This is a genomic window from Marinobacter sp. C2H3 (assembly GCF_037080155.1).
Classification (GTDB): Bacteria; Pseudomonadota; Gammaproteobacteria; order Pseudomonadales; family Oleiphilaceae; genus Marinobacter.
In genome coordinates, this window is sequence record NZ_JBBBNZ010000001.1 from 399,692 (window position 1) to 514,614 (window position 114,923).

Sequence of the window (114,923 nt, forward strand, 5' to 3'; positions counted from 1 at the left end):
TGGCCTGTCCTTTTCTCTGTCGGGCGTCCGGTCCGGGTCGGACGCTTTTTCTCACCTTAGTGCTTATGCAGAGTCTATAGTGTTTAAAGTTGTGGGCGTAGGTAGCGCACTGTAAATGTTTGTCAACTCTGGGGCACCGGTCACAGTCCATGCCGCGCGCCGGTGCCGCGCCCCGCGGAGCGTTCATTGCCATGGCACGGAAGCGTGACCCCGAGGCCCCTGGCCGTCTGGCCAGAGCCATCTCCCTGAGAACCCTCTTGCTGGTGTTCACCGGTGGCCTTTTGCTGGCCCTGCTGCTTGTCGCCTTTATGACCAGCTATAGCCATTTCCGGAGCTACGTACTGGAGCAACTGTCCGGTCAGGCTCGGGACGGCGCCACCGCCGTGGGGCTGTCCCTGTCCAACGCCATTGATGGCTCCGATGCGGTGGCGGCAGGCTCGCTGATCGACGCCGTGTATGACAGCGGCCGCTACCTTGAGGTGATGTATCTCGATCATCAGGGGACGGTGATCGCGGGTCGCCGGCGTAGCCTGGACGGCGCGGACGTCCCCGGTTGGTTCCGGGCGGTGGTTCGGCTGCCACTGCCGCAGGCGACGGCGGAGGTGGTTCGGGGCTGGCGCCGGCTGGGTACGGTGCAGGTCACCGCCGACCCGCAGCCGGCCTACCGGGATCTGTGGCGGATCACCTCCGGGCTGGTGGTGACTGTACTGTTGATTGGCGGCGGCGGCCTGGTGGCGCTGTTCTATCTGCTGACCCGGGCGCTGCGCCCGTTGTCGGCCCTGGAGGCCCAGGCCCGGGCCATCGGCGATCGGGATTTTCGCCGGCACGTGACCGTGCGCTCCACCCGGGAACTGAACCAGGTCACCGTCGCCATGAATCAGATGGCCGACGATCTGGCCCGGCTGTTTGAAGGCCAGGGCCGGTTGATCCAGCACCTGCGGCGGGTCAGCAACGAGGACCCGGTAACTGGCCTGGCCAGTCGTGCCGCCTTTGAGCAGCGACTGAAAACCGAGGTCGATGCCCAGGAGTCTGCGGGCCCCGGTGTGCTCATGCTGATCTGTCTGCGGTCGTTCGCCGGCTTCAATGAGAGCCAGGGACGTGCCCAGGGCGACCGTTTGCTGTTGCGGGTGGCGGGTACGCTGACGGGGTTCCTTGGGCGTCACGCCGGGGGCTTCGCCGGCCGGCAGGCTGGCGCAGAGTTTGCGGTGTTCCTCCCAGGGGCGCTGGCGGCGGACGCTGAGGTCTGGGGCCGGAGCCTGGTGGAGGAACTTGACGGGCTTTACACCGATATGGCGTCACCTGCCGACGTGGCCGTGCACGCCGGCCTTGCCCACACGGATCGGGCCGCCAGCGCCCGGGAACTGCTGGCGGCGGCGGACGATGCCCTTCGTCAGGCCCAGGCCGCCGGGCCGTCCGGCTGCCGCTTTGCCAACGGCGCCCATGGCCATCACCACAATCCGGAGGCTTGGCGGGCCATTCTGGAAGACGCCGTTGCCGGCGAGCGTGTCGCCCTGTGGCTGCAGCCGATGACCGCGCCGGACGGCCGTACCTCACTGTTTGAGGCCGTCTCCTCCCGCCTGCAGGTGCCGGATGGCCCGCTCCGGGCCAGCGTGTTTGTGCCCATGGCTGAGCGTTTCGGGCTTATCGAGGCCATCGACCGGTGCGTGGTGAGCCGGGCCCTGGCGCGCCTGGCGGCCCGGCCTGGCGATCGTCTGGCCGTGTCCATTTCCGGCGCCTCGGTGGCCAGTGACACGTTCCGCCAGACCCTGCTGCTGATGCTGGAGCAGGCCGGCGAACCGGCGAGGCGGCTCTGGATCGGTATCACCGAGCAGGCGGTGCACCATCACCGGCCGCCGGTGGGCCTGATGGTGCGTGCCCTCGGGGAACTTCGGGTTCCGGTGCTGGTGGACCGGTTTGGCGTCGGCGGCGTACCGTTCAGTTACCTGAGGAATCTGCCGTTCCAGGCGCTGCGTATCGACCCCAGCTTTGTCCATGGCCTGGACCAGCACGACGATAACCGGTTTTACCTGGAGTCCGTGGTGGCCATCGCCCGGAGCCGGGGCATCCTGGTGTTCGCCGGTGGCGTCGAGACCGCCTCTGAATATGCGGCGGTGCGCAAGCTGGGTCTGGACGGCGCCATGGGTTACCATCTGGGCAGGCCTTACCCGGCCGACCATTAACCGGAAGGGGAATAACACGCGTATGGCAGGCAAGATCCGACAGTATTTCAGGGACCGGAAAGACGACGTTCAGGATTACACCGGCGGCGCCGGCCTGCTGGGCAAGGTGGTGCTGGCGGCCTTGGTGATCTGGCTGCTGGTGGCCCTGGTGCTGGGCTTTTTCTGGAGCGACGAGCCGGAGACGTTTTCCGTGCGGGACAATACCCGGACGGTTGCCGAGTCCATGGGCAAGGAGCCGGTGACCGGCTTCGCCACCACCAGCACGCTGATCCGCATTGCCGACACCCTGCTGGAGAAGCCCGGCGGCTACCTCAGCAACGACCTGATGCCCCCGGGGCTCTGGCTCGACAACATTCCGAACTGGGAATACGGCGTGCTGGTGCAGATTCGCGACCTCACCCGGGCCATGCGCCGGGACATCGCCCGCTCCCAGAGCCAGTCCTCGGAGGACCCGGACCTGGTCGTCGCCGAGCCCCAGTTCAACTTTGACAGCAACAGCTGGGCGATCCCCTCCACCGAGTCCGAATACCGGGCCGGCATCAAGGCGCTGCGCAGCTATCTCGGGCGGTTGTCCTCCCAGGGGCCGAACGCGGCGGTGTTCTACGCCCGGGCGGATAACCTGGGTAACTGGCTGGCGGATCTGGAAACGCGCCTGGGCAGCCTGTCGCGCAATCTGAGCGAGAGCGTGGGCAAGGCCTCGGTCTCGGAAGACATGGCTGAGGAAGGCTCCGGTAACGAGACGACGTCGTCCATCAGTGACACCGAGGTGAAGACCCCGTGGACCAAAGTGGACGATGTGTTCTACGAAGCCCGGGGCAGCGCCTGGGCGCTCCTGCACATCTTCAAGGCTATCGAGATTGATTTCCACAAGGTATTGCAGGACAAGAACGCCATGGCCAGCGTCCAGCAGATCATCATTGAGCTGCAGGGCACCCAGGAGCCCATGTGGAGCCCGGTGATCCTGAACGGCAGCGGCTTCGGCCTGCTGGCCAATCACTCCCTGACCATGGCCGCGTACCTGTCTCGGGCCAATGCGGCGATCAGCGACATGCGGGACCTGCTGTCCCGGGGCTGAGCCCAGAACCAAAAAAGCCGCGACCTGGGTCGCGGCTTTTTTTGTGGGTAACGCCCGGAGCCGGTCGGCCCGGCCGGCGTTATGCCTTACTTCTGGTAGGCGGCAACGGCGTCGACGATGGCCTGCTTGGCGGCGGCGGCGTCGTCCCAACCCTGTACCTTCACCCACTTGCCGGGCTCGAGGGTTTTGTAGTTTTCGAAGAAGTGCTGGATCTGGTCCCGCAGCAGGGCAGGCAGATCGTCCACGTCTTTGACGTTGTGGTAGCTCTGGGTCAGCTTGTCGTGGGGCACGGCGACGAGCTTGGCGTCACCGCCGGCTTCGTCTTCCATGTTCAGGATGCCCACCGGGCGGCAGCGAATCACGGAGCCGGCCTGTACCGGGTACGGGGTAACCACGAGGACGTCGAGGGGGTCGCCGTCGTCGGCCAGGGTGTGGGGGATAAAGCCGTAGTTGGCCGGGTAGAACATCGGGGTGGCCATGAACCGGTCCACCAGCAGGGCGCCCATGTCTTTGTCGAGTTCGTACTTCACCGGTGAGCTGTTGGCCGGAATTTCGATGGCAACGTAGATGTCTTCCGGCGGGTTCTTGCCAGCGGGGATGTTGTCAAAAATCATGGTTGGTCCTTCCTGCAGAAATGGGTGGAACTGCGATCAAAAAGTGCGCGCAATTATACGGCAGTCTCTTTCGGTTCGAAACTAAACCATGGTCTTTGGCGGAATCGCCTGACTTGGAGTCCGCGTAGCTCTGGATCGCTGGTCCGAAAAGCGCCCGTGAATACGTCCATGTAGGGCTCGGTCGCGCCATCCCTGGCGCTCCACGTTTTCGGACCAGCGATCCAGATCTACGCCCAGAGCTTGGTGCGTGTCTGCTCAGGTGCTTATCAGTATGGCGAAGCCGGTCAGCGTTGATGAACAGAAAATCCGGACGGCGCAATGGCCAGCCCGATGAATGGCTGTTTTATCCAATCGCGACTGGCAAAAGTTCCAGACGGTCCTGCCGGGGCACCCTGCCCAAAACTGTGAGCCGCCAGGGATGGCGGCGACCAAGCGTCACATGGACGTGCCGAAGGAGCGCGTTTTGGGCAGGGTGCCCCGGCAGGGCCCTCCTCCCAACTCGCAGTCCTGAGACTCCCCGCCCTAAACAAGCAGGAAAGAGTCAAAGCCGAAGCTGCTTGGCAATCAGCTCTTTCATGATCTCGTCCGTGCCGCCGCCGATGGACAGGATTTTCGCGTCCCGGTACAGGCGCTCCACCACGGACTCCCGCATGTACCCCATGCCACCGAACAGTTGCACCGCTTCCCGGGTGGCGAACTCGCAGGCCTCGACGGCGACGTTCTTGGCCATGGCCACCTGCTGGATCGGGTTCTTGCCCGCCTGCATCAGGGCGGCGCAGCGGTAGGTGTACTCCCGGGCCACGTCGATGCGGGTGGCCATTTCCACCAGCTTATGGCGAGTCACCTGAAAGCCGCTGACGGACCGACCGAACGCCTGGCGTTCCCGGGTATAGTCCCGGGCGGCCTCGTAGGCCAGCTGCGCGGTCATGTACGCCATGATGGCCAGCATCAGACGCTCCGAGAGGAAGTTGCTCATGATGGCGATGAACCCGGCGTTCTCGGCGCCGATCAGTCGGTCCGCAGGCACCCGGCAGTCCTCGAAAAACAGCTCGGCGGTGTCGCTGGCCCACCAGCCCATTTTTTTAAGCTTGCGTCCGGTGGTAAAGCCCGGCGTGTCTTTGTCGATCAGCAGCAGGCTGATGCCGCCGTGACCCTCGCCGCCGGTGCGAACCGCCACGGTGACGTGATCGGCACGGATGCCGCTGGTGATGAACGTCTTGCTGCCGTTGACCACGTAATGGTCGCCGTCCCGCACCGCGCGGGTCTTCAGGTTGGCGACGTCCGAGCCGCCGCCCGGTTCGGTGATTGCCAGGGCGGCGATTTTTTCGCCTCGCAGCACCGGCGGGACAATCTGTTCGCGCACGTGGGGTTGCGCCCAGCGGGCCACCGGCGGCAGGCCGATGTCCAGGGAGCCAAGGCCGGCAACCAGGCCGCCGGAGGTGGAGCGCATCAGTTCCTCGGAGGCGGCGACCTTCATGAACACGTCCCCTTCGCCGACGCCGCCCAGGGCTTCCGGAAAGCCGATGCCCAGCAGGCCGGCGTCTCCCGCCAGACGGTACAGGTCCTGGGGGAATTCGCCTGCCTCTTCCCAATCGTTGATGTAGGGCAGTATGTGGGTCTGGACGAACCGGCGGGCGGTGTGGCGGACCTGTTCGTGGGTTTCGTTGAAATAGTCGGTCACGGTCGGGACTCCCGAAAGCAGAGAATGCATCTGCCGTCAGTCTCGCCGGAAGCAAGTAACCAAGCAAGCGCTTGGTATAGATCGGAAGGCAAAAAAAAGACGCTGGCCTGAAAAGCCAGCGTCGCTGTTGACGGTGCGAGCTGGGCGGCGCCGTCAAATGCCTTTGCGGGGGATGCTGCGTACGCCGTTGGCGGTACCCAGCAGCAACAGATCGGCCGGGCGGCGAGCAAACAGGCCGTTGGTGACCACGCCGACGATGTTGTTCAGGGTCTCTTCCATCACGATGGGGCGGCTGATGTCGAGGTTGTGCACGTCCAGGATTACGTTGCCGTTGTCCGTGGTCACGCCGTCCCGATACACCGGGTCGCCGCCGAGGCGAACGATTTCCCGGGCCACGTAGCTGCGCGCCATGGGGATCACTTCCACCGGCAGGGGGAAGTCTCCGAGCACGCCCACCAGCTTGGATTCGTCGGCGATGCAGATGAAGGTCTTGGCGGCCGCCGCGACGATTTTCTCCCGGGTCAGTGCCGCGCCGCCGCCCTTGATCAGCTCCAGCCGCTCGTTGGTTTCGTCGGCGCCGTCAATGTAAAACTCCAGGGTGCCGGCGTTGTTCAGGTCGTACACCGGAATGCCATGGCCGCGGAGGCGCTCGGCGGTGGCCTCGGAGCTGGCCACGGCGCCGTCGAAGTGCGTTTTCAGCGCGGCAAGCTGGTCAATGAAGAAGTTGGCGGTACTGCCGGTGCCCACGCCGATGATGCTGTCCTTGTTCAGCCTCGGTGCAATGTAGTCGATGGCCGCCCGGGCCACCGCTTGCTTGAGTTCGTCCTGGGTCATGTCGCGCTCCGGTTGGGGTTGGACGTGAGTGGGCCCGTGATCGGTGTGATCGCGTGGGGATTTCGCGCCCATTATAGCGGCCCGGCCCGGCTGCATATAGACGGCTGGCGGTCAAAGTTTCTACACTGTCGGTTTTCCCCGCAGTTTCATCAACCAACCGGGATAGTTATGCCGCAACGTTACATCAAGAAGATCCTTGATGCGCGCGTCTATGACGTGGCCATCGAGACACCCCTGACGGAAGCCCGCAGCCTGTCGAAGCGGTTTGGCAACAACATTCTGCTCAAGCGCGAAGACCTTCAGCCGGTGTTCTCCTTCAAGATTCGCGGCGCTTACAACCGGATGGTGCAACTGTCCGAAGAGCAGAAAGCCAAGGGCGTGATCTGCGCCTCCGCCGGAAATCATGCCCAGGGTGTGGCGCTGGCCGCCAAGGTGTTGGGCATCAAGGCGGTGATCGTGATGCCCCAGACCACACCGGAGATCAAGGTTCGGGCAGTCCGGGACCACGGCGCCCGGGTGGTGCTGCGGGGCGATGCGTTCGATGAAGCCGCGGCCCACGCCCAGGAGTTGATCGAAAAACACGGCTACACCTACATCCCGCCCTACGACGATCCGGATGTGATCGCCGGCCAGGGCACGGTGGCCATGGAAATCCTGTGGCAGTGCAGCAAGCCCATCCACGCGGTGTTCATCTGCGTCGGCGGCGGCGGCCTGATCGCGGGCATGGCGGCCTACATCAAGTACCTGCGGCCGGAAGTGAAAGTCATCGGCGTGGAACCGGACGATTCCAACTGCCTGCAGGCCGCCATGAAGGCCGGCAAGCGGGTGGTACTGGATGAAGTGGGCATCTTTGCCGACGGCGTTGCCGTCAAGCAGATCGGCAAGTACCCCTGGGAGATCTGCAAGGATCATGTGGACGAGGTGATCACCGTGTCCACGGACGAGATCTGCGCCGCCATCAAGGACGTGTTCGAGGATACCCGCTCCATCGCCGAACCGGCGGGGGCGCTGGGCGTGGCCGGTATCAAGAAGTACATCGAGCGGGAAGGCATCGAGGGCGAGAACCTCGTGGCCACCCTGAGCGGCGCCAACATGAACTTTGACCGGCTGCGCTACATCTCCGAGCGCACCGAGATCGGCGAGCGGCGGGAAGCGATCCTGGCGGTGACCATCCCCGAGAAGCCGGGTGCGTTCAAGTCGTTTATCAATGCCCTGCACAAGCGCAGTATCACCGAGTTCAACTACCGCTACGCCGATGCGGAGCAGGCGGTCATATTCGTGGGTATCCAGATCCAGGCTGGCGGCCACGGCCGTGAAGACCTGGTGCGGGATCTGCAGGAGAACGGCTACGGTGTGATGGACCTGACCGACAGCGATCTGGCCAAGCAGCACCTGCGCCATATGGTGGGCGGGCACGCGCCGTCCATCAGTAATGAGAAGGTCTACCAGTTCGAGTTTCCGGAGCGCCCGGGCGCGCTACTCAAGTTCCTGATGTCCCTGGGCACCCGTTGGAACATTTCCATGTTCCACTACCGCAATCACGGGGCCGCCTACAGCCGGGTTCTGCTGGGGGCTCAGGTGGACGATCCGGAGGTCGCGGATTTCGAGAAAATGCTCAACAAAATCGGCTTTCGCTACGAGAACATGACGGATAACGCCGCCTACCGCCTGTTTTTGGGGGCGGGGAACGGCGCCGGGCAAAAAATTACCTAACGGTAATCCGTCAAAAATTGTAAAAAACCGGTTTGCTGTTAGTCTTTCGTCTAATTCTCGAAAACAAGAATAGTCTTCTGATTTTTCGGTCAATTATCAACGCACGCTGGCGGCGGTCGCCGCCAGTCTTCAGGAAGGATTTCCAAGCATGGGCGGGCGGCCTGACATTCTCAAAGCCATCGTGGTCATTTTTGCCGTGGGTCTGTTGATCACCGGTTTCACGACTCTCCAGGCGTCCGATAGCAAGCCCCGATTGGAAAACAGCGTCAATTTCGGCGCCCTGCAAGCCGAGGTGTACGCCGCCGGCCGAGCCATCAACGACTAACGCTGAACACACGCTGCTTGTAGCGCAGCGCCTGTCACGGCTCTTTCAAACGGCGTGTACAGCCCCTTCAGAACCGGTAATACCCCCGATCCGTCACCACGCTGTGCAGCGGCACATCCCAGGGCTCCAGCGGCAGCGCCGCCACTCTCTGGAAATCATGGGCCAGGCCGATCAGCTTTGGCGCCAGCCGGGGACGCACGCGGCTGAAGGCGAAGGTCCGGTCGTAGAACCCGCCGCCCATACCCAGTCTCCCGCCGGCGTCATCGAACGCCACCAGGGGAAACAGCACCGCGTCCAGCGCCCAGGGCGGTCTCGCCAGCCCGTGCTCGAACGGCGGCTCGGGAATGCCGAAGCGGTTGGGGCGCAGCACCACGCCGTCCTGATAAGGGCTGAACACCAATCGGCCCTGATGCAGCGGGTGCAACACTGGCAGATAGAACTGCACGCCCCGCGGACGGGCAGCTTCCAGGAACCGGTGCGGGTCAATCTCGCCGTCGTTGGGCAGGTATATGGCAATGTGTCGCGCCCGGTACAGATCCGGGTTGCGCAACAGATTCAGCGCGAGTCGTTCGGCGGCGGAGGCTTGCTGTTCAAAGGAAAGGGCGCGGCGTTGGCGCCTGAGATCCCGGCGCAGGGTGTTGCGGTCGGGCGTCTGGTCCGGCTCGGGACCGGTGGAGACGGGGGCATTCACAAATAAAGCTTCCCGGGCTGCCGTTATCGGATATGGCCCTTGAACCCAAAGTTCAAGGTCGGTGGCCGCTGTGACATATTAGGCTTTCCCCGTGAGGGGACGTGCTCACAATGCCCTGAAGTAGCCACCTGGGTAGTGCGCATCGGCTCGAGGACGTATCCGACCTTCGCGAACAGCCCAGGAAGTACGGCTCATTATACGGGCATTCGCGGGGCCGATTGCAACACCCTTCGGGCGATCAGCCGTTTTCAGGCTCGCCCAGGGCGTCATTGAGCTTGTGGTCCATGGCCCGCAGCAGGGCGCTGGTGGCGTCGGACATGGAATCCTGCTCGAGCAATTCGTGGGTGATGTTCAGCGCCGCCATGACGGCGATGCGCTCCAGTCCGAAGACCTTGCCGCTGGCGCGGATCTCCCGCATTTTGCGGTCCAGGTGGCGGGCGGCGCGAAGCAGTGCGTCCTGCTCTTCCTCCGGGCAGGCGACCAGATATTCCTTGTCGAGGATTTTCACTTCGAGGGTGGTGGATGACGCTGCCATCAATGCTGCTCCAGGGCCCGCAGGCGGCCAATCATGGCTTCGATCTTGCTCTTGGCCAGATCGTTCTTGTGAACGAGCTGGGCCCGCTCCCGGTTCCAGTCGTCCTGCAGACGCCGCAGCAGGGCGTTGTCCCTCTCCAGCTCCTGGCAGCGCTCAATCAGCCGATCCAGCTTGTCCGCCAAGGCGTGTACTTCGGACTGTTCCATGGTTTGCCCAACGTCGGTGACAATAACTTCAATGCACTATAAGTGTGGACGCTAAGTCGGTCAATTTACAGGGCTGTCATGGCCTGACCGGCGTGACGGACGTCACTGACGGCGGGCCCCGGGGCTGGCGGAAGCGAGTGCCATGGCTGCCAGCGAATGCTAGGATAGAGGCCCATTCAACGCGACAGGATTGTGGATTTTCATGTCAGATTCCGATCGGACCAGCAACGCCTCCCGGGCGGCAGAATTCGAGCGCTGGGCCAACGTCTTTACCGCCCATCAGGCCTTCAGCCACCCTTCCGAGCTGCACGGCGTGCTGTGTGGCCGCCTGGCCGCCGGTCACCGGATCGAGTCGCCGGATTGGCTGACGCTGGTGTGTGAACACATGGGGCTGCCGGACTCCGCCGCCGACGAGTCGGACGACCTGGCGCCGTTCATGAACCGCGCTTACGAGCAGACCCTGTCCCTGCTGAAAGCGTCGGACATGAGCTTTTACCCGCTGCTGCCGGACGACGACTACGCCATTGAACAGCGCCTGGAAGCCCTGGTGGCCTGGGTGCGCGGATTTCTCGAAGGGATGGCCATGGCCGCCGGCGCCTCACTCGGGGAGGCCCCGGATGAAATCCGCGAACTGATTGAGGATCTGGTTGCGATCAGCCAGCTCGCCGACGATGAGGACGGCGATGAGGAATCCGAGCAGCAACTGCTTGAGATTACCGAGTACGTCCGCCTGGGCGCCCTGGCCGTATTCACCGAATTCAACGCCCCGGAACGGCCGGCCAACCACACGCCGACCCTGCACTGATCCGGGCTGTCGCACAGGAGAGGGCTATGTCATCGATGATTGCCATGAAGGAATTTGCCGACCGCCGCCGCCGGCTGATGGAGCAGATGGCGCCGGACAGCATCGCACTTCTGCCGGCCGCCCCGGAACGGACCCGTAACCGGGATGTGCTGCACCCCTATCGCCAGGACAGCGACTTCCAGTACCTGACCGGGTTTGGCGAGCCGGACGCGGTGCTGGCCCTGATTCCCGGCCGCGAGCACGGTGAGGCGGTGCTGTTCTGCAAGGAGCGTAACCCCGAGAAAGAACTGTGGGACGGCTTCCTGGTCGGCCCGGAAGGCGCCATCGAACGCTACGGGCTGGACGATGCCTTCCCCATTTCCGATATCGATGACATTCTGCCGGGCATGATCGAGGGCCGCAGTCGCATTTACTTCCCGCTGGGACGGGACGCGGCCTTTGATCACCAGGTCATGGAGTGGGTCAAAACCATCCGTAGCAAGGTGCGCACCGGTGCCCATCCCCCCGGCGAGTTCGTCGCGTTGGAGCACTTGCTGCACGAGCTGCGCCTGTTCAAGAGCCCGGCGGAAATCAAGGTAATGGCCCGGGCCGGCCAGATCAGTGCCCAGGCCCATCGCAACGCCATGCTCCGGGCCCGCCAGGGTGGCCACGAGTACAACCTCGAGGCCACCCTGCTGCACACCTTTATGGAGCATGGCGCCCGCTCCACCGCCTATCCCTCCATCGTCGGCGGCGGCGCCAACGGGTGCATCCTGCACTACATTGTCAACCAGGCGCCCCTGAAGGATGGCGATCTGGTGCTGATCGATGCCGGCTGCGAACTGGAGTGCTACGCCTCGGACATTACCCGAACCTTCCCGGTCAACGGTCGTTTCAGTCCGGAGCAGCGGGCGCTGTATGAGGTGGTGCTGGCGGCCCAGCTGGCGGCCATTGAGGCGGTGCGCCCCGGCAATCACTGGAACCGGCCCCACGAGGCGGCGCTGAACGTGCTCACCCAGGGTCTGATTGACCTCGGGCTACTCTCCGGCACCCTGGACGACGCCCTGGAAGAGGAAGCCTACCGGCCGTTCTTCATGCACCGTACCGGCCACTGGCTGGGCCTGGATGTGCACGATGTCGGGGACTACAGGGTAGGAGACGCCTGGCGGGAGCTGGAACCGGGTATGGTGTTGACGGTGGAGCCGGGCCTGTATGTGGCCCCGGACAACACCCGGGTGGACGCCCGGTGGCGCGGCATCGGCATTCGCATCGAGGACGACGTGGTGGTCACCAAAGACGGCTGCCGCGTGCTCACCGACGACGCGCCCAAGACCGTCGCGGACATTGAAGCGTTGATGGCGGGCTGACCGGTGAACGCCACCGATACGGACCTGATCATCGCCGGCGGCGGCCTTGCCGGCGCCACCCTCGCGCTGGCGCTAGCCCGTGAAGTGCCGTCCCTGCGGGTGACCGTGGTGGAGCGGTTTCCGCTCGCCGCCGATGCCCTGCCGGCGGATTACCAGCCCAGCTACGACGCCCGTTCGACCGCACTCGCCTGGGGTTCCCGTCGGGTCTTTGACGCGCTGGGGCTCTGGGCGCAGCTGTCCGCCCATGCGGCACCGATCCGCCACATTCACGTTTCCGATCGGGGCCATTTTGGCGCGACCCGCCTGCACGCCCGCGATCACGGCCAGGACGCCCTTGGCTACGTGGTCGATAACCGCTGGATGGGCCTGTGCCTGATGAGCGCCCTGGCGGACACCGGCGTACGGTGGCGGGCGCCGGCGGAAGTAACGGGCATGGCGCCGACGCCGGATGGGGTCACGGTGACCGTGTCTGACAACGGCACCGAAGAGCGCCTGAGCGCCCGCTGCCTGGTGGTCGCCGACGGCGGTCGGTCCGGCCTGCGGGAAGCCCTGGGGTTTGTGACCCATACCGAGGACTACGCCCAGCACGCGCTGATTGCCAACGTCACCACCCAAGAGACCCATGGCTTCACCGCCTACGAACGGTTTACCGACGCCGGCCCCATGGCGCTGCTGCCCCAGGGGTCTCCGGATCTGCCCGGACGCCGCTCGGCCCTGGTCTGGACACTGCCGAAACACGAACTGGACGCGCTGCTGACGCTGTCCGAGGCGGACCGGTGCGCCCGCCTGCAGGCCAGGTTTGGCTGGCGCCTTGGTCGTTTTACCCGCATGGGCGAGTGCCACCATTACCCGCTACGCCTGATCACCGTCGACAACGCCGTCCGCCCTGGCGTGGCGCTGGTGGGCAACGCGGCCCACGCCCTGCATCCGGTGGCCGGCCAGGGGTTTAACCTGGCGCTTCGAGGCCTGATGACGTTGGTAGAGCAGTTTCGGACCGCCGTCGCCGCCGACCAGCCCATCGGCGCGCTGCCGGTGCTCCAGGCCTATCAGGACGCCCACCGACGGGACTGGCAGCAAACCGTCCGATTCTCCGATTCTCTGATCCGCCTGTTCGGGCCAGACCAACCCTGGGTGAGTACCGCCCGGGACGCGGGCCTGGTGGGGCTGGATCTGCTGCCGGGTGCCAAGCGCTGGTTTGCCCGTCGAGCCATGGGGGTTGGCGGCCGTAAGCCGGTGCTTGGCCAGACGCCAAACCCACTGCCAAGCCGTTCCTCAAACCCCGCAGGCAATGGAAATATGACGCGCCATGACCAGTGACACCGCCGGGCAAAGATTCGATATTCTTGTGGTCGGCGCCGGCCTGACCGGCACCGCCGCCGCCATTGGCCTGGCCCACCAGGGTTGGCGCGTCGCGCTGGTGGAGAGCGCCAGCCGGGAGGAACTCACCCGGCCGATGGCCCCGGCGGCGGATGTGCACGGTTTTGAGGCCCGGGTCAGCGCGCTGTCGCCGGCGAGTGAGCGCCTGCTGACCGAATTGGGCGCCTGGCCTGGCATCGTCGCCGGACGCCACTGCCCCTATCAGGATATGGTGGTCTGGGACGGCGACGGCACCGGCCGTATCCGGTTTGAGGCCGCTGAACTCCACGCGGACGCCCTGGGCACGATCATCGAGAACCGTCAGGTGGTGATCGGGTTGATGCGGGCCCTGAACGACACCTCGGTGACGTTGATCGATGGCGTTCAAGTTCAGCGCTGGCAACCCGGCGGAGCGCTCACCCTGTCGGACGGCCAGGTGCTGTCCGCGTCCCTCGTGGTCGGGGCCGATGGTCCCCAGTCGCGGCTGAGGCAGTGGGCGGGCCTGCCGACCCGGGAGTGGGATTACGATCAGGACGCCATTGTGTGCACGGTCCGAACCCGGGACTGCCACCGGTTTACCGCCTGGCAGCGCTTTGCCACCACGGGCCCGCTGGCGTTTCTGCCGCTACTGGACGATGACGGTGACCGCCGCTATTGCTCCATCGTCTGGTCCCAGGACACCGCGGTGGCCCGCTCGCTCATGGCCCTGGACGACGACGCCTTCCGCCAGGCGCTGGGGGTGGCCATTGAGCACGCCACCGGTGAGGTGGAGGCGGTGTCTGCCCGATTTTCGTTCCCGCTTCGCCAGCGCCACGCAAAAACGTATGTGGGTGATCGCCTGGCGCTGATCGGCGACGCCGCCCACACCATCCATCCGCTGGCCGGCCAGGGCGCCAATCTCGGCTATGCCGACGTGCGGGTGCTGCTGGAGGAACTGGCCCGGGCCCGCTCCCTGGGCCTGGCCCCGGCCGACCCGTTGGTGCTGGGCCGCTACCAGCGCCGCCGGAAGGGCGATAACCTGGCGATGATGGTGGCCATGGACGGTTTCAAGCGCCTATTTGCGCGGGAAGAGTTGCCGGTACGGTGGCTGCGCAATGCCGGTATGCGCTGGTTGGATGGTCGGCCGGCAATCAAGCACCGGTTGGCAGCCCAGGCCATGGGGATAGTCGACTGACCCGGCCCAACCCACGGCATGACGGCTACCGGTGGCCACCACGGCGCAACTCAACATCCATTTTGACAACCACATTCACCTCGACAAAAAGGACCTTGCCGATGGCAGCCAGCAGTTTGCTTGCCCTGATCGACGACATCGCCACGCTTCTGGACGACGTGTCCCTGATGACCAAGGCGGCCACCAAGAAGACCGCCGGCGTGCTCGGCGACGATCTGGCCCTTAACGCGGAACAGGTCAGCGGCGTGCGCGCGGCCCGGGAACTGCCGGTGGTGTGGGCCGTGTGCAAGGGCTCCCTGGTGAACAAGGCGATTCTGGTGCCGGCGGCCGTGGCCATCAGTTACTTTGCCCCTTGGCTGGTGATTCCGCTGCTGATGATCGGCGGCGCCTACCTGAGTTACGAAGGCTTCGAGAAAGTCGCCCATAGCCTGTTCCCCCACGAGGAGGATGCGCCCCACAAACAGGCACTCCGGGACGCGCTGGACCACCCGGACACGGACCTGAGGGAGATTGAGAAGGACAAGATCCGGGGCGCCATCCGCACCGATTTCATCCTGTCGGCGGAGATCATCACGATTACCCTGGGCACGGTGAGTCAGCAGACCATCGGCATGCAGTTCGCGGTCCTCGCCATCGTGGCGGTGCTGATTACCCTCGGGGTTTACGGGCTGGTGGCGGGGATCGTCAAGCTGGATGACCTGGGCCTGTATCTGACCCGCCGCGCCGGTGCGTTTGCCCAGAAGTTGGGCTACGGCCTGCTGTGGCTGGCGCCACGGCTGATGAAAACCCTGTCGATCCTCGGCACCATTGCCATGTTTCTGGTGGGTGGCGGCATCCTGGTGCACGGGCTGCCAATGCTCTCCGAGGCCATTCACCACATCGCCGAGGCGGTGCCGGTGGCGCCTGTTGGCGCAGTGACGGTGCTGGCGGATGCGGTGGTGGGCCTGGCGGCGGGGGCGGTGCTGGTGGCGGTCATTACCCCGCTGTCTCGCCTCTGGCAGGCGCGTAAGGCTCAGTAAACAGGCGCGCAGGCGTCGAACAGGCGGCCTACCAGGACCGGCACGGCGGTTTCCACCCGCAGGATGCGCCGGCCCAGGTGCACCGGCTCACAGCCGGCTTCGACCAGTTTGTCCACTTCATAGGCAATGAATCCGCCTTCCGGACCGATGCACAGCAGGGTGGGGCCGTTCACGTAGGTCGGGCAGGGTGTGTCCGTGCCCGGATGGGCCACGAGTGCCCGCCGGCCGGCGGTGAGCGCCGGCAGTTCATCCTCGACAAAGGGCTTGAAGCGCTTGCGGACGTGCACGGTGGGCATGAGCGTGTCTTTGGCCTGCTCCAGGCCCAGGGTCAGGTTCTCCCGGAGGTGGTTCTCCGAGAGCCACGGGGTCTGCCAGTAGCTCTTTTCCACCTTCAGGCTGTGAATCAGCCATAGGTCTTTTACCCCGAGCGCAGCGCAGGTCTGCAGCACCCGCCGGAACATCTTTGGCCGGGGCATGGCCAGCACCAGGGTCAGGGGCAGCGGGGCCGGCGGTGGCTGGTCCAGGGTAAAACGCAGATCGGCGTACTCGTCCGTCAGCCGGACCACGTCCGCCGAACCCAGGTCGCCGTTGACCCGTCCCACCGGCACCCGGTCGCCCACGTCCGCTCCCAGCACCGTGCGCAGGTGCGCCAGCCGTCGCCCGGTCAGGCGAGCCTCGCCCTCACCGGTGAGGTCCTCGTCGAACAGCAGGGCCAGGTTCATGGCTCCGTCGGCTCCGTGTCTTCGCGGGCCTGGCGACGGGCCAACCGGCTGAACAGCACACCAATTTCAAACAGCACCCACATGGGCACCGCAAGCAGGGTCTGGGAAATCACATCCGGTGGCGTCAGCAGCATGCCCACCACGAAACAGCCGACCACGACGTAGGGCCGCTTCCGGGCCAGGGCCTCCGGCGTGGTGAGGCCGGCCAGCACCAGCAGTACGGTGGCGATGGGGATCTCGAAGGCCACGCCGAAGGCAAAGAACATTTTCAGCACGAAATTCAGGTAGCTGTTGATGTCCGGAAGCGACAGGATGCCCTCTGGCCCGACGGCGGTGAAAAACGCGAACACCAGGGGAAACACCACAAGGTAGGCAAAGGCGGCGCCGGCGTAGAACAGCAGCACCGAGGTAAACAGCAGGGGAAACGCCAGGCGCTTCTCATGGGCGTACAGGCCCGGGGCAATAAAGCGCCAGAGCTGGTACAGAATTACCGGTATGGCCGTGAACACGGAGACCACCAGCGCCAGTTTCAGGGGCGCAAAAAACGGTGAGGTGACGTCCGTGGCGATCATGGTCTGCCCGGCTGGCAACAGCGCCCGGAGCGGCTCACTCAGCCACAGGTAGAGCGTATTGGCGAACGGGTAGGCGACGGCGAAGCACAGCAGCACCGCCAACACCATTTTCAGCAGCCGGTTGCGCAGCTCCAGCAGGTGCTCAATCAGTGGCATATCCGGGGTGCTGTCCGGCGCCGGGCCCTGGTCTTGCGATGCTGTCATGGGCGGGCGTCCGGCCGGTCATCGCCGGACGTTGCGGATGGCTTTGTGGATGGCTCGGCGGGGAGAATCCGGTGTTCGTAACGTTTGGCTTCCGCCAGCGCGTCGTCCACGGTCTTGCGGACGTCGTCCAGACCAATGTCGCCGGCTTTACGCAGCTCCTCGCGCAGTTCGTCGGCCTTGAGCTGTTCATCCAGTTCCCGGGTGAACTGGCGAACCGTACGCCGGACCAGGCCCACCCAGCGCCCGGCTGCCCGGGCGGCTTCCGGCAGCCGTTCCGGCCCGAGAACCAGGAGCGCAATCACGGCGCACAGCAGCAGCTCGGTAAAGCCAATGTCGAACATTCGGCGATCTCTTGCCTGGCGTGGTGTCAGGGGGCGTACAGCGGCCTGGGGACGGTCCGGCTCAGCGGCCGGGCTTGTCCCGCGGGTCGTTGTCCGTTTCGGAGCCGGCGGTGTCGTTCCGGCGCTCCAAATGGTTGCCGTCGGCGGGGCGGCTTTCCTCGTCGTTCATCGATTTCTTGAAACCGCGGATGGCACCGCCCAGGTCGCTGCCGATATTGCGCAGTTTCTTGGTTCCGAACAGCAGGACGACGATGCCCAGCACGATCAGGAGTTGCCAGATGCTGATACCCATTCGGGAACCCTCACGTTATGTTGGTGGCTCAGGTGACAGTGGCCTTGGTTTACGTTACCACAGCCGGCCCGCGCCGCGCGCCTATTGCTCGCGGGAGGCCTTTTCGTCCAGGCCGGACAGATCAAAACGACGGGCCAGTTCATCCAGCACCTGGGTGGGGCCCGCGCCCAGGTTTGACAGCATCACCAGCGAGTGGAACCAGAGGTCGGCGGTTTCATACACCAGGTCTTTGGTATCACCGCTGTGCTCGGCGTCCTTGGCCGCCAGCAGCGTCTCCGTGCATTCTTCACCGACTTTCTCGAGGATCTTGTTCAGTCCCTTGGCGTGCAGGCTGGCCACGTAGGAGGTGTTCGGGTCAGCGGCCTTTCGGGCTTCCAGAACCTGGGCGAGGCGTTCAAGTACGTCGTTCACGGGGGCTCCTCGGGGTGTTTGGTCAGAGTGCGTCAGGGTGTCTCGGCGCGTGCGTCAGGGCGTACCGTAGATGGCGCCAGGGTCTTTGAGAACCGGCTCCACAGTGACCCACTGCCCGTCTTCCAGGGCCCGGTAAAAACAGCTGCGCCGGCCGGTGTGACAGGCTATGCCGCCCTTCTGTTCCACTTTCAGCAGCACCACGTCGGCGTCGCAGTCCAGGCGAATGGCCCGGACCACCTGCTGGTGCCCGGAGGATTCCCCTTTGCGCCAGAGCTTCCCCCGGGAGCGGGACCAGTAAACCGCCTGGCCTTCCTCCGCGGTCAGCGCCAGGGCTTCCCGGTTCATCCAGGCCATCATCAGGATCTCGCCGGTGGCGGCATCCTGTGCGATGGCGGGTACCAGCCCGTCGGCGGTCCATTGAACGGCGTCGAGCCAGTGGGTATCGGCTCCGGAAGTGGGTGTGTTGTCCATGGGCGTTTCCTGAAGATCAAACGTTAGCGGCCGCTGCGGAGTATGAGCACGCCGGCCATCGCCAGCAAGCCCCAGCTGACGGCCGGGGTCGATTCCAGCCACAGGCGGGCCTCCGGCCGGGCCGCAATCAGAGCGGCTACGGCCAGCACGCCGGCCAGCCCCAGACGTCGCCAGCGACGGTCGTTTCGGGCCTGCTGTTCCCGCAGGTAGGCCACGGTGGCGCGCTGATCGCCGTTGGTGCCGGCGTGGCGCAGAGCGGCCAGGGCATCGTGCACCAGCTGCGGCATTTCCGGGGTCTGCTCCAGCCAGGAGGGCAGTTCGGCCTGCAGGGTTTTGAGCACACCAGCCGGCCCGAGGCGCTGGCGCATCCAGTTTTCGAGGAACGGCTGGGCGGTGCTCCACAGGTCCAGTTCCGGGTAAAGCTGCCGGCCCAGGCCTTCCACGTTCAGCAGGGTTTTCTGCAGCAGCACCAACTGAGGCTGCACTTCCATGTTAAACCGGCGGGCGGTCTGGAACAGGCGCAGCAGGAAGTGGCCGAAGGAAATGTCTTTCAGGGGGCGTTCGAAAATGGGTTCGCACACGGTCCGGATGGCGGCCTCAAATTCGTTCACCCGGGTATCGGAGGGCACCCAGCCGGACTGGATATGCAATTGCGCCACCTGACGGTAGTCCCGTTTAAAGAAGGCCAGAAGGTTGCGGGCCAGGTAGCTCTGGTCGTCCGGCGCGAGGGTGCCAACAATGCCGAAGTCGATGGCGATGTACTTCGGGTCTGCCGGGTTTCGGGTGTCCACGAAGATGTTGCCCGGGTGCATGTCGGCGTGGAAGAAGCTGTCCCGGAACACCTGGGTGAAGAAGATCTCGACGCCTTTCTCCGCCAGCACCTTGAGGTTAACGCCGGCGGCCCGGAGCGCGTCCACGTCGGCAATGGGAATGCCTTCGATGCGCTCCATCACCAGCACCCGTTTGCGGGTAAAGTCCCAGTCGATGAAAGGGATATAGATCAGCGAACTGTTGTCGAAATTACGGCGCAGCTGGCTGGCGTTGGCGCCTTCCCGCTGCAGGTCCAGTTCGTCGTGAATGGTCGCGTCGTAATCCGCCACCACCTCCACCGGGTGCAGTCGACGCCCCTCGGACCAGTATCGCTCCAGCAGGCCGGCCATCAGGTACATCAGCGCCAGGTCCTGGTGGATGACCCGCTCAATGCCCGGCCGCAGCACCTTCACCACCACCGGCTGGCCATTGTGCAGGGTAGCGGCGTGCACCTGGGCAACGGAGGCGGAGGCCATGGGGTCCGTGGTAAAGGTGGAAAACAACTGGCCGACGGGTCGCCCCAGTTCGTCCTCGATGATGCCGCGGGCAATCTCGCCGGAGAAGGGCGGTACCCGGTCCTGCAGGTACTTCAGGGACTCGGCCATGTCGTCCGGCAGCAGGTCCCGGCGGGTGGACAGAATCTGGCCGAATTTGACAAACACCGGCCCCAATTCCTCCAGAGCCCGGCGCAGGCGATCACCACGGGACGCGTCAGGTACCGGGAAAACATGCCACGGGGCCAGCAGGAACAGCACCCTCAGCGGCATCGGCAGTTCGGCCAGGGGCAGAAAGGTGTCGAGCCGGTATTTGCAGACGACCCAGGTAATGCGGAGCAGGCGACTCAGGCGGGTCACAGGCCCTCCCGGGATGCCAGGGTGTCGATGCGCTCTCGCAGACGGTCTACCCGATCGGTGAGGGCCGTGATGTCGTCGAAGCCCGCCTGCAGTTCACGGCGGCCGGGCAGGGCGCTGCTCTCTTCGTGCAGGTACTCCTCCACGTTGGCGGTCATGGCCCCCGCGGCCTGGCGGGCCCAGGTAAGGGCCTGGCGGACCCGCCGCCCAAGAAAATGCGCCGGCAGGTCGCCCAGGTGCTCGGCCAGTGCGCCTTCCCAGTCCGGATCAAGGCGGGTGAGCGCCTGCTGAAGCTGCCGCGCCCGGTCGGCGTCGCCGTCGACGGTAATCCGGCCATCGATGAGGGCCCGGGCGTCCCCGAACACGAACGCCAGCAGGCCGAACGGCCGGCCGGACAGGGTCAGGGCTGGCGGGGCATCGTCCTGGCTGGTGGCTCGAACCCGGTCGTCGTGACGGGACAGGGTCAGGGCAAACTCAACGGGCGCGGTCAGTGCCACCCGCACCGGCTGGTCCAGCGCCGGCAACAGCGCCTGCCGGCCCGCCGGGTCCATCGCCAGGGCCCGGTTCAGGGCGCGCTCAACGGCGCCGCTGACGGCGGCGAGGGCGGTGGGGCCTGGCCGCATCAGGGCTTGATTCCCACGTGCAGGGCGACAATACCGCCGGTCATGTTATGGTACTTGCAGTTCACCAGGCCGGCCTGCTCCATCATGCCCTTGAGGGTGTCCTGGTCCGGATGCATACGGATGGACTCGGCCAGGTAACGGTAGCTCTCGCTGTCGCCCGCCACCAACTGACCCATCAGGGGCAGGGCGTTGAACGAGTAGGTATCGTAGACCTTGCTCAGCAACGGGTTGGTGGGCTTGGAGAATTCCAGGATCATCAGTTTGCCACCGGGCTTGAGCACCCGGGCCATGTCCCGCAGGGCCTGGTCCTTGTCGGTAACGTTGCGCAGGCCGAAGGCGATGGACACGGCGTTGAAGTGGTTGTCGGGGAACGGCAGGTGCTCGGCGTCCGCCTGCACGTATTCGATGTTGCCAGCGTAGCCCCGGTCTTCCAGGCGGCCGCGGCCCACCTGCAGCATGGACGCGTTGATGTCCGCCAGCACCACCTGGCCGGTGGGGCCCACCAGGTCGGAGAACTTCATGGTCAGGTCGCCGGTGCCGCCGGCGATGTCGAGCACGTGGTGGCCCGGGCGAACTCCGGACAGCTCGATGGTGAAGCGCTTCCAGAGCCGGTGGATGCCCATGGACATCAAATCGTTCATGAGGTCGTATTTGCCCGCCACGTTGTGGAAGACCTGCGCCACCTGGCCCGCCTTCTGGCTTTTCGGCACGTTGCGGAAACCGAAGTGGGTGACGTCGTCCTGCCCGGGTCCGGCCGGCGTTTGCTGATCGCTCATGGAAGGTGTCCTGTCAGTATCTGAACCCGTATTCTAACGGTTGCCGGGGCGGCTACAAGGGTGGTTCCGGGATTAATCGCGCCTTACACTGTAGGGCCGTTTCCTCCAGCAAGAGAAATCCGATTCATGTCCGTAATTGATGTCCGCCGTTCTCACGCCCTTGACCAGGCGCAAGCCCGCGATGCTGCCGAAACCCTGGCCCGGGATCTGTCCCGGCAGTTTGACGTGCATTACCGGTGGGAGGGCGACGTGATGACGTTCAAGCGCAGCGGTGTGAAAGGCGCGCTGAACATTACCCCGGCGGAACTGCATGTGCGGCTGGAGCTGGGCCTGATGCTGCGCCCGTTCAAATCCCGCATCGAGCAGGAAATTCACGCCCAGCTGGACCAGATCATCGCCGGCTGAAGGTGCGAGCCGCTGAAACGGCGGCTCAGCCTTCGGCGGCCGCCGGCAGGGTCTCGAAGCCCGGGACCCATTCCTTGCTGTCCAGGGTGATGAAGTGGCTTGGCGCCTCGGTTTCCACAATCCGTAGAGTGGTTGGGCTCTGGCGGGCGCTGGCCAGCATGGCGGATCGGTCCAGAATACGGTCCACCGCCGGAATCAGGAAGGTGCCCTGGTCCAGGAGCTCGTAAACGGACGTGTCCGTGCGGGCCATCCAGTCCATGATGTTCTCGATGTTGCGCACGATGGTCAGGTGGTCCCGGGTGGCGGAAAACAGATGCCCCAGCAGTTGGCGCTTGCGCGGATTCATCTTGCCGAAGAAAGTCTGGCCGTAAGCCGATTGCGGCGCGCTGTTGATCAAGCGGATCAGCCAGGGCCACATGCCGTGGCTGACCGGCTCCAGCAGCATGGTCACCAGCGCGTGCAGGCGGCCCTGGGGCAGCACCGGCGCCTCCAGCACCACCTCGACGTTCTCGTACAGCTCCGGCCACTGTTTTGCCGCTTCGAGAATCACCGCGCCGCCCCGGGAATGGCCGTGGATGCGCACGTTGTCGGTGCTGGGCAGGTTCTGCAGAGCCTGGTTCAGAATGCAGGCGTCGTACTCGATGGTGCCTTCAAGGTGTTTGATGGGCACTTCCCAGTCCGGCGTCTCAGGTGTCACACCGTTGACCGGAATATGGTAGTTGCTGCAGGTCAGCAGGATCAGCTCGGTGTGCGGGCCCTCGTAGGCCTGGGTGAAGTAGCAGTGGTTTTCCAGAAAGCCGTGCACGCCAATGACCGTCTGCTCCGCCACACCGCTGTGATTGCGGACGGACACGGCACCCTTGCCCACGCGGTAGACCCGCCCGGAAAACATTTCCGAGTAGGCGCTTTCTATGGGCTTGATCAGCTTGCGGACATGGCTCGCTTTCATAACGGCTCTCCTTCCGGCACCGCAGGACAAGTGTCAACACGGGGTCGATGCCGGCAACCCAGTTGTACCGCGATGGTGAGGGTCGGGTATTGGCGCTCGATACCTTATTTTCGTGAAATCGCAGCCAATGGATGACCCGTAATGCGTTGTCATAACCATCGCACCAGGCCTTATAACCAGTATAGGGCTGAACCGTAGCCAATATGTAAACTTTTGTAACGTACCGACAAGTGTCCCATTTGGCCAACCGTTCCGATGGCCTGGCGGCACCCCGGCCGGTGTATGGAGACCCTGGAGCATGTCTGGCACAATGCCGGTTTCGGTTTGTACTGACCCACCTTCGCTGCGCCACGGATCCGGGGACTTTCAGGTTTGAGCCAAGAGCAAACGCATCTCCTGCTGCCCGCGGACTCAGCCTGGCTTGCCCTGGAGCGCCCGGACAATCCCATGACCATCACGGTCATGCTTCGGGTTGACGGATTGACCGCGCCCCGGCTGCGCTCGTTCCTGGCGCACTACTGGCTGGCCTGGGAACGTTTCCGCCGGGTGCCGGTGGCAGGCGTGGCCGGCTGGGCCTGGCAGCCGGACCCACAGTTTGACCTGCGCCACCATCTGGACGTGGCGCTGGACCGGTTCACGCCCGCCCAACTGCAGGACTGGGTATCCGCCCGGTTGAATCAGCCCCTGCCCCGGCGGCGACCGCTCTGGAAGTTCTGGCTGGCGCCGAACGCCGAAGGCGGCGCCGCGCTGGTGCTGCGCCTGCACCACTGCTACGGCGATGGCATGGCCCTGTTGTCGGTATTTGAGCAGATCTGCCCGGCGTCGCCCCGCCAGCCACCCGCAGTCTACGGCGCCCCGGAGACCGGTGATCTGCAGCGCTGGCTGAAGGCCGCCCAGCGTTGGCTGGCGGACTCCGTCGGGCCGGTGACGGGTGCCGGGGATGCGGAACTTGTGTCGGCGCCGAACACGTCGGGCGCGGACGTGCCCGCTCGCGCCCTCGACCTGCTGGAGCGGTTTACCGGCAACAGCCTGCGCCTGGTGCACGAAGCCAGCGGGCTGGCGGTGTCTGCACAGGATTCGCCGTCGGCGCTGCGACGCCCGCTGCTGGGCCGACGACAATGCCGGTGGTCGGCGCCGGTGCCCCTGACGCAGTTCCGGGACGTGGCCCGCGCCGCCCACACCACCATCAACGACGTGCTGTTGGCCTGCGTGACCGGCGCGCTCCGGGAACGGTTGCAGCTTTCGCCGGAAGCCCTGGAGCAGGCGGTGCTGCACGGTGCTAATCCCGTGGACATCCGCCACCGGCTGCCACCGGAGCTGTCCCCGGCGCCGGGGCAGTTGGGCAACGGGATTGGTACGGTGTTCGTTCCCCTGCCGGTGGATGGCCATAGCCCCCTTGAGCGGCTGTACCGGCTCAAACAGGAAACCCGCCGGCTCAAGGCAAGCTGGCAGCCCGGCGTGGCCTGGGCGCTGACCGCCAGCGCGGCGCTGTTGCCGGAGGCGGTCCGACGTCCCGCCGTGGACCTCCTGTCCCGCAAGGCATCCGCTGTCATTTCCAATGTTCCAGGCACGTCGCAGCCTCGCTATCTGGCGGGCTGCAAGATTACGGAGCAGATGTTCTGGGTGCCCCAGGCAGGGGCCATCGGGTTGGGCATCAGCATTGTCAGCTACGCCGGGCAGGTGCAGTTTGGCGTGGTCGCGGATGAGTCGATTCTGGCCGGTCCAGAGGCCTTCGTGGTCGGCTGTCTCGCCGAGCTCGACGCGTTATCCGGCTTACTGGTCCAGTCGACCCGCCGTTAATTTCCCCGTTATCCTGCATTCAAAAAGCTCGTTACTGAACGGTAATTCACAAATCCACCGACGAGTTCACGTATCTGTCTGCAGGGTCTACATTGATGTATTAAACGCGTGTTCGCGTTTCCCTCCGACAAACACAACAATGAGGTGGACATCATGATTTACGCACAACCCGGGCAGGACGGCGCTGTCGTTTCCTTCAAATCCCGCTATGAAAATTACATCGGCGGGGAATGGGTGCCTCCGGTGAAGGGCGAGTATTTTGACAACATCACGCCGGTGACCGGCAAGGTCATCTGCCAGATTCCCCGCTCCGGCGCCGAGGATATCGAGCTGGCCCTGAATGCGGCCCACAAGGCGGCACCGGCCTGGGGCAAAACCTCCGTTCAGGAGCGCTCCAATATCCTGCTGAAAATCGCGGATCGCATTGAAGCCAACCTGGAAAAACTCGCCGTGGCCGAGACCTGGGACAACGGCAAGGCGGTCCGTGAGACGCTCAACGCTGACATTCCCCTGGCAGCGGACCACTTCCGCTACTTCGCCGGCTGCATTCGCGCCCAGGAAGGGCACATGGGGGAAATCGACCAGAACACCGTCGCGTACCATTTCCACGAGCCCCTGGGCGTGGTGGGGCAAATCATTCCCTGGAACTTCCCGATTCTGATGGCCTGCTGGAAGCTGGGTCCGTGCCTGGCCGCCGGCAACTGCACCGTGCTCAAGCCGGCAGAGCAGACCCCGGCGTCCATCCTGATGCTGATGGAAATCATCGGTGACCTGCTGCCGCCTGGGGTGGTCAACATCGTTAACGGCTACGGCAACGAGGCCGGCCAGGCCCTGGCCACCAGCAAACGCATTGCCAAGATCGCCTTCACCGGCTCCACCCCGGTGGGCTCGCACATCCTCAAGTGCGCGGCCGAGAACATCATCCCGTCCACCGTGGAGCTGGGCGGCAAATCCCCCAACATCTACTTCTCGGACGTGATGAAGGCGGAGCCGACGTTCGTGGACAAGTGCGTGGAAGGCCTGGTGCTGGCGTTCTTCAACCAGGGCGAGGTGTGCACCTGCCCGTCCCGGGCGCTGATCCAGGAGGACATGTACGACGAGTTCATTGAGAAGGTCGTCGCCCGCACCAAGACCATCAAGCGAGGTAACCCGCTGGATACCGATGTGCAGGTGGGTGCCCAGGCCTCCCGCGAGCAGTTCGACAAGATCATGTCGTACCTGGAAATCGGCAAGCAGGAGGGTGCCCAGGTGCTTATCGGTGGTGGCCGGGCCGATCTGGGCGTGGAATTTAACGACGGCTTCTACATCCAGCCGACCCTGTTCAAGGGCGACAACAAGATGCGCGTCTTCCAGGAGGAAATCTTCGGGCCGGTGGTGGGTGTGACTACCTTCAAGACGGAAGAAGAAGCCCTGGCCATTGCCAACGACACGGAGTTCGGCCTCGGGGCCGGCGTCTGGACCCGGGATACCAACCGGGCCTACCGCATGGGGCGGGGAATCCAGGCCGGTCGGGTGTGGATGAACTGCTACCACGCTTATCCGGCGCACGCGGCGTTCGGCGGCTACAAAAAGTCCGGTGTTGGCCGGGAAACCCACAAAATGGCGCTGGAGCACTACCAGCAGACGAAGAACATGCTGGTCAGCTACGACATCAATCCGCTCGGCTTCTTCTGATCCGGGCGGTCGGCAATACCTGCAGCGGGGCCTTTCGGGGCCCCGCTCTCGTTCCGGGTCGGGTTGATACAAACCCCTATGGGGATCGTAGCCTCAAGGCGTAAGGTAAAGGAACAGCCATCAACCATCCGAGGACAGGAGGGCCCATGACCAACCCATCGACTTCCCCGACAGCCACCAGCTCGGGATACCGGGTGGAGAAGGACAGCCTGGGCGAGGTGCGCGTGCCCAAAAACGCGCTCTGGGGCGCCCAGACCCAGCGGGCTGTCGAGAATTTCCCGGTGAGTGGCCAGCCGCTACCGCCGGCCTTCATCCAGGCGGTGGCCCACATCAAGAAGGCGGCCGCCCGCGCCAATGCCAAACTCGACCTGCTCGATGGCGCCCGCAAGGACGCCATCGTCAAGGCCTGTGACGCACTCATTGCCGGCGAACACGGCGACCAGTTTCCGGTGGATCGCTACCAGACCGGCTCCGGCACCAGCACCAACATGAACGTGAACGAGGTGATCTCGGCGCTGGCGGTCAAGGCCGGTGCGGAGGTGCACCCGAACGACCACGTCAACATGAGCCAGAGCTCCAACGATGTGATTCCCACCGCCATCCACGTGAGCGCGGTGCTGGCGATCGAAGAACGGCTGCGGCCGGCGCTGGCGCATCTGGCCGAGGTGCTGGCAAACCGTGAGCAGGAGTTCGAGCGACAGGTAAAAACCGGCCGAACCCACCTGATGGACGCGATGCCAGTCACCGTCGCCCAGGAGCTGCGGACCTGGCGTGAGCAAGTGGTCATGGCCAGCGAGCGCCTGCACGATGCCGCCGACGGCCTGCTGGCGGTGCCACAGGGCGGCACGGCGGTGGGTACCGGGGTGAACGCGTCCCCCGAGTTCGCCGAAGCCTTCGTTGCCGAACTCTCGGATGACACTGGCCGGGCGTTCCGGAGTCTCGGCCACAAGTTTGTCGGCCAGAGCGCCATCGATGGCCCGGTGGCGGCGTCCGCCCAACTGCGTGGGTTGGCCATCGTGATGACCAAGATCGCCAACGACCTGCGCTGGATGAACAGCGGCCCGATCCACGGGCTGGCGGAGATTCAGCTGCCGGCCCTGCAGCCGGGCAGTAGCATCATGCCGGGCAAGGTCAACCCGGTGATTCCGGAGTCCGTGGCCATGGTAGGCGCCCAGGTGCTTGGCCTGGACAGTGCCATCGCGATTGCCGGCCAATCCGGCAATTTTCAGCTGAATGTCATGTTGCCCCTGGTGGCAGGCAACCTGCTGGATATGACGGAGCTGCTGACCAACAGCGCCCGTATTCTGGCGGACAAGGCCCTGAGCGGCTTTACCGTCAACGCCAAAAACCTGGACGACGGCGTCGGCCGCAACCCGGTGCTGGTGACGGCCCTGAATCCGGAAATCGGCTACAGCCTGGCGGCAGACATCGCCAAGGAGGCCTACCGCACCGGGCGGCCGATCATTGATGTGGCGGAAGAACGCAGCGGCCTGAGCCGGGACCGATTGGAAAGCCTGATGGATCCGCTCAAGCTGACCAAGGGCGGGCTGGCCTGACCGGCCGCTCCGACGGGATGGAGGCGCCGATGCCGTGATGCTGGCCGTCGAGCTGTACCTGCTGCTGGTGCTGGCCAACGGCGCCCCGGTGATTGCCGCCCGCTTGCTGAAGCAGCGGTGGGAGTGGCCCATCGACGGTGGCCGTTTGTGGCGGGACGGGCGCCCGGTGTTCGGCGCCAGCAAGACGTGGCGCGGGCTCGTCACGGGGGCGCTGTCCTGCGCGGCGGGCTCGGCGTTGATGGCCCTGGGGGCCGGATTTGGCCTGGTATTCGGCGTGCTCGGTTTGTTAGGGGATCTGATCAGCAGCTTTCTCAAACGCCGCCGCGGCCTGGCCTCCAGCGCCCGCGCCCTGGGCCTGGATCAACTGCCGGAGGCGGCGTTGCCAATGGGCTTCGCCCTGCTCTGGCTGCCGTTGGGGTGGCTTGAGGCGCTGGCGGTGGTAGCGCTGTTTGCGCTGTCCAACATTGTGTTTTCCCCGCTGCTGTATCGCCTTGGCATTCGCCGGCAGCCCCACTGATGGCGGTGGCTCAGTCCGGGCCACGGGTCAGCGTGTGCACGGTCACCTCCGGCGGGCAGTTCAGGCGCACGTTCAGCACCGAGGTGCCCGCTCCCGGTGAGGTGTAGCCCTGCATGCCGTTGGCCTGCCAATAGCCCCGGCCCAGGCGGCGCGGGCAGTCGGCGTCCAAGGTGATGGGAATGCCGCCGGGCAGGCAGAGCTGGCCGCCGTGGGTGTGGCCGCACAGGTACAGATCAAAGCCGGCGTGGGCCGCTTCCCGCCAGATTTCCGGCGTGTGGCTGAGCAGGATGCTGGTGGCGCCTTCGGGAATGTCGTCACCCGCCCGTTGGAGGTTGTGGGCCCGGTAATAGTGGGCATCGTCGACGCCCGCCAGGTACAGATGGTGGCCGCTCCGGACCAGGGGCACCATCTCGTTCATCAGCAGGCGGTAGCCCAGGTCTTCCAGCGGCGGCAGCATACGCACGCTGTCGTGGTTGCCGAGCACGGCAAAGGCGTCACCGCGAATCGCCTCCCGCAGCCGGGCCATACCGGCGATGGCGTCGTCCACGGGGCCGAAGGTTTTCTGGCGGTAGTCGCCGGTGAGCACGCACAGGTCGTACTCCAGCGGCGCGATGGTGTCGATCACCGCCTGCAGGTTTGCCTCGTCCATGTCCACGTGCAGGTCGGTCAGATGCAGCAGGCGGAATCCCTCAAAGGCGGCCGGCAGGGTGGGCACAATAAACCGGTGATGCACCGTGGCCAGCCGACGGCTGTTGGCCTGGGCCCGGCGATACAGGCCGGCCAGGCGCAGGCAGGCACGGATCAGCCCCGGCGCGTTGAGCAGGTTCTCCAGGTGGAACCGGTGCCGGTCCGGATCGAACAGCCGGGCCTCGGCGGCGTCCTCGAGCCCCAGGCGCTGACGCGCGTGCACCGGCCCCAGGCGCAGCGCCAGCCGGTAGCGGAGCGGATCTTCCCGGTGGTCTGGTGAACGTTCCCGTGCGGTCATCGTAAGCATCCGGTAGGGCCGATCGTCAGGGGTCTGCCTGTGAGTATGGCTGCCGTGGCGCCCGGCGCAACTCATGGAGGGGTTGCGGCCGACGACCAGGGGCCGCCCTGACGCGGTTTGGTTTTTTGTGACAGAATCCCCACTATCCACGGACATTCCAATCGGAGCAATGCCATGAGCGATGCCTGTAATCTTCCTGGCCTGACGGTCCCCCGCAGCCGTTTTCCGGCGCCGGAGCGTGACCTGCCCGAATCCGGTGACCACGCCCATGTCGTCCTGGCGGGCGGCTGTTTCTGGTGCACCGAGGCGGTATACCTGGCGATTGACGGCGTGACCCGGGTGGAGTCCGGCTACGCCGGCGGCGCCTCCGACACCGCCAATTATGAGGCCGTATGCACCGGCACCACCGGCCACGCCGAGGTGATTGACGTGCACTACGATCCGTCGAAAGTGACCTTTGGCGACCTGCTGCAGGTGTTCTTCTCGGTGGCCCACGATCCCACCCAGCTGAACCGGCAGGGCAACGACCGGGGCACCCAGTACCGTTCGGCGATTTTCTACGAAACTGGGGAGCAGAAATCGGTAGCCGAGGCCTACATCCGCCAACTGGACGCCGCCGGCGTCTATCCGGACCCGATCGTGACGACCCTGGAGCCGCTGGAGGCCTTCTACCCGGCGGAGGCGTACCACCAGAATTTCGCCGCGCGCAATCCCTATCAGCCGTATATCATGGCCGTCGCCGCGCCCAAGATGGAAAAGCTGGTGGACACCTACGGCACCCGGCTGAAACCGGCCTATACCGATGACGACCCGCAACAGGCCTGAGGAGGCTGCTATGACCCAATCCGCATCCGGTTACGACCTGACCCCGCTGACGCCCGCGCAGATTGACGAGCGTGCCGCCGGGCTGACCGACGAAGAGCGCAGTGTCCTGCTGGACCACGGCACCGAGCGTCCGTTCTGCGGCACCCTGCTGGACAACAAGAAAATGGGCGCTTACCACTGCCGCCTGTGCGATCTGCCGCTGTTCAGTTCCAACGCCAAGTTTGATTCCGGCACTGGCTGGCCGAGCTTTTTCCAGCCGTTTGATCCGGAGCACATCCGTTACCTGGAGGACAACAGCCTGGGCATGACCCGCACCGAAATCCGCTGCCCCCGCTGCGACAGCCACCTGGGACACGTGTTCCAGGACGGCCCGCCTCCCACCGGCAAGCGTTACTGCCTGAACTCCATCGCCATGGTGTTTGTGGAGGACGGCGAGGCAGGGGCGGACAAGGCCTGATGATCCGGCTGAAACTCAACCCCCTGACGGAGTCCGCTACCCTGCTGCGCCGCGCCGGGGTGGTTCTGGGGTCGGTCGGGCTCACCGCCCTGTACAGCGCGCTGATCCTGCTGCGGGCGCTGTTTGGCCGGCTTAACCGGGGCATTGTAGACAAGTACTGCCGGGAATGGTCGGCCGCGCTGCTGCGGCTGGTGCGGGCCAATCTGACGGTGCGCGGGGCAGTGCCGGATTTCGGCGATGGCCGGCGGTACATTGTGCTGTGCACCCACGCCAGTCATTACGACATCCCGGTGAGTTTCGTGTCCCTGCCAGGTTCGATCCGCATGCTGGCGAAGCGGGAGCTGTTCAAGATCCCATTGCTGGGGCAGGCCATGCGGGCCGGGGAGTTCCCTTCCATCGATCGGTCCAACCGCGCCCAGGCGGTGAAGGATCTGGCCCGGGCCCGGGCGATGATGGAAAGCGGTATTGTGCTGTGGGCTGCGCCCGAGGGCACCCGCTCGGGTGATGGCAAGCTGCTGCCGTTCAAGAAAGGCTGTTTTCACTTGGCTCTGGATACGGAAGCGGTGATTGTGCCCGTAGCCATCCGCGGCATCCATCAGGTGCTGCCGGCGCGAACCTGGCAGATCAATCTGGGTCAGCCGGTCGATGTGCGGGTGGGTGAGCCCCTGGAGACCGCCGGCAAATCCAAGGAGGACCTGCCGGAGGTGATGGCGGAAGTGCGCCGTCGCCTGGAGACGCTGCTGGGCAACGGCGAAGCCGAGTAACGCGGGCGCGTCAGAGCGCGCCTGCGCTGGCGGACACCACGGTGCTCATCAGATAGCCCGTATACCCCACGTACACCAGCATCAGTAAGGCGCCGTCCCGCCGGCTGATGACCTTGCGTTTGCCGGTGAGGCCGATGGCCATCAGCAGCAGGCCCAGGGTCAGCGCCAGCATCAGCATCCAGTCCCGGTAGAGCACTTCCGGATCCACCGCCATGGGCTCAATGGTGGCCGCCAGACCCACCACCGCGAGGGTGTTGAAGATCCCGGAGCCGAGGATGTTGCCCAGGATCAGGTCGTGCTCGTTCTTCTTCACCGCCGCCAGGGCTGAGGCCAGCTCCGGCAGGGAAGTGCCGATGGCGACGATGGTCAGGCCGATGACCAGATCGCTCACCCCCAGGCTCTGGGCAATGGTGACGGCCCCCCAGACCAGCATTCGGGAACTGAGGACCAGCAGCACCAGGCCAATCACCAGCCACAGGATGGCGGTTTTAAGGGGCATGGGCTCAGCGCTCAGTTCGGCGTCCGCCTCGGTGCCCAGGCTGTCGCCCTTGCCCCGGATGCCTTGCACAATCGACCAGCCCATCACCCCCGCAAACACCACCAGCAGGACAACGCCGTCCAGCCGGGACAGCCGTCCGTCGATGAGTTGGGCGCCGGCGATCAGCGAGAGCACCACCAGCAGCGGCAGCTCCTTGCGGATCACCTGGGAGTGCACGGCAATCGGCGCGATCAGGGCGGTGAGGCCCACGATCAGCGCGATGTTGGTGATGTTGGAGCCGTAGGCGTTGCCCAGGGCGAGGCCCGGGTTGCCGTCAGCGGCGGCCATGGCCGAGACCGCCAGCTCCGGCGCGGACGTGCCGAAGCCGATGATCACCATGCCGATCAGCAGGGTGGGCATGCCCAGGTGCCGGGCCGTGGCGGCGGCGCCGTCCACGAATTTGTCGGCGCTCCAGACCAGGAGCACCAGCCCGGCGATGACGGAACCAATCGCAAGTAGCATAAGCCTGCCTTTAGTGAACGAATTGGCCGACGAAGTAGACGCCGGTGTAGCCGATGGTGTAGGCCGCGAACAGGTGCAGCAGATAACGGGCATAGGCGCCGAAAGTCAGGCCGTTGATCTTGCTCATGGCGACGATGCCGGCGGCAGAGCCCACAATCAGCAGTGACCCCCCCACGCCCACCGCATAGGTCAGCCCCATCCACTCGCCGGGGGTCATGGTGATACCGGCCTTGAGCAGGGCCGCGGTCAGCGGCACGTTATCGATGACGGACGAGAACATGCCCATCAGGAAGTTGGCGTACAGCGGCGGCAGCACGTCGTAGACGGTCACCAGGGAATCGAGGGCGTGGATTTCTTTGAGCATGCCCACCAGCAGCAGGATGCCGAGGAAGAACAGCAGGGTGTCGAACTCGATAACGCGGATGTATTCGATGATCGGATCGATCTCCGCGTCGTCACTGAGGAAGCGGGAGACCAGGAACATCACCGACATGCCGAACAGGAACGTGAGCACCGGGGGGACCGAGAACACCGCGTTGCCAATAATCGTGGCGACGATGGTGGTCAGGAACAGCACGGAAATGATGACGTCCACGCGCCGGACCGGGTTGCGGTTGGACCGCAGCGTAACCCGCCCGTTCAGGCCCCGGGACAGGAACAGCGCCAGAATGAAGACGGTGATGGCGGAGGGCACGGCCAGGGTCAGCAGGGTGGTGATTTCAACCTTGTCGGCCAGGAAGATCATCAGGGTGGTGACGTCGCCGGTGATCAGCGACACGCCGCCGGAGTTCACCGCAAACACCACCAGGGTGCTGAACTGGATGCGTTTTTTCAGTTCAAGATCGAGGGACAGAATCAGGGAGCAGGAGACCAGCGTGGCGGTGATGTTGTCCGCCAGGGACGAGAACACAAAGCAGAACAGACCGGTGAGGAACAGCAGTTTGCGCTCGCTGACCTGTTTGGGCATGATCGTGTAAATGATGTTTTCAATGATGCCTTTCTTGTTCAGGTAGGCGACAAACGTCATCGCCGCCACCAGGAACAGCCACAGGCTGGCAATTTCCGTGATGCTCTCGGAAAGACCATGGTCGATGGTTTGGGTTTCCGCCGGGTCCCCGCTGAACAGAAACAGCAGCATCCAGCTCAGCGTTCCGAAAAATAATGTGACCTTGGCCTTGTTGACGTGGATCACTTCCTCGAAAATGACGCCCAAAAGCGCCATAACAGCAAAGACAATCAGTAACACATCCAAAGCAGACATGAGCGTTCCCGAACCGGTGGCATGAACCAGGCCCGAACGGACCTGTGACAAGATACGAGGGCAGATTGTAGACTTTTGGCCCCGCACGGACCACTGCCCGTTTGGCGCACCCGGGCGTTCTGACCGGCTGAAGCCGGCCCGGTTCGCAAACGATGACATTCGCAATTTATTCTTTTGGCGAAAATCGGGATAATTGCGGGCAAATTTCGACAGGAAGCGCACGGCAACGTCCTGCATCCGACGCCTGGCCGGCTTCCGACAGACCCCTCTGCTGATCGTGGATGGGTATAAAGGCTCAACACTAGCTAGGGTATAGACCAATGGCCGTTAGACAGGCAGACGTAGTGCTGGTCGGCGGTGGCGTCATGAGCGCCACCCTCGGCATGATGCTCAGGCAACTCGATCCGTCCCTGGACATCGTCATGGTGGAGCGTCTTGACCACGTTGCCCATGAAAGCACCGACGGATGGAACAACGCCGGCACCGGGCACGCCGGTTACTGTGAACTGAACTACACCCCGGAAACGGGCGATGGCGATGTGGCCATCGATCGGGCCCTGACCATCAACGCCCAGTTCGAAATCTCCCTGCAGTTCTGGTCCTACCTGGTCGAGCAGGGCATCCTCCCCGAGCCAAAAGGCTTTATCAACCGCACCCCGCACCAGAGCTTTGTCTGGGGTGAGGAGAATGTGGCCTTCCTCAAGCGCCGCCATGAGCGCCTGAGCGCCCACCACCTGTTCCGGGAGATGGAGTTTACTGAGTCCCCGGAGGAGCTGGCGGAGTGGATGCCGCTGGTGGTCAAACACCGCGATCCGATGGAGCGGGTGGCCGCCACCCGCATCCGCCACGGGTCCGACGTCGATTTCGGCTCCCTGACCCGCCATATGGTGTCCTGGCTGGAGTCCCAGCCCAACTTTGAGCTGATGGTCAGTAGCCCGGTCATCTCCCTCGACCAGCGGGAAAACGGTCGCTGGAAAGTGCGGGTAAAGAACCAGAACACCGGCGATATCACCAAGATTGAAACCGGTTTTGTGTTCCTGGGGGCCGGCGGCGGCGCGCTGCCACTGCTGCAGAAGTCCCACATCCGCGAAGCCCGGGGCTACGGCGGCTTCCCGGTCAGTGGCCAGTGGCTGGTGTGCAAGAAGCCGGAGGTTGTCCAGCAGCATCATGCCAAGGTTTACGGCAAGGCCCCCATTGGCGCGCCGCCCATGTCCGTGCCGCACCTGGATACCCGCATCATCAATGGCGAGCCGGCCCTGCTGTTTGGCCCGTTTGCCGGCTTCACCACCCGCTTCCTGAAGCAGGGATCGGTGTTTGATCTGTTCGGCTCCGTGCGCGCCAACAATCTGCGCCCGATGTTGTCTGTCAGTCGCCACAACATGGATTTGACCCGTTACCTGATCGGCGAGGTGTTCCAGTCCCACAGCGACCGGGTGGCTTCCCTGCGCAACTTCTTCCCGGACGCCCGTGAAGAGGACTGGACCCTGCAGATTGCCGGCCAGCGGGTGCAGATCATCAAGCAGGCGCCGGACGGCAGTGGCAAGCTGGAGTTCGGTACCGAGATCGTCGCCTCCGGCGACGGCTCACTGGCCGCGCTGCTGGGGGCCTCTCCGGGGGCTTCCACCGCCGCCAACGCCATGCTCGATGTGCTCGAGCGCTGCTTTGCAGATCGCCTCAAGAGCGACGAGTGGCAGTCCCGCATCCGCGACATGGTGCCGTCCTACGGCCGGTCGCTGGTAGACGACGAGGCGCTGCTGAACGACGTGCGGGCACGGACCCTGTCCACCCTGAAATTGAAGCCTTAGTCCAAAACGATCTAAAAAGCCGTAATTACCAGCGGGCGCGGACCTTTAGGGCCGCGCCCGCTGCCGTTTCCGGGGCTGTGGCGGTTGCGCCGGTCGCGTAATGGGTTCACCGTGGGGAGACACCCTGACGAGGAGAACCCCTGTGAACCAACAGACTGTTGATCCCGATAAAGGGTACATTGCGCTCCTTGGCTGGAGCCTGAACGCGATAGAAGCCGCCGACACCTTTGACCGGCGCTACGTCGTGGTCGCCCCGGACTGGGCGGAACCCTACTGTACCGAGCACGGCATTCCCTATCTTCCCTGGAACTTCGAGCGGCTGAACGATCGCTCCTTTGAGATCGGCCAGACCCTCAAGAAGATGGGCGTCGATGTGGCCATCCCGCTGTTTGAGGAAACCGTGGAATGGGCCGGTGCCATCAATTCCATTCTCATGGACAACCCGCGCCTGCTGGGCCAGTCCATGCTGCTGCGGGACAAGTCCCTGATGAAGCGCCGGGCCCAGCTTGGCGGTATCCGCGTGGGCATCTTTGAGGAGGCCCACGACCGGGATGACGTGATCCGCTTCCTCAAGCGGGTGAACCAGACGTTGCTGAAACTGGATGGCGACCCCAACGATCCCATTCACCTCAAAGCGTTCGATAAAGCAGGCTGCCTGGGGCATCGGGTCATCCGCACGCCAGATGAGGTGGACACCATTCCGGACGAGGAATTCCCGGTGCTGATGGAATCCCACCTGGACGGATGGGAGTTTGCCGTTGAAGCCTGGATTCACGACGGCAAGATCCGCTTTCTGAACATCTCCGAGTACGTCACCCTCGGCTACTCCGTGTTTGTGCCCGCCACCCCGGACCTCGAGCGCTATCGCGCCGATATCACGGCGGAAATCGAAAAGCTGATCCGCACCTTCGATATCCAGTTTGGCTTTGTGCACCCGGAATACTTCGTGACCAGTGACGGCACCATGTACTTCGGCGAAGTGGCCTATCGCCCGCCTGGCTTCAAAGTGTTCGAGCTGCTGGAGCGCGTCTATGGCTTCAACGCCTATCAGGGCATGATCCTGGCGTTCGATCCGAAGACCACTGAGGAGGAGATTACGGCCTTCTTCCCCCGGGAAGTGGTGGACGCGACGGCCCACGCCGGTTGCTTCGGGGTGTATCCGCGGCGCCGGGTGGTCAGCCGGCTGGAAATTCCGGATGAGACGGAAAACCACCCCTACTTCGAGTCCCACGAGCTGACGCCGCCGATGGAGGAGACGGTCACCAAACGGTCTGCGTTTGGTACCCACTGGGGGCTGGTCTATTTCTCCGGTGATGATCCCTATGTCCTGAGGGATCTGCTGAAGCGGCAGGAGACCCTGGATTTCTATGTATAATCAGCCCGTGTAACCGGACCATCGCACCACACCACAGGCGGGCACGCTGCGCCATATAAGGGGGCCAGATTGAGTGGTCAGCAGGGACAGGACAATGCGGTCACGGCAGACGTCGGGGCGCTGCTGAAGAAACTGGATGACGGAATCGAGGCGCTGGCGACCAGCCGCCCGTTCGCCAAAGCCGCCAAGCTTCCCCGGGTGTTTGACCTGGTACGGCGCACGTTGCTTCAGCCCGCCGGCTTTGATGCCGTCAGCGCCCGGGTGCAACGACTGGAGCAGGCGGGGTTTTTCGAGGGGACGGACTGGGCCGAACCCGGCCTGCTGTTACCCTCGCTTACCCCCCACGCGCTCAAGAGCACGCTGGCGGATACCGTGGTCATCGAGGCGGTCAGTCAACTGCGGCTGCTGGCGGTGGCCCAGGGCAACTACCCGCACCCGAAAGTCTCCGCCGAGCAGGCGCACCACTATCTGACTCAGGTGCTGGCGATCAATCTCGGCCTGCTGTTTGGCAACGGCGGCGAGGCGGAACGGGAGCAGGGCAAGCTGGCCCGGATCAGCCAGGGGCTGGTGCAGTATGTGGCCAGCCACATCGGCTACGAGGATGTGATCGACAGCCTGATCGAGGAGATCTGGCGCATCCTGGAGCAACGGCCGATTCAGGTCAGCCACGTCAGCCGCATGATCACGGAAATCGCCATCTGCCGGGATGACCCGAACGTGGATCTGGGCACCGCAGGCCGTGGTGCGGACCGGCTTATTTCCAGCCTGTACGGGCCCACCCGGGCCTGCGCCGAAGATCCGGGCGTGGCCGTGTATGGCCAGCGCCTGGATGCCATGGACCTGACCGCGCTACAGAATGAAGCCCGCGGCTTTGCCCGCTCCATGCACGATACCGGCCTTGTTTCCCCCTATCACGCCACCTTTGTGCGGTTTATCGCCCGGGAGCAGGACGCGCTGCTGGCGGAGGCGCTGGGTCTGTCCAGTACCGGCCGGGATTGCCTGCTGTGCTATCAGGAGCTGGTGCTGGCGCTGATCGACCACATGATGTTTTCGGAAACCGCCCAAGGCCTCTACGGCCTGGCTTTGATGCTTGAGCGGGGCATTCTGTACCAGCCACCGGTGGCACCGGCGCTGTGGCGGCAGGTGCGGTTGCCTCTGTGTCAGGCGGCCTCCGAGCGCCTGTCGCTGGCCTATGGTACCGCGACGTCGCCCTCCGCGAGGCTGCTCCAGGGCGTGGTCAGCCTGCTGGGCCAGCCCCTGGGCGTAGGGCAGGGCAACAACCCCACGTGCCAGTCCGCCCGGGCACTGTCGATCTGGGCCTACAACGATCCGGATTACCTGCTTCAGATGATTGCCTGGGCGGCCCGGGATAACGAAATCATCATGCACTTTGAGGGTCGGCCCATCTCCTCCGCCGCCAGCGCCGGGGGGCTTGCCGCCGAGGTGACGCTGGACCTGGACCCGGTCTCGCTGGTGGTGGTGCCCCACCTCGACCGCATATACGTCGAGATGGGGCGGCAGTGCGCCGACCGGGCCGGCGATCCGCACCAGTGGGTGAACCCGGAATTCCACGGCTGGTCCGCCGGCCGGGGCTTTGCCATCAACGTGGACGTCGCGACCGGCTGCCTGGATGACCTTGAGGGTTTCGTTCGCCATTTCTACTCCAGCTACCATCCTTACCACAACGGCAACCAGCCGCTGATTCACCCGCAGCCGGCGGGCATTGCCGTGACGGACAGTGCCGCGCGGTTCATCGGCTGGCACGCGATCACCATCCTGCGGGCCGGACTGGATCAGGAAGGCGAGATGCGCCTGTACTTCTTCAATCCGAACAACGACAGCGGCCAGGATTGGGGCAACGGTGTAAAGGTAAGCACCGCGGGCAATGGCGAGCGGTTTGGCGAATCGTCGCTGCCATTTGAGCAATTTGTCACGCGGCTGTATATCTTTCACTATGACCCGCTGGAACGCGGCGAGCCGGCGGATCTGGACGACGAGGAACTCCAGCGGGTCATTCACGGCGTATACGACAGCTGGGGACGTGATCGCCTGCCCGCCCAGACCTTGCAGGCGAGCACGCCGCACACCGACTGAACCGCACATCGAGCGATCAAGAGGACACCTATGGCCAACGACCAACAGCCCGCCCGTAACGGGGCCGAGCTTTTTATCCGGGCGCTTGAGAACGAAGGCGTCAAGTACATCTTCGCGGTGCCCGGGGAGGAAAACCTGGCGTTTCTTGAGGCGCTGCGGGAGTCCAGCATCCAGCTAATCCTGAACCGGCACGAGCAGGCCGCGGGCTTCATGGCCGCCACCTACGGCCGGCTGACCGGGCAGGTGGGCGTGTGTCTGTCTACCCTTGGGCCCGGTGCCACCAACCTGGTCACCGCCGCCGCCTACGCCCAGCTCGGGGCCATGCCCATGATGATGATATCCGGGCAGAAGCCGATCAAATCCTCCAAGCAGGGGCTGTTCCAGATTCTGGATGTGGTCGATCTGATGCGGCCGCTGACCAAGTTTACCCGGCAGATCAGCAACGCCAACACCATTCCCGCCAAGGTGCGCGAAGCCTTCCGGCGGGCCTCGGAAGAGCGTCCGGGCGCGGTGCACCTGGAGTTGCCGGAAGACATTGCCGACGAAACCCCGGACACCGACAGCCACATCTTCCAGCCCAGTGACGCGCGCCGGCCCACCGCCAGCCGCAAGAGCCTGGAGACGGCCTGCGAGATGATGCGTGACGCCAAGCACCCGCTGATCATGATTGGCGCCGGTGCCAACCGGAAACGGGTGTCCCAGGCGCTGATTCACCTGGTTAACGCCACCAACATTCCCTTCTTCACCACCCAGATGGGCAAGGGCGTGGTGGACGAGCGCCATCCGCGGTACCTGGGCAATGCCGCGCTCTCCGCCGGGGACTTCGTGCATTGTGCCATCGAGCACGCGGACCTGGTGATCAACGTTGGCCACGATGTGGTGGAGAAACCGCCGTTCTTCATGCACCCGGGCGGCAAGAAAGTGATCCACATAAACTTCTCCGGCGCCGATGTGGACCCGGTGTACTTCCCCCAGCACGAAGTGGTGGGCGACATCGCCAACAGCGTGGAATACCTGGCCGAGCACTGCGGCCAGTGCGACAACCACGATTTCACCCGGTTCATGGAGGTGAAATCCGCGGTGGACGCGCACATGCTGGAGCGGGCTAACGACGACCGGTTTCCGGTGATTCCCCAGCGCATCGTTCATGACGTGCGGGGCGTGATGCCAGATGACGGCATCATTGCCCTCGACAACGGCATGTACAAGCTCTGGTTTGCCCGCAACTACCCGGCCTACGACAACAACACGGTACTGCTGGACAACGCCCTCGCCTCCATGGGGGCTGGCCTGCCCAGTGCCATGATGGCGTCCATGCTGTATCCGGACCAGAAAGTGATGGCCATCTGCGGCGACGGCGGTTTCATGATGAACAGCCAGGAGCTGGAGACCGCCGTCCGCCTGGGCCTGAACCTCGTGGTGCTGATCATCAACGACAGCGCCTACGGCATGATCAGGTGGAAGCAGGGCCAGGAGGGTTACCCGGACTTCGGTCTGAACTACCGGAACCCGGATTTCGTGAAGTATGCGGAGTGTTACGGCGCCACCGGCCACCGGGTGACCCGCGCCGCCGACCTCAAGCCGATTCTCGATCAGGCTCTGGCCGCGGGTGGCGTGCACCTGGTGGACGTGCCGGTGGACTACAGCGAAAACCACCGGGTATTCGACAAGGAACTGGCAGAACTGACCTGCAAACTCTAGCGCGTTAACATGGAATATTGATGGTAAAAAGGTATACGCGATGAGAGTGATCAGAGTCCCGTTTCTGGCGTGTCTGGCTGTGGCGTTGTTGCTGGCGGGCTGCAGCCGGCCGGAAACGCCCCAGGAAGTGGCCGCGGCGTTCTGGCAGGCCATGGCCGATAACGATGCCGATGATGTGGTGGCGTACTCCACGTTGACCGACGACTCCGGGTTCGACGGCTTCAAGCGCGACTGGGCCGGTGTGGCGCCGTCCTTCGGCCGGGTCGTCATAGACGGGCCGGAAGCGACGGTGGTCACCCGCCTGCCGGTGGCCGGCCAGCCCGATGCAGAGCGCCAGGAACGGATGACCTATCTGGTCAAGGGGGCGGAGGGCTGGCAGGTTGACTACGAGCGGACCGGTGAGGCCATTCTCAACCCGTCGCCGTTCCAGGGGCTGATGGGCGAGCTGAACCGGTTGGGGGATCGCATTGCCCGCAACTTCTCGCAGTCTTCGGACAATGTTGAGGCGAGAATGGATCAACTCGCGCAGGACCTGCAGACCTATTCCGACGATCTCCGGGATCGGGCGCAGGACGCCATGGAGGCCTTCGCGGAGCGCTTGCAGGACGCCATGAAATCCCTGGAAGACTCCCTGAATGATGCGCTCCAGGACAACCAGCAGGCTCCTCAGGGAGACCGAGCCGTTCTGCAACAGGCGGCGCGGAACCTTGATACTCGCGCGGAGGCGCTGGACGAACCCACGGCCGAGCATCTGGCGGAGGCCAGCCGCGCGGTGGCTGACGCCGGTAACCGCCTGGCCTCCCTGAGCGGCGAGACCTGGCGTGAGTACCAGCCCCAATGGGAATCCGCCCTGACGGCGATCCGGGCGGATACCCGGCGGTTTTTTGAACGCCTGGGGCAGGAGCGCTAGCGGCTGGACTGCTCCGCGCCCCGGAGCATGGCGTGCAGCAGTTCGTCCGCGTCGAACTTGGTCAGCGCCTCGTTGGCGCCCACCTGGTTCGCGTAGCTCAGGCTCATCTCACTGTTCAGTGAGGTGTGCAGGATAATGTAGGGCTGCTTCAGCGAGCGATTGTCCCGAATGTTGAACGCCAGCTCGTAGCCGTCCAGCCCCGGCATCTCGATGTCGCTCACCAGAATGTCCACCGGATGCCCGAGCTCCTCCTCCCGGATCAGGGTCTGGAAGGCCTGATCGCCGTTGCTGGTGACGTGATAGGTGATGCCCTTACTGTCCAGGACGTCGCACAGCTGCTTCCGGGCCACCTGGGAATCGTCCACCAGCAAGATGTTCTGGGCCCGCAGGGTTTCCTGCTGCAGATCACTCAGGTGGCTGTCCTGGGCCACCAGCGTTTCCGGGTACACCCGCGCCAGCAGCAGCTCCACGTCCAGCAGCTGGATAATATCGCCGTCCAGGTCCAGCAGACCGGTGACAAACGCGTTCTGCCCGAGCGCCTTGGGTGGCGGCAAAACCTTGCGCCAGTTTACCTCTACGATCTGCTGCACGTTGCGCACCAGAAAACCGATCTCCTGGCGCTGGATGTCGGTGATGATCACCGACGCCTGGGCGCGTTCCTCTTTCGGCAGAGGCGGATAGCCCACGGCCGCGGCCATATCGATCACCGGTACCGCCGCACCCCGGAAGGTGGCCGTGCCGATCACCGCCGGGTGACTGTGGGGCAGCTTCGTCAGCTTCGGGAACGGCAGGATTTCACGGATTTTCAACGTGCCCAGGCCGAACAGCCGCGAGCCGGCCAGTCGGAACAGCAGGAGTTTTTGGGACTGTTTGGTGGTGCCTGACATCGCAGTGGGGTCCTTCAAACGGAATCGTGCGCCGAAAACGGCCATCGGCCAGCAACCGTGCGAAATGGGCTGGCCCGGAAACGGGTGACGTGTAGCAATAGTAGCAGGTAACCCCGGCGCCGGGCGGCGCGGGTTTGTATCAAAGCGTGACCGATGCCGGCTAGCCCAGCAGCGCCGAGCCGATGAACCAGAAGGTGCCCACGGTAAACGCTGACGCCAGCACTGCCAGCACACCGTCCCGGGCAATGATCGCCAGCCCGAACGCCATCAGCGACAGCCCACCGCCGTTGGCGCTGAACGGCACCACCTCCATGGCCGGCATCGCACCCGCCACCGACATGCACTCCAGCGCCATCAGGTACTGCCCCGGCCCCCGGGTGAGCCACACCAGCCGCGGCCGCGTGTAGCGATCCATCCAGGCCGTCGGCTTCTCCAGCCACTCCAGCCCCCGCATCAACTTGCGCCGGCTCACCCGGCGGCCTGCCAGCGTCGCCGGCAGCCAGATCGAGTGCCGCTGGAACAGCAATTGACCCAGGGTCAGCAGCACGATCAGCCCCATGATCGTCGGCACGCCCGGGATGTCCCCGATCAGCGGCGCCACCACGATCAACCCGGCCACAAACACCACTGGCCCGAACGACCGCTCACCCACCGCCTGGAACAGGTCCGCCACGGACACCCGCTCCTGATGCTCGGTGGCCGTGCGCAGGCGATCGAACAGCTGCTCAAGGTTTTCCGGATCGTTGGGTTGGTTCATGGGCGTGTCTGGTTGGAGTGTAACGAACAGCGTAAGGGATTTGGGGGTGGGGTGCATGGCGGGGAGGTGACGGGTGGGTAAGGGACCGGGTTCAGGCGTTTTGGGGCAAATCTTCAGAACGCTGAAACGAAAAAAGCCCCGGCGAACCGGGGCATTTTTCTGGGAGTTTGGTGGAGACGGCGGGAATTGAACCCGCGTCCGCCAGTACTCAGCCTTGAGATCTACATGCTTAGTGTCCTTCTATTGATTTAACCTCAAGCGACCCGAAGGTCAGGGTGCAAGAGGCGATCTCTTTAATCTTAGCCGAACATCAGTGAGCTCTGATGAACGGAGCAGCCTATAAGCGATGACGTTCTGGGATGGTGCTACTGAGTTATAGGCGCCTCAGCCAGAACGACTGGAACGGCTTACGCCGCCAGTGCGTAGTTTTCGTCGTTTGCGACTATTTTAAAGCAGCTTTGGATTTACGAGATTCGCTGCCATCTCGACATGCACCCAAGGGTTCGCCACCAGCGTCGAAGCCATGTCGTCCCCTTACATCAAAGTATATGTGGGCGGAGCCGGCTACTTCAAGGCCGGTGGCGTGGAAATGTACTTATGGTGCCGGCCGTCGCGGTGGCCGGACTGCTGGCTGGCTACTGGTTGGCTTCCCGCATGATGCGCTGCTTCTGGCGGTTCCAGTCGCGTTCCTTCTCGGTGGCGCGCTTGTCGAACTCCTTCTTGCCCTTGGCCAGGGCAATCTCGCACTTCACCTTGTTCTTTTTCCAGTACAGCGCCAGCGGGATACAGGTGTGGCCCGCCTGGTTCACCTTGCCGAGGATCTTGGCAATCTCTTTCTTGTGCAGCAGCAGCTTGCGGGTTCGGGTCGGGTCCGCGATCACGTGGGTAGAGGCGGTGGACAGGGGCGTAATGTGGGCGCCCAGCAGCCAGGCTTCGCCGTTCTTGAGCAGCACGTAGGCGTCCACCAGTTGGGCCTTGCCGGCGCGCAGGGATTTCACTTCCCAGCCAAGCAGGGCCAGGCCCGCCTCGAAGCGATCCTCGATGGCGTACTCGTGTTTCGCCTTTTTGTTCAGGGCGATGGTGCTGCTGGGGGTTCCGGGTTTTTTCTTGCTCATGAATCAGGGATCCGGAGTCGGACGTTCAATGGTGAAGGGCCGCGCGGCGGGTGACGGGCGCGCCGGCAAAACGGGCATTGTAGCCCAGGAGTGCCGGACCGGTCACGAATTCGCCGGTGGTAAGACAGGCGCAGGGGTGCGGGCTTGTGCCTATGGGCTACAATGTCAGGCCAGTTTCGTCCGGGATGCCGCATGCTGACGCCGTACCACACTTCTATTGGGTCGTTTACCAGAAAATCCACCTTTTTCTGGGCCGCTGTTGGCGCCACGGTGGGCCTGTCGAACCTGTGGCAGTTTCCTTACCTGGCCAGCCTACACGGCGGCGCCGCGTTTCTGGTGGTGTACCTGGTGTGCCTGTTGGTGATCACGCTCCCCCTGATGGTCGCTGAGAGCGGCCTGGGCCGGCAGAGCCGTCATGGTCTGGTGCTGGCGCTGGACGGGCTGATCCGCCGGGCGGGCTGTTCCCGGGGCTGGATGTATGTGGGTCGGTTGGCGATCGTGGCGGCGTTTCTGGTGTTGTCCTATTCGGCGGTGTTCGGGGCCATTGCCGTGGCCTACGTGTTTCAGGGCGCCATTGGCCGCCTTTCGGGCGTGGATGAGGCCGGCGCCGGCCGTGTCCTGGCCGCCCTGGTGGCGGACCCGGGCAACTACCGCGTTTTTGTCGCGTGGCATGCGTTCTTTTTGTTTCTGGTGGTCGGCGTGTCCATGCAGGGCGTGGTCAAGGGGCTGGAGCGGGCGGTTCGCACGCTCGTTCCGGGTTTATTGCTTCTGCTTCTGGCGCTGTTTGCCCTGGCGGCTGTGCGGGGGCACCTGTCCGAATCCGTCGGGCGGCTGTTGGGGTGGCGCCTGGAGGATCTGGATTGGACCGGAGTTCGCGCGGCGCTGTTTCAGGCGGTGTTCACACTCGGTCTCGGGATGGGGGTATGGACAATACTGGGCGCCTACAGCACGGCCCATACCCGCTTCAAACGGTCGCTGATTGCGGTGGTTCTGGTGGATGCGCTGGTGGCGGTGCTGGCCGGATTGATGATGTACGCCATGGCGCCCGCAGACCCCACCTACGGCGGTCGGGGTTTCGAGCTGCTGTTCATTACCTTGCCGGTCAGCCTGGGTCAGTTTCCCTACAGCCAGTTTCTGATGGCGGTGACCTTCCTCATGGTGGTGCTGGTGGTGTGGACCTCCTCGCTTGCCCTGATGGAGCCGGTGGTTGGCTGGTTCCGGGAATGGACCGGTGCACCCCGTGGGCTGTCTGCCCTGCTGGTGGGCGTCCTGGCCTGGGTGGCGGGGCTGGCGTCGCTGTTATCATTCAACCTCTGGTCCGACTACCGCTGGGCCGGCGCGACGGCGTTCCGCTGGCTCGAGTTCGTGACGGCCGGGATTATCATTCCTCTGGTGGCCTCGCTGCTGGCGTTCTTTATTGGTCGGCGGCTTTACCGGCATATGGCGATTGAGCTGACCGGTGAGACGCCGGCACCGGTGGCGCGTATCTGGTATTACCTGCTGCGTACGGTGCTGCCCCTCCTGGTGGCGGTGGTCGGCGTGCTGTATCTGGAGTACGCCATGTCCGGGTTGTGCACGGCGGGTGGGAGCAGCCCCTGGTGCGAACAACGTCAGCCGGCGGTGGCGCAGGTGCGGGAAAATGCCCCGAATGGCGGCGACTTCCTTTATCATAGGGGCTGACAGAATCCGTTAACGCAGGACCCTCGGAGCCCATGGCCCATCAGATCGATAAAAGCGCGCTGGTGATGCATTCCGTTGAACGTATGTTTCACCTCGTCAACGACGTTGCCCGTTACCCCGAATTCCTTCCCTGGTGCGCGGGTGCCGAAGTACTGGAACAGGACGGTGAACAGATTACGGCGTCCCTGGAAATCGCCAAGGGCGGCGTGCGCCACCGGCTGACGACCCGCAACCGTCTGAACAACCCGGAAGGGATTGAAATGAACCTGGTGGACGGGCCGTTCCGGAATCTGAAGGGGCAGTGGCATTTCAAGGCGTTGAGCGACAGTGCCTGCAAGGTGATCCTGAGCCTGGAATTCGAGTTTTCCGGGTCCCTGTCCCGGATGGCGTTTGGTACCGTGTTTAGCCAGGCCGCCAACACCATGGTGGATGCCTTCTGCCGTCGCGCGGATGATGTGTATCAGGGCGTGCCGGGGTGACCCGTGGCGGTTCTTCTGCAGGGCGCGGCCCTGAGGGGACTTCGGCCATGGGCGTGACGGCCGGGATTGATATCGAAGTCGCCTATGCGCGGCCGGATCGCCAGGAGATCCTGTCGCTGACGGTGCCGGAGGGCACCACGGCGCTGGAGGCGGCGCGCCGGTCCGGCATTGTCGACCGTTTTCCGGAGATTGATCTGGACCAGAGCGATATGGGCATCTTCAGCCGGGTGCTGAAAGACCCGGCAGCGGAAGTTTTGCGGGCTGGAGATCGCGTGGAAATATACCGCCCGCTCAACATCGATCCGAAGCAGGCGCGGCTGAATCGTGCCCGGGGCGGCGCCCCGCTGAGTCGTCGTCAGTAGGCTGGCGTGTCGTCCATCAGTTGGGCTTCATAGCTGGCGAACTGGTCACCATCGTAATACACGATGATGCGCTGCTCCTTGATCTCGCCGCCGCTGCGCTGGAACGTGTAGGTGTAGTACTCCCGGGACGGGTCTACCGGGTTGATCAGCAGTGGCGTGCCGAGCAGGGCGTGAACCTGGCTTCGGGGCATGCCCTCCTTCAGGGAGGTCAGCTCCTCGTCGGTCACGATATTGCCCTGCTGAACGTTGATTTTGTAGACACCCGGGAAGATGCAGCCAGACAGCAGAAAGGCCAGCAGGAAGGCGAGTGGGAGCGTTGGGAGCTTTTGCATCACCGGGGGAAATCCTCTATCTTGAATTCGCCTGCCGAGGGCAGGCATGAGACGGTTAGACCCTGATATTGCGGCCCACTATACCGAAGCCGCGAGGCACACCAAAGAGCGAATAGTAACATGTCATCTGAAAACGCCGAATTACGAAAAGTCGGGCTCAAGGTTACCTTGCCACGGGTAAAGATCTTCAACATTCTGGAGAATGCCAACGAGCATCACCTGAGTGCGGAAGACGTTTACAAGAAGCTCCTTGAGCAGGGCGATGACGTGGGTCTGGCAACCGTCTACCGGGTGCTGACCCAGTTTGAAGCCGCCGGCCTGGTGCTTCGGCACAATTTTGAGGGCGGTCACGCGGTCTTTGAGATGGCCGGCGACGACCACCACGATCATATGGTGTGTACCCAGACCGGTGAAGTGGTGGAGTTTGTTGATGAGGTCATCGAGGAGCGTCAGCGCAAGATTGCCGAAGAACACGGTTTTGAACTGGTGGACCACAGCCTGATTCTGTACGTGAAACCTGCCAACAAGGGCTGACTGCCGTCCCGCTCTGGCGGCCCGGTTTGCCCGGAGCCGCCGCCCCTCCTGAAGTGTCTACCGATTTTGTGTACAGCCCGTTCCCAGTGTTCCCTGCGGCCGCTCAGTGATGGGTGGCCTGGCCCTTGAGGAACATTTCCCGGGCGTGGGCCAGGGTTTGCTCCGTCATGTCCACGCCGCCCAGCATGCGCGCCACCTCATCAATCCGGCCCTGATCGTCCAACGTTTCAATGCGGGAGAAGGTGGCATCCTGCTGGGTAAATTTGCTGACGAACAGGTGTTGGTGACACTGCGCCGCCACCTGCGGCAGGTGGGTAACGCACAATACCTGGCCGTTCTCCCCCAGGGCGCGGAGAAGGCGGCCCACCACTTCCGCGGTACCGCCGCCAATGCCCACGTCCACTTCATCGAACACCAGGGTGGGGGTGGTGGAGGTCTGGGCGACGACCACTTGAATGGCGAGGCTGATGCGGGACAGCTCGCCACCGGAAGCGACTTTCGCCAGCGGCCGCGCCGGCTGGCCCGGGTTGGCGCTGACCAGGAACTCAATGTCTTCATGGCCATGGGGTGACGGTTCCGCGTCGGACGAACGGCCCAGGTGGGTAACAAACTGCATGGTGGGCATGCTCAGTTGCGCCAGCTCTCGGGCCACCCGCTCGTCCAGGGCCACGGCGGCTTTCTCCCGGGCGCCAGACAGCTCCGTCGCAAGGGTGTCGTAGCGGTCACGGACGCTGTCCAGCTCGGCCTCCAGTTGTTCCAGGCTGCCAGCGCCGCCATCGAGTTCCGCCAGTTCCGCGCTCAGCCGCTGATGCAACTCCGGCAGTTCCTCGGGAGGTATCCGGTGCTTGCGCGCCATCTGGAAAATGGCGCTCAGGCGCTCTTCCACCTCCGCCAGTCGGGCGGGATCGGCCTCGTAGTCCTCCACGAACCGGCGCAGGTTGTCGCCGGCCTCGGTGATCTGGATGCAGGCTTCGTTCAGCATCTGAATGCTGTCGGCCAGTGCCGGTACCTCCACGGGCAACTGCTCCAGTTGGTGCAGCGCCTGGCGCACCAGCTGCGCGGCGCTGGTGTCGTCCTCGGTGCAGAGCATGGCGGCCTGATGGCTGCTGTGCAGGACCGAGTCCGCCTGGCTGAGCTGGGCCTGCTCCTGTTCCAGCGTCTCCTGTTCGCCTGGCTCAAGGGCCAGCCGATCCAGCTCTTCCACCTGATAGCGCAGCAGTTGCAGGCGAGCTTCGGCTTCGTCAGCGTTTTGCTGGCGCTGTGCCAGCTTTTGTCGGGCTTGATGCCACGCTTTCCAGGCCACCCGGGTGTCTTCCGCCAGTGCCTCAACGCCGGCAAATTCATCCAGCAGGGTGCGATGGGTATCCTTTCTCAACAGGGACTGGTGCTGATGCTGGCTGTGGATGTCCATCAGCAGACCGCCGAGTTCCCGAAGCTGGGACAGGGGGCAGGGCTGGCCGTTGATGAACGCCTTGGAGCGACCGTCCCGGCTGATGGTGCGCCGCAGAATGCAGTCGTTGCGGTCGTCCAGCTCTTGGGCTTCCAGCCAGGCGCGGGCGGCAGGAATGCGGGCAATGTCAAAACTGGCGGTGATGTCGGCCCGCTTGGCGCCGTGGCGGACGGCACCGGCATCCGCCCGGTCCCCCATTGCCAGCCCGAGGGCGTCCAGCACAATGGATTTGCCGGCGCCGGTCTCCCCGGTCAGGGCGGTCATGCCCTGTGTGAATTGCAGCTCCACACGTTCGGCAATGGCGTAGTTGGAAACCGTCAGCTGAGTGAGCATGGTAGACCTCCGCTCCAGGAAATGTGCCGTCACAACCACTGTCTGGGTATACAGTATATGGGAATATATACAGTGTTTTTCGCCTTTGCAAACCACCATTGGTGAATTTCTTCACAGATCTCCGCCAGCAATGGTTGAAACCCCGCGCAGCAGCCCCATATCCCATCGAAATTCCGGTTTTGTCGCGGTTCCGGCCGCGCAATCTATCCCTCGGCCCGAGGTGGGCCGTTCCAAGATTGAGCAGGAGTCCTCATGAGCGCTGACGAAAAACGCAACGAGCAGGTAGACGAACTGAATGACGCCGTCCAGGGCGATGCGCCCGAGGCCGGTTCCGACGCTGACGGCGGGTCCGAAGTCGATCAACTTCGGGCGCAGGTGCAGGAGCTGCAGGACCAGGCGCTGCGGGCCCAGGCGGAAATGCAGAACGTGCGGCGCCGGTCCGAGATTGACGTGGAAAAGGCGCACAAGTTTGCGCTGGAAAAGTTCGTCAAGGAGCTGCTGCCGGTGGCGGACAGCCTGGAGAAGGCTGTTGAAGCCGCCCAGGGCCATCAGGACGCCGGGGATGTCGTGGCGTCTATCCACGAGGGCGTGGAAATGACCCTGGGGCTGATGATGAACAGTCTGAAGAAATTCAACGTTGAACAGCTGAACCCGGTGGGCGAGCCGTTTGATCCGCAGCAGCATGAGGCCATGTCCATGGTGCCGGCGCCGGACGCCGAGCCCAACAGCGTAGTGGCCGTTGTTCAGAAAGGCTACCTGCTGAACGGCCGCGTGGTCCGTCCCGCCATGGTGGTTGTGGCCAAGGCCGGTGAGGCCCCCAAAATCGACGAGCAGGCTTGAAAAGTCGGCGAGCGCGCCAATATAGCCAGTAATTAGCGAGAAGCGGTCAGGTTCCGCAAACGCATTGACGACATCTGGAGTGATTCAATGAGCAAGATTATCGGTATCGACCTCGGCACCACCAACTCCTGTGTGGCCATCATGGATGGCGACAAGGTCAAGGTTATCGAGAACGCAGAGGGTGATCGCACCACCCCGTCCATCATCGCGTACACCGAAGACGGCGAAACCCTGGTTGGCCAGTCTGCCAAGCGCCAGGCGGTCACCAACCCGTCCAACACCCTGTACGCCATCAAGCGTCTGATTGGCCGCCGCTTCGAAGACGACGTGGTCCAGAAAGACATCAAGATGGTGCCCTACAAGATCACCAAGGCGGACAACGGTGACGCCTGGGTTGAGGTGAAGGGCAAGAAGATGGCGCCGCCGCAGGTGTCCGCCGAAGTGCTCAAGAAAATGAAGAAGACCGCGGAAGACTACCTGGGTGAGAAGGTCACCGAGGCGGTGATCACCGTGCCGGCCTACTTCAACGACAGCCAGCGCCAGGCCACCAAGGACGCCGGCAAGATCGCCGGCCTGGAAGTGAAGCGGATTATCAACGAGCCGACCGCCGCGGCCCTGGCCTACGGCCTGGACAAGCGCAGCGGCGACCGCACCGTGGCCGTCTACGACCTGGGTGGTGGTACCTTCGATTTGTCCATCATCGAGATCGCTGACGTGGACGGTGAGCACCAGTTTGAAGTGCTGGCCACCAACGGCGACACCTTCCTGGGCGGCGAGGACTTCGACCTGAAAATCATCGAGTACCTCGCGGACCAGTTCAAGAAGGACAGCGGCATCGACCTGCGGGGCGATTCCCTGGCCATGCAGCGTTTGAAGGAAGCGGCTGAGAAGGCGAAGATTGAGCTGTCCAGCAGCCAGCAGACCGACGTGAACCTGCCGTACATTACGGCCGACGCGTCCGGTCCCAAGCACATGAACGTGAAGCTGACCCGCGCCAAGCTGGAATCCCTGGTGGAAGACCTGGTCCAGCGCAGCCTGGAGCCGTGCAAAGTGGCCCTGCAGGACGCCGGCATGAAGGCGGCCGAGATCGATGAGGTTATCCTGGTGGGCGGCCAGACCCGCATGCCGATGGTGCAGGAAAAGGTGAAGGCGTTCTTTGGCAAAGAGCCGCGCAAGGACGTCAACCCGGACGAGGCGGTGGCCATGGGCGCTGCTATTCAGGCTGCCGTGCTGTCTGGTGATGTGAAAGACGTTCTGCTGCTGGACGTGACCCCGCTGACCCTGGGTATCGAAACCATGGGCGGCGTGGCCACCCCGCTGATCGAGAAGAACACGACCATCCCGACCAAGAAGTCGCAGACCTTCTCCACCGCGGATGACAACCAGACCGCCGTGACCATCCACGTGGTGCAGGGCGAGCGCAAGCAGGCCGCCCAGAACAAGTCCCTGGGCCGGTTCGATCTGGCGGACATTCCGCCGGCGCCGCGCGGAGTGCCGCAGATTGAGGTCACCTTTGACATCGACGCCAACGGCATCCTGAACGTGTCGGCCAAAGACAAGGCCACCGGTAAGGAGCAGTCCATCGTCATCAAGGCCTCTTCCGGCCTGAACGATGACGAGATCGAGAAGATGGTGCGCGACGCCGAGGCCAACGCCGACGAGGATCGCAAGTTCGAAGAGCTGGTGCAGGCCCGTAACCAGGGTGATGCGATGGTGCACGCCGTTCGCAAGACCCTGAAAGAGGCCGGCGACAAGGTCAGCGACAGCGAGAAGGACAGCATCGAGTCCGCCATCAAGGACCTCGAAGACGCGCTGGCCGGCTCTGACAAGGACGACATTGAGGCCAAGACCCAGAAGCTGACTGAGGTGTCCTCTGAACTCGCGCAGAAAATGTACGCCGAGCAGGGTTCGCAACAGGGTCAGGCCGGTGCCGCTGACGGCGCCAGCCAGTCCCAGTCCGCCGACGACGCGGTGGACGCCGAGTTCGAGGAAGTCAAGGACGACAAGAAGTAAAACCGAGGACCATCAGGCAGTTGGAAAACGCGGGGGCAGCCCCGCGTTTTCCGCGTTATAAAAACAGGGTTTTTCAGCATGGCCAAGCGTGATTATTACGAAGTCCTCGGGGTTTCCCGGGACGCGGACGACAAGGACATCAAGCGGGCGTATCGGAAGCTCGCGATGAAATACCATCCGGACCGCAACCCGGACGACACGGACGCCGAGAACAAGTTCAAGGAGGCCAGCGAAGCCTACGAAGTGCTGGCAGACGCCAACAAGCGCGCCGCCTACGACCAGTTCGGACACGCCGGCGTTGATGGCCAGGCCGGCGGCGGTTTCGGTGGCGGCGGTGCCAGCTTCTCCGACATCTTCGGAGACGTGTTCGGCGACATCTTCGGCGGTGGCGGCGGCCGGGGTCGCAATACCCGCGGCGCCGATCTGCGCTACACCCTCGAGCTGGATCTTGAGGAAGCCGTTAAGGGCAAGACCGTTAAAATCACCATTCCGGGCCACAAGGAATGTGAAGCCTGCGACGGCAGCGGCGCCACCAAAGGCTCCGGCGTCGAGACCTGTGGTACCTGCCGGGGTGTTGGTCAGGTGCGCATGCAGCAGGGTTTCTTTGCGGTTCAGCAGACCTGCCCGACCTGTCGCGGTGCCGGCCAGATCATCAAGGATCCGTGCAAGGTGTGCCACGGCCAGGGCCGGGTGCGTGAGGAAAAGACCCTCTCGGTGAAAGTGCCGCCAGGCGTGGATACCGGTGATCGCATTCGCCTGTCCGGTGAGGGCGAAATGGGCGTGGACGGCGGACCGTCCGGCGACCTGTACGTCCAGATAGCGGTGCGCGAACACTCGATCTTCACCCGTGATGGCCGTAATCTCTACTGCGAAGTGCCCATCAGCATCGTCGACGCCAGCCTCGGCGGCGAGTTGGAAGTGCCGACGCTGGACGGTCGGGTTAAGCTCAAGATTCCGCCCGAAACCCAGACCGGCCGCCTGTTCCGCCTGCGCAACAAGGGCGTTAGTCCGGTCCGCGGTGGCCCGGCCGGCGATCTGTTGTGCCGTGTGATTCTGGAAACGCCGGTTAACCTGACCAAGCGCCAGAAGGAGCTGCTTGAAGAGTTCCAGAAGACGCTGGACGATAGCAATGGCAACCAGCATGCGCCCAAGAAGACCTCGTGGTTTGAGGGTGTGAAAAGCTTTTTCGACGAAATGAAGTTCTAACGGAGCGTCTGTAGCGGGTGTTGACGCCCGACGACCGGCTGACGAGGATATCGCACATGAAAGTAGCCATCATCGGCGCCGCCGGGCGCATGGGCAAGGTATTGATTGAGGCCGTCGACGGCACCGAAGGCCTGGAGCTGGGCGCCGCCATTGTGGAGCCGGGCAGCAGCCTGGTGGGCAGCGATGCCGGTGAGCTGGTCGGCATCGGCCGTACCGGTGTTCGCCTGGTGGACAGCCTGGCGCAGGTGAAAGACGCCTTTGACGTGCTGGTCGATTTCACCTTTCCGGACCTGACCCTGGAAAACGCCGCCTTCTGTGCCGAACACGGCAAGCGCCTGGTGGTGGGCACCACCGGTATGACCGACGCGGAAAAACAACAGTTGGCCCAGGCCGCCGAGTCCGTGCCCATCATGTTTGCCCCCAACATGAGCGTGGGCGTGAACGTGGTGCTCAATTTGTTGCGCACGGCTGCAGCAACCCTGGGTGACGACTACGATGTGGAAATCATCGAAGCCCACCACCGGCACAAAAAGGACGCTCCGTCTGGCACCGCTCTTCGCATGGGCGAAGTGGTCGCCGACGCCCTCGGACGCGATCTCAAAGAGTGTGCCGTGTATGGCCGCGAAGGCTTCACCGGCGAGCGCACCCGCAAGGAAATCGGCTTCGAAACCATTCGCGCCGGTGACGTGGTGGGTGATCACACCGTCCTGTTTGCCACCGAAGGCGAACGCATCGAAATCACCCACAAGGCCAGCAGCCGCATGACCTTCGCCAAGGGCGCCATGCGGGCGGCCCTGTGGCTGGAGAACAAGCCGGCCGGGCTTTATGACATGCAGGATGTGCTTGGACTGAAGTAAGGGCGGGCCGCCTGCAAGTCTATATAAGGTGGCACGCCTTTCTGAGGAAGTCGCCCGGTCCGGGTTCTTAACGCCAAACCGGAAGAGTGAAGCCGAGGCTACCCGGAGGCGAAGGAGCAGGGCGTCTTTTCGGGAGTGTCGAAGGCCAGGGATGGCCTGAGCCAAGCGCACACGGACGTGCTTGTAGCGTTTCCCGAAAAGACGCCCTGTTCCTTCGCCGTCCTACGGCAATCACCGGATTTCAGATGGACAGTCACTGCCATATTTCTTACAATAAGGCGATTTGACTGCACCAAGCGTACCTACGAAAAGTTCTGAAAAAAGCGGGACCGGGTTTTAACCCCGTCTCGCTTTTTTGCAACCTGACATTGCGCTTGCGTTCCTGTTCGTGACGAACTCACCGCCACTCGATGAGGATACAAGCCTTGAGCACACCAGCCATCCTTGCACTCGCAGACGGAAGTCTCTTTTACGGAACCTCCATAGGCGCTGACGGGGAGACCAGCGGTGAAGTGGTGTTCAACACCGCCATGACCGGCTACCAGGAAATCCTGACCGACCCGTCCTACTCCCGCCAGATCGTTACCCTGACTTACCCCCACATCGGCAATACCGGCGTCAACCGCGAAGACATTGAATCGGATCGCATCCAGGCCGCGGGTCTGATCATCCGCGACCTGCCGCTGATGGCGAGCAGCTGGCGCAGCGAAGGACGGCTGGACGACTACCTGCGGAACAGCAACATCGTGGGCATCGCTGACATCGACACCCGCCGGCTCACCCGCATCCTCCGGGACAAGGGCTCCCAGAATGGCGCCATCGTCGCCGGTGAAAACGCCACCGCCGAGCGCGCTCTGGAACTGGCCCGGGCCTTTCCGGGCCTCAAGGGCATGGACCTAGCCAAAGTGGTCACCTGTGAGAATGCCTATACCTGGAACCAGAGCGAGTGGACCCTGGGCGAGGGCTACGGCACCCAGGACGCGCCCCGCTTCAAGGTGGTGGCCTACGATTACGGCGTAAAGTACAACATCCTGCGCATGCTCGCGGCCCGCGGCTGTGACATCACCGTGGTGCCGGCGCAGACCCCGGCAGCGGACGTGCTGGCCATGAACCCGGACGGCGTCTTCCTCTCCAACGGCCCCGGCGACCCCGAGCCCTGTGATTACGCCATCAAGGCCATCCAGGACATCCTCGAAACCGACGTGCCGGTGTTCGGCATCTGCCTCGGTCACCAACTCCTGGCGCTGGCCAGCGGTGCCAAGACCATGAAAATGGGCCACGGCCACCACGGCGCCAATCACCCGGTCCAGGACCTCGCGACCGGAACGGTGATGATCACCAGCCAGAACCACGGTTTTGCGGTGGATGAGAGCAGCCTTCCGGCCAATCTCCAGGCCACCCACAAGTCCCTGTTCGATGGCACGCTCCAGGGTATTCGCCGCACCGACAAGGCGGCTTACAGCTTCCAGGGTCACCCGGAAGCCAGCCCGGGCCCCCGCGACGTGGCGCCCCTGTTTGACGAGTTCATCCGCCTGATGGACGCGCGCTCCGCCTGAGGCGGCGCACCACGGAACCCGTGCCGGCGCCGCGTTTTGCGCTGCCAGAATTCAAAGATTGCTGACAGGTTTACCGAGACATGCCAAAACGTACCGACATCAAGAGCATCCTGATCCTGGGCGCAGGCCCGATTGTGATCGGGCAGGCGTGCGAATTCGACTACTCCGGGGCCCAGGCCTGCAAGGCGCTGAGGGAAGAGGGCTACCGGGTGATCCTGGTGAACTCCAACCCGGCCACCATCATGACCGACCCGGCGATGGCCGATGCCACCTACATCGAGCCGATCACCTGGAAGACGGTGGAGAAGATCATCGAGAAGGAGCAGCCGGACGCGCTGCTGCCCACCATGGGCGGCCAGACCGCCCTGAACTGCGCGCTGGACCTGGAGCGCCACGGGGTGCTGGAGAAGCACGGCGTTGAGATGATTGGCGCCAACGCCGACACCATCGACAAGGCTGAAGACCGGGACCGCTTTGACAAGGCCATGAAGAAGATCGGCCTGGAGTGCCCCCGGGCCACCATCGCCCATTCCATGGAAGAGGCCTGGAAAGTCGCCGACGACATCGGCTTCCCCTGCATCATCCGCCCGTCCTTTACCATGGGCGGCTCCGGCGGTGGTATCGCCTACAACCGGGACGAGTTCGAAGAGATCTGCACCCGGGGCCTGGACCTGTCACCGACCAACGAACTGCTGATCGACGAGTCCCTGATCGGCTGGAAAGAGTACGAGATGGAAGTTGTCCGGGACAAAAACGACAACTGCATCATCGTCTGCGCCATCGAGAACTTCGACGCCATGGGCGTGCACACCGGCGACTCCATCACCGTCGCCCCGGCCCAGACCCTCACCGACAAGGAATACCAGATCATGCGGGACGCCTCCCTGGCGGTCCTGCGCGAGATCGGCGTGGAAACCGGCGGCTCCAACGTCCAGTTCGGCATCAACCCGGACAACGGCCGCATGGTGGTCATCGAGATGAACCCCCGAGTGTCCCGCTCCTCGGCCCTGGCCTCCAAGGCCACCGGCTTCCCGATCGCCAAGGTCGCCGCCAAGCTGGCGGTGGGCTACACCCTCGATGAACTGCGCAACGAAATCACCGGCGGCGTCACCCCGGCCTCGTTCGAACCGTCCATCGACTACGTGGTCACCAAGATCCCCCGGTTCACCTTCGAGAAGTTCCCCCAGGCCGACGCCCGCCTGACCACCCAGATGAAATCCGTGGGCGAGGTCATGGCTATCGGCCGTACCTTCCAGGAATCCCTGCAGAAAGCCCTGCGCGGCCTGGAGGTGGGCTCCGAAGGCTTTGATGAGAAGCTGGAGGAACTGACTTCGGAAAACGCCCAGGAAACCCTGACCCGGGAACTGAACGTGCCCGGCGCCGACCGCGTCTGGTACATCGGCGACGCCTTCCGCGCCGGCCTCACCGTCGAGGACGTGTTCCGCCACACCAAGGTGGACCCCTGGTACCTGGTGCAGATCGAAGACCTGATCAAAGAGGAACAGGCCCTCAAGAGCGCCGGCAAGGCCGATATCGACCAGGCCACCCTGTTCCGCCTCAAGCGCAAGGGCTTCTCCGACGCGCGATTGGCCAAGCTGCTGGGCATCTCCGAGGTGAGCCTGCGCAAGCTGCGCCACGACCTGGGCATCCGTCCGGTGTACAAGCGCGTGGACACCTGCGCCGCCGAGTTTGCCTCCGACACCGCCTACATGTACTCCACCTACGAGGAAGAGTGCGAGGCCGACGCCTCCGACCGCGAGAAGATCGTGGTCATCGGTGGCGGCCCCAACCGGATCGGGCAGGGCATCGAATTCGACTACTGCTGTGTGCACGCGGCCCTGGCCATGCGTGAGGATGGCTACGAAACCATCATGATCAACTGCAACCCGGAGACCGTGTCCACCGACTACGATACCTCCGACCGGTTGTACTTCGAGCCAATCACCCTGGAAGACGTGCTGGAAATCATCCACGTCGAGAAGCCCAAGGGCGTGATCGTGCAATACGGCGGCCAGACCCCGCTGAAGCTGGCCCGTGGCCTGGAAGCAGCCGGCGTGCCCATCATCGGCACCAGCCCGGATGCCATCGACCGCGCCGAGGACCGCGAGCGGTTCCAGCAGATGATCACCCGCCTGGGCCTGAAGCAGCCGGAAAACGCCACCGTGCGCAGCCACGAGGAAGGCATCCTGGCGGCCCGGGAAATCGGCTACCCGCTGGTGGTTCGCCCGTCCTACGTGCTGGGCGGCCGGGCCATGGAAATCGTCTACGACGAGGAAGAGCTGGTGCGCTACATGCGCAACGCCGTACTGGTCTCCAACGATAGCCCGGTGCTGCTGGACCACTTCCTGAACGCCGCCATCGAGGTGGACATCGACGCCATCTCCGACGGCACCGACGTGGTGATTGGTGGCATCATGCAGCACATTGAGCAGGCCGGCGTGCATTCCGGCGATTCCGCCTGTTCGCTGCCGCCGTACACCCTGTCCCCGCAGGTGCAGGACGACATGCGCGAGGCGGTGCGCAAGATGGCCATCGAGCTGGACGTGATCGGCCTGATGAACGTGCAGCTGGCGTATCAGGACGGCGAGATCTACGTGATCGAAGTGAACCCGCGGGCCTCCCGGACGGTGCCGTTCGTGTCCAAGGCCATTGGCGCGTCCCTGGCGGCGGTGGCGGCCCGGGTGATGTCCGGCAAGAGCCTGAAGGAACTGAACTTCACCCAGGAGATCGTACCGACCTACTACGCGGTGAAGGAATCGGTCTTCCCGTTCAACAAATTCCCGGCGGTGGACCCGATCCTGGGGCCGGAGATGAAATCCACCGGCGAGGTCATGGGCCTGGGTGACAGCTTTGATGAAGCCTTTGCCAAGGCTGCGCTGGCGGTGGGTGAACGTTTACCGGCACAGGGAACGGCGTTCATGTCCGTTCGTGATGTCGACAAGCCGGGTGCCGCCAAAGTGGCCCGTGACCTGGTGGAGGCCGGTTTCCGCATCATCGCCACCACCGGTACCGCCAAGGCGCTGAAAGAGGCTGGCCTGGAGGTCGATTCCGTCAACAAGGTCCGGGAAGGCCGGCCGCACATTGTCGACGCCATCAAGAACGGCAAGGTGCAACTGATCATTAACACCACCGAAGGCCGCAAGGCGATTTCCGACTCGGCGCAGATCCGCCAGTCGGCGCTGCAGGGCAAGGTGACCTACACAACCACTCTGGCAGGCGGCGAAGCTTTCTGCCGGGCCATCAAGTTTGGCCCGGAGCGTACCGTTCGTCGTCTCCAGGATCTCCACGCAGGAAAGTGACACCATGGCAGATCGAGTTCCCATGACCAAGGCGGGCGAAGCCCGTCTGCGCGAAGAACTGAAAAAATTGAAATCCGAGGACCGCCCCCGGGTGATTGCCTCCATCGCCGAGGCCCGCGAACACGGTGACCTGAAGGAAAACGCCGAGTACCACGCGGCCCGGGAGCAGCAGAGCTTTATTGAAGGCCGGATTCAGGAAATCGAAGGCAAGCTGTCCGCCGCCCAGGTGATCGACGTGACCACCATGGAGAACACCGGCAAGGTGATTTTCGGCACCACGGTGCATCTGATCAACATGGATACGGACGAAGAAGTGTCCTACCAGATCGTGGGCGAAGATGAGGCGGACATCAAGGAAGGCAAGCTGTCCATCTCATCCCCGATTGCCCGGGCTTTGGTGGGCAAGGATGAAGGCGATGTGGTCGCTATCCGGGTTCCTTCCGGTACCGTCGAGTACGAAATCGCTCAGGTGGAATACATCTGAGGTGCGCCGCGCCCCGGTTCGCCGGGGCTGGTTCGTTCGGGGTCAGATGAAAATGGGGTCAGATGAACGCTTCATCTGACCCCATTTTCATCTGACCCCAGCTTTCGTCATTCGGCGGCGTTTACTGCTGATGACGGGACAGGTTGGACAGCTTCGGGTTTGGCTGCTTGGCCCGGCGCAGGATCACGGCGATCTTGCCGATGGTCTGGACCAGTTCGGCGCCGGTGCTTTCGCACAGGGCCTGAATGGCTTCCTGGCGCACGTCACGATCGGTGCTGGCGATCTTGATCTTGATCAGCTCATGGTCGTTCAGGGCGCGGTCCAGTTCGCCCTGGAGGCCCTCGGTGAGCCCTTTGTCACCCACAATAATGACGGGCTTGAGGTTGTGGGCAATGCCCCGGTAGGTCCGGCGTTGTTCCGGTGACAAACTCATGATGCAATCTCTTAATCAGTGCCATAAACAAAAGGCCGGCGGTGGCTGCACCGGCGGCGACGTATAATGGCGCAAGTGTAACAGAACGCCGATGCCAGCGTATGGCTGCTAACCCGTATCCGGACCGGCGTTCACACCCCTAATCAGGAGGCAGTTTTGGCGCGCTCCAAGTCCAGCGATCGCTGGCTGAAGGAACATTTCGATGACGCCTGGGTCAAAAAGTCCCGGCAGGATGGCTATCGCTCCCGGGCCAGCTACAAGTTGATTGAGCTGGACCGGAAGGACCGTCTGTTCCGCCCCGGGCAACTGGTGGTCGATCTGGGCGCCGCACCGGGCGGCTGGTCCCAGGTGGCGGTGGGGCGGGTCGGTGACCAGGGCGTGGTCATTGCCAGCGACATCCTGCCCATGGACGCGATCGCCGGGGTCGACTTTATCCAGGGGGACTTCACCGAGGACGAGGTATTTGAGCAACTGCTCGCGGCGCTCGGTGATCGACAGGCGGACGTTGTAATTTCAGATATGGCACCCAATATGAGTGGTATGGCCGCGGTCGACATTCCCCGCGCCATGGGATTGGTGGAGCTGGCGCTTGATATGGCACGCCGGGTCCTCCGGCCCGGCGGCACGTTTGCCGCCAAGGTGTTCCAGGGGGAAGGGTTTGACGCCCTGATGTCGGATATGCGGGACAGTTTTCAGACGGTTCTCAGCCGTAAGCCGGATTCCTCCAGGGCGCGTTCACGGGAAGTGTACCTGGTAGGCAAGGGCTTCAAGGGCGCCTGAAGGCGCGCGGGCTGCGGGCGTTGCGGATGGGCCGTTTATGGTGGTCCGCCGTACAAATGGTGTAAGGTGTCGAAAAGGGTACGTTGGCAAACGGGTCCTTCAATTCACAGGTGATGATCCTTGAACGATATGGCTAAAAATCTGGTTCTCTGGCTAATCATAGCCGCGGTCCTGCTGATGGTGTTTCAGAATTTCCCCTCGAACACCACCGGGCAGCAAATCAACTATTCCCAGTTTGTTCAGATGGTCCAGCAGGGCCAGGTGGACAAGGTCGTGATCGACGGGCTGGATATCCAGGGGACCCGGGGTGATGGCTCGCAGTTCCGCACCATCCGGCCGCAGGTGGCCGATAACAAGCTGATGGACGACCTGCTGGCCAACAAGGTTGAGGTGATTGGCAAGGAGCCGGAGCGTCAGAGCCTGTGGACTCAGCTTCTCGTGGCGGCTTTCCCGATCCTGATCATCATCGCGTTGTTCGTGTTCTTCATGCGCCAGATGCAGGGCGGCGGTGGTGGCAAAGGCCCCATGTCGTTCGGCAAGAGCAAAGCACGCCTGATGAGCGAGGACCAGATCAAGACCACCTTTGCGGACGTGGCCGGCGTTGATGAGGCCAAGGAAGATGTGAAGGAACTGGTGGATTTCCTGCGGGATCCCAGCAAGTTCCAGCGCCTTGGCGGCCGGATTCCCCGAGGTGTATTGATGGTGGGTCCCCCGGGTACCGGTAAGACCCTGCTCGCCAAGGCCATTGCCGGCGAAGCCAAGGTGCCGTTCTTCTCCATCTCTGGCTCCGATTTCGTGGAAATGTTCGTCGGCGTGGGCGCATCCCGCGTGCGCGACATGTTCGAGCAGGCCAAGAAGCAGAGCCCCTGCATTATCTTTATTGACGAGATCGACGCGGTTGGCCGTCATCGGGGTGCCGGCATGGGCGGCGGTCACGATGAGCGCGAGCAAACCCTGAACCAGCTGCTGGTCGAAATGGACGGTTTTGAAGGCAATGAGGGCGTGATCGTCATCGCTGCCACCAACCGTCCGGACGTGCTGGACCCGGCCCTGCTGCGCCCGGGCCGGTTTGACCGCCAGGTGGTGGTCAGCCTGCCGGACATCATCGGCCGTGAGCAGATCCTGAAAGTGCACATGAAGAAGGTGCCGCTGGCCGAGGGCATCGATCCGGCGGTCATCGCCCGCGGTACCCCGGGCTTTTCCGGCGCCGATCTCGCCAACCTGGTGAACGAGGCGGCGTTGTTCGCGGCCCGTCGTAACCAGCGCCTGGTGTCCATGGAAGAGCTGGAGCTCGCCAAGGACAAGATCATGATGGGCGCCGAGCGCAAGTCCATGGTGATGAGCGAGAAGGAAAAGCGGAACACCGCGTACCACGAGTCCGGCCATGCGATTGTCGGCCGCCTGGTGCCGGAACACGACCCGGTGTACAAGGTCAGTATCATCCCCCGTGGGCGAGCCCTGGGTGTGACCATGTTCCTCCCGGAGGAGGACAAGTACAGTCACTCCAAGCGGTACCTGGTCAGCTCCATCTGCAGCCTGTTCGGTGGTCGTATCGCCGAGGAGCTGACCCTGGGCTTTGAAGGGGTCACCACGGGTGCCTCCAACGATATCGAGCGCGCCACCAGCATTGCCCGGAATATGGTGACCCGGTGGGGCCTGTCCGAAAAACTCGGGCCGCTGCAGTACGACACCGACAGCGAAGAGCCGTTCCTGGGCCGCTCCGCCGGCCAGTCACACACGGTGTACTCGCCGGAGACAGCACAGCGCATTGATGAAGAAGTCCGCAACATCATCGACGAGTGCTACGCCACCGCCAAGCAGATCCTGGTGGATAATCGGGACAAGCTGGACATGATGGCTGAAGCGTTGATGAAGTACGAGACCATCGATCGGTACCAGATCGACGACATCATGGAAGGCCGGGAGCCGCGCCCGCCCAAGGGTTGGGGTGGTAGTGGCCCGGCCGGCGGCGCCCAGGTGGAGCCGGAGAAAGCGCCGGAGCCGAAAGCGTCTGACGACGGTCGTCAGCCCGGCGTCGGTCGCCCGGCCGGCGAGCACTAAGGCACACCGAGCGTTCCGCGCTGGCGCCGTCAGCGGTAAAATAACGCCGCCCGTTCATCGGGCGGCGTTTCTTTTTTTGGGGCTAGGCCCCCGATGCTAGCAGGACTCCCTATGACCATGACTTTTGCCGGGCGAACCCTGGATATGGCGAAGTGCCACGTAATGGGTATTGTCAATGTAACGCCGGACTCCTTCTCGGACGGTGGCCGTTTCAATGCGCCGGATGCGGCGCTGGCCCGGGCTCGGCAGATGGTGGCGGACGGTGCCGCGTTTATTGACGTGGGCGGTGAGTCCACCCGGCCCGGCGCCAGCCCCGTGTCGACTCAGGAGGAACTCGACCGGGTGTGCCCGGTGGTGGAGGCCATCGCCCGTGAGCTGGATGTGGTGGTGTCGGTGGATACCAGCAGCCCGGAGGTCATGGCCGAAACGGCCAGGCTCGGTGCCGGCCTGATCAACGACGTGCGCGCGCTTCAGCGGCCGGGAGCGCCGGAGGCGGCGGCCGCCGCCGGCATTCCGGTATGTGTGATGCACATTCAGGGCGAGCCGGACACCATGCAGGATAACCCGGATTATCAGAACGTACGGCGAGATGTCAGCCGGTTCCTGGTGGAGCGTCTGGCCGTGGCAGAGCGCGCCGGCGTTCGACCGGAACACCTGATCGTGGACCCGGGGTTCGGGTTCGGCAAGACCCTTGAACACAACCTGTCGCTGCTGGCCAGCCTGGAACAGCTGCAAATCCTCGGCTTTCCGGTACTGGTGGGCCTGTCCCGAAAGTCCATGTTGGGCGCGATTACCGGCCGGGACGTTGCTGACCGGTTGCCTGCCAGCCTCGCGGCCGCGACAATATGCGCCATGAAGGGCGCGAGCATCGTACGGGTGCACGACGTCCGCGAAACGGTCGATGCCATCCGCGTGGTGGCCGCCATGACAGGAGCGGCGAAATGACTCAGAGAAAATATTTTGGCACGGACGGCATCCGCGGGCGGGTGGGGGAGTATCCGATTACCCCGGAATTCATGCTCCGCCTGGGGTGGGCCGCCGGTCAGGCGTTCAAGCAGGAAGGTCAGCGTAATCGGGTGCTGATCGGCAAGGATACCCGGCTGTCTGGATACATGTTTGAATCGGCCCTCGAGGCGGGTCTGTCCGCCGCTGGCGTTGACGTTCGCCTGCTCGGACCGATGCCGACGCCCGCCATTGCCTACCTGACCCGGACCTTCCGGGCGGCGGCGGGCATTGTGATCAGCGCGTCCCACAATCCCCACGAAGACAACGGCATCAAGTTCTTCTCCGCCGCGGGCACCAAGCTGGACGACGCGCTGGAGGCGGAGATCGAGCGCTGGCTCGACATGCCTCTGACCGTCTGTGAGCCGGCGGAGCTGGGTAAGGCGTCCCGCATTGACGACGCCCCGGGTCGGTACGTTGAGTTTTGCAAGAGCACGGTTCCCAACGAATTCACCATGGAAGGGCTGCACGTGGTCCTGGACTGCGCCCATGGCGCGACCTACCACGTCGCCCCGAAAGTATTCCGAGAGCTGGGCGCGCAGGTCACGGTCATTGGCGCCGATCCGGACGGCCTGAATATCAATCTCGGGGTCGGGTCGACCCATCTGGGCAGCCTCCGGCAGGCGGTCATGGATCGCCATGCCGATCTTGGCATTGCCTTTGACGGCGACGGCGACCGGGTGCTGATGGTCGACGCCGACGGCACCGAGGTGGATGGCGATGAACTGCTGTACATCATTGCCTCACAGCGCCAGGCCGAAGGTCGGCTTCGGGGCGGTGTGGTCGGCACCCAGATGACCAATCTGGGGGTCGAGCTGGCCCTGAGGGAGCTTGGGATTGATTTCGAGCGGGCCAAGGTGGGCGACCGCTATGTGATGGAGCGCCTGCTGGCCAACGACTGGGTGCTGGGCGGTGAAGGTTCCGGCCACCTGGTGATCCGGGACTGCACCAGCACCGGCGACGGCATTGTTTCTGCGCTCCAGGTGCTGATGGCCGTGTACCGGTCTGGCAAAACCCTGGCGGAGCTGCGCCGGGGCATGAGCAAGCTGCCGCAGACCATGATCAACGTGCGGGTGGGCGAGCGTTTTGATCCGCTGACCCGGGCGGATGTGTGCGACGCCATAGCCCGGGCCGAGTCCGAAATGGGCAGTGCTGGCCGCGTGCTGTTGCGGGCCTCCGGCACGGAACCGCTTATCCGGGTGATGGCAGAGGGTCAGGACGAGCAGCAGATTGCCCGCATTGCCCGCACCCTGGCTGAGGTGGTGGAGCGGTCGGCGCCCTGAGGACGGCCGGTTGTCCGACTCCGCTTGCTCCTGTATAGTTCGGCGTCCCTGAGACTTGGGAGCTGTCATGCGCCGCAGGATTGTTGCCGGAAACTGGAAAATGAACGGGTCCATGGACCTGGTCACGACTCTCGTGCCTGCTGTCAGCGCGGCGGTGGCGAGCGGTGAAGTCGCCGGTAGCGTCGTGATTTTCCCGCCGGCTCTTTACGTACCGGGCGTTCTCAAGGCGGCCGGGGGAGAGCTTGAGGTTGGCGTGCAGAACGTTAGCCAGTGGCGCGCAGGCGCCTACACCGGTGATCTGTCCGCTGTCATGGCGGCCGATACAGGATGCCATTATGCTCTGGTCGGGCACTCCGAGCGCCGCCAGTACTTCGGTGAGACCGACGCGGTGGTGGCCCTGAAGGTGCGCCAGGCACTGGATGCCGGATTGGTGGTTATGGTCTGCGTCGGCGAGACGCTGGCACAGCGGGACGCAGGCGACGCCGAGTCGGTGGTCGCCAGTCAGGTTCGGGCGGCGCTGGCCGATGTCACCCAGGATGAATGGGCGAGGGTGGTCGTCGCTTATGAGCCGGTCTGGGCGATCGGTACCGGCAAGACGGCCACTGCAGAGGACGCGCAGGCCATGCACGCAAGCATCCGTCAGGTGCTCGGTGCGATCGGCGCGCCGGCCGATGACGTTTCAGTGCTTTACGGCGGCAGCGTAAAAGCGGATAATGCGCCCGCGCTTTTCGCAGAGGCGGATATCGACGGTGGCCTGATTGGCGGGGCCTCACTGAGCGCCGAAGAATTTGTCAGCATTTGCCGGTCACTGCCGGCAGATGACAACGGTTAAGTTAACGCGAGCTTTGTTATGGGTTGGTTGGAAACACTGATCATTGTCGTGCACGTGGTCGTCGCTGTCGGCCTGGTTGGCCTTGTGCTGATCCAGCAGGGCAAAGGTGCGGATGCCGGTGCGGCATTCGGTGGCGGCGCTTCCCAGACCGTGTTCGGTAGCCAGGGCAGCGGCAGCTTCCTGACCCGAGTGACTACCGTGCTTGCGATTGTGTTTTTTGTAACGAGTTTTTCCCTGGCGGTGTTTGCCAAGGATCGGGCCGAAGTGGCCGGTCAGGCAGGCGTCCCCGTGGTCGAGCAGCCGGCCTCGCCGGCCAAGTCGGCGGAAGAGAAGGCCCCTGAGCAGGGTGCCGCGGAGTCGCAAAGCGATGCGTCTTCCGCGCAGCCTGCCGCGGCGGACGAAAAGGCTGGGGAAGCCAGTGATGGACAGTCGTCAGGCGTACCGTCACTGGAGTAAAGAATGTTGCCCGGGTGGTGAAACTGGTAGACACGCTATCTTGAGGGGGTAGTGGCGAAAGCCGTGCCGGTTCGAGTCCGGCCCCGGGCACCATATTGAAGAAAAACGGCTTGGAATATCCAGGCCGTTTTTTTTGGTCAGTCCTTGACCAGATTCGTCGGCGTCTCTATACTCCGGCGGATATTGGGACCGGGGTATTTCTCCGGTTTCCTGGCAGGCCAGGTGTCTGTCAGCAGGGTATTGGCAGTAAGCCGCCCTGTGAGTTCTTGCAACAAAGGGCCCCAATCGAGGGGCTTTTTGATTAAGGGGCCTGGCGCATCCGGGCCCTGATGCATAAAAAAGGGCTGATCAAACAGCCCTTTTTTTGTTTGTAGGGCCGGTAAATCATCCGTTTAGGGAGATGGCAACGCTTTGTCAGCCAAGCTTAAGCAACTGGAAGACCTGCTCCGGCCGGTCGTAGAAGGCCTCGGTTATGAGTTCTGGGGGCTTGAATATCGGTCTCAGGGCCAGCACAACCTTCTGAGGTTGTACATTGATGATGCCGAAAACGGCATCTCCATCGAGGATTGCGAAAAGGTCAGTCGTCAGGTCAGCGGCGTGATGGACGTCGAAGACCCGATACAGGTGGAGTACACCCTCGAAGTCTCGTCTCCCGGTATGGACCGCCCGCTGTTTCGGTTGGAGCAGTATGCGGCGTTCGCCGGTCACAAGGTCCAGATTCGCCTGCGTATGGCGTTTGAGGGCCGCCGCAAATTCCAGGGCCTGCTCAAGGGCATTGAAGGTGACGAGGTGGTGGTTGTCGTGGACGATCACGAATACCTGTTGCCCTTCGACAGCATTGAGAAGGCGAGCATCGTACCCGTATTTGAATGAATCGAACTGTGGGCGTCCCGGGACGCACCGTTGAATGTCAGGGCAGGGCAATCCAATGAGTAAAGAGATCTTGCTGGTGGTTGAATCCGTCTCGAACGAGAAAGGCGTCGAGAAGGATGTGATTTTTGAAGCGATGGAGCTGGCGCTGGCCACTGCCGCCAAGAAGCGCTACGAAGATGAAGACGCGGATATCCGAGTGGCCATCGACCGCCGTACCGGAGAGTACGAGACGTTCCGTCGTTGGCTGGTGGTTGATAACGACCAGGTGCCGGCGCTGGGGACCGAGCTGACCCTGCAGGAAGCCGAAGAGATCAGCAAGGATCTCAAACCCGGCGACCTGTACGAGGAAAAAATCGACTCCGTGGCGTTCGGCCGTATCGGCGCGCAGGCCGCCAAGCAGATCATCTTCCAGAAAGTCCGCGAAGCCGAGCGCATGAAGATCGTGGACAGCTACCGGGATCGCGTGGGTGAGCTGGTGTCCGGCACGGTCAAGAAAGTGACCCGGGATAACGTGATTGTTGATCTGGGCAACAACGCCGAAGCGTTGCTGCCCCGGGAACACCTGATTGCCCGCGAAACCTTCCGCATGGGCGACCGGGTCCGGTCACTGCTGCTGGAAATCCGCACCGATCACCGCGGTCCGCAGCTCATCCTGAGCCGCACGGCACCGGAGATGCTGATCGAACTGTTCCGCATTGAGGTGCCGGAAATCGCCGAAGAGCTGATCGAGATCCGGGGCGCCGCCCGGGATCCGGGCTCCCGGGCCAAGATTGCGGTAAAAACCAACGACCGCCGCATTGATCCGGTAGGCGCCTGTGTGGGCATGCGCGGCTCCCGCGTTCAGGCCGTGTCCAACGAGCTGAACGGTGAGCGTGTGGACATTGTGCTGTGGGACGACAACCCCGCGCAGCTGGTGATCAACGCCATGGCGCCGGCGGAAGTGGCGTCCATCGTCATTGATGAAGACCGTCACACCATGGACGTCGCCGTGGCCGAGGACAATCTGGCGCAGGCGATCGGCCGGAACGGACAGAACGTCCGGTTGGCCACCGAGCTGACCGGCTGGACCCTGAACGTGATGACCGAGGAAGAAGCCGGCGAGCGCCAGGAGCAGGAATATAGCCGTCTGCTGGAGCACTTCACCGCCAACCTGGATGTGGACGAAGAGCTGGCCGGTGTGTTGATCGAGGAAGGCTTTACCTCCCTTGAGGAAGTGGCGTACGTGCCAATGGAGGAAATGCTCGCGATCGATGGCTTCGACGAAGAGACCGTGACCGAGCTGCGCCGTCGGGCCAAGGATGTTCTGCTCAACCAGGCCATTGCCAGCGAAGAAGCGCTTGAGGGCGCGGAACCGGCGGAGGACCTGCTGGGCATGGACGGGATGGACCGGGCGCTCGCGTTCAAGCTGGCCGGGATGGGTGTGCGCACCATGGAAGACCTGGCGGAGCAGTCTGTGGACGACCTGCTCGAGATCGACGGTATGAATGAAGAGCGTGCTGGTCAGTTGATCATGACGGCGCGTGCCCCCTGGTTTGAAGACCAGGCTTAATTCGGGAGGAGGACCAGTATGGCTGAAGTGACGGTAAAACAACTGGCCGCGGACGTAGGCGCTCCCGTGGATCGTTTGCTCAAACAGATGGTCGAGGCGGGCCTGCAGGCGCGCTCCGAGAACGACGCTGTATCCAGCGATGAAAAGCAGCAACTGCTGACCTATCTGCGAAAGACCCATGGTGACGCGGATGCCGAGCCGCGCAAGATCACGCTCAAGCGCAAGACCACGACGACCCTGAAAGCGGGTCGTACGAAAACGGTGAACGTGGAGGTCCGCAAGCGCCGGACTTACATCAAGCGTGCCGAGCTGCAACCCGAAGCCGAGCAGGAAGAGGCGGTAACGCCGGAGACGCCGGTTGAAGCGCCCGCGGCTGAGGCGCCGGCCGAGGTATCTGCCGAGGCCAAGGCTCCGGCCGCTGAGTCTGAGCAGGCCACCGCGCCGGCCGCCGAGGACACCGGTACCACCGAAGCGGCCGCCGAAAGCACGCCGGCCGAGGCCATTGCCCCGGAAGACGTGCCGATGCCGCCGCCGGATCTGGACGGCAAGGATCGAAAGCCGAAGAAGAAGAAAGAAAAGGAAAAGACCCGCGAGCGGGGCGACGAGATCGAGGAAGGCAAGCCGAAGAAGAAGCAGGCTGGTCATCGTGGTCCGCGCAGCCGCCCGGTGGAAGAGCCGGTGATCCTCTCGGAAGATGAGGAAGAATCCGCACCGCGTAAATCGCTGCGGATGAAAAAGAAACCCAAAGAGAAGCGTCACGGCTTCGAGAGGCCGACCAAACCTATGGTCAGAGAAGTGGAAATTCCGGAAACCATCACGGTGGGCGACCTGGCCCAGCGGATGGCCGTCAAGTCCGCCGACGTCATCAAAACCCTGATGGGCATGGGCGTTATGGCCACCATCAACCAGGCACTGGACCAGGAAACCGCCGTGCTGGTGACTGAAGAGTTGGGGCACAAGGCGAAAGCGGTCAGCGACGACGCGTTCGAAGAAGAAGTGATCAGCGAGCTTGCGGAAAGCGCCGAGGGCAAAGAGCGGATCAAGCGGGCACCGGTGGTGAGCGTGATGGGTCACGTTGACCACGGTAAGACCTCCCTCCTCGACTACATCCGTCGCACCAAGGTGGCGGCCGGCGAGTCCGGTGGTATTACCCAGCACATCGGCGCCTACCACGTCGAAACCGACCACGGCATGGTGTCCTTCCTGGATACCCCGGGCCACGCTGCGTTTACCGCCATGCGTGCCCGCGGCGCCCAGTGCACCGACATCGTCATCCTGGTGGTGGCGGCCGACGACGGCGTGATGCCGCAGACCAAGGAAGCGGTAAACCACGCCCGCTCGGCGGGTGTGCCCATCGTTGTTGCCATCAACAAGATGGACAAGGAAGAGGCCGATCCGGACCGCATCAAGACCGAGCTGGCGGGTATGGACGTGATCCCGGAAGACTGGGGCGGCGATACCCAGTTCGTGCCGGTGTCCGCCCACACGGGCCAGGGCATTGATGCGCTGCTGGAAGCGGTGCTGCTGCAGGCAGAGATTCTGGAGCTGGAAGCCTCTCCGGACGCCGCCGCCCGGGGCGTGGTGGTGGAGTCCAGTCTCGAGCGTGGCCGCGGTTCTGTGGCCACCGTGCTGGTCCAGAACGGCACCCTGCGCCGTGGCGACATGGTCGTCGCCGGCGGCTTCTTCGGTAAGGTCCGCGCCATGACGGACGAGACCGGCAAGCAGGTCAACGAGGCCGGCCCGTCCATTCCGGTGGAAATCCTCGGCCTGAACGGCACACCGGACGCCGGTGACGAGTTCTTTGCGGTCGCCGACGAGAAGAAGGCGAAGGAGCTGGCCGAATTCCGCCAGACCCGTGAGCGGGAGCAGCGTCTGCAGCGCCAGCAGGCCGCCAAGCTCGAGAACATGTTCGAGAACATGGGCAAGGACGAGGTCAAGACCCTGAACGTGGTGCTCAAGACCGACGTGCGTGGTTCCCTCGAGGCCATCACCAAGGCCTTGCTGGACCTGGGCAACGACGAAGTGCAGGTGAAGATGGTGTCCTCCGGCGTCGGCGGCATCGCCGAGACCGACGTGACCCTGGCGGCGGCGACCAATGCCGTTATCTTCGGCTTCAACGTGCGGGCGGACGCGGCGTCCAAGCGCCTAGTGGAGCAGGAAGGCCTGGATCTGCGCTACTACAGCATCATCTACAACCTGATCGACGACGTGAAAGCGGCCCTGACCGGCATGCTGGCACCGGAGTTCCGGGAAGAGATCGTTGGTATCGCCGACGTGCGGGACGTGTTCCGTTCACCGAAGTTCGGCCAAGTGGCCGGCTGTATGGTGACCGAAGGCACCGTCTACCGGAACAAGCCGATCCGCGTGCTGCGTGACAACGTGGTGATCTTTGAAGGCGAGCTGGAATCCCTGCGCCGCTTCAAGGACGACGTTGCTGAAGTTCGCAACGGCATGGAGTGTGGTATCGGTGTGAAGGGCTATGACGTGAAAGTCGGCGACCAGATCGAAGTGTTCGACCGCATCCGGGTTGAGCGCAAACTCGAATCCACGGGGGCCTGATGGCACGCGAATACAGCCGTGTGGATCGCATTGGCGATCAGATGCAGCGGGAACTGGCGATGCTCATCCAGCGGGAGATCAAGGACCCGCGGGTGGGCATGGTCACCGTCAACGACGTGCGCGTTAGCCGGGATCTGGGCTACGCGGACGTCTATGTCTCCCTGCTCAGCACCGAAGAACTGACCGAAGCCTCGCCCGAGGTGCAGACCTCACTGGCGGTGCTGAACAAAGCCGCCGGGTTTCTGCGGGGCCAGGTGGGCCGGGCCATGAAGCTGCGCGTGGTGCCGCAGATCCGCTTCCACTTTGACACCCTCCAGGGTCAGAGCCGGAAGATGGATCGGCTGATCCGGGAAGCGGTCGGTGATCAACCGGCGGTGCCCCGTGACGACCACGACGACCCGGTCTCCGGCAATCCGGAGCGGGACGCTTGAGTCGTCGTCGCAAAGGGCGCGACGTCAACGGCGTGCTGGTGATCGACAAGCCTCAGGGGGTTACCTCCAACGGCGTCCTGCAACAGGTCAAGCGCCTTTACGGCGCGGCCAAGGCCGGGCACACCGGTGCGCTCGATCCGCTGGCCACCGGCGTGCTGCCCCTGTGTTTCGGTGAAGCCACCAAATTCTCCCAGTCCATGCTGGACAGCGACAAGGCCTACATCACCACCGCCCGCCTGGGCGTTCGCACGGAAACCGGCGACAGCGAAGGCGCCGTGGTGGAGGAACGTCCGGTACCGGAACTGACCGAGGCCACGGTGGAAGTGGTTCTGGACGGGTTCCGGGGCGATATCGAGCAGATACCCTCGATGTATTCGGCGCTCAAACACCAGGGTCGGCCGCTGTACGAGTATGCCCGTGAAGGCATCACGGTGGAGCGTCCGGCCCGGCCGGTGACCATCCACGAGCTGACCTTGCTGGCGCTCCGGGATGGAGAAATGGACCTGGCGGTGCACTGCACCAAGGGCACCTACGTTCGCTCCCTGGTGGAAGACATCGGTGAGGCCCTCGGCTGCGGTGCCCATGTGATTGCCCTGCGCCGCACCCTGGCGTCAGGCTACACCCTGGCGGACGCCCACCCGGTCAGTGAGCTGGAAGCGCTCCGGGAGCGGGGAGAAAGCCTGGATGGCCTGCTGCTGGCGCCGGACAGCGCGCTCACCATGTTCCCTGAGCTGCAGTTGCAGGGCGGGGCGCTGGTCTCGATATTGAATGGGCAACAGGTTAGAATGCAGGGTCAGCCTGCCACGGGGCCGGTTCGCCTTTATGGTGAGCAGGGGTTCGTCGGGCTGGCAGAAGCGTTACCGGAGGGCGATGACACCGTGTTGGTGCCCCGCCGTCTGGTGCAGGATCGCAGCGGCCGCTGAGGCGGTACGGGGCGAGTTAGCCGGGCTGTAGAGATGCGCGGTTCGGCCGGATAATCAGCATCGCAAACCAAGAGGTGACATATGGCACTGTCTGCCAGCGAAAAAGCACAGATCGTCAAGGATTTTCAGCAAGGTGACGGCGATACCGGTTCCCCTGAAGTTCAGGTGGCACTGCTGAGCGCCAACATCGATAAGCTGCAGGATCACTTCAAGGCCAACAAGCAGGATCACCATTCCCGCCGTGGCCTGATCCGGATGGTAAACCAGCGTCGTAAGCTGCTGGACTACCTGAAGCGGAAAAACGCCGACCGTTACCTGGATCTCATCCAGCGTCTGGGTCTGCGTCGCTAATCCGGGTCTTCGCGACCTGGCGCCGGTTTCCCCCGGGAGACCGGCCATCAGCCAGCGGCCCGTCCAGACTGCGGTTTGGATGGGCTGCTGGCTGAGCTTTACTGCCAAAGGCAGTCTGCAGTTGATGTTCCAGTGATACCGAAGGATTCCCTGTCGCAACCGAAAGCCGAAATTGATAGCAGGTTGTTGAAAAGCCCGGGCAGCGGACCGGGGTTTTGCAACAGCCTGTTAGCTTTCAGACGGGTTGCTCTTCGGCCTCACACGAACCGCTGCAGGAATAAACAGGGCCCGCAGACGCCGGACGCGCGTTCGGTGGGTACCAACCAGATGATTCGATAAGCAGGAGTTTGTTGTGGAACTGCAACCTTTCAAGAAAACGTTTGAGCTCGGCGGCCAGACCTACACTCTGGAAACCGGCCGTGTTGCTCGCCAGGCCACCGGCGCCGTTCTGGTCACCGCCGGTGACACCGCGGTCCTCGGCACCGTGGTTGGCGCCAAAGAAGCCAAGCCGGGCCAGCCGTTCTTCCCGCTGACCGTGAACTACTTCGAGAAGACCTACGCCGCCGGCAAGATCCCGGGCGGTTTCTTCAAGCGTGAGGGCCGCCCCTCCGAGAAAGAAACCCTCACCAGCCGACTGATCGACCGGCCGATCCGCCCGCTGTTCCCGAATGGCTTTATGAACGAAGTACAGGTGATCTGTACCGTCATGTCCGCCAGCAAGGAACAGGATCCGGACATCGCTGCCATGCTGGCCGCGTCCGCCGCACTGGCCATCTCCGGTATTCCGTTTGACGGCCCGATCGGCGCTGCCCGCGTTGGTTTCACCAACGAAAACAGTTACATCCTGAACCCGACCTTCGCCCAACTCGAAACCTCCCTGCTGGACATGGTGGTGGCGGGCACCGAAGACGCGGTGCTGATGGTGGAATCCGAAGCTAAAGGCCTGACGGAAGATCAGATGCTGGGCGCCGTGCTGTTCGCGCACCAGGAAATGCAGTCTGCCATCAACGCCATCAAGGAATTTGCCGCTGAAATCGGCAAGCCCCGTTGGGACTGGCAGCCGGAGGCCGTCAACACTGGCCTGCTGGAGGCTTTGCGCAGCGAGTTTGCTGACGCCATCGCCGAGGCCTACAGCATCCGCGACAAGATGGCCCGCTACGAGCGTCTGGGTGAGATCAAGGCTGCGGCCGTTGAGAAACTGGCCGGTGAAGAAGAAGGTCAGCCGGCGGAAGACGAGGTCAAGAAGTACTTCGGCAAGATCGAGAAGCAGGTGGTTCGCCAGCAGGTCATCGACGGCAAACCGCGGATCGACGGCCGGGACAACAAGACCGTGCGCCCGATCAACATCGAAGTGGGCATTCTGCCGAGCGTGCATGGCTCTGCGTTGTTCACCCGGGGCGAAACCCAGGCCATCGTGACCACCACCCTGGGCACCACCCGCGATGTGCAGATCATCGACGCCCTGGAAGGCGAGCGCAAGGACCCGTTCCTGTTCCACTACAACTTCCCCCCGTACTCCGTGGGTGAAGCGGGCCGCGTCGGCACCCCGGGCCGTCGCGAGGTTGGCCACGGCCGACTGGCCAAGCGTGGTGTGCTGGCGGTGATGCCGACCATTGAGGAGTTCCCGTACGCCATCCGTGCGGTGTCCGAGATCACCGAGTCTAACGGCTCCAGTTCCATGGCCTCCGTGTGCGGTTCCAGCCTGGCGCTGATGGACGCCGGCGTGCCCATCAAGGCACCGGTGGCCGGTATTGCTATGGGCCTGGTGAAGGAAGGCGACAAGTTTGCGGTCCTGACCGACATCCTGGGTGACGAAGATCACCTGGGTGACATGGACTTCAAAGTGGCCGGTACCAAAGACGGCGTCACCGCGCTGCAGATGGACATCAAGATCAACGGCATCACCGACGAGATCATGGAGCTGGCCCTGGAGCAGGCCCACGCGGCGCGTCTGCACATCCTTGGCGAGATGAACAAGGTGATCTCCGAGCCCCGCGCGCAGCTGTCTGATCGGGCGCCGACCATCACCACCATCAAGATCCATCCGGACAAGATCCGCGACGTGATCGGCAAGGGCGGCTCCGTAATCCGCAGCATCTGCGACGAAACCGGTGCTTCCATTGACCTGGACGACGACGGCAACGTGAAGATCTACGCCGACAACGCCGCGTCCGCCCAGGCGGCTGTGAATCGGGTCAAGGAAATCACCGCTGAGATCGAAGTGGGTGCGATCTACAAGGGCCGCGTTGAGCGCATTGTCGACTTTGGCGCCTTCGTGAACATCCTGCCGGGCAAAGATGGCCTCGTGCACATCTCCCAGATCTCCGACCGCCGCATTGAGAACGTCTCCGACGAGCTCAGCGAAGGCCAGGAAGTGATGGTGAAAGTGCTGGACGTGGATAACCGCGGCCGCGTGAAGCTGTCCATGAAGGAAGTGAAGGAAGGCGAGCAGCCGACCGACCTCTCTGCCTGATCGCAGATTGAGGTAGTGAAGTGAAGACAGGGGTCAGATGAGTTTCATCTGACCCCTTTTTTTCGCCTTCAATTTATCTCCGGGGTCAGATGAAGCTCATCTGATCCCTTGTTCTGCACCCCGGGGTCAGATGAATGTCATCTGACCCCTTTCCCCGCCTCCGCCATAAATCCCAGCACCGCCTCCCGGTACGCCGGAATCACAAAGGTGGCCGCGTGGGGCGTATCGGTCCTCAGAAACCGCTTGGGCTCGTTGGCGGCCTCATACAGCCGCACCCCGTTCATGAATGGCACGATGCCGTCCCGCACGCTGTGGATAATCATCACCGGCACCGGCGAAATACCGGCAATCCGGTCCACGCCTTCATAGTCATCGGGAATGGTCCAGCTCAGCGGCACCTGGAACGGCCAGGTCAGCCAGAAGCTGTCCAGCTTCTGCCGGGCGATGTCGCGGAAGCCGGCAAAGGTACTGTCGAAGATGGCCGCGGTGAGCGGTGGCCGCTCGCCCCGTTGCTGCCATTCGCTGGCCAGGGGAATGGCGAGGCCGCCGCCGAGGCTCTGGCCCAGCAGAAACAGCGGCGTGTTGCCGGCATCCGGGCGCTGGGCCAGCCAGCGCAGGCCCACTTCGGCATCGGTCAGTGCGCCGATGATATCCGGGGCTCCGGTGGATTTGCCGTAGCCCCGGTAGTCCAGGGTAAACACGTTGTAGCCGGCCTCGGGCAGCCAGGCGACGTTCAGAATGTGGCTGCTGATGTTCTGGGCGTTGCCGTGCAGATAATACACGGTGCCCAGGGCTTCACCGTCGCCGCCAACCGCCTTATTGTCGCTGGGTGAGGCATCGTTGGTCACGCCCTCGGCCGGCAGCCACCAGCCGTGCAGGCGTTCGCCGTCGGGGGTATCCAGGTAGACGTCCTGGTAGTCCAGATTAAGGCGATCCGGCGTTACGTAGGTCACCTGGTCCGGATAGAAGAACAGGCTGCTGCAGCCGCCCTGGAGCAGGGCCAGGGTAGCGACGCACAGAATGGCCGCCAGCCGGGCCGCGAGGCGCGGGCCTGCCAGTCGTTGTCGTCTGATCAGAAATACAGGCTCAGTCCCGCTTGCCATTCGCTCTGGTACCTCTCGTAGTGGTGCTCCCGGTTGAACTCACCGAACAGGCTGATGTCCCGGCTCAGATGCCAGCTGGCTTTCAGGTAGAGGGTGTCCTGCCGGTGTTGTTCGCTGACCATCCAGGCTTTGGAGCGGGCACCGCCCATCAGACTCACGCGGGGGCTCTGGTACAGCAGGCCCAGGTCGGCGCCGGGCGCCAGGTCAAAGCCCCGGTTCAGATCGTTGTCCACTTCCGCATCGGCGGTGGCCAGGGTAAACGCCTGCACGCCAGCGCCCAGCATCCAGCTCCCGCCCACGCCACCGTCCAGGTAGGGTGCTAAGACCCGTTTCTCCCCGGTGTCAGTGCGCCGTGCGCCCACCCCGACCTGCCAGGACAATGGCGAAAAGAAGCCGTCCCGGGGGCTCAGGGAGCGGATCTCAACGGCGGTCAGGTTCTCCAGCTGAAGCTCGTCGTTGTTGGTATACAGGCGGGCGTCCAGGCGTAAAAACTGGAGCTGGGCGCCAGGCCGGTAACCCTCGGGCGGGTCCAGCAGGTCGTGATAGGCGGGGCGGACGGTCAGCTGGGAAAATCCACGGTGGTCCTGCTGGCCGCCGGCAAGACTGACGCGAAACGTGTCGTGGCCCTGATCATCGCGAACCGGTGGAGCCGGCGGTTTCGGCACCGGCTTGACGCCGTCGATGTGGCTGCGAGCCACCAGCAGTTGTCTGGACAGGGGCGCGGCCAGCTCCCGGGGCCACTTTTCCTCGGTGCTCTGATAACGCACGTAATCGTAGGTGGCATCGAGCACGTGGGCCCGGGCCGTGGTCGGCAGAGAAGCAAGCTCCTGGCCATCCGGTTTGACGTAGCCGTCCGCCACGGCGCTGGCGATGGCCTGCTGGTCGTCGGTCAGGTGGTCCAGCTCATAGGCGACGGTGGTACTGGCAGACGGACGGTAGCGCACGTGGGAGACCAGGCCTTTGTCCACCACCCAGCGGACCGTGTCTGACGGAATGGCGTGGGTGGTCACGTTGTCCAGCAGCCGGGTCCCCGGACGAGCCACGTCGATCAGCGCCAGCAGTCGGTAGGCGCAGTTCTCGTCGAAGAAGTAGTAATCAAAGTTCTTGTCCCGCAGCTCCCAGGCGTGGGCGAGCAGCCGGTCCACCTCGTCCGGGGTCAGGTTCAGTGTGTATTCCCAGAGGTCGCGGTTCTCAATGTCCGAGTAGAGCTTGACCTTGTCGTAGTAGGGCTCGACGCTGGTCACGCCGGGGTAACCGCCAAAAATACCCCGGTAGGCGAACATCAGTTCGTTGTCCCGGGCGCCGGCATCGGCCGCGTAGGAAATCGTGCTGGCCAGCAGCAGGTTGGTGTTCTGGTCGTTGCCGGGCGGGTCCAGCCGCAAAAAGGTGTGGCCGAACATGGACGACGGGCTGTTCAGGTAGGAGGCGGCGAACACCAGGGTGACGGTTTGGGTGTTCAGGTCCCTGCGCCAGGTGTCGTAAGCGGGGCAGGGCGCCGGATCGGCCGGCAAATCCAGCTGGCGGCGAAGCCAGGCGTCCCGGGCCGGGAAGCGGCAGCGGGCCGACTCATCGCCACCGCCGGAAGCCTGTATGGCGGCGAGGGTGGCGTTCAGTTCGGCTCGGGGCGAGTGTTTGCCGTCGGGGCTCAGGAAGAACGCCGGGTCGTCGGCTTCACTGGTGTAGCCACTGCCAAAGGTATCCGGCTGGTAGTGCACCAGGTTAAGCCAGACGGGATCGTGATAGAGGCCCTCGGGAACCGCCGGTTCCGTGGCCAGCGCGGAGCTGCTGATCGCCAGGCAAAACAGGGCCTGAGCAGCGCGGGAAAGTGTGCCCATGGGCGTTACGGCGTCCTGGGTGGGTCGGTCGGATCTGCGGAAGTGGCGCCGTCCCTGGCGCCCGGGTCATCCGTGGAGACGGTACGGGGCTTAGGCCGCGACGTACTTGCTCAGGGTCTCGTCTTTTTCCATCAGGGCGACGATGGCGTCAACGGCCTGATCGGAGGTGGTGTCGGCGCTCGGGAAGATCAGCGCGAAGTTGTCCTGAAGTACCTTGCGGAAGGCGGCGCGGTCGGCCTGCTCAACGCCCAGCAGAACCGCCAGGGTGTCCAGGTTTTCGCCGGAGCCACGGGACATGTCACGGGCGACTTTGTCCACGTTGCTGTTCATGTACATGGCCATGGACTGAACGGCTTCGTTGGTCTGACAGCCGAGGGTGCCGGTGGTCATACCAAAGGTCTGGTTGCCGAAGCTGCCGTTGGTGGTCGCGGCCAGCACGTGGGGCGCGATACCGGACTGTCCTTTCCAGATCATGGCGCCAACGCCACAGCCCGGCTGGGCGAATGCCATGGAGGATGCGCCCAGAAGAATGGCACCTGCGATCAGTTTTTTCATTATCCACTCCTTGTCTTGATTTTAGCTGTCGTCGCAATGGCCGCTGCGCGGGGGAACCCCGGGCTAACGGAAACGGTGCTGACGGCTTTCTGCACGCTCAGTCAAACCGTTAGCTCGAGTATAGTGCATAAATGGCGTAGTGGAATGTACCAATCGGTGACGTATCACCCGCCCAGATACGCGTTTCGCACCTCCGGATTCTCCAGAAGGTTCTTGCCCGTGTCGTGTAGGCGGATACGGCCGGTTTCCAGCACGTAGCCCCGGTCCGCCAGGTTGAGCGCCTGGTGGGCGTTCTGCTCCACCAGAAACACGGTGATGCCCTGTTCCCGGAGCTGGCCGATGATCTCGAAGATCTGTTGAATCACGATGGGGGCAAGCCCGAGGGACGGTTCGTCCAGGATGATCATCCGGGGTTTGCTCATCAGGGCCCGGCCGATCGCCAGCATTTGCTGCTCACCGCCGGACATGGTGCCCGCCCGCTGGCTCTCGCGCTCTTTGAGCCGTGGGAACAGGTCGTACACGTAGTCCTGGCTCTTGCGGATCTCGGCCTTGGAGTTGAAGAACCCGCCCATGTGCAGGTTCTCTTCCACGGTCAGGCCTGAAAAGACACGCCGGCCCTCCGGCACAATCGCGATGCCCGAGCGCATGATGCGCGCGGTGGGCTCGTGGGTGATGTCCCGGCCTTCTAGCAGTACCCGTCCGGAGCTGGCCTGGGGGGACCCGCAGACGGTCATCAGGAGCGTGGTCTTGCCGGCGCCGTTAGCGCCGATCAGGGACACAATCTCGCCCTGGTTGACCTCAACGGAGACGCCGTGGAGGGCTTCAATCTTGCCGTAATGGGTATGAACGTTTTCTAGTACCAGCATGATGTGTCCTCAGGCCTCACCGAGATAGGCTTTGATCACGTCGTCGTTGTTGCGGATCTCTTCGGGCGTGCCGCTGGCCAGGGGGCGCCCCTGGTTGATGACGTTGATGCGATCGGAAATGCCCATGACCAGGCTCATGTCATGCTCAATCAGCACGACGGAGACGTTGTAGTCCTCCTTCAGGCTGACAATCAACTGGTTAAGGTCTTTGGTTTCCGCCGGGTTGAGACCCGCCGCCGGCTCGTCCAGCATCAGCAGTTGCGGCTCGGTGACCATGCACCGGGCAATTTCCAGGCGCCGTTGCTGGCCGTACGCGAGGTTGCCGGATTCCCGGTTGGCGAGGTCAATCAGGCCGACCCGCTCCAGCCAGTAACGCGCCCGCTCGAGGGACTTTTTCTCCCGCCGGCGGTAGTCCGGCGTTTTGAGCAGTCCGGCCACCAGGTTGGTGTTCAGGTGCCGGTGCTGGGCGACCAGCAGGTTTTCCACCACGGTCATTTGGCTGAACAGCCGCACATGCTGGAAGGTGCGCACCATGCCCAGGCGAGAGATCTTGTAGTCCGGTTTGCCCTGAACCTCCTGTCCCTGGAACAGGATCTTGCCGCCGGTGGGCTTGTAGAACCCGCTGATGCAATTGAACACCGTGGTTTTGCCGGCCCCGTTCGGGCCGATGATCGAGACGATCTCCCGTTCTTTCACGTCCAGGGAGACCTGGTCCACCGCCAGCAGGCCGCCGAAGCGCATGGACAGATTTTGTACTTCAAGCATTGTCCGTCACTCCTGCCGGGGATTCAGTTCAATGTGGATCCGTCGCATGGGCATCAGGCCCTGCGGTCGCCACACCATCATCAGCACCATGGCCGCGCCGAACACCAGCATCCGGTATTCGGAGAATTCCCGGGCCAGCTCCGGCAGGATGGTGACCGCAATGGCCGCCAGAATCACGCCGATCTGCGAGCCCATGCCCCCCAGTACGACGATCGCCAGGACAATCGCGGACTCCAGGAAGACGAAGGATTCCGGGCTGATGAACCCCTGCTTGGAGGCAAAGACGGTGCCGGAGAAGCCGGCAAAGAAGGCGCCGATGGTGAACGCGGAGAGCTTCACGGCGGTGCGGCTCAGGCCCAGGGAGCGGGCGGCGATTTCGTCCTCCCGCAGGGCTTCCCAGGCTCGACCTACCGGCATGCGCATAAAGCGGCGGATGACCAGGGCGGTGAACACTGCCAGCACCAGGGCAATCAGGTACAGGAAGATGACCTTGTGCTCGCTTGAGTAGGCAATACCGAACGTATCGTGGAAGGACACGTTGCCTTCTTCCTTGACCCGGCGACCAAACTCCATACCGAACAGGGTGGGTTCGGGAATGCCGCCAATGCCGTTGGGCCCGCCGGTGAGATTGGTCCAGTTGTTCAGCAGGATGCGGATGATCTCGCCAAAGCCAAGGGTCACGATGGCCAGGTAGTCGCCACGCAGTCGCAGCACAGGGAAGCCAAGCAGCAGGCCGAACAGGGCGGCCAGGCAGGCGCCCACCGGCAGCGCCATCCAGAACGAGAAATCCGCGTATTGGGCCAGCAGGGCAAAGGTGTAGGCGCCGACGGCGTAGAACGCTACGTAACCCAGGTCGAGCAGGCCTGCCAGGCCCACAACCACGTTCAGGCCCAGGGCCAGCATGATGTAGATCAGCACCAGCGTGGCCAGGTCAACGGAGCCCCGGGACACGAAGAACGGCCAGAACAGCGCCAGCACCACAATGCCGGTAATCACCCAGGATTCGATGCGGGCGCGCTTGTTTTCGGCCATGGGCTCTTTATCGGCCTTGGGCCGCAGCAGGGGCAGGCCACGAATCTTGTCCAGCAGCGATTCCCGATAGAGCTGGAACACGAAGACGAGAATCACGGCGGCGAAAATGGCCATGACCGTGGAACTGTCGGCGCCGGTCAGGGTGACGTTGACGCCCTGGGCTTCGAGGTTCAGGCCTAGAATGGGGTAGGAAATAATCAGGGTAATCAGCGCGCTGAAAAACGCGTGTCGTACGTTGTTGGCAGCCATCAGATTTTCTCAACCTCCGGTTTGCCGAGCAGGCCGGTGGGTTTGAACAGCAGAATCAGGATGAGCAGGCCGAACGACACCACGTCTTTGTATTCTGAGCTGAGATAGCCCGCCGTGAGACTCTCGGCGACCCCGAGGATCAATCCGCCAAGCATGGCGCCGGGAATGCTGCCGATGCCGCCGAGGACCGCCGCGGTAAAGGCCTTGAGGCCAGCGATGAACCCGAACAGCGGGTCAATGGAGCCGTAGTACATGCCCAACAGCAGGCCCGCGACGGCGGCCAGGGCGGCGCCAATCACGAACGTGGCCGCGATGATGCGGTTGGTGTCGATGCCCAGCAGGCTGGCCATGCCCAGGTCCTGGGAGACGGCCCGGCAGGCACGGCCGATCCGGGACCGGGAGATGAACGCCGACAGCGCGCTCATGCAGATCAGTGTGGTGACGAAAATGGTGATCTGCATGAAGGACACGCGGGCCTGGAAGCTGTCCGCGGGCCCAAACTCGAAGCCGCCCTGGATCAGCGCCGGGAAGCCGATGTTGCGGGAGCCCTGGGCGAGGTGCACGTAGTTCTGGAGGAAGATGGACATGCCGATGGCGGAGATCAGCGGGATCAGCCGGTGACGGCCCCGAACCGGTCGGTACGCGATCCGCTCTACGGCCCACCCCATGGCGCTTGAGACGATCATGGCGCAGACAAGTGCGACAAAAAGAATCAGGGGTAGCCAGGTCACACCGAGCGTGGCCAGCCCGGTGATGGTGATCAGGGCCGTGTAGGCGCCAATCATGTAGATTTCACCATGGGCGAAGTTGATCATGCCGATGATGCCGTAAACCATCGTGTAACCGATGGCGATCAGGGCGTAGGTGCTCCCGATCGTCAGCCCGTTGACGAGCTGTTGGAAGAGGTAGAGGAGGTCTTGCATTGTTTTTTGAGCTCCGGAGGCCTGCTCCCTCCGCCAGCCGGGCCTGGCGCCGGGTTATCCGGCGACGGGCTCGGGTGGAATCCGCAGGAGCCTAGAAAAACACCTTCCCCCGGATCGCGGCGGGAAGGTGCTCTCAGTTCTATCGTTCAGTAACGATTTCGGCTCATTTTACCGGAGTTTTGGTGCCATCTGAATGCCAACGGTACACCACGAAGTCAAACGACTTCAGATCGCCTTTCTTGTCGTACTGAACGGTGCCGATCGGCGTCTCGAAGCTGCCGCTGTGCAGAGCCTTGGCCACTTCGAACGGGTCCTTGGAACCGGCGGCCTCGATGCCCTCGGCCACCAGCTGAACCGCCGCATAGGAGGTCAGCACGAACGGGCCGGACGGGTCTTCGCCTTTGTCCTTGAACGCCTTCACCAGCGCCTGGTTCTCGGCTTTCTCATCGAAGCTCGGAGGCAGGGTCACCAGCAGACCTTCGGCGGCGTCGCCGGCGATGGTGTTGATGTCCTTGTTACCAACGCCCTCAGGGCCCATGAACTGGGCGTCGAGGCCGGCTTGCTTGGCTTGGCGCAGGATCAGGCCCAGCTCCGGGTGGTAGCCGCCGTAGTAGACGAAATCCACGTTTTCCTGCTTGAGCTTGGACACCAGGGAGGAGAAGTCCTTGGCGCCGGCGGTAATGCCTTCGAACATCACCACGTTGATGCCCTGGTCTTTCAGGGTGTCGCGCACGGCGGTCGCAATGCCTTCACCGTACTGCTGCTTGTCGTGGATAACGGCAACCCGCTCCGGCTTCTGGCTGGCGATGAAATTGCCGGCCACCGGGCCCTGCATGCTGTCGAGGCCGATGGTGCGGAACACCAACTCATAGCCGCGCTCCGTGATGTCTGGGCTGGTGGAGGCCGGGGTGATCATCAGCACCCCCTCGTCCTCGTAGATGTCGGAGGCGGGTTGGGTGGAGCTGGAGCACAGGTGGCCGACCACGTATTGGACGCCGTCATTGACCAGGCTGTTCGCCACGGTCACGGCCTGCTTGGGGTCACACACGTCGTCGTATTCCACGCCGACCAGCTTCTCGCCCATCACGCCGCCGTTGGCGTTGATCTGCGCGATGGCCATGCGAGCACCGGAGAACTGCATGTCCCCGTACTGGGCAACCGGACCGGTCATCGGGCCGGCAATCCCGATTTTGATATCGGCGGCGGCGTGGCCGGCGGACATCAGGGCGACGGAAGCGCTTACAGCGGTGGCAAGTTTTTTCACTGAGAGTTTCATTGGAGTGTCCTGTTGGGTTCAGGGTTATTCTTGTGTTCTCAACGCGTTAAACAAACACCACGGGCCCCTGGTTGTCAAGCGGCGCGGGCGGGTGCGGCGAAGGAACACGGCGCGTAGTCTGTCTCCTTCGCTCAAGCAATTGTTGTGCCTGCTGGCTTAGCTGTCGGTCGCCGGCTCGTCCCTATCGGGAAAGACCAGGGCCCGGAAGCTGTCGTGGTCGTGCAGCTGGGCAAAACTCGGGTCCACAGAGGCGTCGTCCCGGTAGGCCTCCGAAATGCAGATGGCCTTCTCCAGGGTACCCACCGCATCTTCCCAGCGGCCAATCTCGGCGTAGGCGCAAGCCAGTTGGTAGTGGGCGTGGCCGTTGTCCTGGTCCAGTTTCAGGGCGCGCTGGCACAGGCTGATGGCCCACAGCGGCTCCTGCATCTCCAGTACCGCGTCGGCCTTGTAGCTGAGTGCTTCCACGTCGTCCGGACGCAGGTCGAGAATGCGGTCGTAGGCGGCAATCTTGTTCTGCTGGGAAGTCTCCTGGCTTGCCTTCAACCAGAGCGAGTGCACCTCGTTGGTGCGCTCGATTTCTTCCTGGTTCTGTTGGATAATGTCCGACTTCTGTTGCAGCTGTTCCTCGATGTCCTTGAGGCGGCTCTCGTACTCCACCACCAGCTCATTGACGCGCCGCTCGGCGACGTTGCCCAGCTGATTGCGCATGTCACGGATGGAGTTCCAGCCGATGATCACCAGGATCGAGGTGGCGCCCGCGATCAGGTAGAAGAAGTAGGTCACCGTATCGGTGGCGTAGGACATGCTCTTGTCGGCCACCGTGAGTTCCTTGTCCGCCACTTTTTCGATCAGCTCCGCCCGGGTTTCGAGCATTTCCTTGCGCAAGGCTTTGGTTTCCTGCAGCAGGTAGCTTTCCACGAACGGGGTGTACATCGGCTTGTCCAGCGTGTTTATCCGCTGCTGAACGTCGTCCGCCGTGACGGCTTGGTCGGGCGCGTCTGCGGTTTCCTGGGCGTGCAGGGGGCTGATGATGGCAAGGAGCGCCGCGAGGATGACAAGGGTTCTGATCATCGGGCCTGATCCGTGTGTCGGGTGGGTTGAAGGTGCGAAACCTTAGCATAGTGAGCTTTGGTAAAAACCCCTACTTGCTTTCCCGGATCCAACGACCTCTAATAGTTAGTGGTGTAAGTATTGTGTTCAACGGTTCGACAGGAGCCACAATGTGAACAGCCATGAACAGGTTCTGGTCACCCTTCGCCGGGTGATCCGGGCGACCGACCTGCACTCCAAGCGCTTGAGCAAGCACGCAGGCCTGACCGGGCCCCAGCTGCTGATCATGCGCACCATCCGGGACCTGGGCGAGGTTACCATCGGCACCATTGCGGACAAAGTCAGCCTGAGCCAGGCCACCGTCACCACCATCCTGGATCGGCTCGAGCACCGCAAACTGGTGTACCGGGTCCGCAGCACCCAGGACAAGCGCAAGGTCCATGCCCACCTGACCGAGGCCGGCGCCGACATCCTGTCCCGGGCGCCGAACCCGCTGCAGGAAGATTTCATCGAGAAATTCCAGAGCCTGGCCGAGTGGGAGCAGACCATGATCCTGGCGTCCCTCCAGCGCGTCGCCAACATGATGGACGCCGACGACATCGACGCTTCCCCGGTGCTGGATGTGGGGCCCGTTCTCAAGGACGACGGCTGGAAAGAGAAGGCCTGAATAAAAACGGGGTCATGAAAAAGGGGTCAGATGAAAATGGGGTCAGATGAGTTTTTTCATCTGACCCCATTTTCATCTGACCCCTGACTGCTATCTAACCCCTGACTTACTCCTCAGTGCACCGACGCCCCCGCCCGCGGTTTGCCGCCGAAGCACACCTGGAATACGTCGTTATAGTGCTTGGCAAAGTTCACCGTCAGGCCTTCCTTGAGGTACTCCGGTAACTCGTCGTAGTCCCCCCGGTTGGCCTCCGGCAGAATCAGGTGGCTGATTTTCTGGCGCCTCGCTGCAATCACCTTTTCCCGGATACCGCCCACGGGCAGCACCTGCCCGGTCAGGGTCAGCTCGCCGGTCATCGCCAGGTTCTGTTGGGGTGCCTCCTTGCGGGCGATGGAGAGCAGAGCGGTGGCCATGGTCACGCCGGCGCTGGGGCCGTCCTTCGGCGTGGCGCCTTCGGGCACGTGCAGGTGCACGAAGGACTTGTCGAAGAAGGTCGGGTCACCCTTGAACCGTTTCAGGTTGGAGGAGACGTAGCTGTAGGCAATCTCCGCCGATTCGCGCATCACATCTCCCAGCTGCCCGGTGAGCTTGAAGCCCCGCTGACTGCTGTGAATGCGGGATGCCTCGATGCTCAGGGTGGCGCCACCCATGGCGGTCCAGGCCAGGCCGGTGACCACGCCGGTCCCCTTCAGGGATTTTTCCTTGCGGAACACCGGCTGGCCCAGGTAGGCGGGCAGGTCCGGTGCGCCCACTTTCACCGGCTGATCCGGCTGCTCCAGCAGCTTCACAATGCCTTTGCGCACGATCTTGTGCAGCAGCTTCTCCAGATTGCGCACGCCGGCTTCCCGGGCGTAGCCCTCGATCACCTGGCGCAGCGCCGCGTCGGTGATGTTCAGTTGCTTCTTCATCAGCCCGGCCCGCTTGAGCAGGCGCGGCAGGAGGTGATGCTTGGCGATGGCCAATTTTTCCTCGCCGATGTAGCCGGACAGCCGGATCACGTCCATCCGGTCCAGCAGCGGCCTTGGGATGGTGTCCAACTGGTTGGCGGTGCAGATGAACAGCACTTTGGAGAGGTCCATGCGCACGTCCAGATAGTGGTCCAGGAACTCCCGGTTCTGCTCCGGGTCCAGGGTTTCCAGCAGCGCGGACGCCGGGTCGCCCTGGAATGACGAACCGATCTTGTCGATTTCATCCAGCATGATCACCGGGTTGGCTACTTTGCTGTCCTTCAGGGCCTGCACGAACTTGCCTGGCATGGCGCCGATGTAGGTACGGCGGTGGCCCTTGATTTCCGCTTCATCCCGCATGCCGCCAACGCTGAACCGGTAAAACTCCCGGCCAAGGGCATCGGCCACGGAGCGCCCGATGGACGTCTTGCCGACGCCGGGCGGCCCCACCAGCAGCAGGATGGAGCCGCTGATCTCGCCCTTGAAGGTGCCCTCAGCGAGGAATTCGACAATGCGATCCTTGACGTCATCCAGCCCATCGTGGTCCCGGTCCAGAATCTGGCGGGCGGCGGCCAGGTCAAAATGATCCTGAGAGTACTGGCCCCAGGGTACCTGGGTCAGCCAGTCCAGATAATTGCGGGTGACGCCGTACTCCGGGGAGCCCTGCTCCAGTACCTGCAGCTTCTGCAGTTCATCGTCGAAACGCTCACGAACGGCGGCCGGCGGGTTCAGCTCGGACATTCGCTGCTCAAAGCGCTCGGCGTCCGCGGTTTTGTCGTCCTTGGCGATGCCCAGCTCCCGCTGGATCACCTTGAGTTGCTCCCGCAGGAAGAACTCCCGCTGGTGCTTCTGCACCTTCTCGTTCACTTCTTCGTTGATTTCGGACTGCAGCCGCGCGACCTCCTGCTCCTTGCGCATCAGCAGCAGCACTTTCTCCATGCGGCGCAGCAGGGGCACGGTGTCGAGGACATCCTGCAGTTCGCGCCCCGGGGCGCTGGTCATGGAGGCGCCAAAGTCGGCCAGAGGCGAGCTGTCGTCCGGACCGAAACGGGACAGGTACTGTTTCACTTCCTCGCCATACAGCGGATTGGTGCGCAGCAGCTCCTTGATGGCGCTGATGATCGCCAGGGTGTAGGCCTTCAGCTCGTCCGCCGGTTCTTCCGGTTCTTCCGGGTATTCGACTTCCACCAGGTAGGGCGGACGGCGCCGCAGCCACTGTACGATGCGGAACCGCTGCAGGCCCTGGGCAATGAATTGCACCTTGCCGCCTTCCTGCTGGGCGTGGTGAACCCGCACGGCGCAGCCGATGGTCTCGAATTCCTCGCTCCCCGGCACCCGGTTGCCGTCCTCGGGGTTCTCGACAAAGCAGATGCCCAGAATGCGGTGGTCGGTCTCGCCCACCCGTTTGAGGGTTTCATGCCACGGGTTCTGGTTCACCATCACCGGCTGCACCTGGGCCGGAAAAAACGGCCGGTTGGACACGGGCAGCACGTACATGCGCCGGGGCAGATTCTGCTGGGGCAACGCCAGGCTCTTGCTGTTCTCGTCCTTGCCGATGTACTCGGTCACGTCTTCTTCCAAATCGTCCAGGGAGTCATTGCGGTTGTCGTCGTTCATACCGTGTAGCTCTCAGGGCCTCAAAAGGGTTGGGTAATACAGCCTATGTAACGTCAGGTCCGGCTTTTTCAACCGGCTTGATTTCCGGGCCGGCGCCCTTATGGTTGTACCCAATCTTTACCACTCTGGTTCAGGATGCCTTTTCATGACGCAATCCCCGTACATCTTTGACGCAACGATCGACAACTTCCAGCAGAAGGTGATGGACGCCTCTGCCACCACGCCTATTCTCGTGGACGTCTGGGCGGATTGGTGCGCACCGTGCAAACAGCTGATGCCGATCCTGCAGAAGCTGGCGGAGGAGTACCAGGGCAACTTCCAACTGGCCAAGGTCAATGCGGATCAGCAGCAGGAACTGACGGCGTCCCTGGGTGTGCGCAGCCTGCCCACCGTGATCCTGGTCAAGAACGGCCAGGCCGTGGATGGTTTTAACAGCGCGCTGCCGGAGAGTGAGGTTCGCAAGATTCTCGAAAAGCACGTGGAGGCGCCGGCGGAAGATCCGTACGAGAACGCCCACGCGCTTTGGGAGGCCGGCGATGTCGACGGCGCCCTGGCGCTGCTGACCGAACTGAACCAGAAAGACCCGGACAACCTCGACGTCCTGATCGACCTGGCCCAGTTGAAGGCAGAGCAGGGCGACCTGGACACCGCTGAGCAGGTGCTCGCCAGCCTGCCGCCGGAGGAAAAGCTGCAGCACAAGGCCAAGCAGTTGGCGGCCCGGGTGAAATTCCTGCGCCAGTCTGGCGCCCTGCCGCCGGTGGCAGACCTGGAAGCCCGGCTGGCGGACAACCCCAAGGATCCGGAAGCCCTGCATCAGCTCGCCCTGCACAAAGTCCTGCAGGAGCAGAACGCCGAGGCCATGGATCTGCTGATCCGCCTGATGCAGGCCGACGGCGCCTACAAAGACGGCGTCGCCAAGACCACCCTGGTCGAGCTGTTCGAGAAGCTGGGCAACAACAATCCGGACGTGCGCGCTTACCGTAGGAGGTTGTATACGCTGATGCACTAACCGCCAATCGCGTGTACGAAAACGGGGTCAGATGAAAGCGTTCATCTGACCCCAGACGCCTGACTCCGGACGCCAGATTGGGGTCAGATGAGATTCTCATCTGACCCCGGGCTTACCGAAATTGGGGTCAGATGAACGCCTTCATCTGACCCCGGGTTCACTCCAGATAAAGCCAAGGCCGCGACCGTCATGCTCAAGCTCCCGCCGCAACCTGATCGATGCGAGCTGTGCGAGCGGCCAGTCGCGGCCCTGACCCGCCATCACCTGATCCCCAAACACCTGCACCGAAAGAAGCGCATCCAGAAACTGTTTGACCGGGAAGACCTCATCACCCGCACGCTCTGGGTATGCCGCCCATGCCACAACGCCATCCACAAGGCCCGAACCGAAGTTGAGCTGGGGCTGTACTTCAATACCCGGGAGGCGCTGCTGGAGATTGAGGAGCTGAGGGTGTTTGTGGCGTGGCTGAAGGACAAGCCTGAGGGGTTTGTGCCGAAGTTCCGGCGGGGTGGTTGATTCCGGGTATGACGAAAAACGGGGTCAGATGAAAGCGTTCATCTGACCCCGGAACTTAGCTTTGGAGTTTGAAATCGGGGTCAGATGAGATCCTCATCTGACCCCAGGCCTCTGACCCGGGTTTCAGCCATTGCCCCGACGCATCTGCTCATATTCGTCTTCGAAGAAGAACTTCTCCTCGCCGAAGGCCGGCTCCAGCTCGTGCAGCCAGGTGGCGGTTTCGCTGTATTTGGCGAAGAAGGGGCGTTGCACCCAGTCCGGGTTACGGCCCTGGAGGAAGCGCAGCACGAACACCTTTTCACCCTGGATTTCGGTGATGCCCTGGATCTCCACCTTGCCCGGGCCCGCGCTCATGGAGGGCCCGCGGGCGGTGCGGGCCAGGCCGGAGACTTGCTTCATCGCTTCGCGGTAGATGTGGTAAGCCTCGGACAGGGGCAACTCGAAGTAGTTCTTGGCGCCGGTGTCCCGCTCCACGAACATGTAGTAGGGGATGATGCCAAGCTGCACTTCCTTCTTCCACAGCTTCGCCCAGGCATCGGCGCTGTCGTTCACGTGTTTGATCAGCGGGCCCTGGGCGCGGATTTCGGCGCCGGTGGCGCGGATGCGGCGAATGGCTTCCTCGGCGATGTCGGTGGTGATTTCCTGCCAGTGGTTGTAGTGGGCCATGATCGCCACGTGCTTGCCGGCGTCCACCAGGCGGGCGAACAGCTCCATCAGCTCATCCGCGTCCTTGTCGGTGACGAACCGGTACGGCCAGAAAGTCAGCGCCTTGGTGCCGATGCGAATGGTCTGGATGTGGTCAAACTCGGGCTGAAGCAGCGGCTCCAGGTACTGCACCAGGTTCTTGGTCTTCATCACCATGGGGTCGCCGCCGGTCACCAGCAGGTCGGTGACTTCGGTGTGCGCCTTCAAGTAGCCGTGCAGCTTCTCCGCTTCCGTGCTGGCCATTTTCAGGTCTTTGTCGCCGACAAACTGGGCCCAGCGGAAACAGAAGGTGCAGTAGCTGTGGCAGGTCTGGCCCTGGGCCGGGAAGAACAGCACGGTCTCCCGGTACTTGTGCTGCACGCCGTCCAGCACCTCGCCGTCCAGTTCCGGCATGTTCATTTCCATCTGGCCGGCCGGATGCGGGTTCAGCTCGTCCCGGATGGCTTTCGCCGCCGCCTGAATCTCGGCCTTGTCCGCGCCCTGGCGGTGCAGTTCGGCCATGCGCTCGTAGTGTTCGTCCTTCAGCATGGCCTTTTGCGGAAACACCAGCTGATAAATTGGGTCGTTGGGCACCTGGTCCCAGCGGATCAGCTCGTTGATCACGTATTCGTTCACCCGGAAGGGCAGCACGCTGGCCACCACTTTCATCTCAAACCGGGTGTCTTCGGGGAGTGCCTGGATCGCGTCGATCTTGTCCAGCTGGCGGTCCGTGTAGACCTTGAAGCGTCGTTCCTCGAATTCCGTCACCGGAATCCGGTTCGGGAAGGTGACGATGGAGTTCATGGGTCGCCCTCTGTTGGTGTTGAAGGGACAGAAAGTGGCCTGACCACTTTCTGGTGGTTAAAAATCGGACAGCGGAGTATACCCAAAGCGGATTTTATTTTCAGGTCTAATCAATAAAATCGGCGTGAGCCTGGCGTTTTTGGCGGCACGCATTGCATAAGATGATGATTATAAAGTTGTCTCTTCAGGGCGTTAACTGTCGCGCGCCTGCGATTTCTTTAGACCTGCTATCAATAAAGAGATCACGTAACTCGTACGACCTTGGTCTGAGTCTGGTTGTTTGAATGGCGTAAAACCGTCATTCTTGCGTAAGTAACCGAAAAGGTATGGTGTTTGCAGGGGCGAATTTCCCCAAATGCGTTCGCTGGCTGACCAAGATGTAGTAAAATGACTACATGCGACGCTCGAGGCGGGCTGACGTTCGCGGTGACGGCGGGGTGCGGGGTCAAAAGCCCGGATGCGCATCCGCCCGCCCGGCGGGCAAACTCTGAAAGCTGTTCTATGCTTGATGGATAACTCATGGACTGCCAGGCCGTTCGTCCATCAGGCGGAAACACCCACAACAACATTCTGCACTTGCGCAGCTGACCGACACGCAACGCGTCGTGGCCGCTGATCGTGGCCCGCGCTGCATTTTTGATGCCTAGGGGAGGGTTTGATGTACCAGGACGATGATCCCATTGAAACCAGTGAATGGCTTGACGCACTCGAATCTCTGATCGAGAACGAGGGCGTCGAGCGGGCCAAGTACATTCTTGAGCGGCTTTCTGAGCGCGCCAGCCGCGACGGCACCCAGCTGCCGTACTCCATCAACACGCCGTTCCGGAACACCATTCCGGTGACCCAGCAGGCCCAGATGCCGGGCGATCTGTTCATGGAGCGCCGCATCCGTTCGCTGATCCGCTGGAACGCCATGGCCATGGTGGTGCGCGCGAACAAGCGCCCGGGCGACCTCGGCGGCCACATTTCCACCTTCTCCTCCGCGGCCACCCTGTACGACGTGGGCTTCAACTATTTCTTCCGCGGGGGCGAGGACAAGCAGGAATCGGATCTGGTGTACTTCCAGGGCCACTCCGCACCGGGCATCTATGCCCGCTCCTTCCTCGAGGGCCGCTTCGACGAGGCCCAGTTGGACAAATACCGGGAGGAGGTCGACGGCGAAGGCCTGTCCTCCTACCCGCACCCCTGGCTGATGCCGGACTACTGGCAGTTCCCCACGGTATCCATGGGTCTCGGGCCGATTCAGGCCATTCACCAGGCCCACGTCATGAAGTACCTGCACAACCGCGAGCTGATCGACATGGACGGCCGCAAGGTGTGGTGCTTTGTCGGTGACGGCGAGTGCGACGAGCCGGAAACCCTGGGCTCCATTTCCAAGGCCGGCCGTGAGAACCTGGACAACCTGATTTTCGTGGTCAACTGCAACCTGCAGCGCCTGGACGGCCCGGTACGGGGCAACGGCAAGATCATCCAGGAACTGGAGGGCATCTTCCGTGGCGCTGGCTGGAACGTCATCAAGGTGGTCTGGGGGCGCATGTGGGATCCGCTGTTCGAGAAAGACGAAGACGGCGTGATGCAGCGTGCCATGGACGAGGTTTGCGACGGCGACCTGCAGAACTACGCCCACGGTGGCCCGGCGGTCACCCGCAAGGAGTTCTTCGGCAAGTACCCGGAGCTGTCCAAGCTGGTTGAGAGCATGTCCGACGAGGACATCGCCAAGCTCAACCGCGGTGGCCACGACCCGTACAAGATCTACGCCGCCTACCATAAGGCGGTGCACGAGGCGAACGGTCGCCCGACGGTGATCCTGGCGCACACCGTCAAGGGTTACGGCTTCGGCGCGGCGGGTGAGTCCCAGAACACCGCCCACTCCCTCAAGAAGCTCGATATGGACACCCTGAAGGCCTTCCGGGACCGCTTCGGCATCCCGGTAAAGGACGACGAGCTGGAAAGCGTGCCGTACTACCGGCCGGCGCCGGACAGCCCGGAGATTGTCTACATGAACAAGCGCCGGCAGGAGCTGGGCGGGTACTACCCGAAGCGTCGCAAGGATTGCCAGCCGCTGCAGATTCCGGATCTGGATATTTTCAAGCAGATCCTCGAAGGCTCCAACGGCCGGGAAATCTCCACCACCATGGCCTTCGTGCGCATTCTGAGCGCGCTGGTCAAGGACAAGCGCATCGGCAAGCGCGTGGTGCCGATCGTGCCGGACGAGGCGCGGACCTTCGGTATGGAAGGCATGTTCCGCCAGCTCGGCATTTACACCTCTGAAGGCCAGAAGTACGTGCCCCAGGACCGTGACCAGATCATGTACTACCGGGAGGACAAGAAAGGCCAGATCCTCCAGGAAGGCATTAACGAAGACGGCTCCATGGCCACCTGGATGGCCGCGGCCACGTCCTACAGCACCAACAACTTCCCGCTGATTCCGTTCTACGTGTTCTACTCCATGTTCGGCTTCCAGCGGATTGGTGACCTGGCGTGGGCCTCCGGCGACATGCAGGCCCGGGGCTTCCTGATCGGCGGGACTGCCGGCCGTACCACCCTCAACGGCGAAGGCCTGCAGCACCAGGACGGCCACAGCCACATTCTGGCCAACACCATTCCCAACTGTAAGGCCTACGATCCGGCCTACGGCTATGAGATGGCGGTGATCGTTCGGCAGGGCATGAAGGAGATGTTCGAGGACAACCAGAACGTTTTCTACTACCTGACCATCGAGAACGAGAACTACGAACAGCCGGCCATGCCCAAGGGCTGTGAAGACGGCATCATCAAGGGCATGTACAAGTACGAGTCCGTGGAGCTGAAGGCCAAGAAAAAAGGCCCCCGCGTGCAGCTGCTGGGTGCCGGCGCCATCTTCAACGAAGTGCGTGCCGCCGCCGAACTGCTGCGGGACGACTGGGGCGTGGCCTCCGATATCTGGAGCGTGACCAGCTTCAACGAACTGGCCCGTGACGGCCAGCACGTGGACCGCTGGAACCGCCTGCATCCGGACGACAAGCCGAAGAAGGCCTACGTCACCCAGATGCTGGAGAAGCAGCAGGGGCCGGTGGTGTCCTCCACCGACTACATCAAGCTGCACTCCGAGCAGCTGCGGGCGTTCATTCCCAAGACCTATCTGACGCTGGGCACCGACGGCTTCGGCCGCAGTGACACCCGGGAGAAGCTGCGCCACTTCTTTGAGGTGGACCGTTACTACGTGGCGGTATCCGCGCTCTCGGCCCTGGCCAAAGACGGTGAGATCAAGGAAGAGCAGGTTCTCGAAGCCATGCGCAAGTACGGAATCGATCGCAACAAACCGAACCCGGTGCAGAGCTAAGGAGAACGCCAGATGAGTCAACAGGACATCAAGGTTCCCGATCTCGGCGGCGCAGACGAGGTCGAAATCATTGAAATCATCGCCAGTGAAGGGGATTCCGTGGAAGCGGAAGACCCGATCCTGACGGTGGAATCCGACAAGGCCTCGGTGGAGCTGCCGGCGCCGGCGGCGGGCAAGATCGTCAAGATCACCGCCAAGGTGGGTGACAAGGTCAAGGAAGGCGACGTCATTGGCACCCTTGAGGTGAGCGGTGGCGGCGACAGCGCCGATGACGGTGACGGCAGCGGCGACGCCAAGGCCGAGAAAGACGCGAAAGCCGAGAACGACGACAAGACCGACAGCGAGGCCAAGGCCAGCGACGACAAGCCTGCACCGAAAAAGGCGAAATCGTCCGGCGGCTCCCGCAAGGAGACCGTCAAGGTGCCGTCCCTGGACGGCTTTGACAACATTCCGGTGATCGAGATCAACGTGTCCGAAGGGGATTCCGTTGAGCAGGAAGACCCGCTGGTGACCGTCGAATCCGACAAGGCCACCATGGAGATTCCGTCGCCGTTCAAGGGCAAGATCGGGAAGATTCTCGTCAAGGAGGGCGACAAGCTCTCCGAGGGCAGTGACCTGCTGGAAATGACTGTGGTCGCCGATGGCGATGACAATGGGGACGACGAAGACGACGGTGCCGAGCAGGACGCCAGCGCCGGCAAAGAGAGTGGCTCCGGGCAGTCCGGATCGTCGTCTGGCAAAGCGCAGGATTCTGCCCCGCAAAGCCAGCCGCAGCCCCAGGGTTCCACCTACGAACCACCGTCGCCGGGCACCAAGGTGCATGCGGGCCCTGCGGTCCGCAAACTGGCCCGTGAGCTGGGCGCAGACCTCACCCGAGTGAAAGGCTCCGGCCCGAAAGGTCGGATCATCAAGGACGACGTGCACGCCTACGTGAAGAGCCAGCTCCAGCAGGCCCAGCAAGGGCCGGGCGTGGGCACCGGCTCTGGCATTCCGGGCGTGAAGCTGCCGGACTTCAGCCAGTTTGGTGAGGTTGAGCGCGAGGGGATGTCCCGCATGATGGCGGCCACCGCCACCAACATGCAGCGCAGCTGGCTGAACGTGCCCCACGTCACCCAGTTTGACGAGGCGGACATCACCGAGATGGAAGCCTTCCGCAAGGCCCAGAAGACCGCCGGCGAGAAGAAGGGCGTGAAGATGACGCCGCTGCCGTTCCTGCTCAAGGCCTGTGCTGCGGCACTGATGGAGCTGCCCCAGTTCAACGTCTCGCTGGACATGGAGCGCAAGGAAGTCATCCGCAAGAAGTACGTGCACATCGGCATCGCGGTGGATACGCCCCACGGCCTGATGGTGCCGGTGATCCGGAACGTCGACCAGAAGGGCCTGTGGGAGCTGGCCGCTGAAAGCGCCGAGCTGGCCCAGAAGGCGCGTGACAAGCAGCTCAAGCCGGCAGAGATGCAGGGCGCCTGCTTCACCATCACCAGCCTGGGTGGCATTGGCGGCACTGCTTTTACCCCGATCGTGAACACCCCTGAGGTGGCCATCCTCGGCGTGTCCAAGGCGGCGATGAAGCCGGTCTGGGACGGCAAGGCCTTCGAGCCGCGGCTGATGCTGCCGCTGTCCCTGTCCTACGACCACCGGGCCGTCAACGGCGCCGACGCGGCGCGCTTCACCAACCTGCTGACCCAGCTGTTGGGGGACATCCGCACCTTGCTGCTGTAAGCGTTGCTGTTGAGCAATCCGGGGGCATCCCCCGCGAGACCGGGGTCAGATGAAAACCTTCATCTGACCCCTTTTTCATGCTCCCAGGTCAGTCGCGAGCACTGGGGCCTGGTCGGGGTCAGATGAAACTCATCTGACCCCTTTTCATTCTCCAGATCGGCGGCGAACACCGGGGCGAAGTCGGGGTCAGATGAACGCTTTCATCTGACCCCATCCTTCCGGCACCTCAGCCAATGCCCGCTCCCCAAGACCGGCGCACCATCAGCCTCAGCAACCTCCGGGGTCAGATGAAAGCCCTCATCTGACCCTCGCTTTATCATATGCCGCCAACGTCACCGCCACCCAGAGGCCCCCATGACCCCAGCCGAATACCTTGCCCAGCCGCTGACCCTGCCCAACGGCTCCGTGTTGCCCAACCGCTTTGCCAAGTCCGCCATGAGCGAGACCCTGGGCACAGTGGATAACCACCCCACTGAAGCCCTGGTGCGCCTCTACGGGGCCTGGGCGGAGGGCGGCACCGGGCTGTCGATCACTGGCAACGTGATGATCGACCGCCGCCACATCGGCGAGCCTCAGAACGTGGTCGTTGAGGATGAGGCGGACCGGGATCTGCTGACCCAGTGGGCCACGGCCAGCAAGGCCCGGGGCGGGCAGGTGTGGATGCAGCTGAACCACCCGGGCAAGCAGAGCCCGAAGATGCTGAACCGGGACCCGGTGGCACCCAGCGCGATTCCGTTCCGCAAGGAGTTGCGGGGCATGTTCGCCACGCCCCGTGCACTGACCGGCCCGGAAATTGAGGACATCATCGCCCGCTTTTCCCGGAGCGCCGCGGTGGCGCAGGCGGCCGGGTTCGACGGCGTGCAGATCCACGGCGCCCACGGCTACCTGATCAGCCAGTTCCTGTCGCCCCACCACAATCAGCGGCAGGACAAGTGGGGCGGTTCCCCGGAAAACCGGCGGCGTTTTGTGCTGGCGGTCTACCGGGCCATCCGCGCCGCCTGCGGCCCCGGCTTCAACGTCGGCATCAAACTGAATTCCGCCGACTTCCAGCGGGGCGGCTTTACCGAAGAGGAATCCCTCGCGGTGATTGACGTACTGGTGGCGGAAGGCATTGACCTGGTGGAAATCTCCGGCGGCAACTACGAAAATCCGGCCATGGCGCTCGGGGGCAGCGCCCAGGGCGACGGCCAGCCGGTCAAGGCCAGTACCCAGGCGCGGGAGGCTTACTTCCTGACCTTCGCCGAACAGGTGAGGGCGCGTACCTCGGTGCCGCTGATGGTCACCGGCGGTTTCCGCAGCGCCGAGGGCATGGCGGACGCCCTCTGCTCCGGTGCCACGGACCTGATTGGCTTGGCCCGGCCGCTCGTGTTGGAACCGGATCTACCGGCACGCATTCTGAGTGGCGAATTGGCGACCAGCGCCGTCCGACCCATCCGCACCGGCATCCGGGCGGTGGATAACATGGCGCTGATGGAAGTGAGCTGGTACACCCGCCAGATCGCGCGGATTGCCCGGGGCAAGGCACCGAGGCAGCAGGATCGCGGCGTGTGGTCCCTGCTGGAGGTATTGGGGGTCATGGCCACCCGGGGCGTGCGCACCCGGCTGCGGGCCTGATAACGAAAAACCCCGGCCGGAGCCGGGGTTTTTGCAGTACGGGCTCTAAACCGAAGCTTAGAAGTTGTACTGGGCTGCGAACAGCAGGCGGCTTGCGTCGCCGTCGTCGCCGTTCTGGACTTCACGGGTACCGTACTGGTACTCGACGCCCATCATCACGTTCTTGACCGGGGTCCACTTGTAGTTCGCCATGATGGCGGATACGTCGGTGGTGCCGGTATCTGCAGCGCCATCCTTCACGGCGTCGTCCAGATCCACGGAGGTCATGCCGTAGCCCAGGTTCACGCTGCGGCCGGAGCCCAGGTTCATGGTTGCACCTACGGTGCCGCCATAGCCGCTGATGGTCTGAACGTCGCCGTTTGCATCAACGTAGGCGCTCGGTGCGCCGGAGCGGTACAGGTAGCTGTTGGCACCATCGGTGTAGCTCAGGGAGCCCTGGATGGTGAACATATCGGTCAGCGCCATTTTCGCGGCTACGAAGGTTGCGAAGCCGAAAGTAGCGTCGTCAGCGGTGCCAGTATCGTACCCTACTTGTTGCGCCAGAACGGCAGCAGAGTAGGACAGGCCACCCTGAGAATCTTCAAAGCGCGCGGTGAAGGCCGGCATGCTGTCTTTTTTGGTTACTGAGGCCGGAAGAACGATCTGGCCGTCAAGGGAGTTCTGCGGCTGCTCGGCAGAGACAGACAGGGGACCCATGGTGTAACGCAGCTGCGCGGTCCGGGACTGGTAACCCGCGGCGCCCGGCAGGGAGTCGAAGTCCAGCGTCGGGGTGTTGCCGACGAAGCTGGTGAAGTTGGACCAGGTCTGACCGGCCAGGATGCCGTTGTAGGAGCCGTAGGCGTGGCGCAGACGCAGGTCGCCGCCGCCGTTGCCGCGGAAGTCACCTTCGATGTTGAAAGTTACGCCCTCGGGGCTGGTGGTTTTGACGCCGATACGGCTCTGTACCGCGTCCGCACCGAAGTAACCGGTGGCTTCGTTGTCTTCCTTTGCGCCAACGTTAATGGCGTTGTAGTTGAAGGAACGGGTAGAGGAAGATACGTTTTCGTCGATATCGTAGCTTGCATTCAGGCGAGCATAGCCGTAAATGCTGGTGTTCCATCCGCCGGCGTCGAAGCTGACGGCGTTGGCCGTTCCGGCCATGCCGAGTGTTGCTGCTACGGCGGTAGCACGGATCGCAAATCTGAGTTTGTTGCTTTGCATCGTTGTTGTCTCCACACACTTATTGTTGTTGGACCCACAAACAAGGTAGTTACGAACGCATGACAATTCAAATAAATTTGTGAAAGGCTTAGACCAATGTCTATAGCGTCTTTTCGTTGTTATACAGGCATCTGCGGATGACTCTTCATCGTATCAGCGTTCCACACACGCCTTTCGAGGGATTAACTGAGGGTTTAATGAGATCAGCGCGAGCACTGCCATGACGATCCACCCCCATTTTCGGCCCGACACCACCTTCGCCTTCCTGGATTTGGAAACCACCGGCGGCAACGCCACCCGGGACCGCATCACCGAGATCGGCATCCGATTCTGGCGGTCCGGGCAGGTGGTGGATGAGTGGCAGACGCTGGTCAATCCACAGGCGCGGATTTCGTCGTTCATTGAACGGCTGACCGGCATCAGTAATGAAATGGTCGCCGACGCCCCGACGTTCGACGCCGTGGCGGTTGAGCTGGCGGAGCGCCTGGAAGGCTGCGTGTTCGTGGCCCACAACGCCCGCTTCGACTACGGCTTCGTCAAGGCCGAGTTCCGGCGCCTTGGCCGGATGTTCGCGGCGAAGGTACTGTGCACGGTCAAGCTGTCCCGGCGACTGTACCCGGACCATAAACGCCACAACATAGACGCCCTGATCGCCCGGCACGGCCTGCCTGCGGTGGAGCGGCACCGTGCCATGGGCGACGTCACCGCCATGCTGGCGTTTTTTGAGCACGCGCTGGCGGAGCAGGGGGTTGAGGCCATGGACCGGGCGGTGGGTGAACTGCTGCAGCGGCCCAGCGTGCCGTCCCATCTGCCGCCGGACATCCTGGCCGATCTTCCCGATGCCCCCGGGGTTTATCGGTTCTACGGCGAAAACGACGTGCTGCTGTACGTGGGCAAGAGCACCCGTATTGCCCAGCGGGTCGCGTCCCATTTCTCCGGGGACCACCAGACCAGCCGGGGTGTGCGCCTGTCCGAGAGCCTGCGCCGGGTGGAATACACCCGCACCGCCGGCGAGCTGGGTGCGCTGCTGCTGGAGCTGCGGCAGATCAAAACCCTGAACCCGCTGTTCAATCGCCGCTCCCGGGCCGCGAAGCAGCTGGTGACCATTGAGCTGTCGCCGGACGATGCCGGCTATTTCCAGGCCCGGCTGGCCCGGGAACTGGGACCCCATCGCCTCGGGGATTATTACGGCCTGTTTCGCAGCAAGCGGGACGCCGAGAAAGCCCTCAGCGGCATTGCCGCCAAGAACGACCTGTGCAACCAGAAGCTCGGCCTGGAGCCCGATCGGGATGGCCCCTGTTTCCAGCGGGCGCTGGGCCGCTGCCGGGGCGCCTGCGAAAACGCCGAAGACGTCACCCGATACAACCTGCGCACGCAGATTGCCTTCCACGGCCTGAGACTGACCACCTGGCCCTGGCCGGGCGCGGTGGGCATCGTTGAGCGGGACGGGGAGACCGGCGAAACCGACATTCTGGTGGTGTACAACTGGATCCACGTGGCCACCGTGCACCACGAGGACGAACTGCACGATCTCTCCCTCAACGGCCAGAGCGTCCGCTTTGACCTGGATTCCTACAAGCTGCTGGTGAAGGCCCTGCTCGGCCCGGACCGCGCCGCGCACCGTATTATTGAGCTGGCGGGCACCGGCCTGCCGGATGTGCTGATGCCCTGAGTGGCGTATGATGAAGCTCAGAAAGCCTCAGGCGTCCGCACACTTACCTAGTGCCACAGGCGGAAATCGCCTGCTATGTTGACTGATTGAATTCCGGTGAGAGAGATCCATGAATAGAGAGCCCGTAACCCGCGAACTGTTTGACGACGTCATGGTGCCCAACTATGCCCCCGGCCAGATTATTCCGGTGCGCGGCGAGGGTTCCCGGATCTGGGACCAGGAAGGTCGCGAGTACGTGGACCTCCAGGGCGGCATTGCCGTCACCTGTCTTGGCCATTCCCACCCGGGCCTGATCGGCGCGCTGGAAGAGCAGGCCAACAAGATCTGGCACCTGTCCAACGTGATGACCAATGAGCCGGCGCTGCGCCTGGCCCGCTCCCTGTGCGAGCTGACCTTTGCCGAACGGGTGTTCTTCGCCAACTCTGGCGCCGAGGCCAACGAGGCTGCGTTCAAGCTGGCGCGCCGTTACGCCTGGGAGCATACCGGCCCGCAGAAGCACGAGATCATTTCGTTCCGCAATTCCTTCCACGGGCGGACCCTGTTCACCGTCAGCGTCGGCGGCCAGCCGAAATACCTGGAAGGGTTCGAGCCGGCACCCGGCGGCATTCACCACGCCGAGTACAATAACCTGGATTCGGTGAAGGCCCTGATCTCAAAAGAGAAGACCTGCGCCGTGGTGGTTGAACCCATCCAGGGCGAGGGCGGCGTCATGCCCGGTGATCAGGCGTTCCTGGAGGGGCTGCGGGCCCTGTGCGACGAGCACGACGCGCTGCTGGTGTTTGATGAAGTGCAGAGCGGCGTGGGCCGTACCGGACATCTCTACGCGTACGAAATGTACGGCGTCACTCCGGACATCCTCACCAGCGCCAAGGGCCTCGGCGGTGGCTTCCCGGTGGCGGCCATGCTGACCACCGCGAAGGTTGCCGCGAGCCTGGGCGTGGGCACCCACGGCAGTACCTATGGCGGCAACGCCCTGGCCTGCGCCGTGGCCCAGAAGGTGATCGACACCGTCAGCCAGCCGGACATCCTGCGGGGCGTGAAATCCCGCTCGGACCGGCTGCGCAAGGGCATGATGGACATTGGCGAGCGTTACGGCGTGTTCCGGGAGGTGCGTGGCGCCGGCCTGCTGCTCGGTTGCGTGTTGACCGACGCCTGGGCCGGACGGGCCAAAGACTTCCTCAACGCCGGGCTGGATGAAGGCGTGATGGTGCTGATCGCCGGTGCAAACGTGGTGCGTCTGGCCCCGTCCCTGATCATTCCGGAGCACGACATCGACGACGCCCTGGCTCGGTTCGACCGGGCGGTCAGCAAGCTGGTGGCGGGCTGATTCCAGCCCGCCCCACGTACCCCCGGCGGCCCGGCCAGGGAAGATTCCGAACAAACCGACGGAGACGTTATGTGGGTAGTCCGTCCGGCCCGCCCGGAGGATCAGAAAGCCATTCTCGGGATCGTCGGCGCCCGCAGTGCCCGGCTGTCCTCAACCCTGCCGGGCGAGCCCGGGCCCCTGGCCCGGCGCATCGACCATAGCCTGGCGTCGTTTGCCGGCAAATCCACCGGTGATGTGCCGCCCCGCTTCCTGTTCGTGCTGGAAGATGTCCGCACCGGTGAGGTGTTGGGCACCGCCGGTATCGACGCCCAGGCCGGCAATGGCGAACCCTTCTACAACTACCGCCGCGACGCGCTGATCCACGCTTCCCATGAGCTGGGGGTATCCAGCCGGGTGGACGTGCTGTACCCCAGTCACGGCCTGACCGATCACACCCTGCTCTGCGGCTTTGCGCTGGTGCCGGAATTGGTGGACACCGACGCCTTCGAGCTGCTGTCCCGGGCCCGGCTACTGTTCATCGCGAGCCACCGCCAGCGGTTTGATGACCACCTGATCGTGGAGATCCAGGGCGTGCAGACCGGCGAGGGCGACGCCGCCACCGTGCCCTTCTGGGACAGCCTTGGCCGGCATTTCTTCAACATGGATTTCCGCGAGGCCGACCAGCACTCCGGCGCCCTTTCAAAAACGTTTATCGCCGAGCTGATGCCCCCCAATCCTATCTACGTGACCCTGCTCAGTGAGGACGCCCAGGCGGCCCTCGGCGAGGCCCATGCCCTGAGCCTGCCCAATCGGGACCTGCTGCACCGGGAAGGCTTCCGGGCCGGCAGCTACGTGGATATTTTCGACGGCGGCCCCGTGCTGGAGGCGCGCACCGACAGCGTGCACAGCATTGTCACCAGCCGGGTCGCCGGGCTCCACGGCAGCCCGGACGAGCGGGGCGACACCTGCCTGGTGGCGGCGGGCGAGGGCGGTGAATTTCGCTGCACCCTGGGCCCGGTATCGGACAGCGTGGACAACCAGGCACGGGTGTCGGTAGACCTCTGGCACCGGCTTGGCTGCGGTCCCGGCGACACGGTTCGGCTGGTGGTGCTATGAGCAGGAGGCCGACATGCTGATCATTCGTCCGCTGCGCAACGGCGACCTCGACGACCTATACGCCATGGCGCTGGACGCCGGTAAAGGGCTCACCACCCTGCCGGCGGACCGGGATCTCCTGCAGAGCAAGATTGACCGTGCCACGGAGGCCTTCAGCCAGCGCCGGTCGCCGGAATCCGGGCTGTACCTGTTTGCTCTCGAAGACGTGAACACGGGCCGTGCCGTGGGCATCAGCGGCATCCAGGCCCGGGTGGGTCTGGATGAGGTGTTCTACAACTACCGCCTGAGCCAGACGGTGAACGCCTCCCGGGAGCTGGGGGTGTACGTGCGTACGCCCACCCTGCAACTGTCCAACGACATGACGGATAACAGCGAAATCTGCTCGCTGTTGCTGTCCGGCGCCTATCAGGGCGGGGGTAACGGGTTGTTGCTGTCCCGCTGCCGGTTTATGTTCCTGGACCAGTTTCGCAAACATTTCTCCGACAAGATTTTTGCCGAGATGCGCGGCGTCTCGGACCGGGACGGCCGGAGCCCGCTTTGGGACGCCCTGGGCAGCAAGTTTTTCGACATGGCCTTCAGCCAGGCGGATACCCTGTCTGGCTTGGGCAACAAATCGTTCATTGCCGAACTGATGCCGAAGTACCCGATCTACCTTCCGATGTTGCCCGAGGCGGCCCAGGCGGTGGTGGGGCAGGTGCACGAGAACACCGCGCCAGCCCTGCGGATGCTGCAGGCCGAGGGGTTCCACTTCAACGGCCTGGTGGACATCTTTGACGGCGGGCCAGTGGTGGAGGCGTTCATCCGGGACATCCGCACCGTGCGTGAGAGCCGCAACCGCTACGTGATGGTCAGCCAGAAGCCGTTGAACCTGGACGTGCCGGCTGCCGATCGGGTGATGGTCAGCAACCGGGCGTTCCAGGAGTTTCGGGTGACCACGTTGCCGTCGGCCTGCGTCGGGCCGGAAACCGTGCGTATGCCGCCGGAAGTGGCCGACGCCCTTCAGGTAGAGGGTGGCGATACGGTTCGGCTGGCGCCGCTGAAAGCCGGCGTCTGAAACAGTGAACGCACATCTGTACTGAACAGGGGGAACAACACGATGGCGAAACTCTCGGGCGAACTGTTTATTGGCGGTCTGTGGCTGACCGGCCACGGCCCCGCGCTGGAGTCCCTGCAACCGGTGACCGGTGACACGGTATGGGACGGCACCGGTGCCAGCCTGGAAGACGTCGATGCGGCGGTCCGTGAGGCTCGCCAGGCGTTCCTCAAATGGCGCCGGCGGACCCTCGCGGAACGTCAGGCAGTGATCGAGGCGTTCCGGGAACTGCTGGAGGCCAACAAGGAAGCGCTGGCACATCAGATTGGCCTGGAAACCGGCAAACCCCTGTGGGAATCCCGCACGGAAGTGGCCGCCATGATCGGCAAGGTGGCCATTTCCATCCAGGCCTACCAGGAGCGCACGGGGCAGAGCGAATCCGACGTTGCCGGCGGCCACGCGGTGCTGCGGCACCGGCCCCACGGTGTGGTGGCGGTGTTCGGCCCCTACAATTTCCCCGGGCACCTGCCCAACGGGCACATCGTGCCGGCGCTGCTGGCGGGCAACACGGTGGTGTTCAAGCCCAGTGAGCTGACGCCCGGGGTTGCCGAACTCACCGTGCGCCTGTGGGAAAAAGCCGGCCTGCCGGATGGGGTGATCAACCTGGTACAGGGCGGTGCGGACACGGGTAAGTCGCTGTCCGGCCACCCGGGGGTGGACGGGCTGTTCTTTACCGGCAGTTCCACTGTTGGCCACCTGCTGCACCAGCAGTTTGGCGGCCAGCCGGAGAAAATTCTGGCGCTGGAGATGGGCGGCAACAACCCGCTGATCGTGCAGGACGTGTCCGACATCGACGGTGCCGTGCACCACACGCTTCAGTCCGCGTTCCTGTCCGCCGGCCAGCGCTGCACCTGTGCCCGGCGCCTGCTGGTGCCCAAGGGACGCAAGGGCGACCAGTTCCTGGAGCGGCTGGTGGAAGTGGCCAGCCGCATCACCGTGGGCGAGTTCGACGCCGATCCCCAGCCGTTCATGGGCTCGGTGATTTCACCGGCGGCGGCGCAGCGTCTGTTGAAGGCCCAGCAGGCGACCCTTGAGCAGGGCGCCACTGCGCTGCGGGAGATGACCCTGGTGCGTCCGGATACCGGCCTGCTCAGCCCCGGCATCCTGGATGTGACCGGGCTGGAGCTGCCGGACGAGGAGCATTTCGGCCCGCTGCTCACGGTGTATCGCTACAAGGGATTTGACGAGGCGCTGGCGATCGCCAACAGCACCCGCTATGGCCTCTCCGCCGGCCTGCTCTCGGACGACCGCAAACTGTACGAGCGGATGCTGGAGGAAATCCGGGCCGGCATCGTCAACTGGAACCGGCCCTTGACCGGTGCCAGCAGTGCGGCCCCGTTCGGCGGTGTGGGCGCGTCCGGCAACCATCGCCCCAGCGCCTACTACGCGGCGGATTACTGCGCCTGGCCGATGGCGTCCCTGGAAGCCCGCCGCAGCGAGCGCCCGGACAGCCTGGCGCCGGGCCTGAACTTCGATTGAATGCCGGTTCTGACGGACCCACAGAGAGACACGGATATGAGCCAACACGCGGTAGAAGCCAATTTCGACGGGCTGGTGGGGCCGACCCACAATTACGCCGGCCTGTCCTGGGGCAATGTCGCCTCCAAGAGCAACGTGAACGCCGTTTCCAACCCCCGGGAGGCGGCGCTTCAGGGGTTGGCCAAGATGAAGCGGCTGGCGGACCGGGGCTACGTTCAGGGCGTGCTGCCGCCCCATGAACGCCCCCATGTGCCGACCCTGCGCCGTCTGGGCTTCACGGGTTCGGACGCCGAAGTGCTGGCATCAGCGGCCCGGAAGGCGCCGGAGCTGCTGGCGGCGGTGTCGTCCGCGTCCGCCATGTGGACGGCCAATGCCGCCACGGTCTCACCCAGCGCAGATACCGCCGACCACCGGGTGCACTTTACCCCGGCCAACCTCGGGGCCAAGTTCCACCGTTCCATTGAACACGTGGTCACCGGCCGGGCCCTGAAGGCCATCTTCAGCGACGAAGGCTATTTTGCCCATCACCCGGCACTGCCGCCGGTGGCCCAGTTCGGCGACGAAGGCGCCGCCAACCACACCCGCCTGTGCGCAGGCTACGGCGACCCGGGGGTGGAGCTGTTTGTGTACGGGCGCTGCGCCTTCAACGACGCGGCGCCGGCGCCCACCCGCTATCCTGCCCGCCAGACCCTGGAGGCCTCCCGCGCCATTGCCCGCATGCACGGCCTGCGGGACCGGAACCGGGTGTTTGCCCAGCAGAACCCTGCGGCCATTGATGCCGGGGTTTTCCACAACGATGTGATCGCGGTGGGTAACGGCAATACGCTGTTCTATCACGAGCTGGCGTTCCTGGACGAAGCTGCGGTCTTGGCCGACCTGCGCGCCCGCCTGACCGGCACGGACCTTCACGCCGTGCGGGTCTCGTCCGAAGACGTGCCCCTGGAGGACGCCGTCGCGTCCTATCTGTTCAACAGTCAGTTGCTGAACGCACCGGACGGCATGGTGCTGGCGGTGCCCGGGGAGTGCCGGGAAATCGCCAGCGTCAGCCGATACCTGGACGCGCTGGTGGGCGACGGCGGGCCGATCACATCGGTAGAGGTGTTTGACGTCAAACAATCCATGCGCAACGGCGGCGGCCCGGCCTGCCTGCGGCTCCGGGTGGTGCTGACCGACGACGAGCGGGCGGCCCTCAATTCCGGCGTGATTCTCACCGACAGCCTGTACGAACGGCTGACCGCGTGGGTGGAAGCGCACTACCGGGATGAATTGACGCAGGACGATCTGGCGGATCCGATGCTGCTGGACGAGGTCCACAAGGCCCTGGACGAGTTGACGGGTATTCTCGGCCTTGGGTCCATTTACGACTTTCAGCTCTGACCGGCGGGGGCTTTCCAACCTGGTCGATGCCGTCTTTCAGCCCTGGCTTACGGGATCGGGGCGAATGGACGAGGTCAGCATGTCCATGGTGTGGCGGATGAGCGCATCTGCCGGGAACGCCGTGGCGCCCTCGGCCATCTCCGCCTGGCACAGCATGATCACCCCGTGCAGGGCGCCGCGCAGATACAGGGCGGTCTGCTGCGGGCTCTGAATACGGGCGCGGCTGATGGTGCCATCGGCCAGCCCCCGCTCAATCGCCGCCTCCATCAGGGCCATCAGGCCATCCTTTGAACACACCATCTCCCGGATCTGCTGGTCGTCCGCCTCGGCCATCGCCGTCGAGGCGTGGGTGAGGGCGGAAAAATAGTCCGGCTGTTCCAGGTAAAACCGGTAGTAGGCCTCGCCCATGGCCCGGAGCTGGTCCAGCCCGGTGTGCCGGGTTTCCTTCGCCTCTTCAAACCGCGCCAGCAGGCTGTCTCCGGCGCGGATCATGATGCCCCGCTGAATCGCCGCCTTATCCTTGAAGTACACGTACAGCAGCGCCCGGCTCAGGCTCGCGGTACGGGCGATGTCGTCCATGGAGGTGCGCTCGTAGCCCTTGTCCGCGAACACCCGCTCGGCGGCGTCGAGGATGGCGTCGTGCCGGGCCTGCTTTTCCTGGGCCCGCCGGCGTTGCAATGGTTCAGTCATGGAATGTCCGTTGGTTGGCGCCTTCACGGCATGATACCCGATTCGCCATGAAAGCCGATTATTGACAAGTTGTCAAAGAATGACATTATGTCGAAATCGCCGACGGTTCACCGCCGCCGGCACCGATCATTCTGCAGGGACGATGCCGCCATGATCCGCTATCCATTCGCTTCACCGGCCCGAGCGTTGCTGGCAACGCTGGCCGCCCTGGTTTACCTGTTCGTGTCCGGCTGTGACGCCAGTCGGCCGGCCAACGCCGCTGTTCAGGCCGAAACGGCACCGCTGGCCACCACGGTGCGGGTGGCGGAGGTTTCCGGCGGGCAGACCACCGGCGTTCCGCTGCGATTCTCCGGCATTGTCCAGGCGGCCCAGCGGGCCACCCTGACGTTCCAGGTCAGCGGCACCCTGCGGTCGCGCGGGGTCACCCTGGGCCAGCAGGTGGCGGCCGGCCAGGTGCTGGGACAGGTGTACAACCCCGGTCTGGCCCCGGCGGCAGACTCCGCCCGGGCCCGTTTGGAAGAGCTGAACACCCAGTACCGGCAGGCCCAGCGGGAGTGGGAGCGCTCCCGCCAGCTGCGGGAACGGGGCGTGGTGTCCGAGCAGGCCCTGGAGCAGCTCGCGGCCCGCCGGGACGGCCTGAAGGCCAGCGTGGCAACGGCCGAGGCGTCCCTGGCCGAGGCGCACCGGCTGCTGGCGGAAAGCGATCTGAAAGCGCCGTTCCCGGGGCGAATCGAAGCGCTGCTGGTGGAGGAGGACGAGTTTGTCGCCGCCGGCCAGCCGGTCCTGCGGATGTCGGCCCAGGGGCGACGGGAAGTGGAAATCCGCGTGCCCGCCTACCTGCTGGATCAGCTCCGACTGGGTGAAGCCCTACCGGTGTGGCCGGTACACGACCGGCGCCTGCCCGCTGCCCGGGGGCAGATCGTTGAGATTGCCCAGCCGGGTGCGGTACGGGGTGAGCTGCACCCGGTGCTGGTCTCGTTGCCAGCGGATTCCCTCGACAGCGGCACGCCGGTGGAAGTGGAACTGACGCCACAGCAGCCGGAAGCGCTGACCGTGCCCCTGTTATCGGTGGTGCGGGGCCCCGGCGGCGCCAGCGTGTTCCGGGTGCGGGATGGACGTGCCGATCGCCTGCCGGTGAGCGTGCAGCGGGTCATCGGCGAGCGAGTGGCGGTAGCCGCCGATGGCCTGCAGGCGGGTGACCAGGTGGTCTACGCCGGCATGACCCGGCTGGTGGACGGCGACCTCGTGGAGGTGCGGTGATGACCGGCCTGTTGCTGCGCTATCGCCGGCTGATTGGGCTGGTGGTTACCATGCTGTGCCTGCTGGGCATCGCGGCCTATTCCACCATGCCCCGGCAGGAAGACCCGTCTTTTCCCTATCGGGCCGGCCTGATCTCGGTGAGTTACCCCGGCGCCAGCGCGGAAACGGTGGAGCGGCTGGTGTTGCAGCCGCTGGCGGATGAGCTGGGCCAGGTGGAGGAAGTGGATTTTACCCAGGGCACCGCCCGCAGCGGCGTGGCACTGGTGAACCTCCGCCTCCGGGATACCATCTACGACACCGATCCCGCCTGGGACCGGGTGCGCCAGGCCATGGAACGGGCCCGTCAGGAATTTCCCGACGACGTTGGTCAGATGACTCTGGACGACCGGCTGATCGACATTCCCACCATTGTACTGGCGGTCAGCGGGTCACCTTCGGTGACCGAGCTGACGGCGGCCGCTGAGCGCCTCAAGCAGAACCTGCTGGACCTTCCCGGGCTGTCCCGGGTTGAGCTGGACGGCGACGCGGACGAACAGATCACCCTGGCGCTGGACGATGCCGCCCTCTATCGGCTGGGCATTTCACCGGCGGCGGTGCTGGATACCCTGTCCCGACGCAACCAGACCATCCCCGGTGGCTACGTGGTGGTGGACGGCCGCCGGGTGGCCGTGCTGCCGAACAGCGAATTCACCAGCATCGACGCCATCCGGGCCACGCCGATTGCGCTCCCGGACGGCTCCCAGGTGCCACTGGCCGCGGCCGCCGAGGTGTGGCGTGGGCCGGCCGAACCCCGGCAACCGGAAACCTGGTATGACGGCGAGCGAGTCGTGCTGGTGTCGCTGATCATGGAAAAGGACACCACTGATGCCATCCGTTTCGGCGAGCGGGTGCGGGCCCGGGTGGACCAGTTGCGGGGTCAGATGGCGCCGCTAGAGGTGCGGGAGATGTTCTTCCAGCCGGATAAGGTCCAGCAGCGGCTGGATAACCTGGCCTGGAATCTGGCGGGATCGGTGCTGATCATCGTCGCGGTGGTGTTCCTGGGCATGGGGCTGCGCATGGGCATGCTGGTGGCGTCCATCCTGCCCATGGTGGCCATGATCAGCATCGGCCTGTACGACCTGGGGGGCGGCGTGCTGCATCAGGTGGCGGTGATCGGGATGGTGATTTCCCTGGGCATCCTGATCGACAACGCCATTGTCATTGTGGAGAACATCCAGGGCCATCTGGACGCCGGTATGCGGCGGCTGGATGCCCTACGCAGCGCCATCGGCGAGCTGGCCGGGCCGCTCGGGGCGTCCACCGGCACCACCCTGGCCGCCTTCGCGCCCATGCTCCTGTCCAAGGGCGGGGCGGCGGATTTCACCCGGGGCGTGCCGGTAATGATCATGCTCACGCTGTCCGTCAGTTATCTGCTGGCCATTTCCGCCGTGCCGCTGCTGGCCGCCCGGTTCCTCAAGCCCAGCCGGGGCAGCCGCCGGGACCGGGCTGCCCGACTCGCTGAGTCACTCGGAGCACTGGTGGCCCGCTACCCGGTGCGGCTGGTGATGCTCGCCGTGCTGCTGGTGGCCGGCAGCCTGGCGCTGGTGCCGCTGACGGCGCAACAGTTTTTCCCCAACGCGGACCGTCCCCGGGTGGTGGTGGAGCTGTACCTGCCGGAAGGCACGGACCAGGCCACCACGGCGGACGCGGCGGCGCAGTTGGAGCAGGTCATCCGCCGGCGACCGGAGGCGCTGGAGGTGCATCGGTTTGTGGGATTCACCGGGCCGAGTTTCTACTACAACCTGACCCGCGCTCCCCAGGCGCCGAACCGGGCCCGGCTGGTGGTGCGCACGCCCACGCTGGCGGACACCACCGGCCTGGTTCGATGGATTCGCCAGACGGTGCATACAGAGCTGCCGGAGCTGGACGTGACCGTGGGCATTCTCGGCCAGGGCCCGCCCCGGGCGGCGCCGGTGGAAGTGCGGATCTATCAACCGGATGAGGCTACCCGGACCCGGGCGGTGGAGCAGGTTTACGCGGCGCTCCGGCAGGTGCCGGGTACGGTGGACGTGCGCCACGATCTGGATCTGGGGGTGCCGTCCCTGGCCATTGACGTGGACGACGCGTCGGCGGCCCGCTACGGCCTGAACCGGTCAGACGTGGCCCGCTCGTTGTATGGCCAGAGCTTCGGGGTCGTGGCCGAGCGCTACCGGCAGGAGGACGATCCCATTCCGCTGGTGCTGCGCTCCCGGGAGGGGACCGCGCTGCCGCTGTCCCGGCTGCTGTCCATTAACGTCTATAACGGCCAGGGCGATGCGGTCCCTCTGTCCGAACTGGCGACCGTGGCTACCCGGTGGGAGCCGGCGGTGCGGACCCTTCGCAACGGCGTGCCGATGAACCTGGTGACCGCCAATCTGGAATCGGGCTACAGCTTCAGCGAGGCCCTGGCCGGCCTGAACGCGGCGCTGGCGGAGCAGCCTCTACCGCCGGGCACCCGCCTGGAAATGGGCGGTGATGCCGAAGGCTCGGGAGATGCCAACGGTGCGCTGCTGAAGGCGGCACCGCTGGGCGTGCTGTTGCTGCTGTTCTTCCTGTTGCTGCAGTTCAATTCGTTCCGGCGGGTGGGGATCATCCTGCTGTCCGTGCCGCTCGCCACCGTGGGCATCTTCCCGGGGCTGGTGCTGTCCGGCTCGCCGTTTGGCTTTCAGTCTCTGCTGGGGGTGATTGCCCTGGTGGGTATCGTGGTGAACAACGCCATTGTGCTGCTGGATGTGATGGACCGGGAACTGGCGGTGGGCCAGCCGATCCGGGACGCGGTACGGGCCGCCGTGGTCCAGCGCACCCGGCCGATCCTGCTGACCACGGCCACCACCGTGGCGGGACTGCTGCCGCTGGCGCTCTCGGCCAGCACCCTGTGGCCGCCCATGGCCTGGGCGATTATCTCGGGGCTGCTGGCATCGACGGTGCTGACCCTGCTGGTGATTCCAGCGGTGTGCGTGCTGGTGCTGCGGGCGCCGGTGCCGGAGCCGGAGAACGCGCCGGCCTGACCGGGGCGGCGCGTTTGTCCGTCTAACCACGCGGATCGGCGGGAGGCTTTTCCAGGGGTCAGTCTGGCCGGGGCCGCACCATCAGGGCCACCCGCTGGCCCACCGGCACCGCCCGGTTGGGAAACACCACGGACTCGGGCACCGAGCCCACCCGGTACTGCTGCTGGCCGTCCTCCCAGATTACCGTGCCCGGCGCGTACTCGCTGAAGTTGGGGGCGTCGTCCGGCACGTGGAATTCAAAACCGTCGCCGGTATTGAGCACTTCGTGCACCACCTCGAACACCGTCAGCCCGGCGCCGCTGGGCGCCGGCGACGGCTCGCCCCGAAAGCGTCGGCGCAGCGCCCGCTCAATGCCGGCAAACCGGTTCAGATCGTTCTGCCCGAACGGCATTACCTTGCCCAGCTCTACGGTAAAACTTTGGGCTCCCAGGTTGGACGAGGTATGGGAAGCGAAAGTGGTGCCCGCCTTGTGTTGCAGCAGCAGGGTGGGCACCTCGGCCTCCAGCAGGAAGCCGGCCTGGTCCGACGGCAGTTGCCGGCCGGGCACGTGGGGGTATAGCGCGAACTTTTCCCGGTGGGATGGGCGTATGGCGGTGTGCAGGTCATAGTGGCTGAGGGCCAGGCCGGCGTGCCGATGGGCAAAGGCCTCGCAATACTGTTCCAGCCGCGCAGCCCGTTCAGCCTCGCCGTTCCCCTGGTAGGCCGCCTGGCGGTGGGCGCCGGCAAACAGCCGGTTCAGATTCACCTGCAGAAACCGCTCGCCAGCCACCATCGCCGGCGGATTGCCGAGGATCAGCAGCAGCGGGCAGGCCAGCATCCAGCGCCCGTCGAGCAACTCCTGCACCAGTGCGTTGAGCACTTCGATGGGAGCGGTTTCGTTGCCGTGGATGCCGGCGGAGACAATCAGCGCCTCAGCGCCCGGGTTGTTGCGGCCGGCGGGCGGTGTCAGCTCCAGCAGGCCGATGTCGTGGCGCCGGATGTCGGTGCCGTCGGCCAGGGTGCCGGTCACCGGCGTGAGCGACTCTCCGGCCCGGGCCAGGGTGTGGGCGAGCCAGCCCGGCTCGCCGTCAAACAGCGTGTTGTGCACGTCCATCGCCACGTTTTCGCCCGTGTCGGGCGCCTCAGCCGGTGCTGCCGGCGGGGCGCTGGTGCTTGAGGAGGTGGTTTTCCAGCTTGCGGAAGGCGAACACCAGCAGGAAGGTGACGCTAAGGTAAATCAGCGCCACAAAAATAAACGCGTCGAAGGGCGCGTAGGTGCGGGCGTACACGTTCCGGGCGGCGCCGGTCAGGTCCACGATGGTGACCACGCTGGCGATGGCGCTGGCGTGGAGCATGAAGATGACCTCGTTGGAGTAGGCCTGGACGGCCCGCCGAGCGGCACTGGGCAGGACAATGCGCCGGGTGCGCATCCACCAGTTCATGCCGTAGGCCTTGGCCGCCTCAATTTCCCCTTCGGGCGTGGCCACGATGGCGCCCCGGATGATTTCGGTGGTGTAGGCGCAGGTGTTGAGCACAAACGCCAGCAGCGCCGGGTAGAAAGGCTCCCGGAAAATGCTCCACCAGAAGGTCTCCTGGATGCCGGGAATCTGAGCCACGCCGTAATAGATAATGTACAGCTGAATCAGCAATGGCGTGCCGCGGAACAGGTAAGTGTAGGCCCAGATGGGGCCCGACACCCAGCGCCGGCGGGAGGTGCGCAGGATAGCCAGGGGCACGGCGCACACCAGCCCGATGATCAGCGACAGGAACACCAGATGCACGGTGGTCACCAGGCCGCCCCAGTACTGGAGGAGGGTCATGGCGTCGAAGGTTTCGTTGCCGCTGAGCAGCTGCGTGAGCCAGTGGGTGAAGGCCTCAGGCATGGTCGGCCCCCCGGGCCAGGCCCACGTTTGCGCGGTTGTTCAGCCACTTGATGATCAGTTCGGACACCGCCGTCAGCAGCAGGTACACCGCCGCTACTGGAATGAAAAAGTGAAACGGCATGCGCTCGGCCTTGGAGGCTTCTTCGGCCACCCGGACCATGTCCACCAGGCCGATGATGGACACCAGGGCGGTGGATTTGAGCAGCACCTGCCAGTTGTTGCCGAGGCCGGGCAGGGCGTGGCGCATCATCTGCGGCAGCATGATGCGCCGAAACGTGTGCCAGCGGGTGAACCCGTAGGCGCGGGCCGCTTCGATCTGGCCAGTTTCCACCGCCAGGAAGGCACCCCGGAAGGTTTCCGTCATGTAGGCGCCAAAAATGAGGCCGATGGTCAC

Annotated in this window: 101 protein-coding genes, 1 tRNA gene and 2 other RNA genes (1 of these 104 cut by a window edge); 61 read left to right on the top strand and 43 right to left on the bottom strand. The window is 63.7% G+C overall.

Features of this window, described 5'->3' with window-relative positions; translation table 11 throughout:
• Positions 1-191 precede the first annotated feature (191 nt).
• Entirely contained in the window at positions 192-2,180 is a 1,989-nt protein-coding gene (locus V3388_RS01730) for an EAL domain-containing protein (protein ID WP_336365793.1), read from the top strand.
• A 22-nt stretch (positions 2,181-2,202) separates the two neighbouring features.
• Positions 2,203-3,255 (top strand): DUF2333 family protein, encoded by a 1,053-nt coding sequence (locus tag V3388_RS01735; protein WP_336365794.1) that lies wholly within the window; start codon positions 2,203-2,205, stop codon positions 3,253-3,255.
• 86 nt (positions 3,256-3,341) lie between these two features.
• Here the strand turns inward: V3388_RS01735 and ppa are convergent, their stop codons facing one another.
• The 3 genes from ppa to rpiA form a co-directional block, all read right to left on the bottom strand.
• On the bottom strand, positions 3,342-3,869 hold the full coding sequence (ppa, locus tag V3388_RS01740) for an inorganic diphosphatase (RefSeq protein WP_336365795.1): 528 nt from the start codon (positions 3,867-3,869) through the stop codon (positions 3,342-3,344).
• A 541-nt stretch (positions 3,870-4,410) separates the two neighbouring features.
• Positions 4,411-5,550: an acyl-CoA dehydrogenase family protein gene (locus tag V3388_RS01745; protein WP_336365796.1), complete on the bottom strand. Its 1,140-nt coding sequence runs from the start codon at positions 5,548-5,550 to the stop codon at positions 4,411-4,413.
• A gap of 153 nt (positions 5,551-5,703) precedes the next feature.
• Positions 5,704-6,384 (bottom strand): ribose-5-phosphate isomerase RpiA, encoded by a 681-nt coding sequence (gene rpiA, locus V3388_RS01750; protein WP_336365797.1) that lies wholly within the window; start codon positions 6,382-6,384, stop codon positions 5,704-5,706.
• A 168-nt stretch (positions 6,385-6,552) separates the two neighbouring features.
• Here rpiA and ilvA point away from each other — a divergent pair, with 168 nt between their 5' ends.
• Together ilvA and V3388_RS01760 are read left to right on the top strand one after the other, a co-directional pair.
• Positions 6,553-8,097 (top strand): threonine ammonia-lyase, biosynthetic, encoded by a 1,545-nt coding sequence (gene ilvA, locus V3388_RS01755; protein ID WP_336365798.1) that lies wholly within the window; start codon positions 6,553-6,555, stop codon positions 8,095-8,097.
• Between the two features lie 148 nt (positions 8,098-8,245).
• Positions 8,246-8,422, top strand: a complete 177-nt coding sequence (locus tag V3388_RS01760; RefSeq protein ID WP_336365799.1) for a hypothetical protein — start codon at positions 8,246-8,248, stop codon at positions 8,420-8,422.
• Between the two features lie 67 nt (positions 8,423-8,489).
• On the opposite strand, the gene V3388_RS01765 is transcribed toward V3388_RS01760, so the two are convergent.
• From V3388_RS01765 to V3388_RS01780, 4 genes are all read right to left on the bottom strand, one after another.
• Complete coding sequence (locus V3388_RS01765; protein ID WP_336365800.1) at positions 8,490-9,113, bottom strand: 5-formyltetrahydrofolate cyclo-ligase; 624 nt, start codon at positions 9,111-9,113, stop codon at positions 8,490-8,492.
• Between the two features lie 5 nt (positions 9,114-9,118).
• Positions 9,119-9,300: non-coding RNA, 6S RNA (gene ssrS / locus V3388_RS01770), on the bottom strand.
• A gap of 51 nt (positions 9,301-9,351) precedes the next feature.
• Complete coding sequence (locus tag V3388_RS01775; RefSeq protein ID WP_336365801.1) at positions 9,352-9,648, bottom strand: cell division protein ZapA; 297 nt, start codon at positions 9,646-9,648, stop codon at positions 9,352-9,354.
• Complete coding sequence (locus tag V3388_RS01780; protein WP_336365802.1) at positions 9,648-9,854, bottom strand: TIGR02449 family protein; 207 nt, start codon at positions 9,852-9,854, stop codon at positions 9,648-9,650. Before V3388_RS01780 ends, V3388_RS01775 begins: the two co-directional genes overlap by 1 nt.
• A gap of 202 nt (positions 9,855-10,056) precedes the next feature.
• Between V3388_RS01780 and V3388_RS01785 the strand changes: the two genes are divergently transcribed.
• The 5 genes from V3388_RS01785 (at position 10,057) to V3388_RS01805 (ending at position 15,554) form a co-directional block, all read left to right on the top strand.
• Positions 10,057-10,659, top strand: a complete 603-nt coding sequence (locus V3388_RS01785; RefSeq protein WP_336365803.1) for a UPF0149 family protein — start codon at positions 10,057-10,059, stop codon at positions 10,657-10,659.
• A gap of 26 nt (positions 10,660-10,685) precedes the next feature.
• Positions 10,686-12,005 (top strand): Xaa-Pro aminopeptidase, encoded by a 1,320-nt coding sequence (pepP, locus tag V3388_RS01790; RefSeq protein WP_336365804.1) that lies wholly within the window; start codon positions 10,686-10,688, stop codon positions 12,003-12,005.
• A 3-nt stretch (positions 12,006-12,008) separates the two neighbouring features.
• Positions 12,009-13,322, top strand: coding sequence for a 2-octaprenyl-6-methoxyphenyl hydroxylase (gene ubiH, locus V3388_RS01795; protein WP_336365805.1), 1,314 nt, complete (start codon positions 12,009-12,011; stop codon positions 13,320-13,322).
• The gene (locus V3388_RS01800; protein ID WP_336365806.1) at positions 13,312-14,535 is read left to right on the top strand and encodes an FAD-dependent monooxygenase; all 1,224 of its coding nucleotides are present in this window, start codon (positions 13,312-13,314) and stop codon (positions 14,533-14,535) included. The genes ubiH and V3388_RS01800 overlap by 11 nt, the downstream gene beginning before the upstream one ends.
• Before the next feature lie 101 nt (positions 14,536-14,636).
• A complete protein-coding gene (locus V3388_RS01805) occupies positions 14,637-15,554 on the top strand; it encodes a DUF808 domain-containing protein (protein ID WP_336365807.1) in 918 nt (305 codons plus the stop codon).
• Here V3388_RS01805 and V3388_RS01810 read toward each other — a convergent pair.
• From V3388_RS01810 to ubiE, 9 genes are all read right to left on the bottom strand, one after another.
• Positions 15,548-16,276 (bottom strand): 16S rRNA (uracil(1498)-N(3))-methyltransferase, encoded by a 729-nt coding sequence (locus V3388_RS01810; RefSeq protein ID WP_336365808.1) that lies wholly within the window; start codon positions 16,274-16,276, stop codon positions 15,548-15,550. The two genes, V3388_RS01805 and V3388_RS01810, sit on opposite strands and share 7 nt — an antisense overlap.
• On the bottom strand, positions 16,273-17,052 hold the full coding sequence (tatC, locus tag V3388_RS01815) for a twin-arginine translocase subunit TatC (RefSeq protein ID WP_336365809.1): 780 nt from the start codon (positions 17,050-17,052) through the stop codon (positions 16,273-16,275). Before tatC ends, V3388_RS01810 begins: the two co-directional genes overlap by 4 nt.
• A complete protein-coding gene (gene tatB, locus V3388_RS01820) occupies positions 17,049-17,393 on the bottom strand; it encodes a Sec-independent protein translocase protein TatB (RefSeq protein ID WP_442915597.1) in 345 nt (114 codons plus the stop codon). Before tatB ends, tatC begins: the two co-directional genes overlap by 4 nt.
• Positions 17,394-17,454: 61 nt before the next feature.
• Positions 17,455-17,685: a Sec-independent protein translocase subunit TatA gene (tatA, locus tag V3388_RS01825; RefSeq protein ID WP_336365810.1), complete on the bottom strand. Its 231-nt coding sequence runs from the start codon at positions 17,683-17,685 to the stop codon at positions 17,455-17,457.
• Between the two features lie 81 nt (positions 17,686-17,766).
• Positions 17,767-18,096, bottom strand: a complete 330-nt coding sequence (locus tag V3388_RS01830; RefSeq protein ID WP_336365811.1) for a phosphoribosyl-ATP diphosphatase — start codon at positions 18,094-18,096, stop codon at positions 17,767-17,769.
• A gap of 54 nt (positions 18,097-18,150) precedes the next feature.
• Positions 18,151-18,567, bottom strand: a complete 417-nt coding sequence (hisI, locus tag V3388_RS01835) for a phosphoribosyl-AMP cyclohydrolase (protein ID WP_336365812.1) — start codon at positions 18,565-18,567, stop codon at positions 18,151-18,153.
• A gap of 23 nt (positions 18,568-18,590) precedes the next feature.
• Complete coding sequence (ubiB, locus tag V3388_RS01840; RefSeq protein WP_336365813.1) at positions 18,591-20,231, bottom strand: ubiquinone biosynthesis regulatory protein kinase UbiB; 1,641 nt, start codon at positions 20,229-20,231, stop codon at positions 18,591-18,593.
• The gene (locus tag V3388_RS01845; protein ID WP_336365814.1) at positions 20,228-20,851 is read right to left on the bottom strand and encodes a ubiquinone biosynthesis accessory factor UbiJ; all 624 of its coding nucleotides are present in this window, start codon (positions 20,849-20,851) and stop codon (positions 20,228-20,230) included. Before V3388_RS01845 ends, ubiB begins: the two co-directional genes overlap by 4 nt.
• Positions 20,851-21,627 carry a bifunctional demethylmenaquinone methyltransferase/2-methoxy-6-polyprenyl-1,4-benzoquinol methylase UbiE gene (ubiE, locus tag V3388_RS01850; protein WP_336365815.1) on the bottom strand — a complete coding sequence of 259 codons (777 nt, stop codon included), beginning with the start codon at positions 21,625-21,627 and terminating at the stop codon, positions 20,851-20,853. The genes V3388_RS01845 and ubiE overlap by 1 nt, the downstream gene beginning before the upstream one ends.
• A gap of 126 nt (positions 21,628-21,753) precedes the next feature.
• Here ubiE and V3388_RS01855 point away from each other — a divergent pair, with 126 nt between their 5' ends.
• A complete protein-coding gene (locus V3388_RS01855) occupies positions 21,754-22,032 on the top strand; it encodes a polyhydroxyalkanoic acid system family protein (protein ID WP_336365816.1) in 279 nt (92 codons plus the stop codon).
• A 25-nt stretch (positions 22,033-22,057) separates the two neighbouring features.
• Here V3388_RS01855 and V3388_RS01860 read toward each other — a convergent pair whose 3' ends face one another.
• Positions 22,058-22,981, bottom strand: coding sequence for an alpha/beta hydrolase (locus V3388_RS01860; protein ID WP_336365817.1), 924 nt, complete (start codon positions 22,979-22,981; stop codon positions 22,058-22,060).
• A 372-nt stretch (positions 22,982-23,353) separates the two neighbouring features.
• Here V3388_RS01860 and V3388_RS01865 point away from each other — a divergent pair, with 372 nt between their 5' ends.
• From V3388_RS01865 to V3388_RS01880, 4 genes are all read left to right on the top strand, one after another.
• On the top strand, positions 23,354-24,781 hold the full coding sequence (locus V3388_RS01865; RefSeq protein ID WP_336365818.1) for a WS/DGAT domain-containing protein: 1,428 nt from the start codon (positions 23,354-23,356) through the stop codon (positions 24,779-24,781).
• Positions 24,782-24,934: 153 nt separating this feature from the next.
• On the top strand, positions 24,935-26,455 hold the full coding sequence (exaC, locus tag V3388_RS01870; protein WP_336365819.1) for an acetaldehyde dehydrogenase ExaC: 1,521 nt from the start codon (positions 24,935-24,937) through the stop codon (positions 26,453-26,455).
• Positions 26,456-26,601: 146 nt separating this feature from the next.
• Entirely contained in the window at positions 26,602-28,011 is a 1,410-nt protein-coding gene (locus tag V3388_RS01875; protein WP_336365820.1) for a class II fumarate hydratase, read from the top strand.
• 37 nt (positions 28,012-28,048) lie between these two features.
• Entirely contained in the window at positions 28,049-28,528 is a 480-nt protein-coding gene (locus tag V3388_RS01880; RefSeq protein ID WP_336366449.1) for a CDP-archaeol synthase, read from the top strand.
• A 10-nt stretch (positions 28,529-28,538) separates the two neighbouring features.
• On the opposite strand, the gene V3388_RS01885 is transcribed toward V3388_RS01880, so the two are convergent.
• On the bottom strand, positions 28,539-29,513 hold the full coding sequence (locus V3388_RS01885) for a metallophosphoesterase (RefSeq protein WP_336365821.1): 975 nt from the start codon (positions 29,511-29,513) through the stop codon (positions 28,539-28,541).
• Positions 29,514-29,687: 174 nt separating this feature from the next.
• Here V3388_RS01885 and msrA point away from each other — a divergent pair, with 174 nt between their 5' ends.
• Genes msrA through V3388_RS01900 form a run of 3 tightly spaced genes read left to right on the top strand, consistent with a single transcriptional unit; the run spans position 29,688 to position 31,559 of the window.
• Positions 29,688-30,338, top strand: a complete 651-nt coding sequence (gene msrA / locus V3388_RS01890) for a peptide-methionine (S)-S-oxide reductase MsrA (protein WP_336365822.1) — start codon at positions 29,688-29,690, stop codon at positions 30,336-30,338.
• Positions 30,339-30,348: 10 nt separating this feature from the next.
• Positions 30,349-30,795 (top strand): peptide-methionine (R)-S-oxide reductase MsrB, encoded by a 447-nt coding sequence (gene msrB / locus V3388_RS01895; RefSeq protein ID WP_336365823.1) that lies wholly within the window; start codon positions 30,349-30,351, stop codon positions 30,793-30,795.
• Positions 30,795-31,559, top strand: coding sequence for a lysophospholipid acyltransferase family protein (locus V3388_RS01900; RefSeq protein ID WP_336365824.1), 765 nt, complete (start codon positions 30,795-30,797; stop codon positions 31,557-31,559). The genes msrB and V3388_RS01900 overlap by 1 nt, the downstream gene beginning before the upstream one ends.
• A gap of 10 nt (positions 31,560-31,569) precedes the next feature.
• Here V3388_RS01900 and V3388_RS01905 read toward each other — a convergent pair whose 3' ends face one another.
• Both V3388_RS01905 and nhaD read right to left on the bottom strand, forming a co-directional pair.
• Positions 31,570-32,559 (bottom strand): calcium/sodium antiporter, encoded by a 990-nt coding sequence (locus tag V3388_RS01905; RefSeq protein WP_336365825.1) that lies wholly within the window; start codon positions 32,557-32,559, stop codon positions 31,570-31,572.
• 10 nt (positions 32,560-32,569) lie between these two features.
• Positions 32,570-33,820 (bottom strand): sodium:proton antiporter NhaD, encoded by a 1,251-nt coding sequence (nhaD, locus tag V3388_RS01910; RefSeq protein ID WP_336365826.1) that lies wholly within the window; start codon positions 33,818-33,820, stop codon positions 32,570-32,572.
• A 320-nt stretch (positions 33,821-34,140) separates the two neighbouring features.
• Here nhaD and mqo point away from each other — a divergent pair, with 320 nt between their 5' ends.
• From mqo to V3388_RS01935, 5 genes are all read left to right on the top strand, one after another.
• Positions 34,141-35,625 carry a malate dehydrogenase (quinone) gene (gene mqo / locus V3388_RS01915; RefSeq protein ID WP_336365827.1) on the top strand — a complete coding sequence of 495 codons (1,485 nt, stop codon included), beginning with the start codon at positions 34,141-34,143 and terminating at the stop codon, positions 35,623-35,625.
• 142 nt (positions 35,626-35,767) lie between these two features.
• Complete coding sequence (locus tag V3388_RS01920; protein WP_442915598.1) at positions 35,768-37,000, top strand: ATP-grasp domain-containing protein; 1,233 nt, start codon at positions 35,768-35,770, stop codon at positions 36,998-37,000.
• Positions 37,001-37,069: 69 nt separating this feature from the next.
• A complete protein-coding gene (locus V3388_RS01925) occupies positions 37,070-39,094 on the top strand; it encodes a hypothetical protein (RefSeq protein ID WP_336365829.1) in 2,025 nt (674 codons plus the stop codon).
• A gap of 30 nt (positions 39,095-39,124) precedes the next feature.
• A complete protein-coding gene (locus V3388_RS01930) occupies positions 39,125-40,795 on the top strand; it encodes an acetolactate synthase large subunit (RefSeq protein ID WP_336365830.1) in 1,671 nt (556 codons plus the stop codon).
• A 40-nt stretch (positions 40,796-40,835) separates the two neighbouring features.
• Complete coding sequence (locus V3388_RS01935) at positions 40,836-41,705, top strand: hypothetical protein (RefSeq protein WP_336365831.1); 870 nt, start codon at positions 40,836-40,838, stop codon at positions 41,703-41,705.
• Here V3388_RS01935 and V3388_RS01940 read toward each other — a convergent pair.
• From V3388_RS01940 to smpB, 4 genes are all read right to left on the bottom strand, one after another.
• Positions 41,702-42,592, bottom strand: a complete 891-nt coding sequence (locus tag V3388_RS01940; protein ID WP_336365832.1) for a chemotaxis protein — start codon at positions 42,590-42,592, stop codon at positions 41,702-41,704. The genes V3388_RS01935 and V3388_RS01940 overlap by 4 nt on opposite strands.
• A gap of 160 nt (positions 42,593-42,752) precedes the next feature.
• The gene (locus V3388_RS01945) at positions 42,753-43,349 is read right to left on the bottom strand and encodes an exopolysaccharide biosynthesis protein (protein ID WP_336365833.1); all 597 of its coding nucleotides are present in this window, start codon (positions 43,347-43,349) and stop codon (positions 42,753-42,755) included.
• A gap of 168 nt (positions 43,350-43,517) precedes the next feature.
• Positions 43,518-43,883, bottom strand: a transfer-messenger RNA (tmRNA) gene (ssrA, locus tag V3388_RS01950).
• 101 nt (positions 43,884-43,984) lie between these two features.
• Positions 43,985-44,464: an SsrA-binding protein SmpB gene (gene smpB / locus V3388_RS01955; protein ID WP_336365834.1), complete on the bottom strand. Its 480-nt coding sequence runs from the start codon at positions 44,462-44,464 to the stop codon at positions 43,985-43,987.
• A gap of 192 nt (positions 44,465-44,656) precedes the next feature.
• Between smpB and V3388_RS01960 the strand changes: the two genes are divergently transcribed.
• The 3 genes from V3388_RS01960 to V3388_RS01970 are packed head-to-tail and all read left to right on the top strand — an operon-like array spanning position 44,657 to position 46,985.
• The gene (locus V3388_RS01960) at positions 44,657-46,144 is read left to right on the top strand and encodes a sodium-dependent transporter (RefSeq protein ID WP_336365835.1); all 1,488 of its coding nucleotides are present in this window, start codon (positions 44,657-44,659) and stop codon (positions 46,142-46,144) included.
• Positions 46,145-46,176: 32 nt separating this feature from the next.
• The gene (locus V3388_RS01965; RefSeq protein ID WP_336365836.1) at positions 46,177-46,623 is read left to right on the top strand and encodes a type II toxin-antitoxin system RatA family toxin; all 447 of its coding nucleotides are present in this window, start codon (positions 46,177-46,179) and stop codon (positions 46,621-46,623) included.
• A gap of 47 nt (positions 46,624-46,670) precedes the next feature.
• Positions 46,671-46,985, top strand: a complete 315-nt coding sequence (locus V3388_RS01970) for an RnfH family protein (RefSeq protein WP_336365837.1) — start codon at positions 46,671-46,673, stop codon at positions 46,983-46,985.
• Here V3388_RS01970 and V3388_RS01975 read toward each other — a convergent pair.
• On the bottom strand, positions 46,979-47,317 hold the full coding sequence (locus V3388_RS01975; RefSeq protein ID WP_336365838.1) for an outer membrane protein assembly factor BamE: 339 nt from the start codon (positions 47,315-47,317) through the stop codon (positions 46,979-46,981). The genes V3388_RS01970 and V3388_RS01975 overlap by 7 nt on opposite strands.
• Positions 47,318-47,437: 120 nt before the next feature.
• Between V3388_RS01975 and fur the strand changes: the two genes are divergently transcribed.
• Positions 47,438-47,851: a ferric iron uptake transcriptional regulator gene (gene fur, locus V3388_RS01980; protein ID WP_336365839.1), complete on the top strand. Its 414-nt coding sequence runs from the start codon at positions 47,438-47,440 to the stop codon at positions 47,849-47,851.
• Positions 47,852-47,954: 103 nt separating this feature from the next.
• Here the strand turns inward: fur and recN are convergent, their stop codons facing one another.
• A complete protein-coding gene (recN, locus tag V3388_RS01985) occupies positions 47,955-49,634 on the bottom strand; it encodes a DNA repair protein RecN (protein WP_336365840.1) in 1,680 nt (559 codons plus the stop codon).
• A gap of 252 nt (positions 49,635-49,886) precedes the next feature.
• Between recN and grpE the strand changes: the two genes are divergently transcribed.
• The 7 genes from grpE (at position 49,887) to greA (ending at position 59,889) form a co-directional block, all read left to right on the top strand.
• Positions 49,887-50,474, top strand: coding sequence for a nucleotide exchange factor GrpE (grpE, locus tag V3388_RS01990; protein ID WP_336365841.1), 588 nt, complete (start codon positions 49,887-49,889; stop codon positions 50,472-50,474).
• 87 nt (positions 50,475-50,561) lie between these two features.
• Positions 50,562-52,487: a molecular chaperone DnaK gene (dnaK, locus tag V3388_RS01995; protein ID WP_336365842.1), complete on the top strand. Its 1,926-nt coding sequence runs from the start codon at positions 50,562-50,564 to the stop codon at positions 52,485-52,487.
• Positions 52,488-52,565: 78 nt separating this feature from the next.
• Complete coding sequence (gene dnaJ / locus V3388_RS02000; protein ID WP_336365843.1) at positions 52,566-53,693, top strand: molecular chaperone DnaJ; 1,128 nt, start codon at positions 52,566-52,568, stop codon at positions 53,691-53,693.
• A gap of 56 nt (positions 53,694-53,749) precedes the next feature.
• Positions 53,750-54,550, top strand: coding sequence for a 4-hydroxy-tetrahydrodipicolinate reductase (dapB, locus tag V3388_RS02005; protein WP_336365844.1), 801 nt, complete (start codon positions 53,750-53,752; stop codon positions 54,548-54,550).
• Positions 54,551-54,975: 425 nt separating this feature from the next.
• A complete protein-coding gene (carA, locus tag V3388_RS02010) occupies positions 54,976-56,106 on the top strand; it encodes a glutamine-hydrolyzing carbamoyl-phosphate synthase small subunit (RefSeq protein WP_336365845.1) in 1,131 nt (376 codons plus the stop codon).
• Positions 56,107-56,186: 80 nt separating this feature from the next.
• Positions 56,187-59,405, top strand: coding sequence for a carbamoyl-phosphate synthase large subunit (gene carB / locus V3388_RS02015; RefSeq protein WP_336365846.1), 3,219 nt, complete (start codon positions 56,187-56,189; stop codon positions 59,403-59,405).
• Between the two features lie 4 nt (positions 59,406-59,409).
• Entirely contained in the window at positions 59,410-59,889 is a 480-nt protein-coding gene (gene greA / locus V3388_RS02020; RefSeq protein WP_336365847.1) for a transcription elongation factor GreA, read from the top strand.
• 121 nt (positions 59,890-60,010) lie between these two features.
• Here greA and V3388_RS02025 read toward each other — a convergent pair whose 3' ends face one another.
• Positions 60,011-60,322, bottom strand: coding sequence for a YhbY family RNA-binding protein (locus tag V3388_RS02025; RefSeq protein ID WP_336365848.1), 312 nt, complete (start codon positions 60,320-60,322; stop codon positions 60,011-60,013).
• 156 nt (positions 60,323-60,478) lie between these two features.
• Here V3388_RS02025 and rlmE point away from each other — a divergent pair, with 156 nt between their 5' ends.
• From rlmE to pnp, 14 genes are all read left to right on the top strand, one after another.
• Positions 60,479-61,102, top strand: coding sequence for a 23S rRNA (uridine(2552)-2'-O)-methyltransferase RlmE (gene rlmE / locus V3388_RS02030; protein WP_336365849.1), 624 nt, complete (start codon positions 60,479-60,481; stop codon positions 61,100-61,102).
• Positions 61,103-61,222: 120 nt separating this feature from the next.
• Positions 61,223-63,163, top strand: coding sequence for an ATP-dependent zinc metalloprotease FtsH (ftsH, locus tag V3388_RS02035; protein WP_336365850.1), 1,941 nt, complete (start codon positions 61,223-61,225; stop codon positions 63,161-63,163).
• 111 nt (positions 63,164-63,274) lie between these two features.
• A complete protein-coding gene (gene folP / locus V3388_RS02040; RefSeq protein ID WP_336365851.1) occupies positions 63,275-64,108 on the top strand; it encodes a dihydropteroate synthase in 834 nt (277 codons plus the stop codon).
• Positions 64,105-65,448, top strand: a complete 1,344-nt coding sequence (gene glmM, locus V3388_RS02045; protein ID WP_336365852.1) for a phosphoglucosamine mutase — start codon at positions 64,105-64,107, stop codon at positions 65,446-65,448. Before folP ends, glmM begins: the two co-directional genes overlap by 4 nt.
• Before the next feature lie 67 nt (positions 65,449-65,515).
• The gene (tpiA, locus tag V3388_RS02050) at positions 65,516-66,280 is read left to right on the top strand and encodes a triose-phosphate isomerase (RefSeq protein ID WP_336365853.1); all 765 of its coding nucleotides are present in this window, start codon (positions 65,516-65,518) and stop codon (positions 66,278-66,280) included.
• 18 nt (positions 66,281-66,298) lie between these two features.
• Complete coding sequence (gene secG / locus V3388_RS02055; protein ID WP_336365854.1) at positions 66,299-66,736, top strand: preprotein translocase subunit SecG; 438 nt, start codon at positions 66,299-66,301, stop codon at positions 66,734-66,736.
• An 8-nt stretch (positions 66,737-66,744) separates the two neighbouring features.
• A tRNA-Leu gene (locus V3388_RS02060) sits at positions 66,745-66,829 on the top strand.
• A gap of 318 nt (positions 66,830-67,147) precedes the next feature.
• Entirely contained in the window at positions 67,148-67,609 is a 462-nt protein-coding gene (rimP, locus tag V3388_RS02065) for a ribosome maturation factor RimP (RefSeq protein WP_336365855.1), read from the top strand.
• A gap of 55 nt (positions 67,610-67,664) precedes the next feature.
• On the top strand, positions 67,665-69,158 hold the full coding sequence (nusA, locus tag V3388_RS02070) for a transcription termination factor NusA (RefSeq protein WP_336365856.1): 1,494 nt from the start codon (positions 67,665-67,667) through the stop codon (positions 69,156-69,158).
• A gap of 18 nt (positions 69,159-69,176) precedes the next feature.
• On the top strand, positions 69,177-71,717 hold the full coding sequence (gene infB, locus V3388_RS02075) for a translation initiation factor IF-2 (protein WP_336365857.1): 2,541 nt from the start codon (positions 69,177-69,179) through the stop codon (positions 71,715-71,717).
• Positions 71,717-72,148, top strand: a complete 432-nt coding sequence (gene rbfA, locus V3388_RS02080; RefSeq protein WP_336365858.1) for a 30S ribosome-binding factor RbfA — start codon at positions 71,717-71,719, stop codon at positions 72,146-72,148. Before infB ends, rbfA begins: the two co-directional genes overlap by 1 nt.
• On the top strand, positions 72,145-73,071 hold the full coding sequence (gene truB / locus V3388_RS02085) for a tRNA pseudouridine(55) synthase TruB (protein ID WP_336365859.1): 927 nt from the start codon (positions 72,145-72,147) through the stop codon (positions 73,069-73,071). Before rbfA ends, truB begins: the two co-directional genes overlap by 4 nt.
• Positions 73,072-73,152: 81 nt before the next feature.
• The gene (gene rpsO / locus V3388_RS02090) at positions 73,153-73,422 is read left to right on the top strand and encodes a 30S ribosomal protein S15 (RefSeq protein ID WP_183699208.1); all 270 of its coding nucleotides are present in this window, start codon (positions 73,153-73,155) and stop codon (positions 73,420-73,422) included.
• A gap of 358 nt (positions 73,423-73,780) precedes the next feature.
• Entirely contained in the window at positions 73,781-75,895 is a 2,115-nt protein-coding gene (gene pnp / locus V3388_RS02095) for a polyribonucleotide nucleotidyltransferase (RefSeq protein WP_336366450.1), read from the top strand.
• 137 nt (positions 75,896-76,032) lie between these two features.
• Here the strand turns inward: pnp and V3388_RS02100 are convergent, their stop codons facing one another.
• The 9 genes from V3388_RS02100 to V3388_RS02140 form a co-directional block, all read right to left on the bottom strand.
• Complete coding sequence (locus tag V3388_RS02100; RefSeq protein ID WP_336365860.1) at positions 76,033-76,998, bottom strand: alpha/beta hydrolase; 966 nt, start codon at positions 76,996-76,998, stop codon at positions 76,033-76,035.
• Positions 76,968-78,833 (bottom strand): Lnb N-terminal periplasmic domain-containing protein, encoded by a 1,866-nt coding sequence (locus V3388_RS02105; RefSeq protein WP_336365861.1) that lies wholly within the window; start codon positions 78,831-78,833, stop codon positions 76,968-76,970. Before V3388_RS02105 ends, V3388_RS02100 begins: the two co-directional genes overlap by 31 nt.
• A gap of 90 nt (positions 78,834-78,923) precedes the next feature.
• Positions 78,924-79,388 carry a DUF3015 domain-containing protein gene (locus tag V3388_RS02110; RefSeq protein WP_336365862.1) on the bottom strand — a complete coding sequence of 155 codons (465 nt, stop codon included), beginning with the start codon at positions 79,386-79,388 and terminating at the stop codon, positions 78,924-78,926.
• Between the two features lie 164 nt (positions 79,389-79,552).
• Complete coding sequence (locus tag V3388_RS02115) at positions 79,553-80,254, bottom strand: ABC transporter ATP-binding protein (RefSeq protein ID WP_336365863.1); 702 nt, start codon at positions 80,252-80,254, stop codon at positions 79,553-79,555.
• A gap of 9 nt (positions 80,255-80,263) precedes the next feature.
• Positions 80,264-81,019, bottom strand: a complete 756-nt coding sequence (gene livG / locus V3388_RS02120) for a high-affinity branched-chain amino acid ABC transporter ATP-binding protein LivG (RefSeq protein ID WP_336365864.1) — start codon at positions 81,017-81,019, stop codon at positions 80,264-80,266.
• 6 nt (positions 81,020-81,025) lie between these two features.
• Positions 81,026-82,300 (bottom strand): high-affinity branched-chain amino acid ABC transporter permease LivM, encoded by a 1,275-nt coding sequence (gene livM / locus V3388_RS02125; RefSeq protein ID WP_336365865.1) that lies wholly within the window; start codon positions 82,298-82,300, stop codon positions 81,026-81,028.
• Entirely contained in the window at positions 82,300-83,223 is a 924-nt protein-coding gene (gene livH, locus V3388_RS02130) for a high-affinity branched-chain amino acid ABC transporter permease LivH (protein WP_336365866.1), read from the bottom strand. Before livH ends, livM begins: the two co-directional genes overlap by 1 nt.
• Before the next feature lie 163 nt (positions 83,224-83,386).
• On the bottom strand, positions 83,387-84,499 hold the full coding sequence (locus V3388_RS02135; protein WP_336365867.1) for a branched-chain amino acid ABC transporter substrate-binding protein: 1,113 nt from the start codon (positions 84,497-84,499) through the stop codon (positions 83,387-83,389).
• Positions 84,500-84,655: 156 nt separating this feature from the next.
• Entirely contained in the window at positions 84,656-85,570 is a 915-nt protein-coding gene (locus tag V3388_RS02140; protein WP_336365868.1) for a tetratricopeptide repeat protein, read from the bottom strand.
• 151 nt (positions 85,571-85,721) lie between these two features.
• Here V3388_RS02140 and V3388_RS02145 point away from each other — a divergent pair, with 151 nt between their 5' ends.
• Entirely contained in the window at positions 85,722-86,216 is a 495-nt protein-coding gene (locus V3388_RS02145; protein WP_336365869.1) for a MarR family winged helix-turn-helix transcriptional regulator, read from the top strand.
• 113 nt (positions 86,217-86,329) lie between these two features.
• Here the strand turns inward: V3388_RS02145 and lon are convergent, their stop codons facing one another.
• Positions 86,330-88,780 (bottom strand): endopeptidase La, encoded by a 2,451-nt coding sequence (gene lon, locus V3388_RS02150; RefSeq protein ID WP_336365870.1) that lies wholly within the window; start codon positions 88,778-88,780, stop codon positions 86,330-86,332.
• A 145-nt stretch (positions 88,781-88,925) separates the two neighbouring features.
• Here lon and V3388_RS02155 point away from each other — a divergent pair, with 145 nt between their 5' ends.
• Positions 88,926-89,789, top strand: coding sequence for a co-chaperone YbbN (locus V3388_RS02155; RefSeq protein ID WP_336365871.1), 864 nt, complete (start codon positions 88,926-88,928; stop codon positions 89,787-89,789).
• A gap of 189 nt (positions 89,790-89,978) precedes the next feature.
• A complete protein-coding gene (locus V3388_RS02160; protein ID WP_336365872.1) occupies positions 89,979-90,305 on the top strand; it encodes a hypothetical protein in 327 nt (108 codons plus the stop codon).
• Between the two features lie 123 nt (positions 90,306-90,428).
• Here V3388_RS02160 and V3388_RS02165 read toward each other — a convergent pair whose 3' ends face one another.
• Positions 90,429-91,793, bottom strand: a complete 1,365-nt coding sequence (locus V3388_RS02165) for a KamA family radical SAM protein (RefSeq protein ID WP_336365873.1) — start codon at positions 91,791-91,793, stop codon at positions 90,429-90,431.
• A 658-nt stretch (positions 91,794-92,451) separates the two neighbouring features.
• On the opposite strand from V3388_RS02165, the gene aceE reads away from it, so the two are divergent.
• The 3 genes from aceE to V3388_RS02180 all read left to right on the top strand — a co-directional run bounded on the left by aceE (position 92,452) and on the right by V3388_RS02180 (position 98,448).
• Positions 92,452-95,115, top strand: coding sequence for a pyruvate dehydrogenase (acetyl-transferring), homodimeric type (gene aceE / locus V3388_RS02170; RefSeq protein ID WP_336365874.1), 2,664 nt, complete (start codon positions 92,452-92,454; stop codon positions 95,113-95,115).
• Between the two features lie 12 nt (positions 95,116-95,127).
• Positions 95,128-96,834: a dihydrolipoyllysine-residue acetyltransferase gene (gene aceF / locus V3388_RS02175; RefSeq protein ID WP_336365875.1), complete on the top strand. Its 1,707-nt coding sequence runs from the start codon at positions 95,128-95,130 to the stop codon at positions 96,832-96,834.
• A gap of 354 nt (positions 96,835-97,188) precedes the next feature.
• On the top strand, positions 97,189-98,448 hold the full coding sequence (locus tag V3388_RS02180; RefSeq protein ID WP_336365876.1) for an NADH:flavin oxidoreductase/NADH oxidase family protein: 1,260 nt from the start codon (positions 97,189-97,191) through the stop codon (positions 98,446-98,448).
• A 57-nt stretch (positions 98,449-98,505) separates the two neighbouring features.
• On the opposite strand, the gene V3388_RS02185 is transcribed toward V3388_RS02180, so the two are convergent.
• Positions 98,506-99,648, bottom strand: a complete 1,143-nt coding sequence (locus V3388_RS02185) for a DcaP family trimeric outer membrane transporter (RefSeq protein ID WP_336365877.1) — start codon at positions 99,646-99,648, stop codon at positions 98,506-98,508.
• Positions 99,649-99,868: 220 nt separating this feature from the next.
• Here V3388_RS02185 and V3388_RS02190 point away from each other — a divergent pair, with 220 nt between their 5' ends.
• The 6 genes from V3388_RS02190 (at position 99,869) to astB (ending at position 107,691) form a co-directional block, all read left to right on the top strand.
• A complete protein-coding gene (locus tag V3388_RS02190) occupies positions 99,869-101,320 on the top strand; it encodes an exonuclease domain-containing protein (protein WP_336365878.1) in 1,452 nt (483 codons plus the stop codon).
• A gap of 109 nt (positions 101,321-101,429) precedes the next feature.
• The gene (locus V3388_RS02195) at positions 101,430-102,647 is read left to right on the top strand and encodes an aspartate aminotransferase family protein (protein ID WP_336365879.1); all 1,218 of its coding nucleotides are present in this window, start codon (positions 101,430-101,432) and stop codon (positions 102,645-102,647) included.
• Positions 102,648-102,716: 69 nt separating this feature from the next.
• Positions 102,717-103,742, top strand: coding sequence for an arginine N-succinyltransferase (locus V3388_RS02200; RefSeq protein ID WP_336365880.1), 1,026 nt, complete (start codon positions 102,717-102,719; stop codon positions 103,740-103,742).
• 13 nt (positions 103,743-103,755) lie between these two features.
• Positions 103,756-104,796, top strand: a complete 1,041-nt coding sequence (gene astA, locus V3388_RS02205) for an arginine N-succinyltransferase (protein ID WP_336365881.1) — start codon at positions 103,756-103,758, stop codon at positions 104,794-104,796.
• A gap of 42 nt (positions 104,797-104,838) precedes the next feature.
• Positions 104,839-106,314, top strand: a complete 1,476-nt coding sequence (gene astD, locus V3388_RS02210) for a succinylglutamate-semialdehyde dehydrogenase (RefSeq protein ID WP_336365882.1) — start codon at positions 104,839-104,841, stop codon at positions 106,312-106,314.
• 36 nt (positions 106,315-106,350) lie between these two features.
• Positions 106,351-107,691, top strand: a complete 1,341-nt coding sequence (astB, locus tag V3388_RS02215) for an N-succinylarginine dihydrolase (RefSeq protein WP_336365883.1) — start codon at positions 106,351-106,353, stop codon at positions 107,689-107,691.
• A 36-nt stretch (positions 107,692-107,727) separates the two neighbouring features.
• On the opposite strand, the gene V3388_RS02220 is transcribed toward astB, so the two are convergent.
• Positions 107,728-108,381: a TetR/AcrR family transcriptional regulator gene (locus tag V3388_RS02220; protein ID WP_336365884.1), complete on the bottom strand. Its 654-nt coding sequence runs from the start codon at positions 108,379-108,381 to the stop codon at positions 107,728-107,730.
• Positions 108,382-108,531: 150 nt separating this feature from the next.
• On the opposite strand from V3388_RS02220, the gene V3388_RS02225 reads away from it, so the two are divergent.
• Both V3388_RS02225 and V3388_RS02230 read left to right on the top strand, forming a co-directional pair.
• Positions 108,532-109,641, top strand: coding sequence for an efflux RND transporter periplasmic adaptor subunit (locus tag V3388_RS02225; RefSeq protein WP_336365885.1), 1,110 nt, complete (start codon positions 108,532-108,534; stop codon positions 109,639-109,641).
• Positions 109,641-112,667, top strand: coding sequence for an efflux RND transporter permease subunit (locus V3388_RS02230; RefSeq protein WP_336365886.1), 3,027 nt, complete (start codon positions 109,641-109,643; stop codon positions 112,665-112,667). The genes V3388_RS02225 and V3388_RS02230 overlap by 1 nt, the downstream gene beginning before the upstream one ends.
• Positions 112,668-112,725: 58 nt before the next feature.
• On the opposite strand, the gene astE is transcribed toward V3388_RS02230, so the two are convergent.
• The 3 genes in view from astE to V3388_RS02245 are tightly spaced (at most 28 nt apart) and all read right to left on the bottom strand, a layout consistent with a single transcriptional unit that may run on beyond the window.
• Complete coding sequence (astE, locus tag V3388_RS02235; RefSeq protein WP_336365887.1) at positions 112,726-113,760, bottom strand: succinylglutamate desuccinylase; 1,035 nt, start codon at positions 113,758-113,760, stop codon at positions 112,726-112,728.
• 28 nt (positions 113,761-113,788) lie between these two features.
• Positions 113,789-114,529: an ABC transporter permease gene (locus tag V3388_RS02240; protein WP_336365888.1), complete on the bottom strand. Its 741-nt coding sequence runs from the start codon at positions 114,527-114,529 to the stop codon at positions 113,789-113,791.
• Positions 114,522-114,923: the 3' portion of an ABC transporter permease gene (locus tag V3388_RS02245; RefSeq protein ID WP_336365889.1), read on the bottom strand. It continues 312 nt past the right edge of the window; 402 of the gene's 714 nt are visible here — the last part of the coding sequence; the start codon falls outside the window, past its right edge — the gene reads right to left on this strand; its stop codon occupies positions 114,522-114,524. The genes V3388_RS02240 and V3388_RS02245 overlap by 8 nt, the downstream gene beginning before the upstream one ends.

Bases quoted from the DNA above. Each gene is read 5' to 3' on its own strand.
- hisI (WP_336365812.1), bottom strand. From the start codon at position 18,567: ATGGACAACACACCCACTTCCGGAGCCGATACCCACTGGCTCGACGCC.
- astB (WP_336365883.1), top strand. From the start codon at position 106,351: ATGAGCCAACACGCGGTAGAAGCCAATTTCGACGGGCTGGTGGGGCCG.
- smpB (WP_336365834.1), bottom strand. From the start codon at position 44,464: ATGAGCAAGAAAAAACCCGGAACCCCCAGCAGCACCATCGCCCTGAAC.
- dapB (WP_336365844.1), top strand. From the start codon at position 53,750: ATGAAAGTAGCCATCATCGGCGCCGCCGGGCGCATGGGCAAGGTATTG.
- V3388_RS02185 (WP_336365877.1), bottom strand. From the start codon at position 99,648: ATGCAAAGCAACAAACTCAGATTTGCGATCCGTGCTACCGCCGTAGCA.
- V3388_RS01935 (WP_336365831.1), top strand. From the start codon at position 40,836: ATGAGAGTGATCAGAGTCCCGTTTCTGGCGTGTCTGGCTGTGGCGTTG.
- V3388_RS01775 (WP_336365801.1), bottom strand. From the start codon at position 9,648: ATGGCAGCGTCATCCACCACCCTCGAAGTGAAAATCCTCGACAAGGAA.
- V3388_RS02115 (WP_336365863.1), bottom strand. From the start codon at position 80,254: ATGCTGGTACTAGAAAACGTTCATACCCATTACGGCAAGATTGAAGCC.
- aceF (WP_336365875.1), top strand. From the start codon at position 95,128: ATGAGTCAACAGGACATCAAGGTTCCCGATCTCGGCGGCGCAGACGAG.
- V3388_RS02165 (WP_336365873.1), bottom strand. From the start codon at position 91,793: ATGAACTCCATCGTCACCTTCCCGAACCGGATTCCGGTGACGGAATTC.
- fur (WP_336365839.1), top strand. From the start codon at position 47,438: ATGTCATCTGAAAACGCCGAATTACGAAAAGTCGGGCTCAAGGTTACC.
- nhaD (WP_336365826.1), bottom strand. From the start codon at position 33,820: ATGTCTGCTTTGGATGTGTTACTGATTGTCTTTGCTGTTATGGCGCTT.
- V3388_RS02140 (WP_336365868.1), bottom strand. From the start codon at position 85,570: ATGATCAGAACCCTTGTCATCCTCGCGGCGCTCCTTGCCATCATCAGC.
- V3388_RS01855 (WP_336365816.1), top strand. From the start codon at position 21,754: ATGTCCGTAATTGATGTCCGCCGTTCTCACGCCCTTGACCAGGCGCAA.
- glmM (WP_336365852.1), top strand. From the start codon at position 64,105: ATGACTCAGAGAAAATATTTTGGCACGGACGGCATCCGCGGGCGGGTG.
- nusA (WP_336365856.1), top strand. From the start codon at position 67,665: ATGAGTAAAGAGATCTTGCTGGTGGTTGAATCCGTCTCGAACGAGAAA.
- V3388_RS01905 (WP_336365825.1), bottom strand. From the start codon at position 32,559: ATGCTACTTGCGATTGGTTCCGTCATCGCCGGGCTGGTGCTCCTGGTC.
- V3388_RS01730 (WP_336365793.1), top strand. From the start codon at position 192: ATGGCACGGAAGCGTGACCCCGAGGCCCCTGGCCGTCTGGCCAGAGCC.
- V3388_RS01860 (WP_336365817.1), bottom strand. From the start codon at position 22,981: ATGAAAGCGAGCCATGTCCGCAAGCTGATCAAGCCCATAGAAAGCGCC.
- secG (WP_336365854.1), top strand. From the start codon at position 66,299: ATGGGTTGGTTGGAAACACTGATCATTGTCGTGCACGTGGTCGTCGCT.
- V3388_RS02155 (WP_336365871.1), top strand. From the start codon at position 88,926: ATGACGCAATCCCCGTACATCTTTGACGCAACGATCGACAACTTCCAG.
- tpiA (WP_336365853.1), top strand. From the start codon at position 65,516: ATGCGCCGCAGGATTGTTGCCGGAAACTGGAAAATGAACGGGTCCATG.
- V3388_RS02230 (WP_336365886.1), top strand. From the start codon at position 109,641: ATGACCGGCCTGTTGCTGCGCTATCGCCGGCTGATTGGGCTGGTGGTT.
- infB (WP_336365857.1), top strand. From the start codon at position 69,177: ATGGCTGAAGTGACGGTAAAACAACTGGCCGCGGACGTAGGCGCTCCC.
- V3388_RS01780 (WP_336365802.1), bottom strand. From the start codon at position 9,854: ATGGAACAGTCCGAAGTACACGCCTTGGCGGACAAGCTGGATCGGCTG.
- rpiA (WP_336365797.1), bottom strand. From the start codon at position 6,384: ATGACCCAGGACGAACTCAAGCAAGCGGTGGCCCGGGCGGCCATCGAC.
- ppa (WP_336365795.1), bottom strand. From the start codon at position 3,869: ATGATTTTTGACAACATCCCCGCTGGCAAGAACCCGCCGGAAGACATC.
- V3388_RS01760 (WP_336365799.1), top strand. From the start codon at position 8,246: ATGGGCGGGCGGCCTGACATTCTCAAAGCCATCGTGGTCATTTTTGCC.
- V3388_RS01900 (WP_336365824.1), top strand. From the start codon at position 30,795: ATGATCCGGCTGAAACTCAACCCCCTGACGGAGTCCGCTACCCTGCTG.
- tatA (WP_336365810.1), bottom strand. From the start codon at position 17,685: ATGGGTATCAGCATCTGGCAACTCCTGATCGTGCTGGGCATCGTCGTC.
- V3388_RS02180 (WP_336365876.1), top strand. From the start codon at position 97,189: ATGACCCCAGCCGAATACCTTGCCCAGCCGCTGACCCTGCCCAACGGC.
- V3388_RS01930 (WP_336365830.1), top strand. From the start codon at position 39,125: ATGGCCAACGACCAACAGCCCGCCCGTAACGGGGCCGAGCTTTTTATC.
- V3388_RS01880 (WP_336366449.1), top strand. From the start codon at position 28,049: ATGCTGGCCGTCGAGCTGTACCTGCTGCTGGTGCTGGCCAACGGCGCC.
- tatC (WP_336365809.1), bottom strand. From the start codon at position 17,052: ATGACAGCATCGCAAGACCAGGGCCCGGCGCCGGACAGCACCCCGGAT.
- astA (WP_336365881.1), top strand. From the start codon at position 103,756: ATGCTGATCATTCGTCCGCTGCGCAACGGCGACCTCGACGACCTATAC.
- msrA (WP_336365822.1), top strand. From the start codon at position 29,688: ATGAGCGATGCCTGTAATCTTCCTGGCCTGACGGTCCCCCGCAGCCGT.
- lon (WP_336365870.1), bottom strand. From the start codon at position 88,780: ATGAACGACGACAACCGCAATGACTCCCTGGACGATTTGGAAGAAGAC.
- V3388_RS02195 (WP_336365879.1), top strand. From the start codon at position 101,430: ATGAATAGAGAGCCCGTAACCCGCGAACTGTTTGACGACGTCATGGTG.
- V3388_RS02100 (WP_336365860.1), bottom strand. From the start codon at position 76,998: ATGGCAAGCGGGACTGAGCCTGTATTTCTGATCAGACGACAACGACTG.
- livH (WP_336365866.1), bottom strand. From the start codon at position 83,223: ATGCAAGACCTCCTCTACCTCTTCCAACAGCTCGTCAACGGGCTGACG.
- V3388_RS02220 (WP_336365884.1), bottom strand. From the start codon at position 108,381: ATGACTGAACCATTGCAACGCCGGCGGGCCCAGGAAAAGCAGGCCCGG.
- V3388_RS01805 (WP_336365807.1), top strand. From the start codon at position 14,637: ATGGCAGCCAGCAGTTTGCTTGCCCTGATCGACGACATCGCCACGCTT.
- folP (WP_336365851.1), top strand. From the start codon at position 63,275: ATGACCATGACTTTTGCCGGGCGAACCCTGGATATGGCGAAGTGCCAC.
- greA (WP_336365847.1), top strand. From the start codon at position 59,410: ATGGCAGATCGAGTTCCCATGACCAAGGCGGGCGAAGCCCGTCTGCGC.
- V3388_RS01810 (WP_336365808.1), bottom strand. From the start codon at position 16,276: ATGAACCTGGCCCTGCTGTTCGACGAGGACCTCACCGGTGAGGGCGAG.
- V3388_RS02190 (WP_336365878.1), top strand. From the start codon at position 99,869: ATGACGATCCACCCCCATTTTCGGCCCGACACCACCTTCGCCTTCCTG.
- V3388_RS02200 (WP_336365880.1), top strand. From the start codon at position 102,717: ATGTGGGTAGTCCGTCCGGCCCGCCCGGAGGATCAGAAAGCCATTCTC.
- V3388_RS02160 (WP_336365872.1), top strand. From the start codon at position 89,979: ATGCTCAAGCTCCCGCCGCAACCTGATCGATGCGAGCTGTGCGAGCGG.
- V3388_RS01735 (WP_336365794.1), top strand. From the start codon at position 2,203: ATGGCAGGCAAGATCCGACAGTATTTCAGGGACCGGAAAGACGACGTT.
- V3388_RS02110 (WP_336365862.1), bottom strand. From the start codon at position 79,388: ATGAAAAAACTGATCGCAGGTGCCATTCTTCTGGGCGCATCCTCCATG.
- mqo (WP_336365827.1), top strand. From the start codon at position 34,141: ATGGCCGTTAGACAGGCAGACGTAGTGCTGGTCGGCGGTGGCGTCATG.
- aceE (WP_336365874.1), top strand. From the start codon at position 92,452: ATGTACCAGGACGATGATCCCATTGAAACCAGTGAATGGCTTGACGCA.
- recN (WP_336365840.1), bottom strand. From the start codon at position 49,634: ATGCTCACTCAGCTGACGGTTTCCAACTACGCCATTGCCGAACGTGTG.
- V3388_RS01785 (WP_336365803.1), top strand. From the start codon at position 10,057: ATGTCAGATTCCGATCGGACCAGCAACGCCTCCCGGGCGGCAGAATTC.
- rpsO (WP_183699208.1), top strand. From the start codon at position 73,153: ATGGCACTGTCTGCCAGCGAAAAAGCACAGATCGTCAAGGATTTTCAG.
- V3388_RS02225 (WP_336365885.1), top strand. From the start codon at position 108,532: ATGATCCGCTATCCATTCGCTTCACCGGCCCGAGCGTTGCTGGCAACG.
- ilvA (WP_336365798.1), top strand. From the start codon at position 6,553: ATGCCGCAACGTTACATCAAGAAGATCCTTGATGCGCGCGTCTATGAC.
- grpE (WP_336365841.1), top strand. From the start codon at position 49,887: ATGAGCGCTGACGAAAAACGCAACGAGCAGGTAGACGAACTGAATGAC.
- rbfA (WP_336365858.1), top strand. From the start codon at position 71,717: ATGGCACGCGAATACAGCCGTGTGGATCGCATTGGCGATCAGATGCAG.
- V3388_RS01875 (WP_336365820.1), top strand. From the start codon at position 26,602: ATGACCAACCCATCGACTTCCCCGACAGCCACCAGCTCGGGATACCGG.
- V3388_RS01885 (WP_336365821.1), bottom strand. From the start codon at position 29,513: ATGACCGCACGGGAACGTTCACCAGACCACCGGGAAGATCCGCTCCGC.
- msrB (WP_336365823.1), top strand. From the start codon at position 30,349: ATGACCCAATCCGCATCCGGTTACGACCTGACCCCGCTGACGCCCGCG.
- V3388_RS02025 (WP_336365848.1), bottom strand. From the start codon at position 60,322: ATGAGTTTGTCACCGGAACAACGCCGGACCTACCGGGGCATTGCCCAC.
- V3388_RS01975 (WP_336365838.1), bottom strand. From the start codon at position 47,317: ATGCAAAAGCTCCCAACGCTCCCACTCGCCTTCCTGCTGGCCTTTCTG.
- V3388_RS01845 (WP_336365814.1), bottom strand. From the start codon at position 20,851: ATGCGGCCAGGCCCCACCGCCCTCGCCGCCGTCAGCGGCGCCGTTGAG.
- V3388_RS01970 (WP_336365837.1), top strand. From the start codon at position 46,671: ATGGGCGTGACGGCCGGGATTGATATCGAAGTCGCCTATGCGCGGCCG.
- livG (WP_336365864.1), bottom strand. From the start codon at position 81,019: ATGCTTGAAGTACAAAATCTGTCCATGCGCTTCGGCGGCCTGCTGGCG.
- V3388_RS02105 (WP_336365861.1), bottom strand. From the start codon at position 78,833: ATGGGCACACTTTCCCGCGCTGCTCAGGCCCTGTTTTGCCTGGCGATC.
- astD (WP_336365882.1), top strand. From the start codon at position 104,839: ATGGCGAAACTCTCGGGCGAACTGTTTATTGGCGGTCTGTGGCTGACC.
- dnaK (WP_336365842.1), top strand. From the start codon at position 50,562: ATGAGCAAGATTATCGGTATCGACCTCGGCACCACCAACTCCTGTGTG.
- carB (WP_336365846.1), top strand. From the start codon at position 56,187: ATGCCAAAACGTACCGACATCAAGAGCATCCTGATCCTGGGCGCAGGC.
- tatB (WP_442915597.1), bottom strand. From the start codon at position 17,393: ATGTTCGACATTGGCTTTACCGAGCTGCTGCTGTGCGCCGTGATTGCG.
- pepP (WP_336365804.1), top strand. From the start codon at position 10,686: ATGTCATCGATGATTGCCATGAAGGAATTTGCCGACCGCCGCCGCCGG.
- V3388_RS02240 (WP_336365888.1), bottom strand. From the start codon at position 114,529: ATGCCTGAGGCCTTCACCCACTGGCTCACGCAGCTGCTCAGCGGCAAC.
- V3388_RS01945 (WP_336365833.1), bottom strand. From the start codon at position 43,349: ATGAACCAACCCAACGATCCGGAAAACCTTGAGCAGCTGTTCGATCGC.
- V3388_RS01940 (WP_336365832.1), bottom strand. From the start codon at position 42,592: ATGTCAGGCACCACCAAACAGTCCCAAAAACTCCTGCTGTTCCGACTG.
- V3388_RS01965 (WP_336365836.1), top strand. From the start codon at position 46,177: ATGGCCCATCAGATCGATAAAAGCGCGCTGGTGATGCATTCCGTTGAA.
- dnaJ (WP_336365843.1), top strand. From the start codon at position 52,566: ATGGCCAAGCGTGATTATTACGAAGTCCTCGGGGTTTCCCGGGACGCG.
- V3388_RS02135 (WP_336365867.1), bottom strand. From the start codon at position 84,499: ATGAAACTCTCAGTGAAAAAACTTGCCACCGCTGTAAGCGCTTCCGTC.
- V3388_RS01960 (WP_336365835.1), top strand. From the start codon at position 44,657: ATGCTGACGCCGTACCACACTTCTATTGGGTCGTTTACCAGAAAATCC.
- V3388_RS01800 (WP_336365806.1), top strand. From the start codon at position 13,312: ATGACCAGTGACACCGCCGGGCAAAGATTCGATATTCTTGTGGTCGGC.
- ubiE (WP_336365815.1), bottom strand. From the start codon at position 21,627: ATGAGCGATCAGCAAACGCCGGCCGGACCCGGGCAGGACGACGTCACC.
- exaC (WP_336365819.1), top strand. From the start codon at position 24,935: ATGATTTACGCACAACCCGGGCAGGACGGCGCTGTCGTTTCCTTCAAA.
- astE (WP_336365887.1), bottom strand. From the start codon at position 113,760: ATGGACGTGCACAACACGCTGTTTGACGGCGAGCCGGGCTGGCTCGCC.
- livM (WP_336365865.1), bottom strand. From the start codon at position 82,300: ATGGCTGCCAACAACGTACGACACGCGTTTTTCAGCGCGCTGATTACC.